110 protein-coding genes, 2 tRNA genes, 4 rRNA genes and 1 riboswitch (2 of these 117 only partly in view) are annotated in these 115343 nt (G+C 53.2%); of the genes, 85 read left to right on the top strand and 31 right to left on the bottom strand.

The genetic code is table 11. The features are described 5' to 3' along the window. The 34 genes from fusA to WN53_RS05710 all read left to right on the top strand — a co-directional run. Nucleotides 1-1829, top strand: partial view of an elongation factor G gene (gene fusA, locus WN53_RS05870; RefSeq protein ID WP_021181636.1) — the 3' portion only. It extends 286 nt beyond the left edge of the window; the window shows 1829 of its 2115 coding nt (coding positions 287-2115); its start codon lies off the left edge, out of view; the stop codon is at nt 1827-1829. Between the two features lie 71 nt (nt 1830-1900). After that, the gene (gene tuf / locus WN53_RS05865) at nt 1901-3085 is read left to right on the top strand and encodes an elongation factor Tu (protein ID WP_046808028.1); all 1185 of its coding nucleotides are present in this window, start codon (nt 1901-1903) and stop codon (nt 3083-3085) included. A 133-nt stretch (nt 3086-3218) separates the two neighbouring features. Then, nucleotides 3219-3413 carry a bacterioferritin-associated ferredoxin gene (bfd, locus tag WN53_RS05860; RefSeq protein ID WP_024485620.1) on the top strand — a complete coding sequence of 65 codons (195 nt, stop codon included), beginning with the start codon at nt 3219-3221 and terminating at the stop codon, nt 3411-3413. A 74-nt stretch (nt 3414-3487) separates the two neighbouring features. Next, nucleotides 3488-3967, top strand: a complete 480-nt coding sequence (gene bfr, locus WN53_RS05855) for a bacterioferritin (protein WP_024485621.1) — start codon at nt 3488-3490, stop codon at nt 3965-3967. A gap of 363 nt (nt 3968-4330) precedes the next feature. Then, nucleotides 4331-4642 (top strand): 30S ribosomal protein S10, encoded by a 312-nt coding sequence (gene rpsJ / locus WN53_RS05850; protein WP_001181005.1) that lies wholly within the window; start codon nt 4331-4333, stop codon nt 4640-4642. Between the two features lie 31 nt (nt 4643-4673). Beyond that, the gene (gene rplC / locus WN53_RS05845; RefSeq protein WP_004956193.1) at nt 4674-5303 is read left to right on the top strand and encodes a 50S ribosomal protein L3; all 630 of its coding nucleotides are present in this window, start codon (nt 4674-4676) and stop codon (nt 5301-5303) included. Nucleotides 5304-5313: 10 nt separating this feature from the next. Beyond that, on the top strand, nt 5314-5919 hold the full coding sequence (gene rplD, locus WN53_RS05840; protein ID WP_021182230.1) for a 50S ribosomal protein L4: 606 nt from the start codon (nt 5314-5316) through the stop codon (nt 5917-5919). Further along, a complete protein-coding gene (rplW, locus tag WN53_RS05835) occupies nt 5916-6218 on the top strand; it encodes a 50S ribosomal protein L23 (protein WP_021182229.1) in 303 nt (100 codons plus the stop codon). Before rplD ends, rplW begins: the two co-directional genes overlap by 4 nt. 18 nt (nt 6219-6236) lie before the next feature. Next, nucleotides 6237-7061, top strand: a complete 825-nt coding sequence (rplB, locus tag WN53_RS05830) for a 50S ribosomal protein L2 (RefSeq protein ID WP_021182228.1) — start codon at nt 6237-6239, stop codon at nt 7059-7061. A gap of 14 nt (nt 7062-7075) precedes the next feature. Next, nucleotides 7076-7354 (top strand): 30S ribosomal protein S19, encoded by a 279-nt coding sequence (rpsS, locus tag WN53_RS05825; RefSeq protein WP_004929772.1) that lies wholly within the window; start codon nt 7076-7078, stop codon nt 7352-7354. 14 nt (nt 7355-7368) lie between these two features. Further along, nucleotides 7369-7701 (top strand): 50S ribosomal protein L22, encoded by a 333-nt coding sequence (gene rplV / locus WN53_RS05820; RefSeq protein ID WP_004391423.1) that lies wholly within the window; start codon nt 7369-7371, stop codon nt 7699-7701. A 17-nt stretch (nt 7702-7718) separates the two neighbouring features. Then, nucleotides 7719-8417 carry a 30S ribosomal protein S3 gene (gene rpsC, locus WN53_RS27850; protein ID WP_004956187.1) on the top strand — a complete coding sequence of 233 codons (699 nt, stop codon included), beginning with the start codon at nt 7719-7721 and terminating at the stop codon, nt 8415-8417. Between the two features lie 12 nt (nt 8418-8429). Beyond that, nucleotides 8430-8840 (top strand): 50S ribosomal protein L16, encoded by a 411-nt coding sequence (gene rplP, locus WN53_RS27845; protein ID WP_004929764.1) that lies wholly within the window; start codon nt 8430-8432, stop codon nt 8838-8840. Beyond that, nucleotides 8840-9031 (top strand): 50S ribosomal protein L29, encoded by a 192-nt coding sequence (gene rpmC / locus WN53_RS05805; RefSeq protein WP_002218942.1) that lies wholly within the window; start codon nt 8840-8842, stop codon nt 9029-9031. The genes rplP and rpmC overlap by 1 nt, the downstream gene beginning before the upstream one ends. Before the next feature lies 1 nt (nt 9032). Then, nucleotides 9033-9287 carry a 30S ribosomal protein S17 gene (rpsQ, locus tag WN53_RS05800; RefSeq protein WP_021182227.1) on the top strand — a complete coding sequence of 85 codons (255 nt, stop codon included), beginning with the start codon at nt 9033-9035 and terminating at the stop codon, nt 9285-9287. A gap of 166 nt (nt 9288-9453) precedes the next feature. Continuing rightward, on the top strand, nt 9454-9825 hold the full coding sequence (gene rplN / locus WN53_RS05795) for a 50S ribosomal protein L14 (RefSeq protein WP_020837240.1): 372 nt from the start codon (nt 9454-9456) through the stop codon (nt 9823-9825). Nucleotides 9826-9835: 10 nt separating this feature from the next. Then, the gene (gene rplX, locus WN53_RS05790) at nt 9836-10150 is read left to right on the top strand and encodes a 50S ribosomal protein L24 (RefSeq protein WP_021808126.1); all 315 of its coding nucleotides are present in this window, start codon (nt 9836-9838) and stop codon (nt 10148-10150) included. Between the two features lie 14 nt (nt 10151-10164). Further along, nucleotides 10165-10704 (top strand): 50S ribosomal protein L5, encoded by a 540-nt coding sequence (rplE, locus tag WN53_RS05785; RefSeq protein ID WP_021808125.1) that lies wholly within the window; start codon nt 10165-10167, stop codon nt 10702-10704. A gap of 13 nt (nt 10705-10717) precedes the next feature. Next, a complete protein-coding gene (rpsN, locus tag WN53_RS05780) occupies nt 10718-11023 on the top strand; it encodes a 30S ribosomal protein S14 (protein ID WP_021182224.1) in 306 nt (101 codons plus the stop codon). A gap of 30 nt (nt 11024-11053) precedes the next feature. Beyond that, on the top strand, nt 11054-11446 hold the full coding sequence (gene rpsH / locus WN53_RS05775; protein ID WP_021182223.1) for a 30S ribosomal protein S8: 393 nt from the start codon (nt 11054-11056) through the stop codon (nt 11444-11446). A gap of 14 nt (nt 11447-11460) precedes the next feature. Further along, the gene (gene rplF / locus WN53_RS27840; RefSeq protein WP_021182222.1) at nt 11461-11994 is read left to right on the top strand and encodes a 50S ribosomal protein L6; all 534 of its coding nucleotides are present in this window, start codon (nt 11461-11463) and stop codon (nt 11992-11994) included. A 9-nt stretch (nt 11995-12003) separates the two neighbouring features. Beyond that, on the top strand, nt 12004-12357 hold the full coding sequence (rplR, locus tag WN53_RS27835) for a 50S ribosomal protein L18 (RefSeq protein ID WP_021182221.1): 354 nt from the start codon (nt 12004-12006) through the stop codon (nt 12355-12357). Between the two features lie 14 nt (nt 12358-12371). Then, on the top strand, nt 12372-12872 hold the full coding sequence (gene rpsE, locus WN53_RS05760; protein ID WP_021182220.1) for a 30S ribosomal protein S5: 501 nt from the start codon (nt 12372-12374) through the stop codon (nt 12870-12872). 6 nt (nt 12873-12878) lie between these two features. Then, complete coding sequence (rpmD, locus tag WN53_RS27830; RefSeq protein ID WP_004956161.1) at nt 12879-13058, top strand: 50S ribosomal protein L30; 180 nt, start codon at nt 12879-12881, stop codon at nt 13056-13058. A 3-nt stretch (nt 13059-13061) separates the two neighbouring features. Beyond that, nucleotides 13062-13496 (top strand): 50S ribosomal protein L15, encoded by a 435-nt coding sequence (gene rplO, locus WN53_RS05750; protein WP_021182219.1) that lies wholly within the window; start codon nt 13062-13064, stop codon nt 13494-13496. 8 nt (nt 13497-13504) lie between these two features. Then, on the top strand, nt 13505-14836 hold the full coding sequence (gene secY / locus WN53_RS05745) for a preprotein translocase subunit SecY (RefSeq protein WP_021182218.1): 1332 nt from the start codon (nt 13505-13507) through the stop codon (nt 14834-14836). 33 nt (nt 14837-14869) lie between these two features. Next, entirely contained in the window at nt 14870-14986 is a 117-nt protein-coding gene (rpmJ, locus tag WN53_RS27085) for a 50S ribosomal protein L36 (RefSeq protein WP_002227352.1), read from the top strand. Between the two features lie 146 nt (nt 14987-15132). Beyond that, the gene (gene rpsM, locus WN53_RS05740; protein ID WP_021182217.1) at nt 15133-15489 is read left to right on the top strand and encodes a 30S ribosomal protein S13; all 357 of its coding nucleotides are present in this window, start codon (nt 15133-15135) and stop codon (nt 15487-15489) included. Nucleotides 15490-15505: 16 nt separating this feature from the next. Next, on the top strand, nt 15506-15895 hold the full coding sequence (rpsK, locus tag WN53_RS05735; RefSeq protein WP_004929731.1) for a 30S ribosomal protein S11: 390 nt from the start codon (nt 15506-15508) through the stop codon (nt 15893-15895). Nucleotides 15896-15928: 33 nt separating this feature from the next. After that, nucleotides 15929-16549 (top strand): 30S ribosomal protein S4, encoded by a 621-nt coding sequence (gene rpsD, locus WN53_RS05730; protein WP_021182216.1) that lies wholly within the window; start codon nt 15929-15931, stop codon nt 16547-16549. Nucleotides 16550-16575: 26 nt separating this feature from the next. Continuing rightward, nucleotides 16576-17565 (top strand): DNA-directed RNA polymerase subunit alpha, encoded by a 990-nt coding sequence (locus tag WN53_RS05725; protein WP_002919219.1) that lies wholly within the window; start codon nt 16576-16578, stop codon nt 17563-17565. A 40-nt stretch (nt 17566-17605) separates the two neighbouring features. Next, on the top strand, nt 17606-17995 hold the full coding sequence (gene rplQ / locus WN53_RS05720; protein WP_004929726.1) for a 50S ribosomal protein L17: 390 nt from the start codon (nt 17606-17608) through the stop codon (nt 17993-17995). A 151-nt stretch (nt 17996-18146) separates the two neighbouring features. Continuing rightward, entirely contained in the window at nt 18147-18578 is a 432-nt protein-coding gene (gene zntR, locus WN53_RS05715) for a Zn(2+)-responsive transcriptional regulator (RefSeq protein WP_024485622.1), read from the top strand. A 79-nt stretch (nt 18579-18657) separates the two neighbouring features. Then, the gene (locus tag WN53_RS05710) at nt 18658-18864 is read left to right on the top strand and encodes an alternative ribosome-rescue factor A (protein ID WP_021808122.1); all 207 of its coding nucleotides are present in this window, start codon (nt 18658-18660) and stop codon (nt 18862-18864) included. 75 nt (nt 18865-18939) lie between these two features. On the opposite strand, the gene mscL is transcribed toward WN53_RS05710, so the two are convergent. The 5 genes from mscL to def all read right to left on the bottom strand — a co-directional run bounded on the left by mscL (nt 18940) and on the right by def (nt 23775). Continuing rightward, nucleotides 18940-19356 carry a large-conductance mechanosensitive channel protein MscL gene (gene mscL, locus WN53_RS05705; protein WP_021808121.1) on the bottom strand — a complete coding sequence of 139 codons (417 nt, stop codon included), beginning with the start codon at nt 19354-19356 and terminating at the stop codon, nt 18940-18942. 138 nt (nt 19357-19494) lie between these two features. Continuing rightward, nucleotides 19495-20871, bottom strand: a complete 1377-nt coding sequence (trkA, locus tag WN53_RS05700) for a Trk system potassium transporter TrkA (RefSeq protein ID WP_021182211.1) — start codon at nt 20869-20871, stop codon at nt 19495-19497. A 70-nt stretch (nt 20872-20941) separates the two neighbouring features. After that, nucleotides 20942-22231: a 16S rRNA (cytosine(967)-C(5))-methyltransferase RsmB gene (gene rsmB / locus WN53_RS05695; RefSeq protein WP_024485623.1), complete on the bottom strand. Its 1290-nt coding sequence runs from the start codon at nt 22229-22231 to the stop codon at nt 20942-20944. A 72-nt stretch (nt 22232-22303) separates the two neighbouring features. Beyond that, nucleotides 22304-23248, bottom strand: a complete 945-nt coding sequence (gene fmt / locus WN53_RS05690) for a methionyl-tRNA formyltransferase (RefSeq protein WP_046808027.1) — start codon at nt 23246-23248, stop codon at nt 22304-22306. Between the two features lie 17 nt (nt 23249-23265). Next, entirely contained in the window at nt 23266-23775 is a 510-nt protein-coding gene (gene def / locus WN53_RS05685) for a peptide deformylase (protein WP_024485624.1), read from the bottom strand. A gap of 132 nt (nt 23776-23907) precedes the next feature. Between def and dprA the strand changes: the two genes are divergently transcribed. Genes dprA through aroE form a run of 5 tightly spaced genes read left to right on the top strand, consistent with a single transcriptional unit; the run spans nt 23908 to nt 27452 of the window. Further along, nucleotides 23908-25029 (top strand): DNA-protecting protein DprA, encoded by a 1122-nt coding sequence (gene dprA / locus WN53_RS05680; RefSeq protein WP_024485625.1) that lies wholly within the window; start codon nt 23908-23910, stop codon nt 25027-25029. After that, the gene (locus tag WN53_RS05675; RefSeq protein WP_021182206.1) at nt 25001-25474 is read left to right on the top strand and encodes a DUF494 family protein; all 474 of its coding nucleotides are present in this window, start codon (nt 25001-25003) and stop codon (nt 25472-25474) included. The genes dprA and WN53_RS05675 overlap by 29 nt, the downstream gene beginning before the upstream one ends. A gap of 25 nt (nt 25475-25499) precedes the next feature. After that, complete coding sequence (locus tag WN53_RS05670; protein WP_024485626.1) at nt 25500-26045, top strand: DNA topoisomerase family protein; 546 nt, start codon at nt 25500-25502, stop codon at nt 26043-26045. A 7-nt stretch (nt 26046-26052) separates the two neighbouring features. Next, entirely contained in the window at nt 26053-26622 is a 570-nt protein-coding gene (tsaC, locus tag WN53_RS05665; RefSeq protein ID WP_024485627.1) for an L-threonylcarbamoyladenylate synthase type 1 TsaC, read from the top strand. An 11-nt stretch (nt 26623-26633) separates the two neighbouring features. After that, nucleotides 26634-27452: a shikimate dehydrogenase gene (gene aroE, locus WN53_RS05660; protein ID WP_024485628.1), complete on the top strand. Its 819-nt coding sequence runs from the start codon at nt 26634-26636 to the stop codon at nt 27450-27452. 33 nt (nt 27453-27485) lie between these two features. Here aroE and WN53_RS05655 read toward each other — a convergent pair whose 3' ends face one another. Continuing rightward, entirely contained in the window at nt 27486-28028 is a 543-nt protein-coding gene (locus WN53_RS05655) for a gamma carbonic anhydrase family protein (protein WP_021808115.1), read from the bottom strand. A 516-nt stretch (nt 28029-28544) separates the two neighbouring features. On the opposite strand from WN53_RS05655, the gene WN53_RS05650 reads away from it, so the two are divergent. The 11 genes from WN53_RS05650 (at nt 28545) to aceK (ending at nt 40532) form a co-directional block, all read left to right on the top strand. Further along, nucleotides 28545-30085 (top strand): 16S ribosomal RNA (locus tag WN53_RS05650). 205 nt (nt 30086-30290) lie between these two features. Beyond that, a tRNA-Glu gene (locus WN53_RS05645) sits at nt 30291-30366 on the top strand. Between the two features lie 242 nt (nt 30367-30608). Next, a 23S ribosomal RNA gene (locus tag WN53_RS05640) occupies nt 30609-33516 on the top strand. Nucleotides 33517-33624: 108 nt separating this feature from the next. Then, nucleotides 33625-33740, top strand: a 5S ribosomal RNA gene (gene rrf / locus WN53_RS05635). A 13-nt stretch (nt 33741-33753) separates the two neighbouring features. Then, nucleotides 33754-33829 (top strand) — tRNA-Thr (locus WN53_RS05630). Nucleotides 33830-33883: 54 nt separating this feature from the next. Next, nucleotides 33884-33999, top strand: a 5S ribosomal RNA gene (gene rrf, locus WN53_RS05625). The 16S, 23S and 5S rRNA genes sit together here with 2 tRNA genes alongside, the layout of an rRNA operon. A gap of 106 nt (nt 34000-34105) precedes the next feature. After that, nucleotides 34106-34279, top strand: a complete 174-nt coding sequence (locus WN53_RS28570) for a hypothetical protein (protein WP_158645263.1) — start codon at nt 34106-34108, stop codon at nt 34277-34279. A gap of 185 nt (nt 34280-34464) precedes the next feature. Continuing rightward, complete coding sequence (gene metA, locus WN53_RS05620) at nt 34465-35394, top strand: homoserine O-acetyltransferase MetA (RefSeq protein ID WP_024484018.1); 930 nt, start codon at nt 34465-34467, stop codon at nt 35392-35394. A gap of 375 nt (nt 35395-35769) precedes the next feature. After that, on the top strand, nt 35770-37368 hold the full coding sequence (aceB, locus tag WN53_RS05615; protein ID WP_024484017.1) for a malate synthase A: 1599 nt from the start codon (nt 35770-35772) through the stop codon (nt 37366-37368). Between the two features lie 46 nt (nt 37369-37414). Then, complete coding sequence (gene aceA / locus WN53_RS05610) at nt 37415-38722, top strand: isocitrate lyase (protein WP_024484016.1); 1308 nt, start codon at nt 37415-37417, stop codon at nt 38720-38722. 61 nt (nt 38723-38783) lie between these two features. Further along, nucleotides 38784-40532 (top strand): bifunctional isocitrate dehydrogenase kinase/phosphatase, encoded by a 1749-nt coding sequence (aceK, locus tag WN53_RS05605; protein WP_024484015.1) that lies wholly within the window; start codon nt 38784-38786, stop codon nt 40530-40532. Nucleotides 40533-40572: 40 nt separating this feature from the next. On the opposite strand, the gene WN53_RS05600 is transcribed toward aceK, so the two are convergent. The 9 genes from WN53_RS05600 to iclR all read right to left on the bottom strand — a co-directional run bounded on the left by WN53_RS05600 (nt 40573) and on the right by iclR (nt 51703). After that, complete coding sequence (locus WN53_RS05600) at nt 40573-41757, bottom strand: acetyl-CoA C-acetyltransferase (protein WP_024484014.1); 1185 nt, start codon at nt 41755-41757, stop codon at nt 40573-40575. Between the two features lie 24 nt (nt 41758-41781). Further along, the gene (locus WN53_RS05595; protein WP_024484013.1) at nt 41782-43104 is read right to left on the bottom strand and encodes a TIGR00366 family protein; all 1323 of its coding nucleotides are present in this window, start codon (nt 43102-43104) and stop codon (nt 41782-41784) included. Next, nucleotides 43101-43766 (bottom strand): 3-oxoacid CoA-transferase subunit B, encoded by a 666-nt coding sequence (locus WN53_RS05590; protein WP_024484012.1) that lies wholly within the window; start codon nt 43764-43766, stop codon nt 43101-43103. Before WN53_RS05590 ends, WN53_RS05595 begins: the two co-directional genes overlap by 4 nt. Next, nucleotides 43766-44428, bottom strand: coding sequence for an acetate CoA-transferase subunit alpha (gene atoD / locus WN53_RS05585; protein WP_024484011.1), 663 nt, complete (start codon nt 44426-44428; stop codon nt 43766-43768). Before atoD ends, WN53_RS05590 begins: the two co-directional genes overlap by 1 nt. A gap of 304 nt (nt 44429-44732) precedes the next feature. After that, nucleotides 44733-46142 (bottom strand): acetoacetate metabolism transcriptional regulator AtoC, encoded by a 1410-nt coding sequence (gene atoC, locus WN53_RS05580; RefSeq protein ID WP_024484010.1) that lies wholly within the window; start codon nt 46140-46142, stop codon nt 44733-44735. Continuing rightward, nucleotides 46139-47989, bottom strand: coding sequence for a two-component system sensor histidine kinase AtoS (gene atoS, locus WN53_RS05575; RefSeq protein WP_046808026.1), 1851 nt, complete (start codon nt 47987-47989; stop codon nt 46139-46141). Before atoS ends, atoC begins: the two co-directional genes overlap by 4 nt. Nucleotides 47990-48189: 200 nt before the next feature. After that, the gene (gene edd / locus WN53_RS05570; RefSeq protein ID WP_024484009.1) at nt 48190-50004 is read right to left on the bottom strand and encodes a phosphogluconate dehydratase; all 1815 of its coding nucleotides are present in this window, start codon (nt 50002-50004) and stop codon (nt 48190-48192) included. 65 nt (nt 50005-50069) lie between these two features. Next, a complete protein-coding gene (gene gntK / locus WN53_RS05565) occupies nt 50070-50609 on the bottom strand; it encodes a gluconokinase (RefSeq protein ID WP_024484008.1) in 540 nt (179 codons plus the stop codon). A gap of 263 nt (nt 50610-50872) precedes the next feature. Further along, the gene (gene iclR, locus WN53_RS05560) at nt 50873-51703 is read right to left on the bottom strand and encodes a glyoxylate bypass operon transcriptional repressor IclR (RefSeq protein ID WP_024484007.1); all 831 of its coding nucleotides are present in this window, start codon (nt 51701-51703) and stop codon (nt 50873-50875) included. 275 nt (nt 51704-51978) lie between these two features. Between iclR and metH the strand changes: the two genes are divergently transcribed. The 6 genes from metH (at nt 51979) to WN53_RS05525 (ending at nt 63609) form a co-directional block, all read left to right on the top strand. Next, a complete protein-coding gene (metH, locus tag WN53_RS05555) occupies nt 51979-55659 on the top strand; it encodes a methionine synthase (protein ID WP_024484006.1) in 3681 nt (1226 codons plus the stop codon). 280 nt (nt 55660-55939) lie between these two features. After that, entirely contained in the window at nt 55940-57589 is a 1650-nt protein-coding gene (locus WN53_RS05550) for a Na/Pi cotransporter family protein (RefSeq protein WP_024484005.1), read from the top strand. A gap of 1494 nt (nt 57590-59083) precedes the next feature. Then, nucleotides 59084-59725 (top strand): DUF1120 domain-containing protein, encoded by a 642-nt coding sequence (locus WN53_RS05540; protein WP_235166943.1) that lies wholly within the window; start codon nt 59084-59086, stop codon nt 59723-59725. Between the two features lie 68 nt (nt 59726-59793). Then, nucleotides 59794-60435 (top strand): DUF1120 domain-containing protein, encoded by a 642-nt coding sequence (locus WN53_RS05535; protein ID WP_024484002.1) that lies wholly within the window; start codon nt 59794-59796, stop codon nt 60433-60435. Nucleotides 60436-60531: 96 nt separating this feature from the next. After that, on the top strand, nt 60532-62877 hold the full coding sequence (locus WN53_RS05530) for a fimbria/pilus outer membrane usher protein (RefSeq protein WP_235166942.1): 2346 nt from the start codon (nt 60532-60534) through the stop codon (nt 62875-62877). Between the two features lie 45 nt (nt 62878-62922). Continuing rightward, nucleotides 62923-63609 carry a fimbria/pilus chaperone family protein gene (locus WN53_RS05525; protein ID WP_024484000.1) on the top strand — a complete coding sequence of 229 codons (687 nt, stop codon included), beginning with the start codon at nt 62923-62925 and terminating at the stop codon, nt 63607-63609. Between the two features lie 86 nt (nt 63610-63695). Here WN53_RS05525 and panS read toward each other — a convergent pair whose 3' ends face one another. Both panS and lysC read right to left on the bottom strand, forming a co-directional pair. Continuing rightward, entirely contained in the window at nt 63696-64616 is a 921-nt protein-coding gene (panS, locus tag WN53_RS05520; RefSeq protein ID WP_024483999.1) for a ketopantoate/pantoate/pantothenate transporter PanS, read from the bottom strand. A gap of 279 nt (nt 64617-64895) precedes the next feature. Beyond that, the gene (lysC, locus tag WN53_RS05515; protein ID WP_024483998.1) at nt 64896-66263 is read right to left on the bottom strand and encodes a lysine-sensitive aspartokinase 3; all 1368 of its coding nucleotides are present in this window, start codon (nt 66261-66263) and stop codon (nt 64896-64898) included. 110 nt (nt 66264-66373) lie between these two features. Further along, nucleotides 66374-66567: riboswitch (Lysine riboswitch) on the bottom strand. A 337-nt stretch (nt 66568-66904) separates the two neighbouring features. Here lysC and pgi point away from each other — a divergent pair. After that, nucleotides 66905-68551 (top strand): glucose-6-phosphate isomerase, encoded by a 1647-nt coding sequence (gene pgi / locus WN53_RS05510; RefSeq protein WP_024483997.1) that lies wholly within the window; start codon nt 66905-66907, stop codon nt 68549-68551. A gap of 62 nt (nt 68552-68613) precedes the next feature. Here the strand turns inward: pgi and WN53_RS05505 are convergent, their stop codons facing one another. Then, complete coding sequence (locus WN53_RS05505; protein WP_024483996.1) at nt 68614-70050, bottom strand: capsule assembly Wzi family protein; 1437 nt, start codon at nt 70048-70050, stop codon at nt 68614-68616. A gap of 224 nt (nt 70051-70274) precedes the next feature. On the opposite strand from WN53_RS05505, the gene psiE reads away from it, so the two are divergent. Beyond that, nucleotides 70275-70682 (top strand): phosphate-starvation-inducible protein PsiE, encoded by a 408-nt coding sequence (gene psiE, locus WN53_RS05500; protein WP_024483995.1) that lies wholly within the window; start codon nt 70275-70277, stop codon nt 70680-70682. 217 nt (nt 70683-70899) lie between these two features. Here psiE and malG read toward each other — a convergent pair whose 3' ends face one another. From malG to malE, 3 genes are all read right to left on the bottom strand, one after another. Beyond that, nucleotides 70900-71790 (bottom strand): maltose ABC transporter permease MalG, encoded by an 891-nt coding sequence (gene malG / locus WN53_RS05495; protein WP_024483994.1) that lies wholly within the window; start codon nt 71788-71790, stop codon nt 70900-70902. Nucleotides 71791-71802: 12 nt separating this feature from the next. Continuing rightward, a complete protein-coding gene (malF, locus tag WN53_RS05490) occupies nt 71803-73380 on the bottom strand; it encodes a maltose ABC transporter permease MalF (RefSeq protein ID WP_024483993.1) in 1578 nt (525 codons plus the stop codon). Nucleotides 73381-73473: 93 nt separating this feature from the next. Beyond that, nucleotides 73474-74670: a maltose/maltodextrin ABC transporter substrate-binding protein MalE gene (gene malE, locus WN53_RS05485; RefSeq protein ID WP_024483992.1), complete on the bottom strand. Its 1197-nt coding sequence runs from the start codon at nt 74668-74670 to the stop codon at nt 73474-73476. Between the two features lie 354 nt (nt 74671-75024). Between malE and WN53_RS05480 the strand changes: the two genes are divergently transcribed. From WN53_RS05480 to ubiA, 6 genes are all read left to right on the top strand, one after another. After that, nucleotides 75025-75999 carry an alpha-amylase family glycosyl hydrolase gene (locus WN53_RS05480; RefSeq protein ID WP_024483991.1) on the top strand — a complete coding sequence of 325 codons (975 nt, stop codon included), beginning with the start codon at nt 75025-75027 and terminating at the stop codon, nt 75997-75999. Then, on the top strand, nt 75992-77107 hold the full coding sequence (malK, locus tag WN53_RS05475; protein WP_024483990.1) for a maltose/maltodextrin ABC transporter ATP-binding protein MalK: 1116 nt from the start codon (nt 75992-75994) through the stop codon (nt 77105-77107). Before WN53_RS05480 ends, malK begins: the two co-directional genes overlap by 8 nt. A 29-nt stretch (nt 77108-77136) precedes the next feature. Then, nucleotides 77137-78432 (top strand): maltoporin, encoded by a 1296-nt coding sequence (locus tag WN53_RS05470; protein WP_152526583.1) that lies wholly within the window; start codon nt 77137-77139, stop codon nt 78430-78432. A 113-nt stretch (nt 78433-78545) separates the two neighbouring features. Then, nucleotides 78546-79448 (top strand): maltose operon protein MalM, encoded by a 903-nt coding sequence (malM, locus tag WN53_RS05465; RefSeq protein WP_024483988.1) that lies wholly within the window; start codon nt 78546-78548, stop codon nt 79446-79448. A gap of 301 nt (nt 79449-79749) precedes the next feature. After that, nucleotides 79750-80271: a chorismate lyase gene (ubiC, locus tag WN53_RS05460; protein WP_024483987.1), complete on the top strand. Its 522-nt coding sequence runs from the start codon at nt 79750-79752 to the stop codon at nt 80269-80271. A gap of 17 nt (nt 80272-80288) precedes the next feature. Continuing rightward, nucleotides 80289-81155 carry a 4-hydroxybenzoate octaprenyltransferase gene (gene ubiA, locus WN53_RS05455; RefSeq protein ID WP_024483986.1) on the top strand — a complete coding sequence of 289 codons (867 nt, stop codon included), beginning with the start codon at nt 80289-80291 and terminating at the stop codon, nt 81153-81155. A gap of 70 nt (nt 81156-81225) precedes the next feature. Here the strand turns inward: ubiA and plsB are convergent, their stop codons facing one another. Then, nucleotides 81226-83691, bottom strand: a complete 2466-nt coding sequence (plsB, locus tag WN53_RS05450) for a glycerol-3-phosphate 1-O-acyltransferase PlsB (protein ID WP_024483985.1) — start codon at nt 83689-83691, stop codon at nt 81226-81228. Between the two features lie 322 nt (nt 83692-84013). Here plsB and WN53_RS05445 point away from each other — a divergent pair, with 322 nt between their 5' ends. The 4 genes from WN53_RS05445 (at nt 84014) to WN53_RS05430 (ending at nt 87158) form a co-directional block, all read left to right on the top strand. Then, nucleotides 84014-84382, top strand: a complete 369-nt coding sequence (locus tag WN53_RS05445) for a diacylglycerol kinase (RefSeq protein ID WP_024483984.1) — start codon at nt 84014-84016, stop codon at nt 84380-84382. A 123-nt stretch (nt 84383-84505) separates the two neighbouring features. After that, nucleotides 84506-85114, top strand: a complete 609-nt coding sequence (gene lexA / locus WN53_RS05440; RefSeq protein ID WP_021180815.1) for a transcriptional repressor LexA — start codon at nt 84506-84508, stop codon at nt 85112-85114. Between the two features lie 190 nt (nt 85115-85304). Further along, a complete protein-coding gene (dinF, locus tag WN53_RS05435) occupies nt 85305-86663 on the top strand; it encodes an MATE family efflux transporter DinF (RefSeq protein WP_024483983.1) in 1359 nt (452 codons plus the stop codon). A gap of 285 nt (nt 86664-86948) precedes the next feature. Next, complete coding sequence (locus tag WN53_RS05430; protein ID WP_024483982.1) at nt 86949-87158, top strand: CsbD family protein; 210 nt, start codon at nt 86949-86951, stop codon at nt 87156-87158. A 115-nt stretch (nt 87159-87273) separates the two neighbouring features. Here the strand turns inward: WN53_RS05430 and zur are convergent, their stop codons facing one another. Continuing rightward, nucleotides 87274-87783 carry a zinc uptake transcriptional repressor Zur gene (zur, locus tag WN53_RS05425; protein WP_024483981.1) on the bottom strand — a complete coding sequence of 170 codons (510 nt, stop codon included), beginning with the start codon at nt 87781-87783 and terminating at the stop codon, nt 87274-87276. 220 nt (nt 87784-88003) lie between these two features. On the opposite strand from zur, the gene WN53_RS05420 reads away from it, so the two are divergent. From WN53_RS05420 to pspG, 3 genes are all read left to right on the top strand, one after another. Beyond that, nucleotides 88004-88576 carry a sugar O-acetyltransferase gene (locus tag WN53_RS05420; RefSeq protein ID WP_024483980.1) on the top strand — a complete coding sequence of 191 codons (573 nt, stop codon included), beginning with the start codon at nt 88004-88006 and terminating at the stop codon, nt 88574-88576. 153 nt (nt 88577-88729) lie between these two features. Continuing rightward, nucleotides 88730-89740: a tRNA dihydrouridine(20/20a) synthase DusA gene (gene dusA / locus WN53_RS05415; protein WP_024483979.1), complete on the top strand. Its 1011-nt coding sequence runs from the start codon at nt 88730-88732 to the stop codon at nt 89738-89740. Between the two features lie 158 nt (nt 89741-89898). Then, the gene (pspG, locus tag WN53_RS05410; RefSeq protein WP_021180810.1) at nt 89899-90117 is read left to right on the top strand and encodes an envelope stress response protein PspG; all 219 of its coding nucleotides are present in this window, start codon (nt 89899-89901) and stop codon (nt 90115-90117) included. Nucleotides 90118-90414: 297 nt separating this feature from the next. Here the strand turns inward: pspG and WN53_RS05405 are convergent, their stop codons facing one another. Next, entirely contained in the window at nt 90415-91404 is a 990-nt protein-coding gene (locus WN53_RS05405; RefSeq protein WP_024483978.1) for a quinone oxidoreductase, read from the bottom strand. A gap of 179 nt (nt 91405-91583) precedes the next feature. On the opposite strand from WN53_RS05405, the gene dnaB reads away from it, so the two are divergent. Both dnaB and alr read left to right on the top strand, forming a co-directional pair. Continuing rightward, entirely contained in the window at nt 91584-92996 is a 1413-nt protein-coding gene (dnaB, locus tag WN53_RS05400; RefSeq protein ID WP_024483977.1) for a replicative DNA helicase, read from the top strand. Nucleotides 92997-93013: 17 nt separating this feature from the next. Next, complete coding sequence (gene alr / locus WN53_RS05395; RefSeq protein WP_024483976.1) at nt 93014-94093, top strand: alanine racemase; 1080 nt, start codon at nt 93014-93016, stop codon at nt 94091-94093. A gap of 264 nt (nt 94094-94357) precedes the next feature. Here the strand turns inward: alr and WN53_RS05390 are convergent, their stop codons facing one another. Continuing rightward, nucleotides 94358-95128, bottom strand: coding sequence for a transporter substrate-binding domain-containing protein (locus WN53_RS05390; protein WP_024483975.1), 771 nt, complete (start codon nt 95126-95128; stop codon nt 94358-94360). Nucleotides 95129-95352: 224 nt separating this feature from the next. Between WN53_RS05390 and WN53_RS05385 the strand changes: the two genes are divergently transcribed. The 4 genes from WN53_RS05385 (at nt 95353) to WN53_RS05370 (ending at nt 98485) form a co-directional block, all read left to right on the top strand. Continuing rightward, a complete protein-coding gene (locus WN53_RS05385; RefSeq protein WP_024483974.1) occupies nt 95353-95820 on the top strand; it encodes an Lrp/AsnC family transcriptional regulator in 468 nt (155 codons plus the stop codon). Nucleotides 95821-95894: 74 nt separating this feature from the next. Continuing rightward, a complete protein-coding gene (locus WN53_RS05380; RefSeq protein WP_024483973.1) occupies nt 95895-97088 on the top strand; it encodes an amino acid aminotransferase in 1194 nt (397 codons plus the stop codon). 246 nt (nt 97089-97334) lie between these two features. Further along, entirely contained in the window at nt 97335-97688 is a 354-nt protein-coding gene (locus tag WN53_RS05375; protein ID WP_021180803.1) for an MmcQ/YjbR family DNA-binding protein, read from the top strand. Between the two features lie 377 nt (nt 97689-98065). Beyond that, the gene (locus WN53_RS05370) at nt 98066-98485 is read left to right on the top strand and encodes a DUF1090 domain-containing protein (RefSeq protein ID WP_024483972.1); all 420 of its coding nucleotides are present in this window, start codon (nt 98066-98068) and stop codon (nt 98483-98485) included. Nucleotides 98486-98705: 220 nt separating this feature from the next. Here WN53_RS05370 and uvrA read toward each other — a convergent pair whose 3' ends face one another. Continuing rightward, nucleotides 98706-101534, bottom strand: coding sequence for an excinuclease ABC subunit UvrA (uvrA, locus tag WN53_RS05365; RefSeq protein WP_024483971.1), 2829 nt, complete (start codon nt 101532-101534; stop codon nt 98706-98708). A 288-nt stretch (nt 101535-101822) separates the two neighbouring features. On the opposite strand from uvrA, the gene ssb1 reads away from it, so the two are divergent. Beyond that, nucleotides 101823-102365 (top strand): single-stranded DNA-binding protein SSB1, encoded by a 543-nt coding sequence (gene ssb1, locus WN53_RS05360; RefSeq protein ID WP_024483970.1) that lies wholly within the window; start codon nt 101823-101825, stop codon nt 102363-102365. 58 nt (nt 102366-102423) lie between these two features. Here ssb1 and WN53_RS05355 read toward each other — a convergent pair whose 3' ends face one another. After that, nucleotides 102424-103173, bottom strand: a complete 750-nt coding sequence (locus tag WN53_RS05355; protein WP_024483969.1) for a 3-oxoacyl-ACP reductase family protein — start codon at nt 103171-103173, stop codon at nt 102424-102426. A gap of 206 nt (nt 103174-103379) precedes the next feature. Further along, the gene (gene bhsA / locus WN53_RS05350; RefSeq protein WP_024483968.1) at nt 103380-103640 is read right to left on the bottom strand and encodes a multiple stress resistance protein BhsA; all 261 of its coding nucleotides are present in this window, start codon (nt 103638-103640) and stop codon (nt 103380-103382) included. A 363-nt stretch (nt 103641-104003) separates the two neighbouring features. On the opposite strand from bhsA, the gene WN53_RS05345 reads away from it, so the two are divergent. Beyond that, a complete protein-coding gene (locus WN53_RS05345; RefSeq protein ID WP_024483967.1) occupies nt 104004-104927 on the top strand; it encodes a LysR family transcriptional regulator in 924 nt (307 codons plus the stop codon). A gap of 68 nt (nt 104928-104995) precedes the next feature. On the opposite strand, the gene WN53_RS05340 is transcribed toward WN53_RS05345, so the two are convergent. After that, nucleotides 104996-106342, bottom strand: a complete 1347-nt coding sequence (locus WN53_RS05340) for a class-II fumarase/aspartase family protein (protein ID WP_024483966.1) — start codon at nt 106340-106342, stop codon at nt 104996-104998. 204 nt (nt 106343-106546) lie between these two features. Here WN53_RS05340 and dcuC point away from each other — a divergent pair, with 204 nt between their 5' ends. From dcuC to WN53_RS05310, 6 genes are all read left to right on the top strand, one after another. After that, entirely contained in the window at nt 106547-108019 is a 1473-nt protein-coding gene (gene dcuC / locus WN53_RS05335) for a C4-dicarboxylate transporter DcuC (protein WP_024483965.1), read from the top strand. A 104-nt stretch (nt 108020-108123) separates the two neighbouring features. Further along, complete coding sequence (locus WN53_RS05330) at nt 108124-108600, top strand: lipocalin-like domain-containing protein (RefSeq protein WP_024483964.1); 477 nt, start codon at nt 108124-108126, stop codon at nt 108598-108600. Next, the gene (locus WN53_RS05325; protein ID WP_024483963.1) at nt 108575-109243 is read left to right on the top strand and encodes a glutathione S-transferase family protein; all 669 of its coding nucleotides are present in this window, start codon (nt 108575-108577) and stop codon (nt 109241-109243) included. The genes WN53_RS05330 and WN53_RS05325 overlap by 26 nt, the downstream gene beginning before the upstream one ends. 46 nt (nt 109244-109289) lie before the next feature. Next, nucleotides 109290-109697, top strand: a complete 408-nt coding sequence (locus WN53_RS05320; RefSeq protein WP_024483962.1) for a VOC family protein — start codon at nt 109290-109292, stop codon at nt 109695-109697. Between the two features lie 389 nt (nt 109698-110086). Next, a complete protein-coding gene (locus WN53_RS05315; protein ID WP_024483961.1) occupies nt 110087-111448 on the top strand; it encodes an NCS2 family permease in 1362 nt (453 codons plus the stop codon). Between the two features lie 184 nt (nt 111449-111632). After that, on the top strand, nt 111633-113282 hold the full coding sequence (locus tag WN53_RS05310) for a Na+/H+ antiporter (protein WP_024483960.1): 1650 nt from the start codon (nt 111633-111635) through the stop codon (nt 113280-113282). A 36-nt stretch (nt 113283-113318) separates the two neighbouring features. Here the strand turns inward: WN53_RS05310 and WN53_RS05305 are convergent, their stop codons facing one another. Next, on the bottom strand, nt 113319-115046 hold the full coding sequence (locus WN53_RS05305; RefSeq protein ID WP_024483959.1) for a SulP family inorganic anion transporter: 1728 nt from the start codon (nt 115044-115046) through the stop codon (nt 113319-113321). Nucleotides 115047-115297: 251 nt separating this feature from the next. Beyond that, nucleotides 115298-115343, bottom strand: partial view of a LysR family transcriptional regulator gene (locus WN53_RS05300; RefSeq protein ID WP_024483958.1) — the end only. Its footprint extends 839 nt past the window's final position; only the last 46 of its 885 coding nucleotides appear in the window; its start codon lies off the right edge, out of view; the stop codon is at nt 115298-115300.

The following is a 115343-nucleotide window of genomic DNA, read 5'->3' as shown; positions in this document are numbered from 1 at the left end:
CCATCGAAGTAGAACGTTCCATGCGTGTGCTTGATGGCGCGGTAATGGTTTACTGTGCTGTTGGTGGTGTTCAGCCACAGTCTGAAACCGTATGGCGTCAGGCTAACAAATACAAAGTGCCACGCATCGCGTTCGTTAACAAAATGGACCGTATGGGTGCCAACTTCCTGAAAGTTGTTGGTCAGCTTAAATCTCGTCTGGGCGCAAACCCTGTTCCATTGCAGCTGGCAATTGGCGCAGAAGAGAAATTCACCGGTGTTGTTGACCTGGTGAAAATGAAAGCCATCAACTGGAACGAAGCTGATGCAGGCGTGACCTTCGAATACGAAGAGATCCCAGCTGACATGCAAGAACTGGCTGCTGAATGGCACCAGAATCTGGTTGAGTCTGCTGCTGAAGCCTCTGATGAGCTGATGGACAAATACCTGGGCGGCGAAGAGCTGACCGAGGAAGAAATCAAGAAAGCTCTGCGTCAGCGCGTGCTGAACAACGAAGTGATTCTGGTAACCTGTGGTTCTGCCTTTAAAAACAAAGGCGTGCAGGCAATGCTGGATGCGGTTATCGAATACCTGCCAGCACCAAATGACGTTGAAGCTATCAACGGTATTCTGGACGACGGTAAAGATACCCCGGCTGTACGTCATTCTGACGACTCCGAGCCGTTCTCTGCACTGGCGTTCAAAATCGCTACCGACCCATTCGTGGGTAACCTGACGTTCTTCCGTGTGTACTCTGGCGTTGTTAACTCCGGTGACACCGTTCTGAACTCCGTGAAGGCCGCGCGTGAGCGTCTGGGCCGTATCGTTCAGATGCACGCTAACAAGCGTGAAGAGATTAAAGAAGTTCGTGCAGGCGACATCGCTGCGGCAATCGGTCTGAAAGACGTAACTACCGGTGATACGCTGTGTGATCCTGCTAGCCCGATCATTCTTGAGCGTATGGAGTTCCCTGAGCCGGTAATCTCCGTAGCGGTAGAACCAAAAACCAAAGCTGACCAGGAAAAAATGGGTCTGGCTCTGGGCCGTCTGGCGAAGGAAGATCCATCATTCCGCGTATGGACTGACGAAGAATCAGGTCAGACCATCATCGCAGGTATGGGTGAACTTCACCTGGATATCCTGGTTGACCGTATGCGTCGTGAATTTAACGTTGAAGCGAACGTGGGTAAACCACAGGTTGCTTACCGTGAAGCGATTCGCGCGAAAGTTACTGACATCGAAGGTAAACACGCCAAGCAGTCTGGTGGTCGTGGTCAGTATGGTCATGTTGTTATCGACATGTACCCACTGGAGCCGGGCTCAAATCCGAAAGGCTACGAGTTCATCAATGACATTAAAGGTGGTGTGATCCCAACGGAATACATCCCTGCCATTGATAAAGGTCTTCAGGAGCAACTTAAGTCTGGTCCACTGGCCGGTTATCCGGTAGTTGATCTCGGTGTGCGTCTGCATTTCGGTTCTTTCCACGATGTTGACTCCTCCGAATTGGCGTTTAAACTGGCCGCGTCTATCGCCTTTAAAGATGGCTTTAAGAAAGCAAAACCTGTTTTGCTTGAGCCTATCATGAAGGTTGAAGTTGAAACGCCGGAAGAGAACACTGGTGACGTCATCGGTGACCTTAGCCGTCGTCGTGGTCAACTGAAAGGTCAGGAATCCAACGCTACTGGCGTTCAGATTCACGCTGAAGTTCCGTTGTCCGAGATGTTTGGATACGCAACTCAACTGCGTTCTCTGACCAAAGGCCGTGCTTCTTACTCCATGGAGTTCCTGAAGTACGATGATGCGCCGAACAACGTCGCTCAGGCCGTTATTGAAGCCCGTGGTAAATAAGCTTTCGGGTTTAACACATTGATCAGTGCTCCCTCCATGAGGGGGGAGCAAAAGAGTTAAGGAATATAGCCGTGTCTAAAGAAAAATTTGAACGTTCCAAACCGCACGTTAACGTTGGTACTATCGGCCACGTTGACCACGGTAAAACTACCCTGACCGCTGCAATCACTACCGTTCTGGCTAAAACCTACGGTGGTTCTGCACGTGCTTTCGACCAGATCGATAACGCGCCAGAAGAGAAGGCTCGTGGTATCACCATCAACACTTCTCACGTTGAATATGACACCCCGACTCGTCACTACGCGCACGTTGACTGCCCAGGGCACGCCGACTACGTGAAAAACATGATCACCGGTGCTGCTCAGATGGACGGCGCTATCCTGGTTGTAGCTGCGACTGACGGCCCTATGCCTCAGACTCGTGAGCACATCCTGCTGGGTCGTCAGGTTGGCGTTCCTTACATCATCGTATTCATGAACAAATGCGACATGGTTGATGATGAAGAGCTGCTGGAACTGGTAGAAATGGAAGTTCGTGAACTTCTGTCTGCTTATGACTTCCCTGGTGATGACCTGCCGGTTGTTCGTGGTTCAGCGCTGAAAGCACTGGAAGGCGAAGCTGAGTGGGAAGCTAAAATCATCGAGCTGGCCGGTCACCTGGATTCTTACATCCCAGAACCAGAGCGTGCTATCGACCTGCCGTTCCTGCTGCCAATCGAAGACGTATTCTCCATCTCCGGTCGTGGTACCGTAGTTACCGGTCGTGTTGAGCGCGGTATCGTTAAAGTTGGCGAAGAAGTTGAAATCGTTGGTATCAAAGACACCGTTAAGTCTACCTGTACTGGCGTTGAAATGTTCCGCAAACTGCTGGACGAAGGCCGTGCTGGTGAGAACGTTGGTGTTCTGCTGCGTGGTATCAAGCGTGAAGACATCGAACGTGGTCAGGTACTGGCTAAACCAGGTTCCATCAAGCCGCACACTCAGTTCGATTCAGAAGTGTATATCCTGAGCAAAGAAGAAGGTGGTCGTCATACTCCATTCTTCAAAGGCTACCGTCCACAGTTCTACTTCCGTACAACTGACGTGACCGGTACCATCGAACTGCCAGAAGGCGTAGAGATGGTAATGCCAGGCGATAACGTGAACATGGTTGTTACCCTGATCCACCCAATCGCTATGGACCAAGGCTTGCGTTTCGCAATCCGTGAAGGCGGCCGTACTGTAGGTGCGGGCGTTGTTGCTAAAGTTATCGCTTAATCGCGAATAATTTATAAGCACTAAAAGAGGGCACTTCGGTGCCCTTTTTTTATACAGTTTTTTACCAATCTTAATTGAAATAAAAACGATTCTTATTTAGACTTACTGCATTGGTTAAGAAGTGAGTCTCTCTATGTACGTATGTCTGTGTAATGCTGTGTCTGACAAAGCGATCCGTAAGGCGGTGCGTCAGCACAATCCCCATACCATGAAGCAACTGCGTGAGCTGGTGCCGATTGGAACTGACTGCGGTAAATGCATTCGTCAGGCAAGGCAAATTATGGTGGAGGAACGCGCAACCCTGATTCATATGCATGAAGTCGCCTAATAAATAGTAGGGTTATTTTTTGACTCTTGGCCCGCAGCTTCTACACTTTTAGAACTGCCCAGGAGGATTTACCTATGAAAGGCGATAAAAAGATCATTGCTCACCTCAACAAGCTGCTCGGTAACGAGCTGGTTGCCATCAATCAATACTTCCTGCACGCGCGTATGTTCAAAAATTGGGGCCTGATGCGTCTCAATGAGAAGGAATATCACGAGTCGATCGATGAGATGAAACATGCCGATCGCTACATCGAGCGTATCCTGTTCCTTGAAGGGTTACCGAACCTGCAAGATCTCGGCAAGCTGAATATCGGCGAAGATGTCGAAGAGATGCTGAGGTCCGATTTGGCCCTGGAGCTGGACGGTGCCAAGAACCTGCGGGAAGGTATCGCCTATGCAGACTCTATCCATGATTACGTCAGCCGCGATCTGATGAAAGAGATTTTGGCCGATGAGGAAGGGCATATCGACTGGTTGGAGACTGAGCTGAGCCTGATTGAGCGGCTTGGCATCCAAAACTATTGCCAGGCGCAAGTGCTGGAACGCAAAGACTGACATTTACGGCTCCCCTCCCTCCTTGGCCAGTATCTTCAGAACTGGTAGGGCAGGGGAGTAACACACTATGCCGCGCACTTCCCCCAAACTCTCCCGATCCTCGCCAAACCAATAAATTGCCGTCTATTCTGAGCATATTTCCATCCGTAGCTTGCAACCTGGCCTGGTTTGCGTATAATGCGCGGGCTTACCTAATCTTGGTAAGCCTGATTTTAGCGAATCAGTCGATTGGCAAGAACGTTTTGCCCTTCGAACAATACTCCCGATATGGGGGTTATATGTTGACGATTACACTCCCCCATCAATCGAAATGGGTGTGAGGAGTAATTATTTACGTTTATAAATAATTGGAGCTCTGGTCTCATGCAGAACCAAAGAATCCGTATCCGCCTGAAAGCGTTTGATCATCGTCTGATCGATCAATCAACTGCGGAAATCGTCGAGACTGCCAAGCGCACTGGTGCGCAAGTCCGTGGTCCGATCCCGCTGCCAACTCGCAAAGAGCGCTTTACCGTTCTGATCTCCCCGCACGTCAACAAAGACGCGCGTGATCAGTACGAGATCCGCACTCACAAGCGTCTGGTTGACATCGTTGAGCCAACTGAGAAAACCGTTGATGCTCTGATGCGTCTGGATCTGGCTGCCGGTGTAGACGTGCAGATCAGCCTGGGTTAATCAGGTCATTGACGATTGAGAGGTTGAAACAATGATTGGTTTAGTCGGTAAAAAAGTGGGCATGACTCGTATCTTCACTGAAGATGGCGTTTCTATCCCAGTAACCGTGATTGAAATTGAAGCGAACCGCGTGACTCAGGTTAAAGACCTGGACAACGACGGATACCGTGCCATTCAGGTCACTACCGGTAGCAAAAAAGCTAACCGTGTGACCAAACCGGAAGCGGGTCATTTCGCTAAAGCTGGCGTCGAAGCTGGCCGTGGTCTGTGGGAATTCCGCCTTGAAGAAGGTCAAGAGTTCGCTGCAGGTCAAGAAATCAGCGTAGAAATCTTCGCTGACGTTAAAAAAGTCGATGTTACCGGTACTTCCAAAGGTAAAGGTTTTGCTGGCACTGTAAAGCGCTGGAACTTCCGTACTCAGGATGCAACCCACGGTAACTCCTTGTCTCACCGCGTTCCGGGTTCTATCGGTCAGAACCAGACTCCGGGCAAAGTGTTCAAAGGCAAGAAAATGGCTGGCCACCTGGGTGACGAGCGTGTAACCGTTCAAAGCCTGGACGTAGTACGTGTTGACGCTGAGCGCAACCTGCTGCTGGTTAAGGGTGCTGTACCGGGCGCGACCGGTGGCAACCTGATCGTTAAACCAGCTGTGAAGGCGTAAGGGGATAGCAATGGAATTAGTATTGAAAGACGCGCAAAGCGCGCTGACTGTTTCCGAAACTACCTTCGGTCGTGATTTCAACGAAGCGCTGGTACACCAGGTTGTTGTTGCTTATGCAGCAGGTGCCCGTCAAGGTACCCGTGCTCAGAAGACCCGTGCTGAAGTGACTGGTTCCGGTAAAAAACCGTGGCGCCAGAAAGGTACAGGCCGTGCGCGTTCAGGCACTGTAAAGAGCCCGATCTGGCGTTCTGGTGGTGTAACCTTCGCTGCGAAGCCACAAGACCACAGTCAGAAAGTAAACAAAAAGATGTACCGCGGCGCGCTGAAAAGCATCCTGTCCGAACTGGTACGTCAAGATCGTCTGATCGTTGTCGAGAAGTTCTCTGTAGAAGCGCCTAAAACTAAGCTGCTGGCACAGAAACTGAAAGATATGGCCCTGGAAGATGTGCTGATCGTGACCGGTGAACTGGATGAGAATCTGTTCCTGGCAGCTCGTAACCTGTACAAGGTTGACGTGCGCGATGTAGCAGGTATCGACCCAGTTAGCCTGATCGCCTTCGACAAAGTGGTTATGACTGCTGATGCTGTGAAGCAAGTTGAGGAGATGCTGGCATGATCCGTGAAGAACGTTTGCTGAAAGTGCTGCGTGCACCGCACGTATCTGAAAAAGCATCCGCTGCGATGGAAAAAAGCAACACCATCGTACTCAAAGTTGCCAAAGACGCGACCAAAGCAGAAATTAAAGCTGCAGTGCAGAAACTGTTTGAAGTCGAAGTCGAAGACGTTAACACCCTGGTAGTAAAAGGGAAAGTGAAGCGTCAAGGTCAGCGTGTTGGTCGTCGTAGCGACTGGAAAAAAGCTTACGTCACCCTGAAGGAAGGCCAGAACTTGGACTTCATCGGCGGCGCAGAGTAAGTCGGAGGAGTAAGAACAATGGCAATTGTTAAATGTAAACCTACATCTCCGGGTCGTCGCCACGTTGTTAAAGTGGTTAACCCTGAGCTGCACAAGGGTAAACCTTATGCCCCGCTGCTTGAGAAACTGAGCAAAAGCGGTGGTCGTAACAACAATGGCCGTATCACCACCCGTCATATCGGTGGTGGCCACAAGCAACATTATCGTCTGGTTGACTTCAAACGCAACAAAGATGGTATCCCTGCTGTGGTTGAGCGTCTGGAGTACGATCCGAACCGTTCCGCGAACATCGCGCTGGTTCTGTACAAAGACGGCGAACGCCGTTATATCCTGGCGCCGAAAGGCCTGAAAGCTGGTGACCAGATCCAATCTGGTGTTGATGCTGCAATCAAAGCGGGTAACACCCTGCCTATGCGCAACATCCCAGTAGGTTCAACGGTTCATAACGTAGAAATGAAACCAGGTAAAGGCGGCCAGCTGGCTCGTTCTGCTGGTGCCTACGTTCAGATCGTCGCACGTGATGGTTCCTACGTAACTCTGCGTCTGCGCTCTGGCGAAATGCGTAAAGTTCCAGTTGATTGCCGCGCCACCCTGGGTGAAGTCGGTAACGCTGAACATATGCTTCGCGTTCTGGGTAAAGCAGGTGCTGCACGTTGGCGTGGTATTCGTCCTACCGTTCGCGGTACGGCGATGAACCCAGTCGATCACCCGCACGGTGGTGGTGAAGGTCGTAACTTTGGTAAGCACCCGGTAACTCCGTGGGGCGTTCAGACCAAAGGTAAGAAGACCCGTAGCAACAAGCGTACTGACAAGTTCATCGTACGTCGCCGTAGTAAAAAATAATTAGAGGATAAGCCATGCCACGTTCTCTCAAGAAAGGTCCTTTTATTGACCTGCACTTGCTGAAGAAGGTAGAGAAAGCGGTGGAAAGCGGTGACAAGAAGCCTTTGCGCACTTGGTCCCGTCGTTCAACGATCTTTCCTAACATGATCGGTTTGACCATCGCTGTCCATAATGGTCGTCAGCACGTACCAGTATTTGTTTCCGATGAAATGGTCGGTCACAAACTGGGTGAATTCGCGCCGACTCGTACTTATCGCGGCCATGCGGCTGATAAAAAAGCTAAAAAGCGCTAAGGTAGGAGGAAGAGATGGAAACTATCGCTAAACATCGCCACGCTCGTTCTTCTGCTCAGAAGGTTCGCCTTGTTGCAGACCTGATCCGCGGTAAGAAAGTGTCGCAAGCTCTGGAAACTCTGGCCTACACCAACAAGAAAGCTGCTGGTCTGGTCAAGAAAGTGCTGGAGTCTGCCATTGCTAACGCAGAACACAACGATGGCGCTGACATCGATGATCTGAAAGTCACGAAAATCTTCGTAGACGAAGGCCCAAGCATGAAGCGCATTATGCCTCGTGCAAAAGGTCGTGCAGATCGCATCCTGAAGCGCACCAGCCACATTACTGTGGTTGTGTCCGATCGCTGAGACTCTGGAGACTAGCAATGGGTCAGAAAGTACATCCTAATGGTATTCGCCTGGGTATTGTCAAACCTTGGAACTCTACTTGGTATGCGAATACCAAAGAATTCGCTGACAACCTGGACAGCGACTTTAAAGTTCGCCAATTCTTGACTAAAGAACTGGCGAAAGCTTCCGTTTCTCGCATCGTTATCGAGCGTCCAGCGAAGAGCATCCGTGTGACTATTCACACCGCTCGTCCTGGCATCGTTATCGGCAAGAAAGGTGAAGATGTCGAAAAACTGCGTAAGGTCGTAGCGGATATCGCTGGCGTTCCTGCGCAAATTAACATCGCCGAAGTCCGTAAACCGGAACTGGACGCAAAATTGGTTGCTGACAGCATCACTTCACAGCTGGAACGTCGCGTTATGTTCCGTCGTGCTATGAAGCGTGCTGTACAGAACGCAATGCGTCTTGGCGCTAAAGGTATCAAAGTTGAAGTAAGCGGCCGTCTTGGCGGTGCTGAAATCGCGCGTACCGAATGGTACCGTGAAGGTCGTGTTCCGTTGCATACACTGCGTGCGGATATCGATTACAACACATCTGAAGCGCACACCACTTATGGTGTAATCGGCGTTAAGGTATGGATCTTCAAAGGTGAGATCCTGGGTGGTATGGCTGCAGTTGAACAACCGGAACCGGCTGCTCAACCTAAAAAGCAGCAGCGTAAAGGCCGCAAGTAAGGAGAGTCGCTGATGTTACAACCAAAGCGTACAAAATTCCGTAAGGTGCACAAGGGCCGCAACCGTGGTCTGGCGCAAGGTACGGATGTTAGCTTCGGCACTTTCGGTCTGAAAGCTGTTGGCCGTGGCCGTCTGACTGCTCGTCAAATCGAAGCAGCTCGTCGTGCAATGACTCGTGCAGTGAAGCGTCAAGGTAAGATTTGGATCCGTGTATTCCCGGACAAACCAATCACCGAGAAGCCTCTTGAAGTGCGTATGGGTAAAGGTAAGGGTAACGTGGAATATTGGGTTGCCCTGATCCAACCTGGCAAAGTCCTGTACGAAATGGACGGCGTTCCAGAAGAAGTCGCCCGTGAAGCGTTCAAGCTGGCAGCAGCTAAACTGCCGATCAAAACCACCTTTGTAACTAAGACGGTGATGTAATGAAAGCACAAGAGCTGCGTGAAAAAAGTGTTGAAGAGCTGAACACTGAGCTGCTCAACCTGCTGCGTGAGCAATTCAACTTACGCATGCAGGCGGCGAGTGGCCAACTGCAACAAACTCACCTGTTGAAACAAGTGCGTCGTAATGTCGCACGCGTTAAGACTTTACTGACTGAAAAGGCGGGTGCGTAAAATGACTGATATTATCCGTACTCTGCAAGGTCGTGTTGTTAGTGACAAAATGGAGAAATCCATGGTTGTTGCTATCGAACGTACGGTGAAGCACCCGATCTACGGGAAATTCATCAAGCGTACGACTAAGCTGCATGTACATGATGAGAACAACGAATGTGGTATCGGTGACGTGGTAGAAATCCGCGAATGCCGTCCACTGTCCAAGACTAAGTCATGGACGTTGGTTCGCATTGTAGATAAAGCGATTCTGTAATAGAGTAGCTGACTCTAACTTAATAAACGGCTCAGAAAGTGAGCCGTTTATTTTTTCTACCCATACTCTGGAAGCGGTGTTATAATGCTGCGCCCTCGGTTATGGGGCTTTTCAACGACCTAGTAATGGGTCCTAAAGTTGTAGTTGACATTAGCGGAGCACTAACATGATCCAAGAACAGACTATGCTGAACGTGGCCGACAACTCCGGTGCACGTCGCGTAATGTGTATCAAGGTTCTAGGTGGCTCGCACCGTCGCTACGCAGGCATCGGCGACGTCATCAAAATTACCATCAAGGAAGCAATTCCTCGCGGTAAGGTGAAGAAAGGCGATGTGCTGAAGGCGGTAGTGGTGCGCACCAAGAAGGGTGTACGTCGCCCGGACGGTTCTGTCATTCGCTTCGATGGTAATGCATGCGTTATTTTAAACAATAACAGCGAGCAACCTATCGGTACGCGTATTTTTGGGCCGGTAACTCGTGAACTGCGTAATGAGAAGTTCATGAAAATTATCTCTCTGGCACCAGAAGTACTCTAAGGAGCGAACCATGGCAGCGAAAATCCGTCGTGATGACGAAGTTATCGTGCTTACCGGGAAAGACAAAGGTAAACGCGGTAAAGTAAAAAATGTCCTGTCTGCTGGTAAGGTCATTGTTGAAGGTATCAACCTGGTTAAGAAACATCAGAAGCCGGTCCCGGCCCTGAACCAACCAGGTGGCATTGTTGAAAAAGAAGCTGCTATTCAGGTTTCCAACATTGCGCTGTTCAACTCGGCTACCGGTAAGGCTGACCGTGTAGGCTTTAGATTCGAAGACGGCAAAAAAGTCCGTTTCTTCAAATCAAATAGCGAAACTATCAAGTAATTTGGAGTATGACGATGGCGAAACTGCATGATTACTACAAAGACGAGGTAGTCAAACAACTGATGTCTCAGTTTGATTACAACTCTGTCATGCAAGTCCCTCGGGTCGAGAAGATCACCCTGAATATGGGTGTTGGTGAAGCGATCGCTGACAAGAAACTGCTGGATAATGCAGCAGCTGACTTGGCAGCAATCTCCGGTCAAAAGCCGTTCATCACCAAAGCACGCAAATCTGTTGCAGGCTTCAAAATCCGCCAGGGCTATCCGATCGGCTGTAAAGTAACTCTGCGTGGCGAACGCATGTGGGAGTTCTTTGAGCGTCTGATTTCCATTGCTGTTCCACGTATCCGTGACTTCCGTGGCTTGTCCGCTAAGTCATTCGATGGCCGTGGAAACTACAGCATGGGTGTGCGTGAGCAAATCATCTTCCCAGAAATCGACTACGACAAAGTCGATCGCGTTCGTGGTTTGGATATTACCATTACCACTTCTGCGAAATCTGATGATGAAGGCCGCGCGCTGTTGGCTGCTTTTAACTTCCCGTTCCGCAAGTAAGGCAGGGTTACTGATGGCTAAGCAATCAATGAAAGCACGCGAAGTCGTTCGCGTGAAACTGGCTGACAAGTACCGCGCTAAACGCGAGGAATTGAAAGCTATCATTTCTGGTGTGAACTCTTCTGACGAAGATCGTTGGGATGCTGTTCTCAAGCTCCAGTCTCTGCCGCGTGATTCCAGCCCGTCTCGTCAGCGTAAACGCTGCCGTCAAACTGGCCGTCCACATGGTTATGTGGGCAAATTCGGGTTGAGCCGTATCAAGCTACGTGAAGCCGCTATGCGCGGTGAAGTACCAGGCTTGAAAAAGGCTAGCTGGTAATTACCAATTGAATCACGGGAGTAAAGACAGATGAGCATGCAAGATCCGATCGCGGATATGCTGACCCGTATCCGTAACGGTCAAGCCGCGAACAAAGTTGCGGTCACCATGCCTTCCTCCAAGCTGAAAGTGGCAATTGCCAACGTGCTGAAGGAAGAAGGTTTTATTGAAGATTTCAAAATTGAAGGCGACACCAAGCCTGTTCTGGAACTGGTACTGAAGTACTTCCAGGGTAAGGCAGTGGTAGAAAGCATTCAGCGTATCAGTCGTCCAGGTCTGCGCATCTATAAGAAAAAAGATGCACTGCCAAAAGTTATGGCCGGTCTGGGTATCGCTGTTATTTCTACCTCTAAAGGTGTTATGACCGATCGTGCAGCTCGCCAAGCTGGTCTTGGTGGCGAGATTATCTGCTACGTAGCTTAATTCGGGAGGAAAGAATGTCTCGTGTTGCAAAAGCACCCGTCGTCATTCCTGCCGGCGTAGAGGTAAAACTCAACGGTCAGGTTATTTCGGTTAAGGGTAAGAACGGCGAGCTGACTCGTACAGTCCATGACGCCGTTGAAGTGAAGCAAGAAGCTAACGCACTGACTTTCGCCCCGCGCGAAGGTTTTGCTAACGCATGGGCCCAAGCGGGTACCACGCGCGCTCTGCTGAACGCAATGGTTGTCGGTGTTACCGAAGGTTTCACCAAGAAGCTTCAACTGGTAGGTGTTGGTTATCGTGCTGCTGTTAAAGGCAACGTGGTGAATTTAGCCCTGGGCTTCTCTCACCCAATCGATCACCAGCTGCCAGCAGGTATTACTGCTGAATGCCCAAGCCAAACTGAAATCGTGCTGAAAGGCGCTGATAAGCAGGTTATTGGCCAGGTTGCTGCAGATCTGCGTGCCTACCGCCGTCCTGAGCCTTATAAAGGCAAGGGTGTCCGTTACGCCGACGAAGTCGTGCGTACCAAAGAGGCTAAGAAGAAGTAAGGTAACACTATGGATAAGAAATCTGCTCGTATCCGTCGTGCGACCCGCGCACGCCGTAAGCTCAAAGAACTGGGTGCAACCCGCCTGGTGGTACATCGTACCCCGCGTCACATTTACGCACAGGTCATTGCTCCTAATGGTTCTGAAGTTCTGGTAGCCGCTTCTACTTTAGAAAAAGCTATCACTGAGCAATTGAAGTACTCCGGTAACAAAGACGCAGCAGCAGCCGTAGGTAAAGCTCTGGCTGAGCGCGCGTTGGAAAAAGGGATTGCGAAAGTATCCTTTGACCGTTCCGGTTTCCAATATCATGGTCGAGTCCAGGCACTGGCAGATGCTGCCCGTGAAGCTGGCCTTCAGTTCTAAGGAAGAGGTTTAAGATGGCTCACATCGAAAAACAAGCTGGCGAACTGCAGGAAAAGCTGATCGCGGTAAACCGCGTATCTAAAACCGTAAAAGGTGGCCGTATTTTCAGCTTTACCGCACTGACAGTAGTTGGTGATGGTAACGGTCGCGTTGGTTTTGGCTACGGCAAAGCACGCGAAGTTCCAGCAGCGATCCAGAAAGCGATGGAAAAAGCCCGTCGCAACATGATGAATGTCGCGCTGAACGGCGGCACCCTGCAGCACCCTGTTAAAGGTGCTCATACGGGTTCCCGTGTGTTCATGCAGCCAGCTCATGAAGGTACCGGTATCATCGCGGGTGGTGCAATGCGCGCCGTTCTCGAAGTTGCTGGGGTGCACAACGTACTGGCTAAAGCTTATGGTTCCACCAACCCGATCAACGTGGTTCGTGCAACTATCGACGCTTTGGCTAATATGAAGTCTCCTGAAATGGTCGCTGCCAAGCGTGGTAAATCCGTTGCAGACATTCTGGGGTAATTGACCATGGCTAAGACTATCAAAGTTACACAAGTTCGCAGCTCCATTGGCCGTCTGCCGAAGCATAAAGCTACACTGCTCGGTCTGGGTCTGCGTCGTATTGGTCACACCGTAGAGCGCGAGGATACTCCTGCTGTACGCGGTATGATCAACCTGGTTTCCTACATGGTTAAGGTTGAGGAGTAACAGATGCGTTTAAATACTCTGTCTCCGGCTGAAGGTGCCAAGCATGCGCCTAAGCGTGTAGGTCGTGGTATTGGTTCTGGCCTGGGTAAAACCGCCGGTCGTGGTCACAAAGGTCAGAACTCACGTTCTGGCGGTGGCGTACGTCGTGGGTTTGAAGGTGGTCAGATGCCTTTATATCGTCGTTTGCCGAAATTCGGCTTCACCTCTCGCAAAGCTATGATCACGGCAGAAGTTCGTCTGTCTGAACTGGCTCTTGTTGAAGGCGACGTAATCGACCTGAACACGCTGAAAGCCGCTAACGTTGTTGGTACCCAGATCGAGTTCGCGAAAGTTATGCTTTCTGGCGAAATCACTCGTCCGGTTACCCTGCGTGGTCTGCGTGTCACCAAAGGCGCTCGTGTTGCTATCGAGGCTGCTGGCGGTAAAATTGAGGAATAAGTAAGCTGATGGCTAAGCAACCAGGATTAGATTTTCAAAGTGCTAAAGGCGGACTCGGTGAGCTGAAGCGCAGACTTTTGTTTGTTATCGGCGCGCTGATTGTTTTCCGCATTGGCTCTTTCATTCCGATTCCTGGTATCGATGCCACTGTGCTTGCCAAACTGCTCGAACAGCAGAGAGGCACCATCATTGAAATGTTTAACATGTTCTCTGGTGGTGCTCTCAGCCGTGCTTCTATTTTTGCTCTGGGGATCATGCCGTACATTTCGGCCTCGATCATTATCCAGTTACTGACGGTGGTTCACCCAGCGTTGGCGGAAATCAAGAAAGAAGGGGAGGCTGGCCGTCGCAAGATTAGCCAGTACACCCGCTACGGTACGCTGGTGTTGGCCATATTCCAGTCGATCGGTATTGCTACCGGTCTGCCGAATATGCCTGGTATGCAGGGCCTGGTGTTAAACCCAGGCTTTGCGTTCTACTTTACTGCGGTTGTGAGTCTGGTTACCGGGACAATGTTCCTGATGTGGCTGGGCGAGCAGATTACTGAGCGTGGTATCGGTAACGGTATCTCAATCATTATCTTCGCGGGTATTGTGGCGGGTCTTCCGCCGGCAGTTGGCCATACTATTGAGCAAGCTCGGCAAGGCGACCTGCACTTCCTCTTGTTGCTGTTGGTTGCAGTATTAGTGTTTGCAGTAACCTTCTTCGTTGTTTTCATTGAACGTGGTCAACGTCGTATCGTCGTTAACTATGCGAAACGTCAACAGGGTCGTCGTGTTTACGCAGCACAGAGCACACACTTACCGTTGAAAGTGAACATGGCAGGGGTAATCCCGGCAATCTTCGCTTCCAGCATTATTCTGTTCCCTGCCACGATTGCATCATGGTTTGGGGGCGGTACCGGTTGGAACTGGCTGACAACGATTTCGCTGTATTTGCAGCCTGGACAACCGCTTTATGTGTTACTCTATGCGTCTGCAATCATCTTCTTCTGTTTCTTCTACACGGCGTTGGTTTTCAACCCGCGTGAAACAGCAGATAACCTGAAGAAGTCCGGTGCCTTCGTACCAGGAATTCGTCCGGGAGAGCAAACGGCGAAATATATCGATAAAGTGATGACGCGTTTAACCCTGGTGGGCGCGATGTACATTACTTTCATCTGCCTGATCCCGGAGTTCATGCGTGATGCAATGAAAGTACCATTCTACTTTGGTGGTACCTCGCTACTGATCGTGGTTGTCGTCATCATGGACTTTATGGCTCAAGTGCAAACTCTGATGATGTCAAGTCAGTACGAGTCTGCATTGAAGAAAGCAAACCTGAAAGGCTATAACCGCTAATCTGGTGCGTTTGAGAAGTTACGGAGAGTAAAAATGAAAGTTCGTGCTTCCGTCAAGAAATTATGTCGTAACTGCAAAATCGTTAAGCGTAACGGTGTCGTTCGTGTGATTTGCAGCGCCGAGCCGAAGCATAAACAGCGTCAAGGCTGATTATCTCGCATATTTTTCTTGCAAAGTTGGGTTGAGCTGGCTAGATTAGCCAGCCAATCTTTTGTATGTAGCTGCAACATTATTTGAGTATCCTGAAAACGGGCTTTTCAGAATGGTGTTGCCGTAAAAATTAGTAGGAGTGCATAGTGGCCCGTATAGCAGGCATTAACATTCCTGATCATAAACATACCGTTATCGCGTTAACGTCGATCTTCGGAATCGGCAAAACTCGTTCACAGTCTATCTGTGCTGAGACGGGTATTGCTGAAAATGTTAAGATCAGTGAGCTGTCTGAAGAGCAAATTGAACAACTGCGTGAAGCAGTTGCCAAATTCACTGTTGAAGGTGATTTGCGTCGTGAAGTTACCCTGAGCATCAAGCGTCTGATGGATCTTGGTACATACCGTGGTTTACGCCATCGTCGTGGTCTGCCAGTTCGCGGTCAGCGTACTAAGACCAACGCACGTACCCGTAAGGGTCCGCGTAAACCGATCAAGAAATAATCGGGGTGATTGAATAATGGCAAAGGCACCTGTTCGTACACGTAAGCGTGTAAGAAAACAAGTCTCTGACGGCGTGGCTCATATCCATGCTTCTTTCAACAACACCATTGTGACTATTACCGATCGTCAGGGTAATGCTTTGGGTTGGGCAACAGCCGGTGGTTCCGGTTTCCGTGGTTCTCGTAAGTCAACTCCGTTTGCAGCTCAGGTTGCAGCCGAGCGTTGTGCTGACGCAGTTAAAGAATACGGTATCAAGAACCTGGAAGTTATGGTCAAAGGACCTGGTCCTGGTCGTGAGTCTACTATCCGCGCTCTGAACGCGGCTGGTTTCCGCATCACTAATATTACCGATGTGACTCCGATTCCTCATAACGGTTGTCGTCCACCGAAAAAGCGTCGCGTGTAACGCCCCTGCTTTTCGGATTGTTGGAGAAAGAAAATGGCAAGATATTTGGGTCCTAAGCTCAAGCTTAGCCGCCGCGAGGGCACAGACCTGTTCCTGAAGTCTGGCGTTCGCGCGATAGATTCAAAGTGCAAAATTGAACAGCCACCTGGTCAACACGGTGCGCGTAAACCGCGTCTGTCTGACTACGGTGTACAGTTACGTGAAAAGCAAAAAGTTCGCCGTATGTACGGTGTTCTGGAGCGTCAATTCCGTAACTATTACAAAGCAGCAACCCGCCTGAAAGGCAACACCGGTGAAAACCTGTTGACCCTTCTGGAAGGTCGTCTGGACAACGTAGTTTACCGTATGGGCTTCGGCGCCACTCGTGCAGAATCACGTCAGCTGGTTAGCCATAAAGCCGTTATGGTAAATGGTCGCGTTGTTAACATCGCTTCTTATCAGGTATCTCCGAATGACGTAGTCAGCATCCGCGAGAAAGCTAAAAAGCAGTCTCGTGTTAAGGCTTCTCTGGAGCTGGCTGAGCAGCGTGAAAAGCCGACTTGGCTGGAAGTTGATGCTGCGAAGATGGAAGGTGTGTTCAAACGTATTCCTGAACGTACTGATCTGTCCGCCGACATTAACGAACACCTGATCGTCGAGCTTTACTCCAAGTAAGGCTTGAGTTTCAAAGAGAGGACACAATGCAGGGTTCTGTGACAGAGTTTCTAAAACCGCGCCTGGTAGATATCGAGCAAGTCAGTTCGACGCACGCCAAGGTGACCCTTGAGCCGTTAGAGCGTGGCTTTGGCCATACTCTTGGCAACGCACTGCGCCGTATTCTGCTTTCATCTATGCCGGGTTGCGCGGTGACCGAGGTTGAGATTGATGGTGTACTACATGAGTACAGCACCAAAGAAGGCGTACAGGAAGATATCCTGGAGATCTTGCTCAACCTGAAAGGGCTGGCGGTGAGAGTTCAAGGGAAAGATGAAGTTATTCTTACCCTGAATAAATCTGGCATTGGCCCTGTGACCGCTGCCGACATTACCCATGATGGTGATGTCGAAATCGTCAAGCCGCAGCACGTTATCTGCCACCTGACCGATGAAAACGCTGCTATCAGCATGCGTATCAAAGTTCAGCGCGGTCGTGGTTATGTGCCGGCTTCTGCCCGAATTCATTCGGAAGAAGATGAGCGCCCGATTGGTCGTCTGTTGGTTGACGCCTGCTATAGCCCTGTAGAGCGTATTGCCTACAATGTTGAAGCAGCGCGTGTAGAACAGCGTACCGACCTGGACAAGCTGGTCATCGAGATGGAAACCAATGGCACGATCGATCCTGAAGAGGCGATCCGCCGTGCGGCAACCATTCTGGCTGAACAACTGGAAGCTTTCGTTGACCTACGTGATGTACGTCAGCCGGAAGTGAAAGAAGAGAAACCAGAGTTCGATCCGATCCTGCTGCGCCCTGTTGACGATCTGGAATTGACTGTCCGCTCTGCTAACTGCCTTAAGGCAGAAGCTATCCACTACATCGGTGATCTGGTACAGCGTACCGAGGTTGAGCTGTTGAAAACGCCTAACCTGGGTAAAAAATCTCTTACTGAGATTAAAGACGTGCTGGCCTCCCGTGGACTTTCTCTGGGCATGCGCCTGGAAAATTGGCCACCGGCTAGCATTGCTGACGAGTAACCGGATCACAGGTTAAGGTTTTACTGAGAAGGATAAGGTCATGCGCCATCGTAAGAGTGGTCGTCAACTGAACCGTAACAGCAGCCATCGCCAGGCTATGTTCCGTAACATGGCCGGCTCTTTGGTTCGTCATGAGATCATCAAGACGACCCTGCCAAAAGCGAAAGAGCTGCGTCGCGTTGTTGAGCCGCTGATTACTCTTGCCAAGACCGACAGCGTTGCTAATCGTCGTCTGGCATTCGCCCGTACTCGTGATAACGAGATCGTGGCAAAACTGTTTAACGAGCTAGGCCCGCGTTTTGCGAGCCGTGCCGGTGGTTACACTCGCATTCTGAAGTGTGGCTTCCGCGCAGGCGACAACGCGCCGATGGCATACATCGAGCTGGTTGATCGTGCTGAGTCTCAAGCAGAAGTAGCAACTGCAGAGTAATCTGTGGAAGCGTAAAAAAACCGGGCTTGCCCGGTTTTTTTACGTCTGTAGCTCGCCAAACGTGCTTTCCCCTCCCGGCAATGCTTAAGATCCCTCCCCATATCCGCTATGCTCAGGCTATCAGTGATAAGTGCAATACGGAGAAGTCATGATGTTCAAAATTGGGCAATTAGCCAAACTGGCTGACGTAACGCCAGATACGGTGCGCTATTACGAGAAGCAAGGCATGATGGATCACCATATTCGTACCGAAGGCGGCTATCGGCTGTATAGCGATCAGGACTTACAGCGCCTGCGTTTTATCCGCTATGCCAAACAGCTGGGCTTCACGCTTGAAACTATCGCCGAGTTGCTGTCGATCCGTGTAGATCCAGAGCATCACACCTGCGAAGAGTCGAAGTCCATTGTTGATGCGCGCCTACATGAGGTTGAAAGCAAACTGACCGAGTTAACCAGAATGCGCGAGTCGCTGAAAAGGCTCAGCGATGCCTGCTGTGGTAGCGAACACACCAGCAATTATTGTTCGATTCTGGAGGCTTTGGAGCAGGGAGCTAGCGAAGAGAAAGCCAAAAGTGCGGTTTAGTGGCGTATGGACTTTAATTTTTATCTAGCCAGCAGTATTATCGGCGCGTTTATTATCACCAACCAACAGGAAGACCGTGATGACTCAATATCGTCATACCAAAGGCAAGATCCAGGACAATGCCATTGAGGCGTTGCTACACGATCCTCTTTTCCGCCAACGGGTAGAGAAGAACAGTAAAGGGAAAGGCAGCTACCGGCGTAAAGATAAACACGCAAAAGGCGGTAACTGGGAGGCCAGTGGTAAATTGCCCAACGACAATTTACCACTGGCCTTCTGGTTTTAAGCCACAAAAAAGCCATCTCGCAAGATGGCTCAAAAGTAGGGGCGCCGCATGCTGCGCCCGTCTTATAGCTCTGAATTACAGCTTGGGCTGCTGTTGCTGACTCAGCAGATCGCGGATTTCTGTCAGCAGCTTCTCTTCGGCCGTTGGCGCAGGCGGTGCGGCTGGCTCTTCAACTTCTTTACGGCGCATTTTGTTCATTAACTTGATAGCCATAAAGATCGCAAAGGCGACGATCACGAAATCAAAGATATTCTGCAGGAAGGAGCCATAGTTCATCACTACTGCTGGGACATTGTCTTTGGCTTCACGCAGTACCAGATGGAACTGTTTGAAATCAACGCCACCTATCAGCAGCCCCAAAGGTGGCATGATGATGTCGGCAACCAAGGAAGAAACGATTTTACCGAATGCCGCACCAATGATCACACCCACTGCCAGATCGACCACGTTGCCACGCATGGCAAATTCGCGGAACTCTTTTAACATACCCATCAGAACACCCCTCAAAAAATTAGTAACGCAATTTTAACAAAGCAATTCCCCTTTGACACAATCAGTATAGGAAAATTTTTGGTTTTTCCTAATTCTCGACTCCGGATGTGTCAAAAACCATTCGCATGATTTAAGTATCTATAAGAAGAACGGGCTTGGTTGGAACAGACGCTCAACGTCTGGCACAAATTTCTTATCGGTAATAAACATGATCACGTGGTCGCCTTGCTGGATCCGGCTGTTGCCGTTGGCAATGATCACATCATCGCCACGCACGATCGCCCCAATGGTGGTACCTGGCGGCAGCTTGATTTCTTCTACCATACGGCCTACGACCTTGGAGGTGCTTTCATCGCCATGGGCAATCGCTTCAATGGCTTCGGCAACGCCGCGGCGCAGTGAGGAGACGCTGACAATATCGGCTTTACGCACGTGGCCCAGCAGTGCGGAGATGGTGGCCTGCTGCGGCGAAATCGCGATATCAATCACGCTGCCCTGGACCAGATCGACATAAGCACGGCGCTGGATCAATACCATCACCTTTTTGGCTCCCATGCGTTTGGCCAGCATGGCAGACATGATATTGGCTTCGTCATCGTTGGTGATGGCAATAAATACATCCACCTGCTCGACATGCTCTTCGGCCAACAGCTCCTGATCGGAGGCATCGCCATAAAACACGATGGTATCGTGCAGTTGCTCTGCTAGCTCGGCGGCACGTTGCTGGTTCTTCTCAATCAGCTTCACGTTGTACGATTTTTCTAGCCGATGTGCCAGTCCGGCACCCACGTTACCACCGCCGACGATCATGATGCGTTTGTAGGGCTTTTCGAGCCGTTGCAGCTCACTCATTACCGCGCGTATGTGCTGTGATGCGGCAACGAAGAACACCTCATCGCCCGCTTCGATTATGGTCGAGCCTTGCGGGCGGATCGGCCGGTCATGGCGGAAAATAGCCGCCACGCGAGTATCGATATGTGGCATATGCTCACGCATGGCAGACAGAGCATTCCCCACCAGTGGGCCGCCATAATAGGCCTTCACCGCGGCGATGCTGACCTTGCCATCGGCAAAGTTCACCACCTGCAAGGCGCCAGGGTATTCGATCAGCTTATAGATGTAATCGATAACCAACTGCTCCGGCGAGATCAGGTGGTCGATGGGCACCGCCTCTGGATGGAATAGCTTCTCGGACTCACGGATATAATCCGGCGCCCGGATCCGTGCAATACGATTCGGGGTGTTAAACAGCGTATAAGCAATCTGACAGGCGACCATATTGGTTTCGTCAGAGTTGGTGACGGCAACCAGCATATCGGCATCTTCGGCGCCGGCTTCGCGTAATACGCGCGGATGGGAGCCGTGCCCCTGGACGACGCGCAGGTCAAACTTGTCCTGCAACTGGCGTAGACGACCGGTGTCGGTATCGACCACGGTGATATCGTTATTTTCACCCACCAGGTTTTCAGCCAGTGTTCCGCCAACTTGCCCTGCGCCAAGAATAATTATTTTCATCGATTTCTCTGCTCGATCTGCGACGGCCGTGGCCGAAAGTTGAGAACGCCCGTGGGCGCTCCCTGAACAGTTATATTTTAATCAGCTTAGCGTAAAAGAAACCATCGCCATCCTCAGGATGAGGCAGATTCTGTTTACCTGGTGATTGCGTGTCACCGGTTTCAACCAGCTTGGCATCGCCGTGACGTTGCAGGAACGCAGCTATCTGCTCGCTATTTTCCTGCGGCAGAATAGAGCAGGTTGCATAAACCATTACGCCGCCGGGTTTCAGACGTGGCCAGATAGCTTCCAGAATTTCATTCTGTAAAGCAGCCAGTTCGGCGATATCGCTGTCACGACGCAGCCATTTGATATCCGGGTGGCGGCGAATAACGCCGGTGGCGGAGCAAGGGGCATCCAACAGGATACGATCGAACTGTTGGTCACCGCACCACTCTTGCGGGGTACGGCCATCACCCTGGCGAACTTCTGCATGTTGGCGCAGGCGCTGCAGGTTTTCTTTCACCCGGCTTAAACGCTGTTCGTCGATATCCACGGCCAGCACATGAGCTTTGGGCGCGGCTTCCAGAATATGGGTTGTTTTGCCGCCGGGGGCTGCACAAAGATCGAGGATCTGCTCACCGTCTTGCGGATCCAGAAGATCAACGCAACCTTGAGCGGAAGCGTCTTGTACCGTTACCCAGCCATCGGAGAAACCGGGTAAGTCCGTTACCGGGCATGGAGCCAGCAAGCGAACTGCGTCGCGATACTCCGCATGAGGCTCGGCGGTAATACCGGCCTGCTGCATAAGCTGCAGATAATCTTCACGGGTATGGTGCAGACGGTTGACGCGCAGCCACATTGGCGGCTTCTGATTATTGGCATCAACGATCTGCTCCCACTGTGCCGGATAAGCCAGTTTGATGCGTTTAAGCAACCAGCTAGGGTGCAGATAGCGGCTTTCGTTATTGGCTGCACGTGCCAGCAGTTCTTCTTGCTGGCGTTGGAACTGGCGCAGTACACCGTTAATCAATCCTTTCAGCTGTGGGCGCTTCAAGGCGACCGCGCCTTCAACCGTTTCGGCTAACACCGCGTGCGGCGGAATACGGGTATACAGTAGCTGATACAGGCCAACCATCAGCAAATAGTGCAGTGGGCGCTGTTTGCCGGTCATGGGTTTTGCCATCAACTGCTGGATGCACCATTCGAGCTGCGGCAGCACCCGCAGCGTACCAAAGCAGAGTTCCTGCAATAGCCCACGATCTTTGTCAGAAATATTCTTTTGTAATGTGGGCAAAATGGTGCTGAGCGACTGCCCTTGATCCAGTACCTGGCCGATGGCCTTGGCAGCAATGCTTCGGAGATTGTAATTGTTTTTCATAGGCTAAGGCGGATTACGATCGGCATTAAGAAACGAACAGCCCGGCAACAATGGCCGGGCAGTGGGAGTGGCTTATAACCGGTTGCCCGGCGTGAACCATTCGCGGCGAGAATTCAGTAAATCTTGTGCCGACATCGGTTTTTTACCGGCAGGCTGGAGCTGCGTGAGGTTGAGAATACCTTGCGCGGTAGCAACCTGAATGCCGTGCTTGTCGGCGTGTACGATAGTACCCGGTTCTGCGTTGGCGGTTTCCGCCAGCACGGTTGCCTGCCAGACTTTCACCGGCTGATCGTCGATGGTGAAATAGCTGATTGGCCAAGGATTGAAAGCACGAATACAGCGTTCCAACTGTTCGGCGGAAAGGCTCCAGTCCAGGCGTGCCTCTTCCTTGCTCAGCTTTTCTGCGTAGGTCACCAGCGCTTCGTCTTGAACTTCGCGCTGTACCGTACCCGCCGCTAATTGCTGCAAGGTGATCAGCAGCCCTTGTGGCCCCAGCTCTGCCAGCTTGTTGTATAGGCTGGCGCTGGTATCGGTGGCTTCGATCGGGCAAGAGATCTTGTGCATCATGTCGCCGGTATCGAGACCCACGTCCATTTGCATGATAGTTACGCCAGTTTCGCTATCGCCAGCCCACAAAGCGCGTTGGATCGGTGCCGCACCGCGCCAGCGTGGCAGCAAAGAGCCATGAACGTTGATGCAGCCCAGGCGCGGCATATCCAGCACGGCTTTCGGCAGGATCAGGCCGTAGGCTACCACCACCATCACGTCCGCATTCAGGTCGGCAACCAGGTGCTGATTCTCTTGCGGGCGCAGTGACTTAGGCTGGAAAACGGGGATTTGATGCTGTTCGGCCAGCACCTTGACCGTGCTTGGCGTCAGTTTGTTACCGCGGCCTGCGGGGCGATCGGGCTGGGTGAAGACGCCGACCACCTGGTGCCCAGATGACAACAGCGCGTCTAGGTGACGCGCTGCAAAGTCTGGGGTTCCGGCAAAAATAATCCGTAAAGAGTCAGACACGTTGATTTCCTGATCGGTTAGGCGCGAGCTTCAAGCTTGGCCATTTTTTCCAGTTTCTGACGGATACGTTGGCGTTTCAACGGCGACAGGTAATCGACAAACAGTTTGCCAACCAGATGATCCATTTCATGCTGGATACAGATTGCCAGCAGGTCATCGGCCTCAAGCTCAAAAGGTTGTCCTTCACGATTGAGGGCGCGGATCTTCACTTTCTCTGCGCGTGGCACCAAGGCGCGTTGCTCAGGGATGGAAAGGCAGCCTTCTTCGATACCGGTTTCACCGCTTTTTTCCAGCAGTTCCGGGTTGATCAACACCAGGCGTTGATCGCGGTTTTCAGAAACGTCGATGACGATAATGCGCTGATGAATATCGACCTGAGTCGCAGCCAGGCCAATGCCTTCCTCTGCGTACATGGTTTCAAACATATCATCCACGATGCGCTGGACATCTGCATTGACTTCTTTTACCGGGGCCGCAATTTTGCGTAGCCGCTCGTCTGGGAAATGTAATACCTGCAAGACTGACATATATCTTAAGATCTGTATCCGAGTGATGAACAGTGATTAGCTTCTATTCTAGACATTTCTTGGCCTGATTGACAGCATCCCAGACCAATTGCACGAATTGGTAATCCCCTAATTGCAGCGAGGGAATGCTCCATGCGGCCAGAAGAAATCGCTCTACGTATGCATGCAGTGACAGAGATCGACGCACTGCAAGCCAGCCAGACTATCGATCGCCTGATTGCCGAAGGCGGCGATCCTTATCGATTGCTTAAGCCCCTGGGGCTGAATGACCAGCAGCAAAAACAGTTTCGGCGGGGGCATGGGCAGTATCTCAAGGCAACGCTCAAGTGGCTGGAGCAGCCGGGCAATCATATGGTGCGATACGGTGAGCCAGCGTTTCCCGAACTCTTGGCGCATATCGATGACGCGCCGTTATTACTGATGGTGCAGGGCGATGTAGGGGCTTTGCAACTACCGCAAATTGCCATGGTGGGTAGCCGCCAGTTCAGCCACTATGGCGAGCAGTGGGGCACTTACTTTGCCAGCGGGTTGGTGCATTGCGGTTTCGCCATCACCAGCGGTTTGGCTATTGGTATTGATGGGATCTGTCACCGTGCCACCTTGGAGGCTGAAGGAGTCACCATTGCGGTATTGGGCAGTGGGCTGGCAAATATCTACCCACGCCGCCATCGCCGGCTGGCAGAGCAAATCATTGAACAGGGCGGAGCGGTGATTTCCGAGCATCTGGCTACCGATTTGCCGCTGGCGGCTCATTTCCCGCGTCGTAACCGTATTATCAGTGGGTTAAGTGCGGGCGTGGTGGTCATAGAGGCTTCATTGCGTAGCGGGTCGCTGATCACCGCGCGCTACGCGTTGGAACAGGGGCGTGAAGTGTTTGCCCTGCCGGGGGCGTTGGGTAACCCGATGAGCGAGGGAACTCATTGGCTGATCCAGCAGGGGGCCAGCCTGGTCACAGGCCCAAAAGATATCGCAGAACAGCTGGGAAGTGGGCTGCAATGGCTGTCCGTGAGCGAAAATACAACTATTTCTGCATCAGAGGCCGAAGTTGAATTGCCATTTGCCGATGTGTTGGCTAACGTAGGAGATGAGGTGACACCTGTTGACGTCGTCGCTGAACGTGCCGGCCAACCTGTGCCAGAGGTAGTAATCAAATTACTCGATCTGGAGTTAGCAGGTTGGATCGCAGCTGTACCCGGCGGCTATGTCCGAATAAGGAGGGCATGCCATGTTCGACGTACTCATGTATTTGTTTGAGACCTATATCCACAATGAGCCAGAGATGCACGTTGATCAGGATACCTTGACCGACGATCTTACCGAAGCAGGATTTGATCGTGATGATATCTTCAACGCGTTGAATTGGCTCGAAAAGCTTGCAGACCTCCAGGAAGGCGAGAATGCCCCTTATTTTATGGATGCCGATCCGCTGGCTATGCGGATCTACACCGAAGAAGAGAGTGTGCGTTTAGATGCCGGTTGCCGTGGTTTTCTCCTGTTCCTAGAACAGATCCAGGTATTGAACCTCGAAACCCGTGAAATGGTTATCGATCGTGTTATGGCTTTGGATAATACGGAATTTGATCTCGAAGATCTGAAATGGGTAGTGCTGATGGTGTTGTTCAATATCCCCGGATATGAGAGCGCCTATCAGCAGATGGAAGAACTGTTGTTTGAAGTAAACGAAGGTTACCTGCACTGAGTAGGTAACAGGCATAGAAGACGTTATGACAAAACCAGCGATTTTTGCCGCGAGGCAAAATGAACCCTGTCCGGAATGCGGGGCCGACTTGGTGATCCGCAGTGGTCGCCACGGCCCCTTCCTCGGCTGTTCTCAATATCCGCAGTGCGAGTATATCCGGCCTTTAAAAGCGCAGGCGGATGGCCATATTGTCAAAGTGCTGGAGGGCCAGCAATGCCCGAAATGCCAGGCAACGCTGGTGTTACGCCAGGGGCGTTATGGCATGTTTATCGGTTGCAGCCACTATCCCGACTGCGATCATACCGAAGTGATCGACAAACCGGATGAAACCAGCATCGCCTGCCCTCAGTGTGGCCAAGGTCAACTGCTGCAGCGCAAATCTCGCTTTGGCAAGGTGTTCCATTCCTGCGATCGCTACCCGGAATGTCAGTTTGTGCTCAATTTTAAACCCGTCGCCGGTGAGTGTGCTTACTGCCACTATCCATTACTGATGGAAAAGCGCACGGCAAAAGGCCCAACGCTTTGCTGTGCCAGTAAACTGTGCGGAAAACCCGTCGCTATCTCAGAATAATCAAGCTATGAACCCAGAACAAACTTCCGCATTCGCGCCTATTATTGCCGCGCTGGAAAACCAGCAGGTAATCGCTTATCCAACAGAAGCGGTATTCGGTCTGGGGTGTGACCCAGATAGCGAACAGGCCGTCAAACAGCTGTTGGCCTTGAAACAACGTCCGTGGGAAAAAGGCTTGATCCTGATCGCTGCCGATTATGCCCAGCTAGCGCCTTATATTGATGATGGCGCATTGAATGAGCAGCAGCGTGCCACGATCTTTGCCAGCTGGCCTGGCCCGGTAACCTGGGTGATCCCGGTAAAACCGCAAACGCCAGCCTTGCTGACTGGCCGCTTTAGTTCGTTGGCCGTGCGCGTTAGCGATCATCCCTTGGTGCAACAGCTGTGCCGTCAGTTCGGCAAGCCGTTGGTGTCAACCAGTGCCAACTTAAGCGGTGAAGAGCCGTGCCGCAGCGTGGCTGAAGTGCAGCAGCAGTTTGGTGACGCTTTCCCAGTGCTGTCAGGTAACGTGGGTGGCCGGTTAAACCCTTCTGAAATCAGAGATGCTTTGACCGGTGAGCTGATCCGTCAGGGCTAGAGGCTAGATCTATGGAGAAGTTCGCGGTATTCGGCAACCCGATTGCTCACAGTAAGTCCCCCCGCATCCACGCGCTATTTGCGCAGCAAACCGGGATCGAACATCCCTATGGCACCATGCTGGCTCCGTTGGACGGATTTGTACCTACCCTGCAACGGTTTATTGCTGCTGGTGGCCAAGGGGCCAACGTCACCGTTCCTTTTAAGGAATGTGCCTATGAGGCAGCAAGCGAACTTAGCGAAAGGGCGGCAATGGCCGGTGCGGTGAATACGCTAAAGGTATTGCCCGATGGAAAGCTGCTGGGGGATAACACCGACGGTATAGGTTTGCTGTCGGATCTTGAACGCCAGTGGTTGATTCGGCCAGATGATCGCGTGTTGCTGGTGGGAGCGGGCGGTGCTGCGCGCGGCGTGATCCTGCCGCTGCTCTCCTTTGGCTGTGAAGTAGTGTTGACTAACCGCACCTTCAGCCGCGCCGAGGAGTTGGCAGCGGCGTTCCGGCATCTAGGTGAGATCGCCGCCTTGCCGCTGGATCGGCTGGATCAGCAGCATTTTGATTTAGTGATCAACGCGACGGCTTCAGGATTCAAGGGGGAGATCCCCGCACTGCCTGACAGCATTATCCACAGCACGACCCGGTGCTATGACATGTTCTACCAACAGGGTGGCACCCCATTCCTGGCTTGGGCGCAGCAGTTGGGGGCGCAACATTATGCGGACGGTTTAGGTATGCTGGTGGGGCAGGCTGCCCATGCTTTCTTTTTATGGCATGGCGTGATGCCGGAGATCGAACCGGTATTGCAGCAATTACGTCAGGAAATGGCGGTGTGAGGGTTGCCCCGCTCTGGCAAGCAGGGCGGGCAGTCAGATATCTTCGCTAAGGTATTCGTCTTTCCAACGTACATAGTTATTGGCCGAATAACGTAACCCTTCCAGTTCCGCCGGAGTCAAGGCTCTAACCCGGCGCGCAGGGCTGCCTACATATAAGTAGCCACTTTCCAGATGCTTGCCGGGTGCGACCAGGCTACCAGCACCAATCATCACATCATCTTCTATTACGGCACCGTCGAGCAGAATTGAGCCCATCCCCACCAAAACGCGATTACCGATGGTACAACCATGCAGCATGGCTTTATGCCCTACGGTGACATCCTCGCCGATCAATAAAGGGTAACCCGCCGGATTATAATCGGATTGATGGGTGACATGCAGAATGCTGCCATCCTGGATATTACTGCGTGCGCCGATCTTTACCGCGTTGACATCACCGCGGATGGCAACCAAGGGCCAAACGCTGACGTCATCAGCCAGATCAACGTTGCCGATCACTACGCTGGAAGGATCGATCATGACGCGTTGGCCAATTTGAGGGGAATAATGAAGATAAGGACGCACTGAATTGGACATGGGATTGCCTCGTATAAGGATCTTATTACCGGCAATACTAGACTTTGACGGTGGAATTACAACCAGTTAACACGGAGGATCGTCGGTAAAATGGCCTTGATCGGGCAAGATCCGTGCGAAAGGGCGGAAAAGTGCGCAGTCGGTAAGAAAAGATCTAAAAAGGGGTTGTGGAAAAAAATGGGATCCCTATAATGCGCCTCCATCGACACGGAACATGTGAACAACTTCACAGAGTCTCCGGGGGTCGCAGAGAAAAAAACCTGAAATTAAGGTTGACTCTGAAAGAGGAAAGCGTAATATACGCCACCTCGAGTTAGCAAGCGAAAGCGCGTAACTCACTGCTCTTTAACAATTTATCAGACAATCTGTGTGGGCACTCACAAGACGATATCCAGCTACTTCGGTAGCAAAAAATATCAAGTCTTGAAGAGTGACCAAGCAGTAATTCATGCGAATGAATTATTACGAAAGTTAATTTTCGAGCATCGCTTCACGAGTTGAAGCAAATCAAGCTTTTAATTGAAGAGTTTGATCATGGCTCAGATTGAACGCTGGCGGCAGGCCTAACACATGCAAGTCGAGCGGTAGCACAAGGAGCTTGCTCCTGGGTGACGAGCGGCGGACGGGTGAGTAATGTCTGGGAAACTGCCCGATGGAGGGGGATAACTACTGGAAACGGTAGCTAATACCGCATAACGTCTTCGGACCAAAGTGGGGGACCTTCGGGCCTCACACCATCGGATGTGCCCAGATGGGATTAGCTAGTAGGTGAGGTAATGGCTCACCTAGGCGACGATCCCTAGCTGGTCTGAGAGGATGACCAGCCACACTGGAACTGAGACACGGTCCAGACTCCTACGGGAGGCAGCAGTGGGGAATATTGCACAATGGGCGCAAGCCTGATGCAGCCATGCCGCGTGTGTGAAGAAGGCCTTCGGGTTGTAAAGCACTTTCAGCGAGGAGGAAGGGTTCAGTGTTAATAGCACCGTTCATTGACGTTACTCGCAGAAGAAGCACCGGCTAACTCCGTGCCAGCAGCCGCGGTAATACGGAGGGTGCAAGCGTTAATCGGAATTACTGGGCGTAAAGCGCACGCAGGCGGTTTGTTAAGTCAGATGTGAAATCCCCGAGCTTAACTTGGGAACTGCATTTGAAACTGGCAAGCTAGAGTCTTGTAGAGGGGGGTAGAATTCCAGGTGTAGCGGTGAAATGCGTAGAGATCTGGAGGAATACCGGTGGCGAAGGCGGCCCCCTGGACAAAGACTGACGCTCAGGTGCGAAAGCGTGGGGAGCAAACAGGATTAGATACCCTGGTAGTCCACGCTGTAAACGATGTCGACTTGGAGGTTGTGCCCTTGAGGCGTGGCTTCCGGAGCTAACGCGTTAAGTCGACCGCCTGGGGAGTACGGCCGCAAGGTTAAAACTCAAATGAATTGACGGGGGCCCGCACAAGCGGTGGAGCATGTGGTTTAATTCGATGCAACGCGAAGAACCTTACCTACTCTTGACATCCACAGAACTTTCCAGAGATGGATTGGTGCCTTCGGGAACTGTGAGACAGGTGCTGCATGGCTGTCGTCAGCTCGTGTTGTGAAATGTTGGGTTAAGTCCCGCAACGAGCGCAACCCTTATCCTTTGTTGCCAGCGCGTAATGGCGGGAACTCAAAGGAGACTGCCGGTGATAAACCGGAGGAAGGTGGGGATGACGTCAAGTCATCATGGCCCTTACGAGTAGGGCTACACACGTGCTACAATGGCATATACAAAGAGAAGCGAACTCGCGAGAGCAAGCGGACCTCATAAAGTATGTCGTAGTCCGGATCGGAGTCTGCAACTCGACTCCGTGAAGTCGGAATCGCTAGTAATCGTAGATCAGAATGCTACGGTGAATACGTTCCCGGGCCTTGTACACACCGCCCGTCACACCATGGGAGTGGGTTGCAAAAGAAGTAGGTAGCTTAACCTTCGGGAGGGCGCTTACCACTTTGTGATTCATGACTGGGGTGAAGTCGTAACAAGGTAACCGTAGGGGAACCTGCGGTTGGATCACCTCCTTACCTAAAGATATGCAGTTAAGTGCAGTGTCCACACAGATTGTCTGATGAAAAGTAATGAGCAAACAAAACCTTGTGGTATAGGTAAGTGCCGGGAAATTTGTGGCTGTCTAGTGCAGTGACAAACAACAATGGCGCTCGATTTTTCACGAAAAATCTCACCTTTACCCGAAATTATCGAATCAGTGATTCGATAAGCAAATTTCGGGTCCCCATCGTCTAGAGGCCTAGGACACTGCCCTTTCACGGCTGTAACAGGGGTTCGAATCCCCTTGGGGACGCCATCCGATAATGAGTGAAAGACATTATCACCGGTCATTCGTGACTGATTATCTTAAAGATGACTCTTGCGAGTCGTGTTTAAGATATTGCTCTTTAACAATCTGGAACAAGCTGAAAATTGAAACATGACAGCTGAAACTTATCCCTCCGTAGATGTATTGGGGTAAGGATTAACCTGTCATAGAGTCTCTCAAATAAACAGCACGACAGTGTCTCTGTTTACAGAAACACCTTCGGGTTGTGAGGTTAAGTGACTAAGCGTACACGGTGGATGCCTAGGCAGTCAGAGGCGATGAAGGGCGTGCTAATCTGCGAAAAGTGTCGGTAAGGTGATATGAACCGTTATAACCGGCAATACCCGAATGGGGAAACCCAGTGTGTTTCGACACACTATCGTATGGTGAATACATAGCCATACGAGGCGAACCGGGGGAACTGAAACATCTAAGTACCCCGAGGAAAAGAAATCAACCGAGATTCCCCTAGTAGCGGCGAGCGAACGGGGAACAGCCCAGAACCTGAATCAGTTCTTGTGTTAGTGGAAGCGTCTGGAAAGTCGCGCAGCAAAGGGTGATAGCCCCGTACACTAAAATGCATTAACTGTGAGTTCGATGAGTAGGGCGGGACACGTGACATCCTGTCTGAATATGGGGGGACCATCCTCCAAGGCTAAATACTCCTGACTGACCGATAGTGAACCAGTACCGTGAGGGAAAGGCGAAAAGAACCCCGGCGAGGGGAGTGAAATAGAACCTGAAACCGTGTACGTACAAGCAGTGGGAGCACCTTCGTGGTGTGACTGCGTACCTTTTGTATAATGGGTCAGCGACTTATATTTTGTAGCAAGGTTAACCGTATAGGGGAGCCGTAGGGAAACCGAGTCTTAACTGGGCGAATAGTTGCAAGGTATAGACCCGAAACCCGGTGATCTAGCCATGGGCAGGTTGAAGGTTGGGTAACACTAACTGGAGGACCGAACCGACTAATGTTGAAAAATTAGCGGATGACTTGTGGCTGGGGGTGAAAGGCCAATCAAACCGGGAGATAGCTGGTTCTCCCCGAAAGCTATTTAGGTAGCGCCTCGTGAACTCATCTTCGGGGGTAGAGCACTGTTTCGGCTAGGGGGCCATCCCGGCTTACCAAACCGATGCAAACTCCGAATACCGAAGAATGTTATCACGGGAGACACACGGCGGGTGCTAACGTCCGTCGTGAAGAGGGAAACAACCCAGACCGCCAGCTAAGGTCCCAAAGTCATGGTTAAGTGGGAAACGATGTGGGAAGGCATAGACAGCCAGGATGTTGGCTTAGAAGCAGCCATCATTTAAAGAAAGCGTAATAGCTCACTGGTCGAGTCGGCCTGCGCGGAAGATGTAACGGGGCTAAACCATGCACCGAAGCTGCGGCAGCGACGCTTAGGCGTTGTTGGGTAGGGGAGCGTTCTGTAAGCCGTTGAAGGTGAACTGTGAGGTTTGCTGGAGGTATCAGAAGTGCGAATGCTGACATAAGTAACGATAAAGCGGGTGAAAAACCCGCTCGCCGGAAGACCAAGGGTTCCTGTCCAACGTTAATCGGGGCAGGGTGAGTCGACCCCTAAGGCGAGGCCGAAAGGCGTAGTCGATGGGAAACAGGTTAATATTCCTGTACTCGGTGTTACTGCGAAGGGGGGACGGAGAAGGCTAGGCTAGCCGGGCGACGGTTGTCCCGGTTTAAGCGTGTAGGGGGGTGTTCCTGGTAAATCCGGAACGCTATCAACCCTGAGGCGTGATGACGATGCACTACGGTGCAGAAGTAGTTGATGCCCTGCTTCCAGGAAAAGCCTCTAAGCATCAGGTAACATCAAATCGTACCCCAAACCGACACAGGTGGTCAGGTAGAGAATACCAAGGCGCTTGAGAGAACTCGGGTGAAGGAACTAGGCAAAATGGTGCCGTAACTTCGGGAGAAGGCACGCTGGCGCGTAGGTGAAGAGACTTGCTCTCGGAGCTGAAGCCAGTCGCAGATACCAGCTGGCTGCAACTGTTTAATAAAAACACAGCACTGTGCAAACACGAAAGTGGACGTATACGGTGTGACGCCTGCCCGGTGCTGGAAGGTTAATTGATGGGGTCAGCCGCAAGGCGAAGCTCTTGATCGAAGCCCCAGTAAACGGCGGCCGTAACTATAACGGTCCTAAGGTAGCGAAATTCCTTGTCGGGTAAGTTCCGACCTGCACGAATGGCGTAATGATGGCCAGGCTGTCTCCACCCGAGACTCAGTGAAATTGAACTCGCTGTGAAGATGCAGTGTACCCGCGGCAAGACGGAAAGACCCCGTGAACCTTTACTATAGCTTGACACTGAACATTGAGCCTTGATGTGTAGGATAGGTGGGAGGCTTTGAAGTGTGGACGCCAGTCTGCATGGAGCCAACCTTGAAATACCACCCTTTAATGTTTGATGTTCTAACTCGGCCCCATAATCTGGGGTGAGGACAGTGTCTGGTGGGTAGTTTGACTGGGGCGGTCTCCTCCCAAAGAGTAACGGAGGAGCACGAAGGTTAGCTAATCACGGTCGGACATCGTGAGGTTAGTGCAAAGGCATAAGCTAGCTTGACTGCGAGAGTGACGGCTCGAGCAGGTACGAAAGTAGGTCTTAGTGATCCGGTGGTTCTGAATGGAAGGGCCATCGCTCAACGGATAAAAGGTACTCCGGGGATAACAGGCTGATACCGCCCAAGAGTTCATATCGACGGCGGTGTTTGGCACCTCGATGTCGGCTCATCACATCCTGGGGCTGAAGTAGGTCCCAAGGGTATGGCTGTTCGCCATTTAAAGTGGTACGCGAGCTGGGTTTAGAACGTCGTGAGACAGTTCGGTCCCTATCTGCCGTGGGCGTTGGAAGATTGAGAGGGGTTGCTCCTAGTACGAGAGGACCGGAGTGAACGCACCACTGGTGTTCGGGTTGTCATGCCAATGGCACTGCCCGGTAGCTAAGTGCGGAAAAGATAAGCGCTGAAAGCATCTAAGCGCGAAACTTGCCTCGAGATGAGTCTTCCCTGGGCCTTTAAGGCCCCTAAAGGAACGTTTAAGACTAAGACGTTGATAGGCTGGGTGTGTAAGTGCAGCGATGCATTGAGCTAACCAGTACTAATGATCCGTGAGGCTTAACCTTACAACACCCAAGGTGTTTTAGAGAGATTGAAGTAGATTTTCAGCGAAGTTCCGAGATTGGTTTCGATGGCGACACGAGAGTGAAGCGGTTGGAATGAAACAGAATTTGCCTGGCGGCAATAGCGCGGTGGTCCCACCTGACCCCATGCCGAACTCAGAAGTGAAACGCCGTAGCGCCGATGGTAGTGTGGGGTCTCCCCATGCGAGAGTAGGACACTGCCAGGCATCAAATTAGTGTGCTGATATGGCTCAGTTGGTAGAGCGCACCCTTGGTAAGGGTGAGGTCCCCAGTTCGACTCTGGGTATCAGCACCACTTTATTTAAGTGGTTTAGAAGTTCGGCAGAAAGAAAAGAATCAAAAGAATTTGCTTGGCGGCAATAGCGCGGTGGTCCCACCTGACCCCATGCCGAACTCAGAAGTGAAACGCCGTAGCGCCGATGGTAGTGTGGGGTCTCCCCATGCGAGAGTAGGACACTGCCAAGCATCAATTAAGCCGAGAGGCCATCCGCAAGGATGGCCTTTTTGCTATGCATCGAAAACAGAAATCCCCTCACCCCAACCCTCTCCCTGAGTACCAACCGGGAACATCATGAACACCGGTGTGGGGGAGAGGGAGCTGTCCGCCATCGTAGGTGAGCCTGTACCGCTTCGAGAAGTGGGGAACCTGCCGATGTTATGGTTAGCCTGTGTGGCTTCGGAAAGCGTGGGGGAAGTATCAGCGGACTCGATCGGTTCCCTCTCCTGGGGGAGAGGGTTAGGGTGAGGGGGCATCACTGCTCGTATTTTTTGCTGAACTGATAAACACTAACCGACCCCCGGTTTAACTCACTTTATCTGGCGATGAAACATTTTCACCTTCCCGTTGAATCCTCGACATGACGCTAAAAAAGCGTTATCTTCGGGCATCTAGAAGTCTAAACGTATAAACGGATGTGTGAGGGGTAAGCAATGCCGATTCGTGTTCCTGATGAGTTACCTGCGGTCAATTTCTTGCGTAATGAGAACGTGTTTGTCATGACATCCTCACGCGCAAAAACACAGGAAATCAGGCCGTTAAAGGTACTTATCCTCAACCTGATGCCGAAAAAGATCGAAACGGAAAACCAGTTCCTGCGTTTACTTTCCAACTCGCCATTGCAGATCGATATTCAGCTACTGCGCATCGATAGCCGTGAGTCGAAGAACACGCCTACGGAGCACCTGAATAATTTCTACTGTAACTTTGAAGATATCCAGAATGAGAACTTTGACGGGCTGATCGTCACCGGCGCTCCGCTGGGCTTGGTGGACTTCTGTGATGTCGCCTATTGGCCGCAGATCGAGCGAGTGATCGAATGGGCCAAGGATCATGTGACCTCAACCTTGTTTGTCTGTTGGGCAGTGCAGGCCGCGCTAAACATCCTGTACGGCATTCCAAAGAAGACGCGTGAGGTGAAGCTCTCGGGTGTGTACCAGCATCGTACGTTGCACCAGCATGCCTTGCTGACCCGAGGTTTTGATGAAACCTTCCTGGCACCTCACTCCCGTTATGCCGATTTCCCAACCGAGATCCTTCGGCAGTACACCGACCTGGATATCCTGGCTGAATCAGAGCTGGCAGGCGCCTATCTGTTCGCCACCAAGGATAAACGCATGGCCTTTGTCACCGGGCATCCGGAATATGACACCCTGACGTTAGCGGGCGAGTATTGTCGCGATAACGATGCAGGCCTCAATCCTACCGTACCGCTAAATTATTTCCCCGATGATAACCCCGAATTGCCCCCTGCAGCTTCATGGCGAAGCCATGGTCACCTGCTGTTTTCCAACTGGTTGAACTACTACGTTTACCAGATCACGCCGTTCGATCTACGTCATATGAATCCTACCCTCGAGTAACATTTTTCTCTGTACCGGGTGGCTGAATCGAGGCCACCCGGGTTTACCCCACCGTTTATCCCGCCAAATCTGCAACGTTTCAGCATCTATAACTCATTTAAAAACAATGTATTACCGCCATTCCTTTGTCGTAATGGAACCGGTTTCCTAGTTTGCTATAAATGATAAATAATCTAATCAATTGATAATAAAAGGTTAATAAAATATTTATTAAAAAAATGGAAATCGTTTTTGATTTTTAATTTTTGTTGGTTATTCTAGGATCCTGCGGGATGACATCTGACCAGTTGGCGGTCTTTTTTTCACCCGATTTCCGACAACAATGCTTCGCCTGGCCTGCAATGGCAGCGTGGAATGATGGAAAGGATCAAGACAATGACGCAACAGATGGTAGGCACAGAATTAGCGTTTACACAGGCTTTCGGCTCAGCAGAGCGGCAGATACTGACGGGTGACGCGGTCGAGTTCCTGGCTGAACTGGTGGGTAAATTTACGCCACAACGCAACAAACTGTTGGCGGCACGAGCCAGCTGGCAAGAGAAAATCGATCGTGGCGAGCTGCCAGGTTTTATTTCGGAAACGGATTCCATTCGACAGGGTGACTGGCAGATCCGCGGCGTTCCCGCTGACTTGCGCGACCGTCGGGTTGAGATTACCGGTCCGGTTGAACGCAAAATGGTGATCAACGCCCTCAATGCCAACGTCAAAGTATTTATGGCCGACTTTGAAGACTCACTGGCACCCAGCTGGGACAAGGTTATCGACGGGCAGATCAACCTGCATGATGCGGTCAACGGCACTATTTCTTACACCAACGAAGCCGGCAAGATTTACCAGCTCAAACCCAACCCCGCGGTGTTGATTGCCCGCGTGCGTGGCCTGCATTTGCCGGAAAAACATGTGCAGTGGCAGGGGGAAGCGATCCCAGGCGGGTTGTTCGATTTTGCACTCTATTTCTTCCATAACTATCGCCAACTGCTGGCAAAAGGCAGTGGCCCGTATTTCTACCTGCCGAAAACCCAGTCCTGGCAGGAGGCTGCCTGGTGGAGCGAAGTCTTTAGCTTTACCGAGGATCGCTTCGGGTTACCGCGCGGCACCATCAAGGCCACGGTGTTGATTGAAACCCTGCCTGCGGTATTCCAGATGGACGAGATCCTGTATCACCTGCGCGATCATATCGTCGGGCTGAACTGTGGCCGTTGGGACTACATCTTCAGCTATATCAAAACGCTGAAGAACCATGACGATCGGGTGTTGCCTGACCGTCAGTCAGTCACTATGACCCAGCCTTTCCTCAGTGCTTATTCACGCTTGCTGATCAAGACCTGTCACCGCCGCGGTGCTTTTGCTATGGGCGGAATGGCGGCGTTTATCCCCAGCAAAGACGCCGAGCAAAACGCAGTGGTGTTGGGCAAGGTGCGTGCTGATAAAGAACTGGAAGCGACCAATGGTCATGACGGGACTTGGGTGGCACATCCAGGTCTGGCCGATACGGTGATGGAAGTGTTTAACCGCATCCTGGGTGAGCGCCAGAACCAGCTAGACGTGCTGCGTGAGAACGATGCTCCTATCACGGCGGCGCAACTGCTGGAGCCGTGTGACGGTGAGCGAACCGAAACCGGCATGCGCGCCAATATCCGCGTGGCGGTGCAATACATTGAAGCCTGGATCTCCGGTAATGGCTGTGTACCGATTTATGGCCTGATGGAAGATGCCGCCACCGCCGAGATTTCACGTACCTCAATCTGGCAGTGGATCCATCACGAGAAAAGCCTCAGCAATGGCCAACAGGTAACCAAGGCCCTGTTCCGCCAGATGCTGCAGGAAGAGATGCAGGTCGTTCGTAAAGAATTGGGTGAAGCGCGTTATCACGCAGGCCGTTTCGAAGAGGCGGCACAGCTGATGGAACGTATCACCACGCAAGACGAATTAATCGATTTCCTGACCTTACCCGGCTACGAATTACTGGCCTGAAACCGTTCCTGACCTTTAACCCTACAGTATTGAAAAGGATAAAAATATGACGACCTCTCGTACCCAACAGATCCAACAGCTGGAACAGGAATGGAAATCAGCACGCTGGGAGGGCATCACCCGCCCTTACAGCGCCGAAGACGTGATCAACCTGCGTGGATCGGTTAATCCGGTTTGCACGTTGGCGCAAAACGGTGCGGCGAAATTCTGGGAGCTGCTGCACGGTAAATCCCGCAAAGGGTACGTGAACAGCCTTGGGGCGCTGACCGGTGGCCAGGCGCTGCAACAGGCGAAAGCGGGCGTTGAAGCGATCTACCTGTCCGGTTGGCAGGTAGCGGCTGATGCCAACACGGCTTCCGCTATGTATCCCGATCAATCACTGTACCCGGTCGACTCTGTCCCGACGGTGGTTGAGCGTATCAACAATACTTTCCGTCGGGCGGATCAGATCCAGTGGGCGAATAAGGTTGAACCCGGCAGCAAAGGCTATACCGATTATTTCCTGCCGATTGTGGCGGATGCCGAAGCCGGGTTTGGCGGCGTGCTGAATGCCTTTGAACTGATGAAGGCGATGATCGAAGCCGGTGCAGCCGGGGTACATTTCGAAGACCAACTGGCGGCAGTGAAGAAGTGTGGTCATATGGGCGGCAAGGTCTTGGTACCGACTCAGGAAGCTATCCAGAAGCTGGTTGCGGCGCGCTTGGCTGCTGACGTTCTCGGTGTCCCAACCCTGCTGATTGCTCGTACTGATGCCGACGCGGCAGACCTGCTGACCTCCGATTGCGATCCGTATGACAGCGCCTTCGTGTCTGGCGAGCGCACCGCCGAAGGTTTCTACCGTACCCATGCCGGTATTGAGCAGGCGATCAGCCGTGGGCTGGCCTATGCGCCTTATGCCGATCTGGTGTGGTGCGAAACCTCAACGCCGGACCTGGAAGCTGCGCAACGCTTTGCCGACGCGATCCATGCCAAGTTCCCGGGCAAGCTATTGGCCTATAACTGCTCACCGTCGTTCAACTGGAAAAAGAACCTGGACGATCAGACTATCGCCCGCTTCCAGGATGCGCTGTCCGCCATGGGCTACAAGTACCAGTTCATCACGCTGGCCGGTATCCATAGCATGTGGTTCAACATGTTCGATCTGGCACACGCTTACGCGCGTGGCGAAGGCATGAAGCACTATGTCGAAAAAGTGCAGCAGCCGGAGTTCGCCGCGGTCGAGCGCGGTTACACCTTTGCTTCGCATCAGCAGGAAGTGGGGACCGGCTACTTCGATAAGGTAACCACCATTATTCAGGGGGGCGCTTCCTCGGTAACGGCACTGACCGGTTCCACCGAAGAACAGCAGTTCTGATCCCCAAGGGGCCTGGCATAGCGCCAGGCTCTTGTTTCATTCCTGAATGGCAGAGGCAAAGATGGCGGAAAAACTGGAGCTGTTGATTGCACAGACGATCCTGCAGGGCTTTGATGCGCAATATGGCCGCTTTCTTGAAGTCACGGCCGGAGCGCAGCAGCGTTTTGAGCAGGCAGACTGGCCCGCCGTACAACAGGCGATGAAACGACGTATTCATCTTTACGATCACCACGTTGGTCTGGTGGTCGAGCAACTGAAATGCATCACCGGGCAGAAATACTACGATGCGGATTTCCCTAATAGGGTGAAGGCGGTTTATACCGAGCTGTTGCCTGACTACCCGCGTTTTGAGATTGCCGAAAGCTTCTTCAACTCGGTTTACTGTCGGCTATTCAAACATCGGGATTTAACCCCAGATAAGCTGTTCGTTTTCAGCTCTCAGCCCGAACGGCGCTTTCGCGATATTCCCAGGCCGTTGGCTCGTGATTTTACTCCCAATGGTGATTTGGCTGCCATGCTGCACAGCCTGTTGATCGACTTGCCGTTGCGACTGCCATGGGAAGACCTGCCACGTGATATTCGCTATATCACCCAAGCCTTACTGCAGACCTTCAGCTCTCAACAGCTAGCGGGAGCGACGTTCCAAATCGGCAATGAGCTGTTCTACCGTAACAAGGCGGCCTGGTTGGTCGGTAAACTGCGGGTGGCCGACGGGGTTTACCCGTTCCTGTTGCCGATCCACCACAGCGAGTCTGGCGCGCTGTTCATTGATACCTGCCTGACCAGCAAGGCCGAAGCCAGCATCGTGTTTGGCTTCGCCCGTTCCTACTTTATGGTCTATGCCCCGTTGCCAGCGGCGATGGTTGAGTGGTTGCGGGAGATCCTGCCGGGTAAAACCACCGCCGAACTGTATATGGCGATCGGCTGCCAGAAGCATGGTAAAACCGAATGCTACCGTGAATACCTGAATTTTATGGCGCAGTCGCAGGAGCAATTTATTATTGCGCCGGGCGTGAAAGGCATGGTGATGCTGGTGTTTACGCTGCCGTCCTTTGATCGGGTATTCAAAGTGATCAAAGACGAATTTGCGCCGCAGAAAGAGGTTACGCAGGCGCAGGTGATGGCCTGCTACCAACTGGTAAAAGAGCACGATCGCGTCGGGCGGATGGCCGATACCCAGGAATATGAGAATTTTGTGGTGGATAAGGCGCGTATCAGCCCGCAACTGTTGGCGGAGTTGCAGCGTGAAGTGCCGGAAAAACTGGAAGATCTCGGCGATCGGGTGGTCATCAAGCATCTGTATATGGAGCGGCGAATGACGCCGTTGAACCTGTATCTCGAACAGGCAGACGAACGGCAAATGCATGACGCCATCGAAGAATATGGTAATGCGATCAAACAGCTGGCTGCGGCCAATATCTTCCCCGGCGATATGCTGTTCAAGAACTTCGGCGTGACACGTCATGGGCGCGTAGTGTTTTACGACTACGACGAGATTTGCTACATGACCGAGGTGAACTTCCGTAATATCCCGCCGCCGCGCTACCCGGAAGATGAACTGGCCAGCGAGCCCTGGTACAGCATTTCACCCAACGACGTTTTCCCCGAAGAGTTCCGCCATTTCCTGTGTGGCGACCGGCGCATCCGCAAGGTCTTTGAGGAGATGCACAGCGATCTGTTTGAAGCGGACTACTGGCGAGGGTTGCAGCAGCGCATCAAGGAAGGGCACGTCGAGGATGTGTTTGCCTACCGTAAAAAGCGGCGTTTCAGCCAGCGGACATTAAATCCTGCCATGCCCAAATCGGCCTGATAACCAGGAGCGAGGTTGCCAGGCTCGCTCCTTAAGTGGACTAGCTCAGGCGCTCAATAATCATCGCAGTGCCTTGGCCACCGCCGATGCACAGCGTTGCCAGCCCCAAAGTTTTATCTCTGGCTTGTAAGGCGTGTAGCAGGGTGACCAGAATACGCGCACCGCTGGCACCTATCGGATGGCCCAGCGCAATAGCACCACCGTTGACGTTAACCTTTTCCTCAGCGAACCCCAGGGTTTTCCCTACGGCCAAAAACTGTGCGGCGAAAGCCTCGTTGGCCTCAATCAAATCGATATCCGCTAGTGCCAAACCAGTTTTCTTCAGAGCATTAAGGGTTGCAGGTACGGGGCCCATCCCCATCAGCGCAGGAGCTACCCCACCGCTAGCATAACCGCGGATCCGTGCCAGAGGGATTAAGCCTAGCTGGCGGGCGTGGCTTTCTGCCATTACCACCAACGCGGCTGCACCATCATTAATCCCGGACGCATTACCGGCGGTGACGCTGCCGTCTTTGCTAAAGGCCGGGCGTAATTTGACCAAGCCTTCCGCTGTGGTAGCGGCTTTCGGGAACTCGTCGGTATCGACGACGATATCACCTTTCCTGTTCTTCACCGTGACGGGCACGATTTCCTTGGCGAAAGCGCCGCTTGAGATGGCGGCGACCGCTTTCTGCTGCGATGCCAGCGCCAGTGCGTCTTGTGCTTCGCGAGTAATGCCATAGTCCTTTGCGACATTCTCTGCGGTGATCCCCATATGATAGTCATGGGTGGCACACATCAAACCATCTTTCAGGATCACGTCGAACAGTTGACCGTCACCCAGTCGATAGCCCCAACGCGCTTTGCTATCCATCAGATAAGGTGCTTGGCTCATATTTTCCATGCCGCCAGCGATAATTGTTTGTGCATCCCCGGCTAAAATGGCCTGAGCGGCCAAGGCCACGCTTTTCAAACCTGAACCACAGACCTTGTTGACGGTATAAGCGCTGACGGTGTCAGGTATGCCACTTTTCAACAGCGCTTGCCGTGCCGGGTTTTGGCCCAATCCGGCCTGGAGCACATTGCCTAAAATGACTTCATCCACCTGGTCGCCACCGATACCGGCACGAACCATGGCTTCTCGCAGCACCAGCGAACCTAAATCTGTTGCGCTGACCGGTGCCAAAGCCCCATTGAAGTTACCAATAGCCGTACGCACGGCGCTGACGATAACGATACTCTCCATACGATAATTCCTTATGTGACAACGCTAGAATAGGGTGAGGCCGATAACGAAGATGACGCCAGAGAACAGCAGGGCGGTGACGCAGTAGCCCATGATGTCCCGGACCCCCAGACCGGCGATAGCCAACGCAGGTAGCGCCCAGAAAGGCTGCGCCATGTTCATCCACTGCTCGCCATAGGCGATAGCCATCACCGACTTACCTAAATCGGCCCCCAGAGCCTGAGCAGCAGGAATAACGAATGGCCCCTGGATCACCCAATGACCGCCACCTGATGGCACGGCAAAGTTAATCAGTGCCGAACTGAAGAAGGTCATAATAGGGAAGGTGTCTTTGTTGGCCACGTTGATGAAGAACTCGGTGATCAGGCCGCCGAGGCCAGAGTGTTCCATCATGAGCTGGATCCCGGCATAGAATGGGAACTGGACTAAAATGCCTGCCGTGCTCTTGGCCGCCGCAGAGATGGCGCGCATATAGGCCATCGGGGTTTTGTGCAGCAGGATACCGGCAATCATAAACATCATGTTTACCGTATTAATCGTGATGTTGAAGCCCTTTTCCCAGAAGCTCATCCCTAAATAGGCAATGCCTAGGGCCCCGATGATGAAGGCAATAATGCGGCTTTCTTCCATTTTTTCAGCAATTGGAGCATCAGCAGCCAGCTTTTTTTGGAAGCTTGGCTCTTCCGCCAGCAACGCAGGATCCACACTTACCACCTCATGTGGCTTGGGGACCATCATGCGGGTGACGAACGGCATCACCAGGATCAGACCTAAGGTAATAAACAGGTTGTAGCCAGTGAACAGCGTGTCGGAGACCGGGATCAAACCGGCGATATGTTCCACCGGGTTGCCTGGTGTGGCGGCCAGCAGCGGCATAGAGCCAGAGAAGCCGCCGCCCCAGGTCAGGAAGCCGATGTAAGCGCAGGCAATTAATAGCGGGTAATCGGAGCCGGGAATACGGCGTGCGACTTCGCGGGCAAACATCGCGCCGACCACCAGACCAAACCCCCAGTTGATGACGCAGGCTACCGACCCGAGGAAAGTCACCAACATCACGCCCTGAGCCGGAGTTTTAGCGACCGAAGCTGTGAGCGTCAGGATACGCTTGACCGGTGCGGAGGTTGCCAGAGCATGGCCGGTGACGATAATCAGCGCCATCTGCATACCGAAGGCCAGCAGATTCCAGAAGCCATTACCCCACATATTCACCATTTCAATTGGCGTATGAGGGGTGAGTGCCAGTGCGATACCAAAGGTCAGCATCGTTAGCAACATGGCAAAAATCAGCGGGTCAGGCAGATAGCGGCTAACGAAACCGGTTAAAAAGCGGGAGATGCGGCCAATCATACGACACCTTCCTCTACCACAATCGGCATGGCTTTGAGGTCCGATGACACGGAGAATTCAGCTTCTGTTTTGGCCTGAATGGTTTCCAGAGTAACGCCTGGCGCATGCTCCATCAGGACCAACTTGCCTTGTTCGAAGCTGAAAACGGCCAACTCGGTCACCACCATGCTGACTTTATTTTTCGCGGTCAGCGGTAGTGAGCAGTGCTGGAGGATTTTGGCGGAGCCGTCTTTGGCGCAATGTTCCATCGCAATGATCACCCGTCGTGCGCCGGTAACCAGATCCATCGCCCCCCCCATACCTGGTACCATTTTTCCCGGTACCATCCAGTTGGCGAGGTTGGCCTGTTGATCGACCTGTAAGCCGCCTAGCACGCTAACATCAACATGGCCGCCACGGATCAGAGCAAAGGAAAATGCGCTGTCGAAGGCCGCGCCACCCGGCAAGATGCCGCAGGGCTGACCACCGGCATTGACCAGATTGGGATGGGCCTCGGTGACCGGCGCTAAACCAAGAAAACCATTTTCAGATTGCAGGGTGATATGAATATCGGTGGGTAAATAGTTGACCACCTGAGTGGGTAACCCGATGCCCAGATTGACGATGTCCCCATCGTGCAGTTCAAGGGCCACGCGACGAGCGATAAGTTCTTTAGCGTTCATTATTGGTTCTCCTGCGGGCAGACAATGTGGTCAATTAACGCGGCTGGGGTGATGACGCAGTCAGGGGTAATACTGCCGATATCCACCACGGATTCCGGTTCGGCGATAACAACGTCAGCGGCAAGTGCCATCAGCGGGTTGAAGTTACGGGCGCTTAGCTGGTAGGTCAGGTTGCCCTGATAGTCGCTAAGATGGGCGCGTACCAAGGCCAGATCGGCGCGTAAAGGCAGTTCCAGCAGGTAGTCGATACCGTTCAGCGTGATTTTTTGTTTACCTTCTTCGACCACGGTGCCAACGCCAGTGGGGGTCAGGAAGCCACCCAGGCCAGCACCACCACAACGGATACGTTCCGCTAGCGTGCCCTGTGGAACCAACTCCACTTCCATCTCGCCCGAGATCATACGGCGGCCAGTTTCTGGGTTGGTGCCGATATGGGAGGCGATAACTTTCCTCACCCTGCCACTGGCTACCAATGGCCCAACACCGGTATCGACGAAGGCGGTATCGGTGGTGATTAAGGTGAGATCTTTTACGTTTGCTGCCAGTAAGGCTGAAATAAGACGCGGTGGGGCGCCCACGCCCATAAAACCACCAATCATGATGGTCATGCCATCACGGAAATGTTCGGTCGCCTGCTCAATATCGATGAGTTTTCTTTTCATGGTTATCCCTTATATTTGACACTAAAAAATAGTTTCAATTAAGGAATAGCAACCTTCATGCCAATTGAACCTGGGGGGTTAGAAAGGTACTAACTCTCTGATATTCACTGCAATAGCAGGATTGTTATTTAATTGTTTAATAATATGCGGGGTTAATTAACAATGAAGTGTGCAATTTCTTGCACTGGGGTGCACATTTTGTTACCTCCGTTCTTCCCCAGAATAATAGACGACGCCTGATGACCTAATAAATGTGATCTCAGGCGCTATTTGGACCAGCATGCATCAGACAGTTAATATTTGTTTATATATTATCCGGTGGTATGGAGGCGTGAGAGTCGATGCGGTATTCCTGCAATTTGTACATCAAAGCTCTGCGGCTAATACCTAACGCGCGGGCGGTTTTAACCCGATTATCCTGATTATCTGCCAGCGCAGAGCAAATCAACTCGCGTTCATAAGCTTTAATATTTTCTTTCAAATTTAATCCCGGCTCAGCAAATGTGGCGCGATTAATATTAGGCTGGACGGGTTGTGGCTGCTGTAAATGTTCCGGTAAATCCTCCGGGAAGATGATAAACCCGGTGCTCATAATCACGGCTCGCTCAATCGCATTGGAGAGTTCCCGGATGTTACCCGGCCAAGAATACGCATCAAGCATGGCCTGCGCGCTGGCATCTATCTCAATGATCTCTTTGCCGTTTTCGGCATTGAACTTCTGCAGGAAATGCCGGGCCAGCAACGGCACGTCTTCCGGTCTTTCGCGTAGCGGCAACGGGGAAAGATGGATCACATTCAGGCGGTAAAACAGATCCTGGCGGAACTCGCCTTGCTCTACCATCGCCGCCAGATTGCGGTTGGTCGCGGCAATCAGCCGGATATCTGTTTTAATGGTTTTGCTGCCACCGAGCCGCTCAAACTCTTTTTCCTGCAGCACCCGCAGTAATTTGACCTGCAAGTTGTGCGGCATTTCGCCGACCTCATCCAGCAGCAGCGTCCCCTGGTTGGCTCGTTCAAACAGGCCCTGGCGCTGCATATGCGCGCCGGTAAAGGCCCCTTTCTCATGGCCGAAGAGCTCACTTTCCAGCAGAGATTCCGGCAGCGCGCCGCAGTTTATCTTGATAAATGGCCCCTTGGCGCGCGGGCTGTTGTAGTGGATGGCTTTAGCAATCAACTCCTTGCCGGTGCCACTTTCACCGGTTATCAACACGCTGGCGTGGCTCATGGCGATTTTTGCCGTATCGCGGCAAAGTTCCATCATTTTGGCGCTATTGGTAAGTAATCGGCCCCATTGGTAGCTGTCAGATAAGGCCCGATGCAGGCGATTGATTTCCTGTTTCATCTCCTGCAACTGCATTGCACGGCTGATAATGATTTTCAGCTCGTCCAAATCAAAGGGTTTGATGACATAATCAAATGCGCCCAAGCGTAGCGCCTCAACCGCGGTTTCAACGGCTGCATAGGCGGTCATGAGGATCACCGGTGTTTCCTGCCGAGTCTGCCGCATGACTTGCAGTGCCTCAAGGCCACTGATTTTCGGCATACGGATATCCATTAACACAATATCCGGGGCCTGTTGTTTGAATTGTTCCAGCGCTTGCTGGCCATCTGCGGCACAGATAGGTTGATGGCCATCAAGGCTAAACACGGTGCTTAACATGCGGCGAACGTTTTCTTCATCATCCACGATAAGAATACGGTATGACTTTTTCATAATAGGTCCCCTGCGTCATGTTTGACTGGCAAGATAATAGTAAAGATGGCTCCATTATTCGGCTGGCTTGCTAGTTTTATTTCCCCATCGTGGGCAGTTACAATGCGCTGGCTGATGGATAAACCTAATCCAGTTCCCGAAGGCTTGGTGGTATAAAATGGATCGAAAACTTTCGACTTAATATCATCAGCAATACCACAGCCGTTATCCTGAATAGTGATTTTCTGCCAGCCTTCCTCCAACACCTGGGTGGAAATGGTAATCTCCCCTCTGGCAGCAATAGACTGGACGGCATTAATCAGAATATTAAGTAATACCTGCTTTAATAATTCGCCGTCGGCTTCAATATCACTCAATTGTTCATCCAAGTGAAGATGAAAATCAACCCTGGCTTCTACGCCTTTGGTTTTTACCAGGATCAGGCTTTCGCGCAGAATTTGATTTAAATTGACTTGATGATAGCGGCCAATCCGTGGGCGAGAGAAGTCGAGCAACTGCTGGATCACCCGATTAATCGACTGAACCTCTTTTAAAATGATGTGGGTATATTCCAGCCGCTGTGGATCTTTTTCACTGTCCTTAAGGATTTGCACAAAACCGCTGATGGCCGTTAATGGATTGCGAACTTCATGGGCGACCCCGGCCATCAACTCTCCAAGCGTGGCCAGCCGTTCGGCTTGCTCAATGCGGCGTTGCACGTCCTTCTTGGCGGTTAAATCGGTGAATATGGCCAGGGCACCGATGGTATCCCCCTGGGCGTTACGCAGTTGGCTGGTACTGATACTGAGCTGTATGGTGCGGGTTTTCCCGGGGTAATCAATTTCTAACGCGACATGTTCTATGCCACGGAACAGGGTGTCCAATACCGGGCTATTAAAATCCACTTTTTCAAACACTTCCGCATAAGGTTTCCCCATCAGTTCCATACGGCTGTAGCCGGTGATGAGTTCCCCTGCGGGGTTAATCATGGTGACACAGCCATGGATATCCACTGAAATAACTCCGTCGGCGGCGCTTTCGAGAATTAATTCATTGAGCGTTTTGGTTTCCCGCAGTGCGCGGGATAAGGCATTCACGCTGTCGGATATTTCACCCATCTCTCCCTGCATCGCGGGGAGGTCGCTATTCAGGTTCAACGATAAATTGGTCAGGCTGGATTTAATAACGTCAATATCCGAGGCGAAGCGGCGTGAAAAGGCCACGATCAGTCCTAGGCTCAATAACAGGCCAACGCTGATCACCAGGATAATCTTGAGATCCATCGACAGCGCCTGACGATCGATATCATTCGATAGTTCGTTGGCCCAGATATACCCGAGGATCTGGTTATCGCGTTTGATGGGGATCATGGCATTCATAATGTTGCCACGCACCTGAGAGCCACTGCTTACCAGCGGTTGGCCGTTTGCCATGACGTCATGACCGGGGTGGTCTGGATTGATCGAAATACCGACCGCATTACCATATTGCTGCTGTGGGGCGTAGGTAATAATGGCATCCAGCTGTTGGTTATAGTAACCCGCACCGACCCCGGAAAAAGCGCGGGTGATCTCATCGGTAACCGGTGCCAGATGCTGATTCAGTGCCTTGATGCGCTGCTCTCTGGGCAAACCAGGGTACAGCGAAAAGCTGTCGCCTAGCGCATTATCCAGCAAGGAGGTGACGGCAAACAGCTTGGCCTTCTTCTCTTGCAGCAAGGCTTCACGTCCCTCGGTTTCAACCAGATAGCCAATGATTAAGGTCGGTAGCGAGACCATGATGATGGCCAGGACAATCATTTTACTGCGCAGCGTGTGTGGGAGTCGTTGTTGGATGAGGGCGTGTAAGCCTGGCAAAAATGCTTTCATACAGACTAAATCCTGGCGTTATCGTCCGTTGGGCAGGGCAAGGTCATCTGTATACAGCGCCAGAGTCTCTTTCAGGCTGGCCGGACTGGAACGGGTATGTTAAGTGTACGCATGTCCTCTTTTTAAGCAATAGTCGTACCAATTGCGAACTCGCAAGGTAGTGGGGCGCAGCATGCCGCGCCCGTCCAGGTTAATCAGGATTAAAACGTGATACAGCAGGCGCCCTGTTCGGCCCCGGAAAGCTGGCTGCGTAACGCGCCAAACAGTTCACGGCCACAGCCGTTCCTTTCACCGCTCAGATCGGGGTGATAGGGAGTTCGCTGTGCCAGTTCTGCTTCGGCGACCAGCAGTTGCAGCTCACCGGTGCGGCCATTCACCCGGATCATATCGCCGCTTTGTACTTTGGCCAGCATACCGCCAGTGTAGGCCTCCGGGGTGACATGGATCGCCGAAGGAACCTTGCCGGAAGCGCCGGACAGGCGGCCATCGGTCACCAACGCGACCTTGAAGCCGCGATCCATCAATACCCCAAGCGGTGGCATCAGCTTATGCAGTTCAGGCATGCCATTGGCCTGTGGCCCCTGGAAACGCACGACCACTACGCAGTCTCGATCCAGCTTGCCTGCTTCGAAGGCAGGGACGATATCGTGCTGGCTTTCGAATACGATCGCCGGGGCTTCGATAATCTGATTTTCGGCAGGCACCGCCGACGTCTTCATCACCGCACGGCCCAGATTACCGGCCAGCACCTTGGTACCGCCATGGTGCTCGAACGGTTTGGCTATGCTGGCAATCACGTTAGCGTCCAACGAACTTGCTGCCCCGTCGCGCCAGGCCAACTGGCCATTGTCCAGCCAAGGTTCCTGGGTGTAACGCTCCAGGCCGAAATCGGCGACGGTATGTACATCCTGATGCAACAGGCCGTTGTTCAGCAGCTCGCGCACGACCAATTGCACACCGCCCGCCGCCTGGAACTGATTGATATCCGCCGGGCCGTTGGGGTAGATGCGGCACAGCAGTGGCACCGAATCGGAAAGCTCAGAGAAATCATCCCAGTTGATGATGATGCCTGCTGCGCGAGCCATGGCCACCATATGCATCGTCAGGTTGGTCGATCCCCCGGTGGCCAGAAGCGATACGATGCCGTTAACCACCACTTTTTCATCCACCAATTGGCCTATCGGCAGGTAATTACCGGCGGTTTCTGTCAGGCGGGTGATTTGGCGAGCGGCAGCATCATTGAGCGCATCGCGCAGCGGCGTGTCTGGATGAATGAAAGAGGTGCCGGGCAGATGCAGGCCCATCACCTCCATCACCATCTGGTTGGTGTTGGCCGTGCCGTAGAAGGTGCAGGTGCCAACGCCGTGGTAAGAGGCCGCTTCGGCTTCCAGCAGCGCGTGGCGATCGGCCTTGCCCTCGGCATACAGCTGGCGCACACGTACTTTCTCTTTATTTGGCAGGCCGCTGCTCATCGGCCCGGCAGGCACAAATACGGCAGGCAAATGGCCGAAGGACAGGGCAGACATCACCAACCCTGGCACAATCTTGTCGCAGATACCCAGGAACAATGCGCCGTCGAACATGTTATGGGACAGACCGATAGCTGCGGACATGGCTATCACATCGCGGCTCATCAACGACAGCTCCATACCGTCCTGCCCCTGAGTCACGCCATCGCACATTGCCGGTACACCACCTGCGACCTGGCCAACGGCACCAACGCTGTGCAACGCCTGTTTCAGCCGCTGTGGGTAGCTTTCATAAGGCTGGTGGGCGGAGAGCATATCGTTGTAGGCAGTGATGATGGCGATATCGCTGCGCACCATGTTTTTCAGGGCGGCTTTATCGTCGGGCTGGCAGGCGGCAAAGCCGTGGGCCAGGTTGCCACAGGCTAGCTGCGAGCGGTGTACCGTCTGCGTACGGGCTTCATTAATGCGCGCCAGATAGGCAGCTCGGCTCTCTTTTGAACGTTCAATGATGCGTTGTGTTACGCGTGCCAGGGTGCTGTTAATCATACCATCCTCACAATGCAGCCCTAATGCGCGCGGCGAGGGCCAGTTATGTTGTTCAGAACATCTCGTTATGCACAGGCTTTTTGCGGCAGAAAGCTCTGGATATGCCGCACAGTGTCGGCAATCACCGCATCCAGCGGCTGATCGATATCGATGGCCTGGACGTCAACTTCATCTTGGCCCGGCTGCTCCAGCGTGGCGAACTGGGTGACCAACATTTGGGGTTTGAAGAAATGCCCCTTGCGGGCAGCCAGCCGAGCTTCGATCACTGGGAAGTCGCCGTGCAAATAGATGAATGACAGATTGTCGTTACCGGCACGCAGCCGATCGCGATAATGTTTTTTCAGCGCAGAGCAGACGATGATCGAGACCGCATTGGTACGCTGCATGGCGAAAGCGGCGTCGTTCAGGGCGGCCAACCAGGGTGCGCGATCGTCGTCATTGAGCGGTTCGCCTGAGGCCATTTTCTGGATATTGCAGCGAGGATGGAGAAAGTCACCGTCCAGGAAGTTGGCTGATAGCTGTTGGGCAACAGCATTGGCGACGGCAGACTTGCCGCTGCCGGAAACGCCCATAATGACGTAAACACGATTCTGATTATTGGTCATGGTTTGGTTCCCCCACCTGCGAGCCATAGTCTGTTGCGGCTAGATTATTTAACTGCCGATTGTTACCGGTAACATGTTATCGGTAACATTGTCGAGGGAAGCGCCAAAGGTTGCAATCGGCTTTCGGTGGCAAGATCGCTAATTGTGATCGAATTCATACTTTTCGCCGGCAGCGAAACAAAGTCTCTACAGCGCGATACAGAAAAATAACAGCGGGGATTTGCTCATGACCTAGGGCGCCAAATTTTGCAGCGCCCGTCTAATCACCGTACGCCGCCGTACTCCAGGCTGATTTCTTTTGCCGCATGGATCACCAGCGCACCGAGTTCCGTCACGCGATCGTCGGTAATGCGCGATACCGGGCCGGAGATAGAGATGGCGGCAAAGGCTTCGCGGTGCTCATCAAAGATACAGGCGGCCAGGCAGCGTAGGCCAAGGGCATGCTCTTCATCGTCGAATGAAAATCCCTGTTTGCGTATCACCGCCAACCCTTCTTTCAGGTTATGTGGCGTTAGCGTATGCGGGGTATAGGTGTGCATGCCTTTTTTATGCAGCAGCCTAGTCACTTCGTCATCCTGCATGCTGGCCAGAAAGGCTTTGCCCGCACCAGAAGCATGCATCGGCAGCTTGCCGCCAATCGGGGCCGACATGCGCATCAACGCGGTGCATTGCACCTGATCGATAATCACCGCCTGATCCTCGGCTTTGTCCATCACCGCCAGATTGACCGTTTCCCCCGACTCTTCCATCAGGCGGCGCAGCGTTGGGTGCACCATCGCCAGCAGGTTACGGCTTTGCAGGAAGCTACTGCCCACCACAAACGCATGTGCCCCCATGGTCCATAGGCCAAGATCGCCTACCTGACGGACAAACCCCTGCTGTTGCATGGTCGTCAGCAGACGGTGGGTAGTAGAGTTGGGCAACCCGGCCTGCTGGGCCAGATCGGTCAGTGCCACGTTACCTTGCGCTTCGGCAATATATTCCAATAGTTTCAGACCACGGGTCAGTGACTGGACCTGGCCGGTCGCCGTGCTGGTGGCGGGCGCGGCGGCGCGGGGTTTTTTACCGCGTTTGGCGGGAACGGGAGTGGCCATGATTCACCTTATGCTTTCCGTATGATGGAATTCATTTTCGTTTTTTGAGTATGAATTGCAAGTTGCTTCTCCGCTCATCGGATCTGTTGCTCGGCGAACCTGAAAAACTCTCAATACCCGCTCGCAACTTTGCCGCCATAACCTGTGCTAGGATGTCAGACCCTCCATCTTTCAAGTTGCAGGATGCATGACGGGCGCAGTGTGCCGCGCCGCTACAACATTGGGATGTGGGGTAATAAGTCGTCGGGCGGATAATCGGGTGTGAAGGGGCTACAGTGATAAATCGAGTGGAACAACTGCGTCAGCAGCTATCGCAGCGTATTTTAGTGTTGGACGGCGGTATGGGCACCATGATCCAGAGCTATCGGCTGGAGGAGGCAGACTACCGCGGTGAGCGTTTTGCCGATTGGCAAAGCGATCTGAAAGGCAATAACGACCTGCTGGTGTTAAGCAAGCCGGAGGTGATCACTGCGATCCACAACGGTTACCTGGAGGCGGGGGCCGACATCCTCGAAACCAATACCTTCAACTCGACCACTATCGCGATGGCCGACTACCATATGGAGTCGCTGTCCGCCGAAATTAACTACCAGGCCGCTTTGCTGGCTCGTGCTTGTGCTGATGAATGGACGGCGCGCACCCCGGAAAAGCCGCGCTACGTCGCTGGTGTACTGGGCCCAACCAACCGTACCGCCTCTATCTCCCCTGACGTTAACGATCCGGCCTTCCGTAATGTCTCTTTTGACCAGTTGGTAGAGGCCTACCGCGAATCAACCCGCGCGCTGGTGGAAGGGGGGGCCGATCTGATCATGATCGAAACCATCTTCGATACCCTGAATGCCAAAGCGGCGGCCTTTGCGGTCGAAACCGAGTTTGAAGCGCTGGGCGTGACCTTACCGATCATGATTTCCGGCACCATCACCGACGCCTCTGGCCGCACCCTTTCCGGTCAGACTACGGAAGCGTTCTACAACTCGCTGCGTCACGTTAAACCGCTGACCTTTGGTTTGAACTGTGCGCTTGGCCCGGATGAGTTACGCCAATACGTGGCGGAATTGTCTCGCATCTCTGAAAGCTATGTGACCGCCCACCCGAACGCCGGTTTGCCCAATGCCTTTGGTGAATACGATCTCGATGCCGAAGAGATGGCCAAACAGGTGGGCGAATGGGCGCACGCCGGTTTCCTCAATATTATCGGTGGCTGCTGTGGCACCACACCGGCGCATATTGCCGCGATGGCTAAAGCGGTCGAGGGTGTACCGCCGCGGCAGTTGCCAGAGTTACCGGTGGCTTGCCGCCTGTCCGGCCTGGAACCGCTGAATATTGATGCCAAATCGCTGTTCGTCAACGTGGGTGAACGTACTAACGTTACCGGCTCGGCCCGTTTCAAGCGGCTGATTAAAGAAGAAAAGTATAACGAGGCGCTGGCCGTGGCCCGCCAACAGGTGGAGAGCGGTGCCCAAATCATCGACATCAACATGGATGAAGGGATGCTCGACGCCGAAGCGGCGATGGTGCGTTTCCTCAGCCTGATCGCCGGTGAGCCGGACATAGCCCGCGTCCCGATCATGATCGACTCCTCTAAATGGAGCGTTATAGAAAAGGGCCTGAAATGCATTCAGGGTAAAGGCATCGTCAACTCAATCTCGATGAAAGAGGGCGAAGAAGCCTTTATCCACCATGCCAAACTGGTGCGCCGCTACGGTGCCGCCGTGGTGGTGATGGCCTTCGATGAAGTTGGCCAAGCGGATACCCGCCAACGCAAATTTGAGATTTGCCGCCGTGCTTACCAGATCCTGACCGAACGAGTGGGTTTTCCGCCGGAAGACATCATCTTTGACCCGAACATTTTTGCCGTCGCAACCGGTATCGAAGAGCATAACAACTATGCCGTCGACTTTATCGAAGCCTGCGCCGACATCAAAACCCACCTGCCACACGCGATGATCTCCGGCGGCGTGTCCAACGTCTCCTTCTCGTTCCGTGGCAACGATCCGGTGCGTGAAGCGATCCACGCGGTGTTCCTGTATCACGCCATTCGCAATGGTATGGATATGGGGATCGTCAACGCCGGGCAGTTGGCGATCTATGACGATCTCAGCACCGAACTGCGTGAAGCCGTTGAGGATGTGGTGCTCAACCGCCGTCAGGACGGCACCGAGCGTCTGCTAGAACTGGCGGAGAAATACCGGGGTAGCAAAGACAATGAAGTGGCGGTGCAGCAGGCCGAATGGCGCGGCTGGCCGGTAGTGAAGCGCCTGGAGTATTCGCTGGTCAAAGGCATTACCGAATTTATTGAGTTAGACACCGAAGAAGCGCGCCAGCAGGCGGATCGCCCGATCGAAGTGATCGAAGGGCCGCTGATGGCCGGCATGAACGTGGTTGGTGACCTGTTCGGCGAGGGCAAAATGTTCTTGCCGCAGGTAGTGAAATCGGCCCGCGTGATGAAGCAGGCGGTGGCCTATCTCGAACCTTACATTGAGGCCAGCAAACAGAAAGGCACCACCGCCGGGAAAATTCTGCTGGCGACGGTGAAGGGCGACGTGCACGACATCGGCAAAAACATCGTCGGCGTGGTGCTGCAATGTAACAACTACGAAATTATCGATCTGGGCGTGATGGTGCCGACGGACAAAATCCTGAAAACCGCCCGCGAACAGAACGTGGATATTATCGGTCTGTCTGGCCTGATCACCCCGTCGCTGGACGAAATGGTGAACGTGGCAAAAGAGATGGAGCGCCAAGGCTTTACTCTGCCGCTGCTGATCGGCGGGGCGACCACCTCCAAGGCCCATACCGCGGTGAAGATTGAGCAGAACTACAGCGGCTCGACTACCTACGTGCAGAATGCCTCGCGTACCGTTGGCGTGGTTGCGGCGCTGCTATCAGACACCCAGCGCGACGAGTTTGTCGCCCGCACTCGCAAAGAGTACGAAACCGTGCGTATCCAGCACGGGCGTAAAAAGCCGCGTACGCCGCCGGTCAGCCTGCAACAGGCGCGGGATAACGCTATGGTGCTGGATTGGGAAAACTACCAGCCACCGGTACCGAACAAGTTGGGGGTGTTCCCGGTTGAGGCCAGCATTAACACGCTGCGCCACTATATCGACTGGACGCCGTTCTTTATGACCTGGTCGCTGGCGGGCAAGTATCCGCGCATTCTGGAGGATGAAGTGGTAGGGGAAGAGGCCAAGCGCCTGTTCCAGGATGCCAACGAAATGCTGGATATGCTGGCCGCTACTGGCACCCTCAACCCGCGTGGCGTCTATGGCCTGTTCCCGGCTAACCGCGTTGGGGATGATGTGGAAGTCTATCGGGATGAAAGCCGTGAAGAGGTGCTGGTGGTCAGCCGCCATCTGCGTCAGCAAACCGAAAAGACTGATTTCCCGAACTACTGTCTGGCTGACTTTGTGGCCCCGAAAAGCAGCGGCAAAGCCGACTATTTTGGCGCATTCGCGGTCACGGGTGGGTTGGAAGAAGATGCATTGGCAGCGGCCTATGATGCCAAACATGATGATTACAACAAGATCATGGTCAAAGCGTTATCCGATCGTCTGGCAGAGGCCTTTGCCGAATACCTGCACGAGCAGGTGCGCAAGCTGCATTGGGGCTTTGCCGCCGATGAAAATCTGAGTAACGAAGAGCTGATCCGTGAGAATTATCAAGGCATTCGCCCGGCCCCCGGCTATCCTGCTTGCCCAGAACATACCGAAAAAGCGGAGATCTGGCAGTTGCTGGACGTTAACCGCCATACCGGCATGGAACTGACCGAATCCTTCGCCATGTGGCCTGGAGCGGCGGTCTCCGGCTGGTATTTCAGCCATCCGCAGAGCAAGTACTTTGCCGTGGCACAAATCCAGCGCGATCAGGTCGAAGACTACGCGCAGCGTAAGGGGATGAAGATCAGTGACGTAGAGCGCTGGCTGGCCCCGAACCTAGGGTACGATGCAGATTAATTGCCATACCCGTCGTCTTTCAAGCCGCAGTGTTGTTATCCGCAATTGAATGACTCGGCCCATCCGTGGGTCGCGTCATTCGGGGGCGCGCAGTACAGAGTTCAAATTGCTATACAGGGATGTACAAATACCGCGAGCGCAGGTATGCGCTTGAGCGGCCAACTTGAAATCTATAGGGTATAAAATAGAAGAAAGTGATTTGCCGCTGTCCTGCTTAACTGGCGTCTGGCAGGCGGGATAGCCTGTGGTGCCTGCCGGGCGTCAATGGAGCGAGCCTTCCGTGTTGACCCTTCTTAATCTACTTTCCGCCATTGCCATGCTGGTGTGGGGAACCCATATCGTCCGGACCGGCATCATGCGGGTCTATGGTGCCAATCTGCGCCAGGTTCTGAGCAGCAGCATAGAGAAAAAGCCGCTGGCCTTTGTGGCTGGCATCGGCGTAACCGCGTTGGTACAAAGCAGTAATGCGACGGCGTTACTGGTTTCTTCTTTTGTGGCGCAAGGGCTGGTGGGCCTTGGGCCTGCGCTGGTGATTATGCTGGGGGCCGATGTTGGCACGGCGATCATGGCGCGGGTGCTGACGTTCAATCTCTCCTGGCTTTCGCCACTGCTGATTTTTGTCGGCGTGATTTTATTCCTCAGCCGCAAGCAAACCCGCGTAGGCCAGATGGGGCGCGTCGCCATTGGTCTTGGCCTGATTGTATTGGCGCTGGAATTGATTGTGGCCGCCGCGACGCCGATCACTCAGGGCTATGGCGTTAAAGTGATCTTCTCGTCGCTGACCGGCGATGTGATGCTCGATGCGCTGATCGGTGCCCTGTTTGCCATTATCAGCTATTCCAGCCTGGCCGCTGTGCTGTTGACCGCGACGTTGACCGCCTCGGGAGTGATTTCTCTACAGGTGGCGCTGTGCCTGGTGATCGGTGCCAACCTGGGCAGCGGCCTGTTGGTGATGTTGAACACCAGCGGCCAGAATGCCGCAGGCCGTCGCGTGGCGTTGGGGAGCCTGTTGTTCAAACTGTTGGGTAGTGCGCTGGTGCTGCCGTTTGTTTCCCTGATTGCACACGGTATTGAGCGGCTGCCTGGTAATACAGAAGAGCTGGTGATCTATTTTCACATGTTCTACAACCTGGTGCGTTGTCTGCTACAGGTGCCGTTGTCAGGGCCGATGGCGCGCCTGTGCGAAACGTGGATCGTCGATGCTCCTACAGAAGATCCCCGTTTGCGGCCACGCCACCTCGACGTCAGCGCCCTGGATACGCCAAGTTTGGCCCTGGCCAATGCGGCACGGGAAACCCTGCGGATGGGGGATGTGATAGAGCATATGATGGTCCTGCACCATGAGGTATTGCATGGTAAGCGCATCCAGGCCAAAGAAGTTCGCCGTCTGGATGATGACGTTCACGTGTTGTACACCGCCATCAAACTTTACCTGGCACAAATCCAGAGGGAAGACCTGGGAGAGGCGGATTCGCGCCGTTGGGCGGAGATCATCGAAATGGCCCTCAACCTGGAGCAGGCTGGCGATATCATCGAACGTATGGCTAGTGATGTGGCGGATCAATCGCATGGCGCGCGCAGTTCGTTCTCCGCCGAAGGTCTGGCCGAACTGGACCAATTGCATGAAAAGTTGACCGACAATCTGCGCCTTAGCCTGTCGGTGTTTCTCTCCGGTGATATCACCAGCGCCAAGCGGTTACGCCGTTCCAAGCACCGTTTCCGCATTCTGGATCGTCGTTATGCCCATGCGCACGTCGATCGCCTGCATCAACAAAACGTGCAAAGTATCGAAACCAGCTCGCTGCATCTGGCGCTGTTGGGGGATATGAAGCGGCTTAACTCGTTGTTCTGCGCGGTGGCCTATAACGCGCTGGATCAAGATGAGAAAGACGACGACCGTGATTGGGAAGAGATGCCTGGCAGGCTGTGATCCAGGATCGTTAACCAGCAAGGCTGATCAGATAAAATAACGCCAAGGCTGGGTGAGGTAATAGGGATTGCCTCACCCGGTACCGCATTATCTATATTGTGGGTGGAGTGAGCCATAATCTAACTCTTCCTGATTACAAAATTGTTCACGATCCCACCCTTGTAATCCAAATCCTAATAGGATGACATGCTGATAAAAGGCGATAAGCAAGTGGGAGGAAGCTAGCTGTTTTTGAGAAAATAGGGGGTTTTTACCGTGGTTTCCCCGATTTTATACCTAATGACTGCCGGTAATAGCGAGCTTAATGACGTCTCGAATTAAGGGGCACTTTCAGCTGCATCTTGAGGTTTTCGGGCTAGACATTATCGGGAGTGCGTTAGGTGAAATCCGTACTGTACAGATCATCATTTTGAAAACTCCACCCTGAATAGATACAAATGTTGTCATTTTATTTTATTTAGGTTTAAAACCCTAGAGTTCTTTAAATGTCATAATGAGTGGGTTGTCAATAATCAAGTGATATTTCTATGCGGGGTTATATTTCGTCTTTTTCTGGCATGATTGTACGTTTAAGTTTTTGTATAAGCTTGTTAGACTATTTTCGCTTTGAAAATGAGCTATCTTATTTGAAAGGTAAATGGCTTTAGGGAATTGAGAGGGTGAATAATAAGAGGGAGTTAGCCACTGAATATTCAAATACTAAAATGGATGGTCGGGGCCACAAGTCTATTATCTGTGGGGTGTTTGGCTGCAATGCCTTCAGGTGAGGTCAAGGTCATAGGGGAAATAGCATCACCCCGCTGCGAGATCATTGCCCCCAATAGTGGGGTGTATGATTTTGGCAGAATTAGCCGATCGAGTGGAACCCAGGGTTGGATAAACTTGCCCGCAATAACACAGTCTTGGCGGGTGAAATGTAGCAGCGCGGCGTACATGGACATCATTCCACAGGACAACAGGTTCAGGCCAGGCGCGGATATGGGAGCGGCTTACTTTAGCCTTGGAGGTAATGGCACCCGGACGTTAGGGCGTTACCTGTTAGGGGTAAGTAATGCCCGAATTGACCAGATGGCGGTTATACCACAAACATCAGGGCAACCCACATCTCGGTCCGGTATTACGACGCTTGTTCCTGGTGTACGCACCCGTTGGCTGGTACCAGAAAACAACGTAACACGGGCGGGGTCGTCGTCGGGAAGACTCTTCTCCGTGGATATTACGGTGTCCCCACGGCTGACTCTGCCTGATAACGAGGCCGTAGAAGCAATGTCACTGGATGGTTCAGCGACGTTGGACTTTACTTTCGGTATATAAGTTCCTCGTCCCGTCTCTTTATTTATCTTGCTCAAGGGAATGTACAACTTTTACTCTTATTGCCGTAAGGGGAAGCTTGCGCGGTAATAAAGTAGAACGGGAGAAGGTATTTCTCTCGAGCCTTACCTACGCCCAATGTTGGGAGTCGGGTTATATTCAAAATACTATATGGACATTTTTATGAAAAAAACAATTGTTTCAGGTGTGGTCGTTTCCGTCATGGCAATGAGTATGGGGTCGGCAATGGCATCTTCTATGTCATCCGAATTGTCGGTGAAAGGAAAGATGGCAATACCGAGTTGCGAAGTCTCCTTAACTAATAATGGCGTTTATAATCTGGGGAAAATTGCAAGTGGTGCGATTGACCCTACCAAGACTAAGCTATTGAAAGAAATTAATGGCGAGGTGACGGTTATGTGCGAAGCCGATACCTTCTTGAACTTTAGCGCGGTTGATAACCGTGAAGGCACTGCCAGCTCAATCGGTAATACGCATTTCGGTCTCGGTAATGTAAATGGCGCTGGAAAGTTAGGTTTTTATAAAATGAAATTTTTTGGAGCCACAGTTGATCGCGTTGCCGCAGCGGTCTACAGCGAAAACAAAGGCAGCGCTTCAATTGAAGCGACTAACGGCGTCTACGTTGAAAAAGGCAAAGTCACCGGTTGGGCAACCAGAGAGGACGCTCAGGCTAGTGGTAAATTCTTCCAGGCATATTTAGCAGTAGAGCCAGTATTGGCTTCATTACAAGATATGGGGGGCACTCCTGCTGAGGGTACCAAACTGGATGGTTCTGCCACGCTGAGCTTTAGCTACGCACTCTAATTTTTATTACGGATAAATACGCTTCCTGACGTTCAGGAGACGGATGATAGACATAAGGATATTAATAGATGAAAAAGAACCTACTGCAATTAACCGCCCTTTCATCGCTACTGCTTTCTGCTGCGGCGCTTGCGTCAGAAAGCGCTGAGGTAAAGGTCATTGGCGAAATATCTGCGGTAAATTGTGAAGTGTCGGTGTCGAATAATGGGGTATTTGATTTTGAAAAGATTAAACAATCGTCAGTTACCGATGTTATTACTCCGATAGGGCGTGTCGATGGTGGCGTGGTTCGTGTGAAGTGTAGTGCGCCAACTCCATTGACATTCACTGCGACGGACAATCGAGCGGAATCTGCTTACGGCAGTAGTGGATTAGGCAGCAACTTTGGTCTCGGTCTGGTGAACAAGACCGGGAAACTGGGTTATTACCAATTAAGATTTACCCAGCCTACTGTGGATGGGGTCGAGACCCCAATGTTTGCCACGGATGATGGTGATATCAACAATGTGACTGGATTGTTGATGGCTCAGCAAGGTCGGCGCATGGGCTGGGCTGAGTCCAAAACCGCTGGGGTGTCTATTGGCAAAGACTTTAAATTCGGTATGAATGCAACCGCCTATATGGCGCCAAAGAGTGCGATGAACGGTGCTCTCACTGAAGATGTCACCCTGGATGGTTCTGCTACCTTGGAGTTTGGCTTCGGGCTGTAAATCTCTACGGGCCATGTCGTACGTTAATTGAGAGGGGGGACTCCCCCCTCTGTTGATGTCGGCACCGGTCGGGCAAGCAAGGGAATAGAATCGCCCATGAGGCAAAATGCATCGGTGGCATGGATGTTGTCGGCTCTGCTGATGGCGCGTGCGGATGCTGCTGGCTTTGATGTAAAAACCCTCGAAAACCTCGGGTATAACGCGGATATTGCGGCGTTCTTTTCGACATCACGATTTTTGCCAGGGGTTCAACGGGTCACGTTGGAGGTGAATGCCGCGCAACGCTATCAGGAAGAGGTTCGTTTTGGTCAGGAGGGAGAACTGTGTCTGGAGGCTCGTTTAGCTGACACGTTGCATTTACGGTTGACCTCGCCTCTTGGCGACTGTGAACGTATTGAATCACGCTGGCCACAAGCTCAGGTTCGGGTTTTTCCCGGTACCTTCCGCGTGGAGCTCACGTTGCCGGAAGAGGCTTTTGATCCAGATAAACTGCGTAGTGAGCAGCGTGGTGGTTATGCCGTCATGCTGAATTATGATCTGTACGGTAACCGCATGCAGGGCAGTTATGGCAACCAGCAATCCTGGCAGGCCATGCTGGAGCCTGGCCTGAATATCAGCAACTGGGTGATCCGTAATCGCTCTAGCTACAGCAAGAGTGAGTTTGGGGATCGGCTGGATGTGTATGAAACCTCAGCGACGCGGGATTTTCCGCACTGGGGGGCATTGGTCCAGGTGGGGGAGTTTAGTGTCGGTGGTGCGTTGAGCGGCGGGTTGCCTATTACCGGATTGCAGCTGTCCAGTGAACGTTTCCAGCTTTCTCATGCGACGTTAGCGGTTCCCCTGCTGGGCAGCGTATCAAGCCAGGCGACGGTGGAAGTCAAGCAGTATGGCCAGGTGATGTACCGTACGCTGCTGCCTGCGGGTCCTTTTACTCTGGACAATCTGGGCCAAGCGGCGACAGGAGTGGAGACGCAGGTCACTGTGACCGATGCCGACGGGTTTCAACAGCATTTTACCGTGACGCCGGGGCTCGGCGATGAGCAAGGCCAGCAAAGTGGCTATCAGCTCGCCGTGGGACGCTATCGTCTCCAAGGTAGGCAGCAAAATCAGGCTTCGCCGCCAGCGTTGTTGATGGGAGAGAAACAGTTCAGTTTAAGCGGCTTCCGGCAGATTGGCATGGGGGGGATGCTCTCGGCCAAATATCAGCGGGTGGCTTGGCAGGGGGGCCTTGGGGATAAATTAGGTAATTGGTTATCCGCTAACGCCGTGTACAGTCGGGGTCGGCAGCAGGGTATGCAACTGGATGCTCAAGGGAGGCTGACAGTGAGCCGGAGCTTTTCGTTATCTCTGACTGGACAGTATCGCACCTTGGGATTCCTGAATGCGGATGAATCGTTGCGCCAGCCTACGGGCTGGGCTGAAGCGCGTATGGGCTCACGCTTGCATTATACCGGGGGACTTGCTGTGTCCTGGAATACCCCGGCATGGGGCGTATTTACCTACAGCCTGTCGCATGAGCGCTATTACCGCGATAACACGCCTGGCTGGGGGCACACACTGGCCTACGGTAAAAGTCTGGGGGCGGCGTCGTTGAACCTGAGTTTGCAATCCTCGTCCCGTTCTCAGCCCACCCTTTATGCAGGAGTGAGCTTACCGCTCGGTGGGGGGCGTGTTAACAGCCGCCTGCAACAGCGTAGGAACAAGCAAATGACGCTGGGAAGCAGTTGGCAGGGCGACGTCAGGGGGCCATTAAAAGGTTATCTGGATATCGCTCGGGATAGTAGTGGCGATTACCAGACCAGTGGCAACCTGAGTGGAAATACCGCCTACACCCGTTTGTCGCTGGGGGCATCGCGTTCCAGCCAGGGGAGTTTTTCACAATCTTTGCTCTCTTCGGGTTCGATGGGGGTGGCTAACAACACCTGGGTGATGTCACCTCAACGGGTGGGAGATACGTTGATCGTCGTCAGTGTGCCAGGGTACGCGGGCACCAGAATCACTGGCGTGGGGGAAGGTATCACCGATTTTGCCGGTGATGTGTTGCTGCCCTCGGCCACACCTTATACGCCGCTAAAGGCACAAGTAGATACCTTGTCATTACCGTTAAACCTGCGGCTGGATACGACGGCTCAGGAGCTGGAACTGGCGCGCGGCAGCGTGGCGAAAAGGCAATTTAGGGTCACCGAGGTCCGCCAATTATTACTCACCATCCGGGATGCGCGGGGGGACATATTGCCCACAGGGGCATCTGTACATGATGAGAAAGGGCAGCTGTTGGGGACCCTGATTGGTGAAGGCAACCTCATGCTGGTCAATGAGGATATTGGTAAGGTTTTGCGCGTGCGTCGCGTCAACATGGATGAATGTCTAGTGAGTTATGACGTACCGACGACATTTGATCCGTCGGTGTTGTATGAAGAGCGGGATGCTGTCTGCCATTAGGCCGTCTTTGCATAAAGAATCAAGCACAACGTAATAGGATAAAAGATGAACAAGATAACAAGGTTTGTTGGCCGGGTAGTCGGCGGTATGTTACTGATTACGGCGGGCATATCTTCTGCTCAGGCCTCTTTCCAGCTAGAAAGTATGGGGATCGTGCTGGAGGAAAGTACCGGGCGGACAAACTTCAGTATCAAGAATACGACTTCTGAACCGATGTTGTTGGCGACCAAGGTCGAAGATCTGGATGGCAAGGCGTTTAGCAAGTTCATCTTGATTTCACCGCCGATTTCCCGGATTGAGGCTGGCCAGAGTCAGCAGGTGAATTTTGTGCTCAAGCAGGGGGCGGTATTACCCCATGAAGTCATGTTGAAGGCTTCTTTTGAAGGGGTGGGACAGGCAGTGGATAACAGTGCGCGTATACCGGTACGCCAGAGTATTGGGCTGATTGTGCAACCTAAAGCGGTGGCGGTGAGCAAAACCCCTTGGGAAGATCTGCAGTTGACTCAAACCGGCACGACGCTGGTGGTGAAGAATAACGGCTTGCATGTGGTGCGTTTAGCTCCCCAGCTCACCTTATTGCCATCGAAGCAAATCGTACCGTTGGAGAATTACTACCTGATGGCGGGTGAAGAAAAGAAACTGACCGTGTCAGGTAAGGTTACTTCCGTGAGCATCACTCCGCTTGGTCGTTACGGCTTTAAGCAGGGTGATGCCACGCTACCGGTGAAATAAGTTTCCCCATCCATGTGGCAACTTTTATCCGGCCGCAGAACACCAGGCTAGTGCCCGACCGCTGATAGAGGGCGGGCACTGTAGGGTCAATCCACTTTCTTGATCGGGCGGCCAGACCAGTAGCCTGCCAGCAGAGAACCGGACAGGTTGTGCCATACCGAGAACAGAGCACCCGGCAGCGCGGCCAGCGGTGAGAAGTAAATCTTGCCCAGCGTTGCCGCCAGCCCAGAGTTTTGCATACCGACTTCAATAGCCAGCGTACGGCAGGTGGATTCGTCGAAGCCGAGCATTTTTCCTCCCCAGTAGCCCCCGAGTAGCCCGATGCCGTTATGCAGGATCACCGCGATGATCACTACAAAGCCTACCGAGGCAATATGGCTCTGGCTACCTGCAACCACCGCACTGATGATCGCCACAATACACACCATCGACAGGGCTGGCAGATAAGGCTCAACCCGTTTGACGGTTTTGGTGAAGCTGTGGTGGACGATCAGGCCCAGCCCTATCGGGATCACCACGATCTGCAGAATGCTGAATAACATCCCCATGATATCTACGCTGATTTCGGCATCAACATACAGGCGTGTCAGCAGTGGGGTGGCAAAAACGCCAACCAGCGTAGAGACGGCTGAAATGGTCACTGACAGGGCGACATCGCCTTTAGCCAGATAGATCATCACGTTGGAAGCGGTGCCGCTGGCTACGCTGCCAACGAGTACCATACCGGCGGAGAGATCCGGCGGCATACGGAACAGCATTGCCAGCAGCCAGGCGGCCAGCGGCATAATCAGGTAATGCAGGAAGATCCCCGCCGCTACCGGGCCGGGGCGCGACAGCACGCGTTTGAAGTCATCCAGGCGCAGGGTGACGCCCATGGCAAACATGATCAGCATCAGCAGCGTACTGACGTAAGGGCTGATGCCGGTAAAGGTCGACGGGGTGTAGTAGGCCGCAATGGAGAGCAGCACGGCCCATAATGGGAATAAACGTGTGATTTTTGCCAGCATGAGAGAGGTTATCCTTTGCCAAGATTGAACGTTAAGGTGGTGGTGTGTGTTGTGGTGGGCCCAGTTTGCTGAGCCTCTAGATTCAGTTAAGGCCAATCAATCTCCCCTCACCCCGGCCCTCTCTCAAAGGGCGAGGGAGCCATTTCAGCGTTGTCGGCAGTTAATGTGGCGCTACGTAGGGGCGCTGCATGCTGCGCCCGTGTTAAAGCCAGATGCAGGAATTAACCTGTAGCACGTTAAATCCCCTCTCCCTGTGGGAGGAGGGTTAGGGTGAGGGGCTTACTCAAACAGATTGTGATGCAGCGTTTGTACCACGCGCTCCGCATCATCGCCCGGTACCAGGAAGCACAGGTTATAGCTGCTGGCTCCGTAGCAGATCATGCGGATATTGAACGGATCCAGTACGCCGAATACCTCTTTACCGACGCCGCAGGCCTGTGAAAGTTTGTTGCCGATCAGGGCGACCAGCGCCAAATTCTCTTCCACTTCCACCCGGCACAGCGAGGACAGTTCGGTGAGCAGGGAGGTGGTTAACAGACTGCCGCCGGTGGTGGTGGAACCGGTGGTATCCATGGTCAATGCCACGCTGACTTCGGAAGTGGTGATCAGATCGACCGAGATATTATGCCGGGCCAGAATGTTGAACACTTCGGCCAGAAAGCCGCGTGCGTGCAACATGTTCAGGCTGTGCAGCGTCAGCAGGGTTTGCTTGCGGCGTAAGGCCAGCGCGCGGAACAGCGGCGGGTTTTCTGTGGTATTGCACACCAGCGTGCCACCTGCGGCAGGATCTTTGCTTGAGCCGACGAAGACCGGGATGTTGCTGCGCACGGCAGGCAGCAGAGTGGCCGGGTGCAGCACTTTGGCACCGAAGGTGGCCATTTCCGCCGCTTCTTCAAAGGCAATTTTATCGATACGTTTGGCGGCAGGTACCACGCGTGGGTCGGTGGTATAAATACCCGGGACATCAGTCCAGATATCCACGCGGCTGACGTTTAATGCTTCACCTAGCAGGGCTGCAGTAAAGTCACTGCCACCACGGCCCAGCGTAGTGGTGCGGCCTTTGGGTTCGCAGCCGATAAAGCCCTGGGTGATCACCAACGCCTGCTGCAGGCGCGGCTTCAACAGGGTTTGAGCCAACTCGGTCAGCGCGGCGCTGTCCGGTACGGCGCGGCCGAAATGGTCGTCGGTACGCATCACTTTACGCACATCGAACCATTCTGCCTGTACCTTACGATCGCGCAGAATTTCCACAAACAGCAGGGTAGACATCAGCTCGCCATGGCTGACCAGTTCATCGGTCAGTGCGGCAGAGGTGGCCAGCGCAGCGGCTTCCGACAGCGTGGTTATATTTTCCAGCATCCGGTCGATTTCTTCGCGGATCACCATCGGGTTCTCGAGGCGATCGAGAATGGCATATTGAATGCGGCGAATTTCGGCCAGTTGTTCGTTGCGCTTGTCGGCGTCGCAACCTTCGGCCAGGGCCACCAACAGGTTGGTGATACCGGCAGAGGCGGAGAGAACCACCAAGCGGACATCGGGATTAGAAAGTACCACGTCGGCGCTGCGGTTCATCGCCTCGAAATCGGCCACGCTGGTGCCGCCGAATTTGGCTACTACGGTTGCGTTTTGGGGTGCTGCTTGAGTCATGTAAAACCTCGTGTCAGGGACGCCATTCAAATTGGCATTTAATTTCCATAAGCCTTGGCACAAGGGAAGAGCGGTAAACAGGGAGCAGGCGTAGAGGTTGAGGCTACGATACACCCAGAAGCGCCCCACCTTGCTGACTGCACATTCAGAGCAGCCCATGGTGACAACTCAGGGGATTCAGCCCCTGTAGCCGACGTGATGATTGCCGTAAGCATCTCGCCTCGGCGTCGCTCCCCCTCCAGTGCCGTCATCGGATAATGGCTCCTCTGACACTCTACCTGGGCGACGCGCCTCTTCTGGCTTGCACAGTGGATGTGCAAGTAGGTGATTAGGAATAACGGGTTTATTGGCTACTGTCAACGGGAAGACGCTGAGGGATTTTCATCTGCGCTCAGCAGGGAGTAGAGCGACCGAATATTGCGGACTGCGCATTAAGAGAAAAGCGTGGTGAGAGGGACGTTTCAGCGTAGTGATAACAGGCTGTTAGGTGAAATATCAGCAGATTGTTGTGGAAAGGTAAAAATGGGGTGTGGCGGTCTGAGAGTTAACGCCTATCGCAAGAAAAGAGATCATAATCACAGTCGAACAGGCTACAATCGGTCCATCACCTCCGATTCATTCTCAAGCATAAGAGCGCCGCTATGAAAAATATCAATCCTAGTCAAACCGCTGCTTGGCAAGCCCTGCAGCAACATTTCGAACAAATCAAAGACGTCCAGATCCGTGACCTGTTTGCTCAGGATAGTGAGCGTTTCTCCAAGTTCTCTGCCACTTTCAACGATCAGATGCTGGTGGATTATTCCAAAAACCGCATTACCGCAGAAACCCTGGAGAAGCTGCAGGCACTGGCGAAAGAAACCGACCTGCAAAGCGCGATCAAATCGATGTTCTCCGGTGAGAAAATCAACCGTACGGAAGATCGTGCCGTGCTGCATGTTGCCCTGCGTAACCGCAGTAACACGCCAATCATTGTTGATGGCAAGGACGTGATGCCAGAAGTCAATGCGGTGCTGGCGAAGATGAAACAGTTCTGTGACCGCGTCATCGGCGGTGACTGGAAAGGTTACACCGGCAAACCGATTACCGACGTGGTTAACATCGGCATCGGCGGCTCAGACCTCGGCCCTTATATGGCAACCGAAGCGCTGCGCCCGTATAAAAACCACCTGAACATGCACTTTGTTTCCAACGTGGACGGCACTCATATCGCCGAAACGCTAAAACCGTTGGATCCGGCGACTACGCTGTTCCTGGTGGCGTCTAAAACCTTTACGACTCAGGAAACCATGACCAACGCCCTCAGCGCGCGCGACTGGTTCCTGAGCACCGCTGGCGATCAGCAGCACGTCGCGAAACACTTCGCCGCGCTGTCTACCAACGGTAAAGCGGTGGCCGAGTTTGGTATCGACACCGACAATATGTTCGAATTCTGGGACTGGGTGGGGGGCCGTTACTCTCTGTGGTCGGCAATCGGCCTGTCTATCGCGCTGTCTTTGGGCTTTGAAAACTTCGAGCAGTTGCTGAGCGGTGCGCATGAGATGGACAAACACTTTGCCCAGACGCCTGCCGAGCAAAACCTGCCGGTACTGTTGGCGCTGATCGGCATTTGGTACAACAATTTCTTCGGCGCAGAAACCGAAGCGATCCTGCCGTACGATCAGTATATGCACCGTTTTGCCGCTTATTTCCAACAGGGCAACATGGAGTCTAATGGCAAATACGTTGACCGTAACGGCAACCCGGTAGATTACCAGACCGGCCCGATTATCTGGGGTGAACCAGGCACCAATGGCCAACATGCGTTCTATCAGTTGATCCATCAGGGGACTAAACTGGTGCCTTGCGACTTTATCGCCCCGGTCATCAGCCATAACCCACTGAGCGACCACCACGCCAAACTGTTGTCGAACTTCTTCGCACAGACGGAAGCGCTGGCGTTCGGTAAGTCACTGGATGTGGTTGAGGAAGAGTTCGCCGCACAGGGTAAAAAACCGGAAGAGGTCAAGCACGTTGCCCCATTCAAAGTGTTTGAAGGCAACCGCCCAACCAACTCCATCCTGCTGCGTGAGATCACCCCGTTCAGCCTGGGGAGCCTGATTGCCCTGTATGAGCACAAGATCTTCACCCAAGGTGCGATCCTCAACATCTTCACCTTCGACCAATGGGGCGTAGAGTTGGGTAAACAGCTGGCTAACCGTATTCTGCCGGAACTGGCGGGTAAAGAAGCGGTGACCAGCCATGACACCTCAACCAACGGCTTGATCAATCGCTTTAAAGCCTGGCGTTAAGTTGCTCTGAATCGCAGCCAATAAAAAACCCGCCGCGGCGGGTTTTTTGACATCTGCAGGGATTACAGATTGATCGGTACGGCCATGCTGACACCGGCACCCACGTCATCGGCGGTGCTGTTGTTGTTATCGGTGTACCACAGACTGGTATCAAACTTCACCTGATGGGTGAAGGTATAGCCCCAACCCAACTGAATGCCTTTCAGCGTGTCGGATTTCGGGAATGCCTGGTTAATGCTCTGATCTTTCGGGTTCACCTTGGCGTACACCAGGCGAGTGCTCCAGCGTTGGCCATCCTCCAACACCAGCTCTACACGGCCGGACAGCATCTGACCGTCACCGCCCATCGCGTGGCCCAGCGGGTAGCCTTGCTGGTAGTAGCCGTCTTTATAGGTATGGTGCGTATAGACATAATTCTTACGGCTCATATCGGCGCGGGTATCCGCCCCTTCAATATGCCAGTTGATCACGGTAGGGCCCCATTCCGGATGGCCTTCCAGGCCGAGCAGATAGGTATTTTGCGATGGCAGGAAGCCCGCCTCATCCTCACCCACCAACTGACCGTACAGACTTACTGGCATACCGATCAACGGCTGCATTTTCAGCTTGAAGTCGAAACCGGCGAGCTGGTTGCCCGGATCGTTACCCTGGCCGGAGTCGTCGTTATCACGGCCGGTAAAGCCATCCCAGAATGAGCTGAAGGATTGTGAACGACCATCGCCACCCCACTGCATAATACGTGAAGCACCCAGCTCCACGAAGTCGGTTGGCATCATGGTCAGGCGGCCACCGATCAGCTTGGTATTAGGAATGGCGGTGTATTGAGACAGTTGACCTGCGGTGATCTGATATTGCCAACGACCGATCCAGGACAGCCAAGGTGTTTCAAACGGGGATTGATCGGCACGTTGCAGCATAAAGCCAGCTACCGGGCGCGCCGCGTCGGAACGGATCAGGCTGCCGTCATAGCCAGGACCCCACCACTGAGAGACCTCACCGAATGACAGCCACTGGTTCCACACTTTGATGGCGCCGTATGAGCCGTTCAGGTTGAATTTGGAACCATCAGAGACGCGCTGATCGCCTTCCACGGCGCCTTGCAGGCGCACGTCCCAGAACTCACCGTTGGCACCGGCACCGATGGTCAGGCTGCTGTCGGCATAGTGACTCTGGCCGAAGCCCTGCGGCGTGCCCGGTTTGTCGGTGGAGGTATAACCGCTGACGGTAATATTGGCTTTTAAGTCACCCACCCGGCGCTGTACGCGGTCAATGACGTTTTTCTCGGTGTTGGTCACCGGTTTGGCTTGCGCCAGTACCGAGTTGATCTCTTCCTGGCTTAGCGGCCAGGTAGACAGGCTGACGTTAATCACACCGCGATCGGATAACCAGGCGAGGTCATTGCGCAGATCGTTATCAGGAGTCACCAGTCCGCCGGCGTAGCTGGCAAACGAACAGGTGAAAAGGCCTGCCGCGACCAGTGCGTGGAGTTTAGCTCGCATGAAAGTTCCTTTCTTGATTACGGGAATTTGGAGGCATAATGCCTAAGACTACGCCCATGATAGAGGACATTTCAATTTGCTACAAATATATACAAGCGTAATCAATTCATACAACTGATTGAAAATAGAGTAATTCGCCTGAAGATAAACCCTCAGGGCAACTTTAGGAAAAAGCCCATTAGGCATTTTCTGCATTAATAACAGGCCGAACGACGGGAGAAGTCATGGCAAAAACATCACGATCATTGATGATCGCAAAGGGGCTACAGCGGGTTCTGAACGTGGGGTTGCTGCTATTAGCGGCGATTTTGGTGGTTTTTTTGGTCAAAGAAACCTTTCATTTGGCGAAAGTATTATTCGTCAGCAACGAGGAGTCTTCTTCGTATCAGCTGATTGAGGGGATCGTGATTTATTTCCTCTACTTCGAATTTATCGCCTTGATTGTTAAATACTTTGAGTCGGGCTATCACTTCCCGCTACGCTACTTTATCTATATTGGTATTACCGCGATTATTCGTTTGATCATCGTTGATCATGAGAACCCTTTCGACACGCTGATTTATTCTGCAGCCTTATTATTACTGGTGGTGACCTTGTATCTGGCCAACACCGATCGGCTGAAACGGGAGTAAGCATAAAAATGGCGGCCCAGCAAAGGCCGCCAAAGACACAGTTCTTGATTACCCGTCGTCTTTCAAGCTACAGCGTTGTTACCTGCACTATCTCACCCCAGTCACTTACGAAAAGTAAGCTCCTGGGGATGAGATAGCTTGGTGCCTAGCTGTAACTTGAAATCCATAGGGTAATAGTTAGGAACAAAGTACATCAAACGTATTGCAGTGGCATAAATTAACCTTTCACCCCTCCCGCCGTCAGGCCACCGACCAACCAGCGCTGCGCCAGCAGGAATACGGCGGTGATCGGAATGGCGGATAACACCGCTGCGGCGGCAAAGTCACCCCACAGATAGTTCTGCGGATTCAGATATTGCTGCATGCCGACGGCCAGCGTGTAGCTGTTCACGTCACGTAACAGCAGTGAAGCCACCGGTACCTCGGTGATCGCCGCGATAAACGACAGAATAAACACTACCGCCAGGATCGGGACTGAAAGGGGCAGCAGCACCAGGCGGAACGCTTGCCAAGGCGTGGCACCGTCCAGGGCGGCGGCTTCTTCCAACGAGTTATCGATGGTTTCGAAGTAGCCTTTAATGGTCCAGACGTGCAGCGCAATACCGCCCATATAGGCGAATATCACACCGCCATGGGTATTGAGGCCGATAAACGGAATGTACTGCCCCAGGCGATCGAACAGGGCGTACAGCGCGACTAAAGACAGCACCGCCGGGAACATCTGGAAGATCAGCATGCTTTTCAGCAGGGTGCTTTTGCCACGAAAACGCATGCGGGCAAAGGCGTAGGCACAGGTGGTAGAGAGCGTCACTATTCCCACTGCGGTGATCGCCGCGACTTTAATCGAGTTCCACAGCCATAACAGCACTGGGAAAGGCGGTGGGGTGATACTGCCATCCGCCTGGGTGACGCTCATCCCCAACGCTAGCCGCCAGTGATCCCAGGAGATTTGATCCGGGATCAGACTGCCGGTGGCAAAGTTACCGGAGCGTAGCGAAATCGCTATTACCATCAGCAACGGGAACATGATCAGGGCAATAAAGCTCAGCATCAGAATATGGGTGATCCACAGGCGTACGCGCTGGGATTTGGGTTGCACCATGGCCATTGTCGTTCTCCCTTAGTCAAAGTTCATCTTGCTGGCTTTCAGGTTCAGGATCGCCAGTGCGCCAACCAACAGGAAAATCAGCGTGGCAATGGCCGCCGCCAGCCCGAAGTCCTGACCCCCACCACCTTCAAACGCGATGCGATAGGTGTAGCTCACCAACAGATCGGTATAGCCGGCCGGTGTGGTGGTGCCGATCATGTCTGGCCCGCCGCGGGTCAGCAGTTGGATCAGCACGAAGTTGTTAAAGTTGAAGGCAAAGCTGGCAATCATCAGCGGCGTCAACGGCTTGATCAGCAGTGGCAGGGTGATACGGAAGAAATTCTGCATCGGGCTGGCGCCGTCCATTGCCGAGGCTTCATACAGATCGTCGGGAATGGCTTTCAGCAGGCCCATACACAGGATCATCATGTACGGATAACCCAGCCAGGTATTGACGACCAGGATCATGCTTTTGGCGGTGAGCGGATCGGTGAACCAGGCCGGTTTAATGCCGAACAGTGCGTTGAGCATCAGGTTGATTTCACCGAAGCTCTGGTTGAATAACCCTTTGAAAATCAAAATGGAAATAAACGAAGGCACCGCGTAGGGCAGGATCAGCAACACCCGATACACCGCTTTGCCTTTCAGCGCTTCCCACTGCACCACGCAGGCCAGCACCATGCCTACGGCCACGGTGAGGATCACGGTCATCACCGAGAAAATAATGGTCCAGACAAAGATGGAGATAAACGGCTTCTGGATGCCTTCATCGTTGAGCACCCGTAAGAAGTTTTTCCAACCGATGGTGACGGTATAACCCGGGCTGAGGGTATCGGTGGCCCAATTACCCTCGGCGTTGATGGCCTGATAGAAACCAATCTCCGGGTTAGGGCGATACTGTACCTGGGTCTGGTTATTGGTCAGCGTGCTGCCGTCTTTGGCTAGCGTGTATAACGGGCTGGTACCGGAGAACTGGCGCAGGGAACTCATGCGCAACTCACCACCTTCAGGCAGGATGGCGACAAGCTGGCTCAGTGTTTGGCGATTCTGGGTGATCACGCGCAGCGTAGCGCGCTCACCGGTAGGCTCAGCGCTTTCTACCGCCAATTTCAACGTTTGTGGCTCACTGGCGTTGAGGCTAAACGGCGCAGAAATCAGTAGTTGGCCGCTATCTGGATGAGTTAACTGCAAACGCCACTGTTGGTTCTCTGCCGGATACAGCCCGAAGGTGAAGGTTTTACCGGTCTGGAACTGGCGTTGCATCAGCACCGACTGAGCGCGTTCGAAGGTCAGTTGGTTGGTGCTGCTGTAGTTGGTAAAGGCGATGGCGATGGTACAAATCAGCGGGAACAGGACGAACAGCCCCATTCCGGCGACGCCAGGATAGACGTAACGCCAGGCATAGGCACGGCGGTTGGCGAACACGTAGAGTCCGGCACTGACCAGCACCAGCGTCAGGATGGCGAACAGATATTCTCCCTGTGCATACATCACCACAATCAGATAGCAGGTCACCAGACTGAACAGGCCGACAATCAGCCATTTCAGTATGTCACTCTGCCACCACTTCGATTTTTTTCGCGCGGGTGTTCCGGCGTGAGCAAGTTGCATAGGGCTTTCCTTTCAGGTGTTACCGCGAGAGGCCAACGGCCACTCACACAGCAGGGCAAAGGCGGGCATCACAGCCCGCCAATGGCCAGGGTATTACTTGGTGATACGGGTATGAGCATCTTCCAGTGCGGCTTTCACCGTCTGGCGGCCTGTGATGGCGTTGATCACGGCGCTACGCATTGCATACCAGAAGGTACTCATCTGCGGGATGTTTGGCATGATTTCGCCGTTTTGCGAGTTCTGCATGGTGGCGGCAATCTTCGGATCTTTTGCCAGCTGTTCCTGGAACGATTTCAGCGCCACGGCACCCAACGGTTTGTCTTTGTTAACGTCAGCCAGGCCCTGATCGGTGATCAGGTAGTTCTCCAGGAACTCGGTCGCCAGTTCTTTGTTCGGGCTGGCGGCGTTGATGCCTGCGGTCAGCACGCCAACGAACGGCTTGGACGGTTTGCCCTGGAAGGTTGGCAGCAGCGTGACGCCATAGTTGATTTTGCTTTGCTCGATGTTGGTCCAGGCCCAAGGCCCGTTGATGGTCATCGCCGTCTGGCCCTTGTTGAAGGCGGCTTCGGCAATCGAGTAGTCGGTATCGGCGTTGATGTGCTTGTTCTTCACCAGATCGACGATGAACTGCAGGCCAGCCTGTGAACCGGCGTTGGCTACGCCCACGTCTTTGATGTTGTATTTGCCATCTTCAAACTTGAAGGCATAACCGCCATTGGCGGCAATGACTGGCCAGGTGAAGTAGGGTTCTTGCAGGTTCCACATGATGGCGCTTTTGCCTTTGGCGCGCAGCTCTTTATCCAGCGCCGGGATCTCTTCCCAGGTTTTTGGCGCTTCTTTGATCAGGTCTTTGTTATAAATCAGCGACAGGGCTTCTACCGCGATCGGGTAACCGATCAGCTTGCCGTCAAAGCGTACCGCATCCCAGGTGAACGGATAGATTTTGTCCTGGAAGGCTTTGGAAGGGTGGATTTCAGCCAACAGGCCCGATTGCGCGTAGCCCCCGAAACGGTCGTGGGCCCAGAAGATGATGTCCGGGCCGTCACCGGTAGCGGCAACCTGCGGGAACTTCTCTTCCAGTTTGTCCGGGTGTTCGATGGTCACTTTGATACCGGTGTCTTTCTCAAACTTTTTACCCACCTCGGCCAGGCCGTTATAGCCTTTATCACCGTTGATCCAGATAACCAGTTTGCCTTCTTCTATTTTGGCGAAAGCGGAGGAGGAGAGCACCAGCGTCGTTAATGCTGAAAGCGCCAGCGTGCGTACGGTTGTTGTCATTGTGCGATTCATAAATCCAATCCTTCTGTGGGGACTGCGGTAAGGAGAGCGGTTACGCGCTAATGGTGGGTCACAACCCGCGGTGTTATCATCCTCCCCCCGTCTACGCCCCATGCCTGAGTAGTGTGATCCAGCTAGCAAACCGCCCTATTCTGTGGTGTCGGACACCAAAAGGCAGGGCTATTTTTGCAAGGAAGATCACAGATTTGCCTTATGCCGGGAACTTTCGCCGCGCATCGTCGTTCTCTCATCCTCCCATCTCCTCCCCCATGAAAAATCCTGTTACGGATGATTACCCCTCCTTGCCATTACCTCACTATTGGCAACATTGATTTTTACCGCCCAACGCAGCAGGAACCCGGACCTATGTCACCAGTGCGTACCGCCACTCACCCCACGTTGTACCGGATCCATCCGGTCAGTTTCCGCGATGGAAACGGCGATGGTGTGGGCGACGTGCACGGCATGATGGCGGCGCTGCCCTATCTGAAAGCACTGGCGGTGGACGGGCTGTTATTGCCGCAGGCGTTATCGCCAGAGGCTGGAGCAGAAGTGACCGGGCACGGGCTGGCACTTTGGCACAGTGAAGGCACTCAGCGTATCTGTCGCAGTGCCGCTCCCGAACAGCACTATGCCCGCAGCGCCCTGGCGCTGGAAGTGGTGCCGTTCAGCTGCGAAAAGCTGGTGGAGGTATTGCATACGCATCGCCATCAACTGGGCGAAAAAGTCTGGAGCACTGGCGAAATCGATCAGCCGCGAGTAGTCAGCCATTGGGGGCAAGGCGATCTGCGTTCTGCACAGGCTTTTCTGACCCTGTTGGCATTACTGCCAGCCCCTATCTGTTTGTATCAGGGCGAAGAGCTGGGTTTGCCACACGCGGCGGATCTGCAAGAACCGCAGGGGGCACAAACCCCGATGCCTTGGCATGAAGCGCCAGAGCAGGTCACCGCAGGAGAGATCCACTGGTACCAACAGGTGGCGATAGAACACCGTGCGCTGGCCATCAGCCGCCAGCAGCACGACCACCATTCAACCCTACGTTACTGCCAGGCTCTGTTGGCCCTGCGTCAGCACCCGGTGATCCAATGTGGTGTTCTGAACCAGATCAGCCAGGAAAATGGCGTTATTCGCTTACTTATTACCCATCAGGATCAATGCCTTGAAGCGCTGATCAACCTACAGCCTTATACTCAGCCGGCCGCACCGGCTGAGGCGACCAAGCCTATGGCATGGCAGTACGGTGCGCAGCAAGAGGGTCATCAATGGGTCTTGGCGGGCTTCGGTTCCGCCATCTTCACACGAAATGTTAACTGCGAAAGCAGGGGAGTAACGCATGGCTAGCGTCACACTGCGCAGCGTTTATAAGGCCTTCGGCGAGGTCGTGATTTCCAAAGACGTCAATCTGACTATCGATGACGGCGAGTTTGTGGTGTTTGTCGGGCCATCCGGCTGCGGTAAATCAACGCTGCTGCGCATGATCGCCGGGCTGGAGGATATTACCTCTGGCGATCTGTTCATCGGCGAAAAACGGATGAATGAGGTGCCGCCTTCCGAGCGCGGTATTGGCATGGTGTTCCAGTCTTACGCGCTGTATCCGCATCTGTCCGTGGCCGACAACATGTCGTTTGGCCTGAAGCTGGCCGGGGCTAAAAAAGCGGAAATCAATCAGCGGGTTAATCAGGTGTCCGAAGTGCTGCAATTAGCGCATTTGCTGGACCGACGCCCCAAAGCCCTGTCCGGTGGGCAGCGTCAGCGTGTGGCAATTGGCCGTACGTTGGTGGCTGAACCCGATGTGTTCCTGCTGGACGAACCGCTTTCCAACCTGGATGCCGCACTGCGGGTGCAGATGCGTATTGAGATCTCACGTCTGCACAAGCGGCTGCAGCGCACCATGATTTACGTCACCCACGATCAGGTCGAAGCGATGACGCTGGCCGACAAAATCGTGGTGCTGGACGCCGGGCGTGTGGCCCAAATCGGCAAGCCGCTGGAACTCTATCACTACCCGGCCAACCGCTTTGTCGCGGGCTTTATCGGCTCGCCGAAAATGAATTTCCTACCGGTGAAAGTGACCGATGTGGAAGCGCTGCGGGTACAGATCGAACTGCCGATGCCCAATCGCCAATTGGTATGGCTACCGGTTGAAGGGGAGGGCATTGAGGTTGGGGCCAACCTGTCGTTGGGTATCCGCCCAGAACATCTGTTACCGAGTTCCGAATCTGAAGTGACATTGATGGGTGAAGTACAGGTGGTGGAGCAGCTCGGCAACGAGACGCAAATCCATATCCAAATTCCGGCAATTCGTCAAAACCTGGTTTACCGCCAGAACGACGTGGTGCTGGTAGAAGAAGGTGCAACATTCGCCATCGGCCTGCCGCCACACCGCTGCCACCTGTTCCGCGAGGACGGGACGGCGTGTAAACGGCTGCATCAGGAACCGGGTGTTTAAAGCATCAAGGTCTGTATAACAGGAGAATAATGATGACTACTCTGCGCAAACTTCCTCTGACGCTGGCTGTCGCCGCCGGTGTCTTGTCCACATCAGCGATGGCGGTGGATTTCCACGGCTACGCACGTTCCGGTATTGGTTGGACCGGGAGCGGTGGTGAACAACAGTGTTTCCAGTCCACCGGTGCCAGCAGCAAGTACCGTCTGGGTAACGAATGTGAAACCTATGCGGAACTGAAACTGGGCCAGGAAGTGTGGAAAGAGGGCGACAAGAGCTTCTACTTCGACACCAACGTGGCTTATTCCGTATCGCAACAGTCTGACTGGGAATCCACCAGCCCGGCCTTCCGCGAAGTGAACGTGCAGGGTAAAAACCTGATCGACGCGTTGCCAGGTGCCAACATGTGGGCCGGTAAGCGCTTCTATCAGCGTCATGACGTTCATATGATCGACTTCTACTACTGGGACATCTCAGGTCCTGGTGCCGGTCTGGAAAATATCGACCTGGGCTTCGGCAAGCTGTCTGCCGCCGTGACCCGTAACACTGAATCCGGTGGTTCCTTAGGCTATATCGACAATCAACGTGACGAGCGTCCAACCGTCAACGATACCTTCGACCTGCGTTTGGCTGGCCTTGAGCTGAACCCTGGCGGTACGTTGGAACTGGGTGTGGATTATGGCCGTGCCAATGAGCAGGACGGTTACCACCTGGCCGATGGGGCAAGCAAAGACGGTTGGATGTTTACTGCGGAACATACCCAGAGCATCCTGGGCGGCTACAACAAGTTTGTGGTGCAGTATGCAACCGACTCCATGACCGCGCAGAACAATGGCCGCAGCCAAGGCTCTTCCATTGATGACAATGGCAAGATGATCCGCGTGCTGGATCACGGTGCCATCGACTTCAACGATGATTGGGCAATGATGTACGTTGCCATGTATCAGGACGTTAACCGCGATAATGACAACGGCACCACCTGGTACACCGTGGGCGTGCGCCCAATGTACAAATGGACGCCAATCATGAGCACCCTGATGGAAGTCGGCTACGACAACGTGAAGTCTCAACGTACTGGCGATCGTAACGGCCAATACAAAGTCACCCTGGCACAACAGTGGCAAGCGGGTAACAGCATCTGGTCACGTCCGGCGATCCGTGTTTTCGCGACCTACGCCAACTGGGATGAGAAGTGGGGCTACGCAAACAACGATTCCGGTGCGGGCTACAACGCAGGTACGGCTTATAACGATACCAGCATGCATACCTTCAGCCGTGGTAAAGACAGCGAAGTCACCTTCGGTGCCCAGATGGAAATCTGGTGGTAATACTGGCTTGACGGGAGGGCGCCTGTACGCCCTCCCTCTTACCGTTTAACCGGCAGTAGTGCGCTTGCCTGCCCGCTGCCGGGATATACGCTCAAAGCGAGAGGGTAATAACAATGAAAAAAAATCTACTGTCACTCTGCCTGTCTCTGGCGTTGACCGTCGGCGCACCGCTGGCGACCTATGCCGATACCCCGGCCAACGTTTCCGTCGCACCGGCCATCAGTGCCGCCACCCTGCAAAGTTTGCCTTGGCAGCCGTTGGTACCGCCGGTGACCCAGGATGTCCAACTCAATAACGTCAGCCCACAGATCAACCAGGGCCAGATCCAGGGGGCCGTTGCCGCATTTGCGCTGCCGGCCGATCGGGGATCGCTGGAAATCCAACTGAGTAGTCTGGCCAATAAAAACTCAATCTATGCCCCAAGCGTATTGGTGCTCGATGAACATATGCGCCCGGCGGCCTATTATCCGAGCAGCTATTTTGCTTACCAGCCACCGGGCGTGATGTCCGCCGATCGGCTAGAAGGCACGTTGAAACTGACCCCGGCGCTGGGGCAAAAACAGATCTATCTGTTGGTGTACACCACCCAGCAGGATCTGGCTAAAACCACCACCCTGACCAACCCGGCCAAAGCCTACGCCCAAGGCGTGGGTAACGCGGTACCGGACATCCCGGATCCGATCGCCAGCCACAGCACCAGCGGCACGTTGAAGCTGAAGGTGACGGCAGAACAAGGGGCCAGCAACATCATGATTGGCATGCTGCAATCGGCTCCGGCAACGCCACCGGTCGTGGTGGGTGCTACCGCTCCGGCAGTTGCGGCTCCAGCACCGGTTGTCAGCGCACCGGCAGAGCCGATGCTCAATGACACCGAGGCTTACTTCAATAACGGCATTAAACAGGCGGTCAAGGCGGGGGATATCGATAAGGCGCTGAAACTGATGAATGAGGCCGAAAAACTGGGTTCCACCACCGCTCGTGAAACGTTTATTGGCAGCGTGAAAGGCAAGGGGTAATCCCCCACGCTACCGATGCTGGCTTGATGATTGGTGCGCTTCTGCGCACCTTTTTTCATCTGCCCACCCGCGTTTCCCCACTGATTTCGAGCAGAGGGGGACTGCGTGGCACCAACAGTACGAACTCTCTCGCGTTATGACATCTTCCACTAGGACAGCCTGCCGTTTTACCCCCTGATAATGGGGGATGCGTTACGTCACGAATCTGCCTGCCGCTTTTGCATTTCTGCGTTACAATGGATTTCTGTTAACAGTTTGTATGGCTTGGCGCGGCACGCAGCCTCTGGCCTGGAGTAGCATAATGTCTGGCAATAGGGATCCCATCCTGCCGCCTATTGAGTGGTTGTCTGAACATTCCTCAATACCTGCCGCCGTTAGCGATTGGCTGATGGAGTTAGGTTCCATGACCCGCCGTTTTGAGCGCCATTGTGGCCGAGTGCAGGTAGAACCTCAGCGTGAATGCTTCATAACTCGTGACCAGCTTGCCGAAGAGGCGGTTCATCTGCCACACAGCGAGCGCTATTGGCTGCGTGAGATCGTCTTACTGGGTGACGGCGAGCCCTGGTTGCTGGGGCGTACGGTGATCCCACAGGAAACACTGACCGGGCCGGATCTGGCGTTGGTCGATCTGGGGACGCTGCCACTGGGCCGATATCTGTTCAGCAGTGAAAGCCTGACTCGTGATTATATCCATGTTGGCCAGCAGAAGGATTTGTGGGCACGGCGTTCTCGCCTCCGTCTGGCGGGAAAACCATTGTTACTGACGGAACTGTTTCTACCGGCCTCTCCACTGTATGCGGTGGAAAAGGGCACTCCGGCATAATTAGGGGAGAAAGAACTTTGGAAGGGAGCGTGATTCAAAGCAAATGGCAGGCCTATTGCCATCTGATGCGCATCGATAAGCCGATTGGCACGCTATTGTTGCTGTGGCCTACCTTGTGGGCATTGTGGTTGGCAGGGGGGAAAGTTCCTTCGCCGTCGGTATTGCTGGTGTTTGTGCTTGGTGTTTTCCTGATGCGTGCTGCGGGTTGCGTGGTGAATGACTATGCCGATCGCGCTTTCGATGGGCATGTGAAACGCACCGCAGGCCGCCCGATGCCGAGTGGCCGCGTTAGCGAAAAAGAGGCCAAGATCCTGTTTGTCTCGCTGGTGCTGGTTTCCTTTGCGCTGGTGCTGACGTTGAACGCCATGACCATCTGGCTGTCGCTGGCGGCTCTGGCGCTGGCCTGGGTTTACCCGTTTATGAAGCGGGTGACCAATCTGCCTCAGGTGGTGTTGGGGGCGGCGTTTGGCTGGTCGATCCCGATGGCCTATGCCGCTGTCAGCGAGTCGCTACCACTGAGCTGCTGGTTGCTGTTTCTGGCCAACATTTGCTGGACGGTGGCTTACGATACCCTGTATGCCATGGTCGATCGTGATGATGATTTGAAGATTGGCATCAAGTCTACCGCGGTGCTGTTCGGCCGCCATGACAAGCTGATCGTCGGGCTGTTGCAGTTTGCTACGCTGTTGCTGATGTTGTGGGTGGGTTATCTGATGCAACTGGGGGGCGCGTTTTACTGGTCGCTGTTGCTGGCTGGGGCGTTGTTTATCCATCAGCAAAAGCAGGTGGCAGGTCGCGATCGCGATGCCTGTTTCCGGGCCTTCCTGAATAACAACTACGTTGGCCTGGTGCTGTTCATCGGTATTGCGCTTAGCTACGTGTGATTTGCCCAACGCAAAAAGTAAAAAGGCATCCAATACCGGATGCCTTTTTTCGTGGTAATTGACCTGCAAGTTACTCGTCTTCTTTAACCACTTCAGACGTCAGCGCTGGGGTATTGGTTTCTTCCGGCATGCTGACGCTTTCGATGGTCAACTTGATTTCCGGGGTGATCAGATCGCTCAACATGGTGTAAACCTCCATGGTGTGCTCGCGGATCGCATCGCCAATATCATTGATAAAGCCTTCTTCACGCAGCGTCGCCACCAGGGTGGAGAACACCGCCTTGTCGAAGAATTCTGGCGCGTTGATGCCGTGCAGCACCGACAAACGCTGGGCCATAATGCGGCTCTCTTTCTCCAGGGCACCCCGGTTGATACTTGGGTTGGCGCTGAGGATCGACATGGTGATGGCATAGCGTTGCAGGGTTTCACGCACGCCAGCGGCCAATAGCTGCAACGGGCGGATGCGCGCAGGGTTTAGCACCAGCTCATCGCCTTTGCTACAAATCAGCTGCTGACGTATCAGCTCTTCGATCAGCGGTTGCAGCACTTCGGCTAGCTGTTCTTTTTCGTAACGCAGGAACAGCTCGGCCTTCAGCATCGGATAGATCAGGCTGACCTGACGCAGCAGCTCAACGCGCGATACGCGGCGGTGATGCATCACGATAGAGGCGATTAATGAAGGCAGTACCAACATATGATGGATATTGTTGCGATAGTACGTCATCAGCACCGCCTGCTCGCGCGGCAGAATGATGATGTCGCCGATGTTGTCCTTCTCCACTTCAAACTTGTTCATGTTTAAAGCGTGATCCAGCAACTGGTCTGGCGTTTGCGTTGGTACGGTGGCGTCCGGTGCATAAGGCACGTTACGCATTAACTGTAAGTAGCATTCCAACTGCTCAAGCAACTGCTCACGGGTCAGCGAACGTTGGCGTGAGGCCAGCAGCGCGGTGGAACACAGGTTCATGGCGTTGGCGGCGGCAGCGTTGTTGATGCGCACCATGATCTGAGCCGCCAGATCGTTGACCGATGGCGTCAGCCAGCTTGGGCGCTGTGCTTCGATCGGGTCGATAGACTCACGCCACTGTGGGACGTTTTGGTTCAGGTACGTAGTCAACGGCAGCGGTTCACCAAAGTTTACGTAGCCCTGGCCGAGGTTGCGTAGCTTGCGCAAGCCGCGCACCATTTGCAGCAGGCTCTCTTTCTCTTTGGTCGCGCCACGCAGCTCTTTGGCGTAAGTCCCTACTTCCATCACGTGCTCGTAACCGATATAAATCGGCACCAGGGTGATCGGGCGGGTACCGCCGCGCAGCATGGCCTGAATGGTCATTGACAGGGTGCCGGTTTTCGGTTCCAGCAGGCGACCGGTACGGGAACGCCCGCCTTCAACAAAGTATTCTACCGAGTAACCACGGGTGAACAGCTCACCGAGGTATTCACGAAACACGGTTGAATAGAGTTTGTTGCCCTTGAAAGTGCGGCGGATAAAGAACGCACCCAGGCGGCGGAAGATCGGCCCGGCAGGCCAGAAGTTCAGGTTAATACCCGCTGCGATATGCGGTGGCACCAGCCCTTGATGGTAGAGCACATAGGACAGCAGCAGATAGTCCATATGGCTGCGGTGACACGGCACATAGACGATCTCGTGGCCATCCTGCGCCAGCTGACGCACGCGCTCGGCGTTGGTGACGTTGATACCCTGATACAGCCGGTTCCAGGTCCAGCTCAACACGCGGTCGGACAGGCGCACCGTTTCATAGGAGAAATCGGCGGCAATCTCTTCCATCAGCGCAATTGCGTTCTGCTGGGCCTTTTCGTGGGAGATCTTTTTGCTGCGGGCTTCGTCTTCGATCGCTTTTTCAATCGCCTTGGAGGCCAGCAGCTTTTTGAACAGATCCTGACGGGCAGGCAAGCTTGGCCCAACGGCGGCCAGGCGCTGGCGTGCGAAATGCATGCGTGCGACACGGGCCAGTTTTTGCGCGATGGTCTTATCGGTGCCGTGCTCGGTCGCCATCCGGCGCAGGGACACGGTGTTGGAGAAACGGACAAAACTGTCGCGCCCCAGCCACAGTACGGCGAAGAACTTCTGTACGCCGTTCAGCAGGCGCAGGTGAGGCGTGCCGTGGCCTTCGCGCCCAGGGGAGCGGCCAAACATCACCGATACCGGCAACATCTGAATATCGAGATCCGGGTTGCTGCGGTGCAGATCCAGATAATCGTGGAACAGTTTTACCGATTCTTCTTTGGGGGTGTAATAGCGGAATACGCGTGGGCCATCGTGGATAAACACGTAGCTTGGCAGCACGGTGCCATCGATTTCCAACGGGTTAAGGGGATCGGGCAGATCTTGCGCCAGACACTGGGTGCGCAAGGTGAGTAAATCCGCCTTGGAATTATAAGGTAAAACATACAAAATCGGTCGTGAGGGATCCAACCCTAACTCCGTGACCGGATCTGAAGGGATAACCTTACTTCTTACCAACATTTTTAGTGGTAAGTTCAATATCTTATAATAGATTTTACGCCAACCTGACATGACAACGTGAAGCCTCTTGTTAGCAATTCGCCGCAAGCATACCAGAAACCGGGTAGCAGATCTGTGGCGTTGGGAAATCCACGGCCGTTCACGGCAATGGAAGTACATGGTTGAATTATACCTGATGGATATCAAATTGGCCGCTCTAGCGCATTCATGCGCTCGCGGCATTGGTACGACATAGCTAGGTGATTAAGGTATTCCAACCTTGCTGTATACTGCGCTGCGATAAAAATGTGATTGGGCTGGCAAATCTGTCTGGAACGTTGTGGCTGCAACACGACGGGTACATGATCCATCTTGGAAAAAGGCGTTCTTAATTATGGCAAATCAAGCAACTGGCCTGACGCGTGTCATTAAAGCCGCAGGCTATTCCTATAAAGGTTTAACCGCTGCCTGGCAGAACGAAGCCGCATTCCGCCAGGAACTGGTGGCGACGGTGGTGGCTATCATCGTGGCGGTTTGGCTGGATGTAGGGGCGATAGCGCGCATCTTGTTGATCGGCTCGGTGCTGCTGGTGATGATTGTCGAAATCCTCAACAGCGCGATTGAGGCCGTGGTCGATCGCGTGGGTACGGAATATCACGAGCTCTCCGGGCGGGCCAAAGATATGGGCTCGGCGGCGGTATCGCTGGCAATCATTCTGGCACTGTTCGTTTGGGCTTCGGTACTTTGGCAGCATTTGGCGTGAAAACCAGCGGGTATCGTTGCGATCCCGCTCGCTACCTGCTGATTTTTATTTATTCTTCGGTTCCCAATCCAGACTTAGCTGTATATACTCACAGCAAGACTGTATAAACAAACAGGGGGCGGAATGAAAGCACTAACTACCAGACAGCAAGAGGTCTACGACCTGATTCGCGATCATATTTCGCAAACGGGCATGCCACCGACGCGTGCCGAGATCGCAATGCGCCTGGGGTTCCGCTCACCAAATGCTGCAGAAGAGCACTTGAAAGCACTGGCTCGCAAAGGCGTTATCGAGATCATCTCCGGTGCTTCACGCGGTATCCGCTTGCTGATGGAAGATGAAGAGGGATTACCCCTGGTGGGCCGTGTGGCTGCAGGTGAACCTCTGTTAGCTCAGCAGCACATTGAAGGGCACTATAAAGTGGATCCTTCTCTGTTCAAGCCTAATGCCGATTTCCTGCTGCGCGTTAGCGGCATGTCGATGCGCGATATCGGCATCCTGGATGGCGATCTGCTGGCAGTGCATAAGACTCAAGACGTACGCAACGGCCAGGTTGTCGTCGCCCGCATTGAAGACGAGGTCACGGTCAAGCGCCTGAAGAAACACGGTAACGTCGTCGAACTGCTGCCAGAAAACAGTGAATTCCAACCGATCGTGGTCGATCTGCGCCAGCAGAACTTCACCATCGAAGGCCTGGCGGTGGGTGTGATCCGCAACGGCGACTGGATCTAACCGCTTTACCTCGTATTACAGCCCTTTAAAACGGCAAACCTCGCCCCAACTCTGGGGCGATACATGAGACACTAAGCGGGCGCAGCATGCGGCGCCCTCTACGGTCAAACATGTTCGATCCCTGCAAATTCAGCTACATTGCCACTTTATCTTCAGCTTTAAATCCATGCTTTTACGGGAACATATCGCCATGCGCCTGCTTTCTGCCTTTACCAGTGACACCGACAAAGCTCTGTGGCGTCTGGCATTGCCGATGATCTTCTCCAATATTACCGTCCCCTTGCTTGGCCTGGTGGATACCGCCGTTATCGGCCATCTCGATAGCCCTAGCTACCTTGGCGGGGTCGCAGTGGGGTCAATGGCCACTAGCTTCCTGTTTATGTTGTTGCTGTTCCTGCGAATGAGCACTACAGGGCTGACGGCGCAGGCGCTGGGGGCGCAAGATCCCTACCGGTTGGCTCGCGCCTTTATGCAGCCGTTATTGTTGGCGCTGGTGGCCGGGCTGGCGATTGTGCTGTTGCGAGCCCCGTTGATCACCTTGGCGCTGAACATTGTGGGGGGCGATCGGGAAGTCTTGGTACAGGCCAGGCTATTTTTGGAGATCCGCTGGCTGAGCGCCCCGGCGGCGTTGGCCAATATGGTGTTGCTCGGCTGGTTGCTGGGAGTTCAGTACGTGCGGGCACCGGTGATCCTGTTGATTGTCGGTAACCTGCTGAACATCGTGCTGGATATCTGGCTGGTGATGGGGCTGGGTTGGAACGTGCAGGGGGCCGCGACTGCCACGGTGATTGCGGAGTACGCCACGCTGTTGCTGGGTTTGTGGTTAGCATGGCGGGTACTACACATGCGGGGGATTTCGCTGGCGATGCTGCGCACCGCCTGGCGTGGGGATCTGCGCCGCCTGCTGGCACTTAACCGCGACATCATGCTGCGCTCGTTATTACTGCAACTGTGTTTCGCCTCGTTGACCATTCTGGGAGCCCGCATGGGCGGAGAAGTGGTGGCGGTGAATGCGGTGCTGATGAATCTGCTGACCTTTACCGCCTACGCGCTGGATGGTTTTGCCTACGCGGTGGAAGCCCATTCCGGCCACGCCTATGGTGCGCGAGACGGGCGGCAACTGCGTAAAGTATGGCGTGCCGCCTGTCGGCAGGCTTGCCTGGTTGCCTGTGGTTTTGCCGTTATTTATCTGTTCGCCGGGCATCATATTGTGGCGGGCTTAACCTCGTTACTGGAGTTGCGTGCGCTGGCAAACCATTATCTGCCTTGGCAGGTGGTGCTGCCTCTGGTGGGAGTGTGGTGCTACCTGTTGGATGGCATGTTTATCGGCGCCACCCGTGGCGCAGAAATGCGTAATAGCATGGCGGTAGCCGCAGTGGGCTATGGGCTGACGTTGTTCACCTTGCCGGTATTGGGCAACCACGGTTTATGGCTGGCTCTGGCGGTATTCCTGGCACTGCGCGGGGCTGCTTTGGGCTGGGTATGGCACCGTCATAGCGTGCAAGGCACCTGGTTTTCATCTCCATTAGCAATGGATAGGCCAGATTAGTTGATGATACGGTATGAGCATTCACATTTGGTTACATGCGATGGGGGCTGTTTTGGTTCGCTTGCTTACTGTTTTAATGGCGTTTTTTGCTATTGAGACTTTTCCTAACCCTATTTCATGCTGCTTTTTTGGCGATTTTCGTGATGGGTGACTATAGTTAATCACGTGGCTGGCGAATTAAGCCCGCGCTTAATTGGCAACGGACGCATTAGATAACCTTAATTTGACTCAGTTAAGTCCAGCCAGATTTATCTAAAACTGACAACCAAGAGTAACGGAGAGATTATGAACAAAGATCAAGCCGACGGTAACTGGAAGCAGTTTAAAGGTAAAGTGAAGGAAAAATGGGGCAAGCTGACCGATGACGATATCACCGTTATCGAAGGGAAACGCGAACAGCTGGTCGGTAAAATCCAGGAACGCTATGGCTACCAGAAAGAGGCAGCCGAAAAAGAAGTCAAAGCCTGGGAAGAGCACAGCAAGTATCGTTGGTAGCGCGATGAGCCGCTGAGTATTGCGGCGCTACGACACCATCCGGCCTGGCAGATTTCCCCCCTGCCACGGCCACGGGAACAAGGACGTACCCGCTCCCTCCTGGAATCCAATCCGCTTATTTTTTCTTTACCACAATGCTGTGGTCATGATCGCAATCGTGTTGGTTCTCACAATTTTCTACTACCACACAGGCAGAACACAGACCGTGGGCTTCCACTACGCTGTGGCGCAGCACAAACCCTGATTCTTGAGCCAGTTTCTGCAAGGTTTCTTCCACCCCTTCGGTAGTGCGCTCCGTGACCTGTCCGCAGCGATCGCAGATAAACAGGGCAGAGGTATGCATAGGTTGTTCGAAGTGGTGGCACAGCACATAGCTGTTTGCCGATTCAACGCGGTGGATAAATCCCTGTTCCAGCAAGAAATCCAGTGCACGATAGACCGTAGGTGGTTTGGCCTGCGGCTCTGCCACACGCAGTAAATCCAGCAAGTCGTAAGCGCTGATGGCGCCGGGTTGCTCAGCCATCAGGCGTAACACTTCCAGCCGTTGCGGGGTCAGTCGCACGTTGCGTTGCTGACAGAGTTGTTCAGCCTGCGCGAGCAGCTTTTCCTGGTTGGTTGAGTTCATGGCAATTATCCGGCTACGCAAAGAAGCCGATTTTATCATGTTTCAACGCAATCGCCGAGGGTTGCCCCGCTTTCCATGGATAACGCGGCAAATCGGGCGATTTTCCGCAGCAAGACTTGTCAGAATGAGATACAGGTCACGATTTTTCGCTTTATGGCATAGGTTCCACTCAGGCGCGGCGGTATAACCCGTAAGGTGTCAAACCTTTCAGGAGCCTGGGATGTCAGAAAGAGAGAAATTGCTGCGTGGCGAGGTGTATAACAGCCGTGATGATGAGCTGATTGCCATGTACCATCAGGCGCGGAGCCTGACTAAACAGCTCGCAGCGTTGGACTCACATCAGTCTGAAGAGAAACAGCGTCTGTTGCGTGAGCTGCTTGCGGCCTGGGGGGATGACAGCTGGATTGAATTACCGTTCTGGTGCGACTACGGGCAGCATATCAGCATTGGCAGGAACTGTTTTATCAACGTCAATGCGGTGTTTCTTGACTGCAACACCATCACCATTGGCGATAACACGCTGATTGGCCCTAACGCGCAAATCTACACGCCAAGCCATCCGCTCAAGGCCAGCGAACGTTTTACCGGCAATGCCGATTTCCCGTTCCATACCTCAGCCAAGCCGGTGGTGATTGGCAGTAACGTCTGGATTGGCGGCAACGTAGTGATCCTGCCTGGTGTGACTATTGGTGATGGCACTACCATTGGCGCGGGCAGCGTGGTGACCGAGGATATTCCGGCTAACGTGTTGGCGCTTGGGCAGCCGTGCCGCGTGATCCGACAATTGGAATAGGGCCTAGTGAACACGTTGCCGCTCTGAGATCCTAATCAGAATGAACGACGGTTTCCCCAAGAGCGTCGATTGTCGTTATAATAGCCGTTTGCGGCATCGGCACAGCGCGTCGGTTGTCGAGTCCCGGACTTATCAGGTAGCCAGTAACTCAGCATGACGAAAGATATTAACAACACCCAATACGCCGCCAATCGTTTCTCCATTGCCCCTATGCTGGACTGGACCGATCGCCATTGCCGTTATTTCCATCGCCTGCTGAGCAAGGAAACGCTGCTGTACACCGAAATGGTGACTACTGGTGCGATCATCCACGGTAAAGGTGACTACCTGGCATACAGCGAGGAAGAGCACCCCGTGGCTTTGCAGCTTGGGGGCAGCGATCCGGCAGCACTGGCGCACTGTGCCAAACTGGCGGAACAGCGTGGTTATGACGAGATCAACCTTAATGTTGGTTGCCCGTCAGATCGGGTACAGAACGGTATGTTTGGTGCTTGTCTGATGGGGCAGGCGACCTTGGTGGCCGACTGTATCAAGGCGATGCGCGACGTGGTGTCGATCCCGGTGACGGTAAAAACCCGTATTGGTATCGATGACCAGGACAGCTATGAGTTCCTGTGCGATTTTGTCTCTACCGTTGCTGGGCGTGGGGAATGCGATATGTTCACCATTCATGCCCGTAAAGCCTGGCTTTCCGGCCTGAGCCCGAAAGAAAACCGTGAAGTCCCTCCGTTAGACTATCCGCGTGTTTATCAGTTGAAGCGTGACTTCCCGGCGTTGACCATTGCGATCAACGGCGGCGTGAAAACGCTGGAAGAAGCCCAACTGCATCTGCAACATCTGGACGGTGTGATGATGGGGCGCGAGGCGTACCAAAATCCAGGTATTCTGGCGCGGGTGGACAGCGAGATTTTCGGCCGCCAGAGTGAGGTGATGGACAGCGTGGCGATTATCGAATCGCTGTATCCGTACATCGAGCGCGAGCTAGCGAACGGCACCTATCTGGGCCACATCACTCGCCATATTCTTGGTTTGTTCCAGGGGATCCCTGGTGCGCGGCAGTGGCGCCGTCATTTGAGTGAAAATGCCCATAAGCCAGGAGCCGATGTGCGCACCGTCGAACAGGCTTTGGCTCTGGTGCGTTCACCGCGCACTGAAATGGCATAATCGGCAAAAAACTTGACTAAAAGTTGGTTTTTTTGACTAATGGCGTCACCAGGTGTGGCGCCATTTTTTCATTATTTCAATAAGTTATCATTAATTTCAAGTTGGCACGTTTCTTGTAAAGAACAAGACAGACCTATTGTTTTGCCAAGGAGCAACCCATGTTAGAACTGTTCTTTCTGATCGGCTTTGTCGCCATGCTGCTGGTAACCGGTATTTCACTGCTAGGCGTGATGGCTGCGTTATTTGTGGCCGCGGCTTTTATGCTACTGGGCGGGCTGTTTGCCATGGTGTTTAAACTGCTGCCGTGGCTGATCCTGGCGGTGGTTGGCGTGTGGATATACCGTTCTATGCAGAAACCACAGATACGGCGCTATTAAGATTTTTTGCCGAAATATCAGTCAGTCACGTTGAAACTCACCAGGCAGATTGCTTGCCAGTGTGGCGGGGATCACAGCTTGATGTTTTAAATGCGAATGCGGCACATTAATCATATTTTTTACTTATCGAGGCTGCTAGGATGACTCCCGCAGCAGTGATGCTCATCATTTTCATCACCGCGAGAGCTGACAAGAGTGTTGCTTAAAGCAACCCCCATCTCTGGCGGACTCTGCTCTACCCCTACAAAGCGCAGTAAACTAGAAAGGGCCCCTTATGGGGCCCTTTCTTTATTGGCGCTATAGACCAGGGATCAGCAGGCTGGAGCCGCTGGTCTGGCCGCTTTCCAGGATCTGGTGTGCTCGCTGGGCATCTGCCAACGCAAACTTCTGCGCTTCCTTCACGTCAACTTTGATCGCACCACTGCCGATCAGTGAAAACAGCTCGTTACTGGCAAACTGCAATTCCTGACGGTTGGTGATGTAACCGTTGAGCGAAGGGCGGGTGACGTAAAGTGAGCCTTTCTGATTGAGCAACGCCAGATCGACGCCGGTAACCGGGCCGGAGGCATTACCAAAGCTCACCATCAGCCCGCGGCGCTTCAGGCTGTTCAATGAATCCTGCCAGGTGCTTTGCCCTACGGAGTCATAGACCACGTTAACCTTTTCGCCGTTGGTTAGTTCAGCTACGCGCTGGGAGATGTTTTCCTGGCGATAATTGATGGTGGCCCAGGCGCCGGCACGTAATGCCTGCTCGGCTTTCTCGTCAGAACTCACGCTGCCGATCAGTTTGGCGCCCAACGCTTTGGCCCACTGGCAGGCGATCAGCCCCACCCCCCCGGCGGCGGCATGGAACAGGAATACCTCGCCCGGCTTGACCTCATAGGTTTGGCGCAGCAGATAATGTACGGTCAACCCTTTGAGGAACGAGGCGGCACCCTGCTCGAAAGTGAGGTTATCTGGCAGGATAGCTAACTTTTCCAACGGGACGTTGTGAACTTCGCTGTAAGCACCCAATGCGGACTGAGCATAAACTACGCGATCGCCCGGTTTGACCGCGCTGACACCAGCCCCAACCTTGATGACCACTCCAGCCGCTTCGGTACCTAACCCGCTTGGGAAGTTGGCCGGTGGGTACAGGCCGCTACGTACGTAGGTATCGATATAGTTGATACCGATCGCCTTGTTCTCGACCTGCACCTCCCCCGCGGCGGGATCGACAGGAGTAAAATCAACATACTGCAGCACTTCCGGGCCGCCGGTGGCGGAGAATTGGATGCGTTTTGACATGTCGCTACCTCATTCAAATGACTGTTTTCACCCTACGCTTTTCAGCCTGGACTATCTAGCTCGTTGCGCAGTGATTAATCCTTTTTTGCGTAGGTTATGTCGCGGGAATCATGGCTGAAAATCACGTATACTCTTGCGTCAGCTACCCCCCATTCGCAACTGAATAAAGAATAGGCTTCATGGCAGGCAAAAAACCAACCAACAAGACAAACACGTACGAACCCAGAGACCGCCAGATGGAAGGGCTGAAGATGCCGCCACATTCGCTGGAGGCGGAGCAGTCCGTGTTGGGCGGTTTGATGCTGGATAACGAACGCTGGGATAACGTGGCGGAGCGCGTGGTCGCCAACGACTTCTTCAGCCGTCCACACCGCCTGATCTTTACCGAAATGCAGCGTCTGCTGGAGATGAGCCGGCCTATCGACCTGATCACACTGTCCGAGTCGTTGGAACAGAGGGGCGATCTGGAGACGGTGGGCGGTTTTGCCTATCTGGCCGAATTATCGAAAAACACCCCAAGTGCGGCCAACATTGGTGCTTATGCCGACATCGTGCGTGAACGTGCGGTCGTCCGTGAAATGATCTCCGTCGCCAACGAAATCGCCGATGCGGGTTACGATCCGCAAGGCCGCAGTAGCGAAGATCTGCTCGATCTGGCCGAATCCCGGGTATTCCAGATCGCGGAAAACCGTGCCAGCAAAGATGAAGGCCCCAAAGGCATCGAACGTATTCTGGAAGATACCGTCGCCCGTATCGAGCAGCTCTATCAGCAGCCGCACGACGGTGTTACCGGCGTAGATACCGGCTATCACGATCTCAACAAGAAAACTGCCGGTCTGCAAAAGTCTGACCTGATCATCGTCGCGGCCCGCCCAGCAATGGGTAAAACCACCTTCGCGATGAACCTGTGCGAACACGCCGCGATGACGCAGGATAAACCGGTGCTGATCTTCAGCCTGGAGATGCCCTGCAACCAGATCATGATGCGTATGCTGGCCTCGCTGTCGCGCGTGGATCAGACTCGCATCCGTACCGGCCAATTGGATGATGAGGATTGGGCGAGGATCTCGAGCACCATGGGGATCCTGCTGGAGAAGCGCAATATGTATATTGACGACTCCTCTGGCCTGACGCCCACCGAAGTGCGCTCCCGCGCGCGGCGTATTTTCCGTGAACATGACGGGATCAGCCTGATCATGATCGACTACCTGCAGTTGATGCGCGTACCATCGCTCTCCGACAACCGTACCTTGGAAATTGCCGAAATTTCCCGCTCGCTCAAAGCTTTGGCGAAAGAGCTACAGGTGCCGGTGGTGGCGCTGTCGCAGTTGAACCGTAGCTTGGAACAGCGTGCTGATAAGCGCCCGGTCAACTCCGACCTGCGTGAATCCGGCTCCATCGAGCAGGATGCCGACCTGATTATGTTCATCTACCGTGATGAGGTTTATCACGAGAACAGCGATCTGAAAGGGATTGCCGAAATTATTCTGGGTAAGCAGCGTAACGGCCCGATCGGTACCGTACGCCTGACCTTTAACGGCCAGTGGTCGCGCTTCGATAACTACGCGGGGCCACAATATGATGATGAATAATCAGCTAAGGAATTGAAATGAAAGCGGCAACTGCTGTCATCGATCGCCGCGCCCTGCGACATAACCTGCAACAGATCCGTCGCCTGGCGCCGCAAAGCCGCCTGATTGCCGTGGTGAAAGCCAACGCCTATGGACATGGCCTGTTGGAAACGGCTCACACCTTGCAAGATGCAGACTGTTACGGCGTAGCGCGTATCGGCGAAGCGTTGATGCTGCGTGCCGGTGGCATCGTCAAACCGATCCTGCTGCTGGAGGGTTTCTTCTGTGCTGAAGATCTGCCCGCGCTGGTGGCGAATAATATCGAAACCGCCGTTCACAGCATCGAACAGCTCGAGGCGCTGGAGCAGATTGAACTGGCACACCCGGTATCGGTATGGATGAAGCTGGATAGCGGTATGCATCGTCTGGGCGTGCGTCCGGAACAGGCAGAAGCGTTCTACCAGCGTTTGAGCGCCTGTCGTAACGTGGTGCAGCCGGTCAATATCATGAGCCACTTCAGCCGTGCCGACGAGCCGCTGGTGGATGCGACCGAAAAGCAAATCAGCTGCTTTGAGCACTTCGCCAACGATAAGCCGGGCCTGAAGTCGATTGCGGCTTCCGGCGGGATCTTGCTGTGGCCACAGGCTCATCGTGACTGGGTACGCCCGGGGATTATCCTGTATGGCGTATCCCCGTTGGAGGAGCCCTACGCCGATCACTTTGGGCTGCAACCAGCCATGACGCTTAAATCCAGCCTGATCGCGGTGCGTGAGCATCGAGCCGGGGAACCGGTGGGCTACGGCGGACTATGGGTGAGTGAACGAGATACCCGCCTGGGAGTAGTGGCGATGGGCTATGGCGACGGTTATCCACGCAGTGCGCCTTCCGGCACGCCGGTATGGCTCAACGGACGTGAAGTACCGATTGTTGGCCGTGTCTCCATGGATATGATTTCCGTCGATCTGGGGCCGAATGCCAGCGATAAAGTGGGTGATGAAGTAGTTCTGTGGGGCAATGAGCTGCCGGTTGAACGGGTGGCTGCCTTTAGCGGCATCAGCGCCTATGAGCTGATCACCAAGCTGACCCAGCGCGTCACGATGGAATATATCGGCGAGTAATTTCCCTCACCCCAACCCTCTCCCGCAGGGAGAGGGAGTTGATAGCCTCTGCTCTTTTGGTAGTGATTAGATAATCTTGGCAACCTCGGTCGCCCCTTCAACCAAGAGTTGTGGTGCGATACCGTGATCGATATGTTTCCCTTCGCAAATAGGGCTGATTGTTCTGGTCTAATGAATGCAGTGATCAGGCAAGTTCCCTACCTGATAGCGCGCTCGATCGGTTCCCTCTCCCTGTGGGAGAGGGTTAGGGTGAGGGGCCATCAACTATTTCTTCTTCACCGCCAGCCACTGGCCGATAATTTTCTGGTACTCCCCGCTGGCCTTGCTCAAGTGCAGCCACTGATCGACATACAGCTTCCAACTCATATCATCACGCGGCAGCATATAGGCCTTCTCACCGTATTGCATCGGCTTATCCGGGTTCACCGCACATAGCTTGGGATAACGTTTCTGCTGGTACAGGGCTTCGGAGGCATCGGTGATCATCACGTCGGCCTTGCGGTCCACCAACTGCTGGAAAATGCCCATATTATCGTGGGACAGCGTCAGGTTGGCCTTGGGCAGATGAGCACGGACAAAGGCTTCATTGGTGCCACCGGCAGGCTCGATCAGCCGCACCGCAGGTTTGTTAATCTGCTCAATGGTGCGGTATTTTTTCACGTCGGTACAACGCACCAGCGGGATCTTGCCGTCGGTATCAAGCCGCTCGGCAAAAAACACCTGCTTTTGGCGCTCCAGCGTCACTGAGATCCCCCCCATGGCGATGTCACATTTCCCGGCCACAAAGTCAGGCGTCAAGGTTTTCCAGGTCGTTTTTACCCATTTCACTTTGGCCCCCAGGCTGTTGGCCAGCGACTCGGCCATCGCGATATCAATGCCTTCGTAGCTGCCATCCTCTTTCAGGAAGGTGTAGGGCTTGTAATCGCCGGTAGTACAGACCGTCAGCGTTTTTTGCTGCAATACCTTGTCCAGATTGGATTGTGCGCTGGCGCTCCCGGTGGCGACCAGCAAGGCGAGAGGCAATAGTTTTTTCATCAAATTTCCTTTTCATGTCGACAAATACATTTGTGGTTTTATGCGCGGTTTTGCCGTTAATTGTTGTTGGTTTGCGTAATTTGGCCGTTTTTTATGCCATTTCTGAGCAAGGAAGCTGGCTTTGCTGCTATGTCTCTCACAACCCGCCAGCACCGATGGTTGCAAGGCTAAAAAAGCTGCTAGTCTGTAGCGTCAACATTTATTAACACATTTTACAGGTGGCTATGTACAACATTGACGATTTTGATATGAAAATCCTGACGCTGTTACAGGCCAATGGTCGTCTGACCAATCAGGAACTGAGCGAACTGGTCGGGCTTTCGGCCTCGCAATGCTCGCGTCGTCGTATCAGCCTGGAGCAAGCCCAGTTGATCAAAGGGTATCATGCCCGGCTGGCACCGGAGGCGGTGGGATTGGGGCTGGTGGGGCTGATAGAGGTAAGCCTGCTGACCCATACCCAAGAGCAGATCGACAGTTTCCATCAGATGCTGGCAGAAGTGGACGCAATTGTTGACGTTTATAAAACCACCGGCGATGCCGACTACCTGCTGAAAGTGGCGGTAGCAGACCTGCCCGCGTTAAGTGAGTTTATCAGCCAGACGCTTTCCCGCCATAAAAGCGTCGGGCATATCAAAACGGCGGTGGTGCTGGAACGGATCAAAGAAAACGGTTTACTGCCGGTGACCAGATAAAGCTAAAACCCAACGTCGATTTGTGGCTATATTAGGGATTGTACCCGAACAACCAAAATCAGGAGAACCAACCCGTGTTCCAGAATGTTGAAGCCTATGCAGGTGACCCGATCCTGTCGCTGATGGAAAAATTCAAAAAAGATCCCCGTGCGCACAAGGTGAACCTGAGTATTGGTCTTTACTACAACGAGCAAGGCATCATCCCACAGATGAAGGCCGTTGCCGCAGCTGAAGCCCAACTTAACAGCGTTGAACAGGGGGCCTCGGTCTACCTGCCGATGGAAGGCCTACAGCCTTACCGCAGCGCAATTCAACAACTGTTGTTCGGTGCCGAACACCCCATGCTGCAACAGGGCCGCATCGCCACCATTCAAACCGTGGGCGGCTCTGGTGCGTTGAAAGTGGGGGCCGACTTCCTGAAAAGCTATTTCCCGGATTCTCAGGTTTGGGTCAGCGATCCAACTTGGGAAAACCACGTAGCCATCTTTGGTGGCGCCGGTTTCAAAGTGAATACTTACCCCTATTTCGACGGTGAAAAACTGGGGGTGAAATTTGATGCCATGCTGAGCACGCTGCAACAGTTGCCGGCCAAGAGCATTGCCCTGCTGCATCCTTGCTGCCATAACCCGACCGGTTCCGATCTCACCAATGCCCAGTGGGATCAGGTGGTTAAAGTGATCGCCGAACGTGAACTGATCCCGTTCCTCGACATCGCCTATCAAGGCTTTGGCGGCGGCATGGATCAGGATGCCTACGCCATTCGTGCCATCGCGGCTGCCGGTTTACCGTGCCTGGTGAGCAACTCATTCTCGAAAATCTTCTCGCTGTACGGTGAGCGCGTAGGTGGGCTTTCTGTGGTGTGTGAAAGCAGCGAAGCCGCCGAGCGCGTGCTGGGGCAGCTGAAAGCGACCGTGCGCCGTAACTACTCCAGCCCACCGAACTTCGGTGCGCAGGTGGTGGCAAAAGTGCTGAACGACGCGCAGCTGAAAGCGCAATGGCTGGCCGAAGTGGAGTCCATGCGCAGCCGTATTCTGGAAATGCGTAAAGCGCTGGTCGAAACGCTCAAGGGCGCGTTGCCACAGCGTAACTTCGATTATCTGCTCGAGCAGCGCGGCATGTTCAGCTACACCGGCTTCAGTGCGGCTCAGGTTGATCGGCTACGTGAAGAGTTCGGTGTCTATCTGATCCACAGCGGTCGTATGTGTGTGGCGGGTCTGAACCACAATAACGTTCGTCAAGTGGCAGAGGCCTTTGCCGCGGTGCAGTAACGGCCTGAATGCAGTAATTTTAGGGGCGATAGCGATATCGCCCCTTGTTGTTTCTGCGTGCTGGCGGTTGCCGCCAACTGGATAAAGAATATACTGACTGAGGGCGCTCAGACTTTTCGCATGCGCCATAAAGCCTTGCTTTCAGCGACCAGGCGCGGTTCTCTACCTGACTGGCAGGGTATCTGGGCTGGCAACAGCATACTCACAGTGGTTCGCGCCGCATTGTGTCTTTCGGGGAATAACCCAATGAATAACTCAGCACTGCTGGAATACTGCATGGCGAAACCTGGCGCACACCAAAGCGATCAAAACCAATGGCAGGCCAGCCAGATCAAGGTGGGTGATGTCATGTTCGCTATGGTGTGTGAAGTGCAGGGTCGCCCGGCGTTGGCGATCAAAAGCAGCCCGGAACTGGCGGAAAGCCTGCGTGAGCAGCATCCGGAAATCGTCCCCTGCGAACATCTGAATAAAGCCCATTGGAACGCGGTATTTCTGGACGGCAACCTACCTAACTCGCAGTTTTATCATTTAATCGACAGCTCATATCGGTTGGTGCTGGAAGGGTTGCCCGATCAGGTGCGCCAAGAACTACGCATCTGAATTTATAGGTGGCCAGGCCTGTTGGCTCAAGAGTGGCGACAGGCCAAGAGGATTACCTCCCCCCCGAAATCTATGGGGAAATTTTATTTTGTAGGTCAATATCGTTTACTGCGTTATTTAGTTCTGAGAAACAGGATTGGCAAGGTTTTTTTGTTGCTAATATCACTAATTTTATTATTTTATATTAATTGGTGGTAATTTAAGGATTGGTAAAAATAGGTTGATAATTTATTTTCAACAACGCGGGGCTGTCAATTAAGAGAGTTCTCATTGGAATCTAAATTATGACTGTGTTATTAATGCGTCTATATTAATCTGCTTAAGGGCAAATAAGGATAAGGGATCCGTAGGGGAACCTACTAAAAGGAAATTTAATTATGAAACCGCATTATTCAATATTTCTCGTACTGCCACTGCTCGTTTATTCCTCATTATCATTGGCTACGCCCAACTGTGCAATAAAAGAACAAAAACTGCGAGAGCAGCTCGAGTACGCGACGCGTTATGGCAATGTCCATCGTGTTGAGGGGCTTAATCGTGCCTTGGCCAATGTGCAGACCTACTGCCACGGTGGTTATAAAGGCCGTTATAATAGATACGATTATGCGCCAGCCACTCAGCCGTTCGAATTTGATCGCCAGTATGAAATTGCCAAAAAGCAGCGAAAGGTAGAAAAAAGAAAACATGAGCTGTATGAAGCACAGCTCAAAGGCAAACCGAGCAAAATTGCTAAGCGACAGAGAAAATTAGCCGAGGCTGAATTTGAATTGAAGCAGGTGCAGGCATGGGGAGGGTAACCAGGCCGATATGAGCAGATGTTAGCCGCAGATAAATAATGCTGGGTTTGGGTGGTGAGAGTTATTTTAGCCACTGCGCGGCACGTTAAGCGTTTTACATATCCGAGTGGTAGTTAAACCCCTAAAATCTGCTCCTGCTTTTCTATGGCGGAAATTTATTGTTGCGCCGTAATAACGGCCAACATGCCGAGCTTAGATGTTCGGCATGTTGGCTACGGTTTTATCTCTGCAACATCGGTTTCAGGAATCGCGCGGTATGAGACTCTTTACAGTTGGCCACGGTTTCCGGCGTGCCGGACACCAGGATCTCACCGCCGCCGCTGCCGCCTTCCGGCCCCAGATCGACGATCCAGTCCGCCGTCTTGATGACGTCCAGGTTATGTTCAATCACCACGATGGTGTTGCCCTGATCGCGTAACTGATGCAGCACCGCCAGCAACTGCTGGATATCGGCGAAGTGCAGGCCGGTGGTGGGTTCATCAAGAATATACAGCGTCTGGCCAGTGCCCCGTTTCGACAGCTCACGCGCCAGTTTCACACGCTGCGCTTCACCACCAGAAAGGGTGGTGGCCGACTGCCCAAGACGGATATAGGAAAGTCCTACCTCCATCAGCGTTTGCAGTTTGCGCGCCAAGGCTGGCACGGCATCAAAGAAGTCACGGGCTTCCTCAATGGTCATTTCCAGCACTTCGTGGATGTTTTTACCCTTGTACTTCACTTCCAGCGTTTCGCGGTTATAGCGTTTGCCTTTGCACTGATCGCAAGGCACGTAGATATCCGGCAGGAAGTGCATCTCTACCTTGATCACGCCGTCGCCCTGGCAGGCTTCGCAGCGGCCACCCTTGACGTTAAAGCTGAAACGGCCCGGCGTGTAGCCACGGGTACGGGATTCAGGTACCCCGGCAAACAGTTCACGCACCGGGGTGAAGATCCCGGTATAGGTGGCCGGGTTAGAGCGTGGCGTACGGCCAATAGGGCTCTGATCGATATCGATCACCTTGTCGAAATGTTCCAGACCGGTCACTTCGCGGTAAGGAGCCGCTTCGGCAATGGTTGCACCGTTGAGCTGACGTTGGGCGATCGGGAACAGCGTATCGTTGATCAGCGTTGACTTGCCGGAACCAGAAACCCCGGTAATGCAGGTAAACAGCCCGACAGGCAGCGTAAGCGTCACGTCTTTCAGGTTGTTGCCGCGTGCGCCGCTGAGTTTCAGCACCTTGCTCGGATCCGCGGGCACGCGTTCGGCCGGAATGGCGATTGAGCGCTTGCCGCTAAGGAACTGGCCGGTCAGTGAATCCGGTTGGGCCATGATGTCATCGACGGTGCCTTCTGCTACCACCTGGCCGCCATGAACACCGGCACCAGGGCCGATATCGATCACGTGGTCGGCCGCGCGGATCGCGTCTTCATCGTGTTCTACCACGATCACCGTGTTACCCAGGTTACGCAGGTGGATCAGGGTTTCCAGCAAGCGTTCGTTATCGCGCTGGTGCAGGCCAATGGATGGCTCATCAAGTACGTACATCACGCCTACCAGGCCAGCACCGATCTGGCTTGCCAGGCGAATACGCTGAGCTTCACCGCCGGACAGCGTTTCCGCAGAACGTGACAGTGAAAGGTAGTTCAGGCCGACGTTAACCAGGAACTTCAGACGATCGCCGATCTCTTTCAACACCTTCTCGGCGATCTGGGCACGTTGACCGCTCAGTTTCATATTCTGGAAGAAGGTCATGGCATGGCCGATGCTGAGCTCGGAGATCTCCGGCAGCGTAGTATCTTCCACGAACACGTTACGGGCTTCTTCACGCAGGCGGGTGCCACGGCACGAGGCGCAAGGACGGTTGCTGATAAATTTGGCCAGTTCTTCACGTACCGCGCTGGATTCGGTTTCTTTGTAACGGCGCTCCATATTATGCAGCACGCCTTCAAACGGATGGCGGCGCACGGTGGTGTCACCGCGATCGTTGATGTATTTGAATTCGATCGACTCTTTGCCCGAACCGCTCAATACCGCTTTCTGCACGTTGGCATCCAGGCTGCTGAACGGGGCTTCTACATCAAAGCTATAGTGCTCCGCCAGCGAGCGCAGCATCTGGAAATAATAGAAGTTACGACGGTCCCAACCCCGGATAGCGCCACCGGCCAGAGAAAGCTCGGGGTTCTGTACTACACGCTCAGGATCGAAGAACTGCTGCACGCCCAGTCCGTCACAGGTTGGGCAGGCCCCGGCCGGGTTGTTGAATGAGAACAGCCGGGGTTCCAGCTCGCGCATGCTGTAGCCGCAGATGGGGCAGGCAAAGTTGGCGGAGAACAGCAGTTCATCGGCCTTTTCGTCATCCATATCGGCGACGACGGCGGTACCGCCGGACAGTTCCAATGCGGTTTCAAACGATTCGGCCAGGCGCTGTGCCAGATCTTCACGCACTTTGAAACGGTCCACCACCACTTCAATGGTGTGTTTCTTTTGCAGCTCCAGCTTTGGCGGATCGGAGAGATCGCATACTTCACCGTCGATACGCGCGCGGATATAGCCCTGGGTTGCCAGGTTTTCCAGCGTTTTGGTGTGTTCGCCCTTACGATCTTTCACCACCGGCGCCAACAGCATCAGGCGTTTGCCTTCCGGCTGGTTGAGCACGTTATCCACCATCTGGCTGACGGTTTGTGCCGCCAACGGAACGTGGTGATCCGGGCAACGCGGTTCGCCGACGCGGGCAAACAGCAGGCGCAGGTAATCGTGGATCTCGGTGATGGTCCCGACCGTGGAGCGCGGGTTATGCGAGGTCGATTTTTGCTCGATGGAGATCGCCGGGGACAGACCTTCAATGTGGTCGACGTCCGGTTTTTCCATCAGCGAAAGAAACTGGCGAGCGTAGGCAGAGAGCGACTCAACGTAGCGCCGTTGCCCTTCGGCATACAGTGTATCAAAAGCCAGTGAGGACTTGCCTGAACCTGATAAACCGGTGACGACGATCAGCTTGTCGCGCGGGATAATCAGGTTGATGTTTTTGAGATTGTGGGTTCGAGCACCACGAACTTCGATATTGTCCATTTACACTTCCCGTCTTGATGATACACCGCGCCTGTCTGCGTTCTTCTGCGGGCGATTTGTGTGATCTAACGCGCAATAAAACGGCTCGGCCATTACGAAACGCATAATTATGGCACAAAAAAACCTGAATGAATATCCAGTATACGAATGCAACAAGGTCGATCGCCGGGACATTTTTGGAAGGCACTTCGCAGGTATAATCTAAGCAGGTGGCATGCTACAATTTGTGGTTTAGACTATCCAAAATGTGGTCTGAATCCACTTAAATGACTCATCGGGAGATCGAACATGGCCAGCAGAGGCGTAAACAAAGTAATTTTGGTCGGGAATCTGGGTCAAGACCCTGAGGTCCGTTACATGCCTAATGGCGGCGCAGTTGCCAACATTACCCTGGCGACCTCCGAGAGCTGGCGTGACAAGGCTACTGGCGAGCAGAAAGAAAAAACGGAATGGCACCGCGTGGTGTTGTTCGGCAAGCTGGCAGAAGTGGCGGGTGAATACCTGCGTAAAGGTTCCCAGGTTTACATCGAGGGTGCATTGCAGACCCGTAAATGGACCGATCAGGCGGGCGTAGAAAAATACACCACCGAAATCGTGGTCAACGTGGGTGGCACCATGCAGATGTTGGGTGGTCGCCAAGGTGGCGGTGCTCCAGCAGGCGGCGGCGCTCCAGCGGGTGGCCAGCAGGGCGGTTGGGGTCAACCTCAGCAGCCACAGGGTGGCAACCAGTTCAGCGGTGGTCAACAGCAGCAGGCTCGCCCGGCGCAAAACAGCGCACCAGCGGCCAGCAACGAACCACCAATGGACTTTGACGACGATATTCCGTTCTGATTGTCCCCAGGTTCAAAACGAAAAGCCCCTTTTTGGGGCTTTTTTGCTTTAGAGCGCATTACGCCGAGAAGCCACCGTCAATCGTCAGGTTGGCACCGGTAATATATCCTGCCTCTGGCCCCGCCAGATAAGCCACAAAGCTGGCGATCTCTTCATCCTTGCCATAGCGGCCAATGGCCATCATGGTTTTCATCAGTTCGGCAAAGTCGCCATCTGCCGGGTTCATATCGGTATCTACCGGGCCGGGCTGGACGTTATTGACGGTAATGCCGCGTGAGCCCAGATCGCGAGCCATACCCTTGGTTAAACCGACCAGCGCCGACTTGCTCATGGCGTAGATCGCTCCACCGGCAAACGGCATGCGCTCGGCGTTGGTGCTGCCGATATTGATAATACGACCATTATCGTTCATATGGCGCGCGGCTTCCTGGCTGGCGACAAATACGCTGCGGACGTTAACGGCCAGCGTGCGATCCAGATCTGCTAACGACAATTCCTCCAGGCTACCCATTGCCAGCACGCCCGCGTTATTCACCAGAATATCCAGCTTGCCGAAGCTGTTTACCGTCTGGCGTATCGCCAGTTGCAGAGCCTCAGCGTCAGCACTGTCTGCACGGATGGCAATGGCTTGACCGCCAGCCGCCGTAATGGCTTCAACCACCTCATCGGCTTTATCAGGGGAGGTGACGTAGGTGAAAGCGACGGTTGCGCCTTCACGTGCCAGGCGTTTAACGATGGCGGCACCGATACCGCGTGAACCACCCTGGACAAAAGCCACTCTACCTGACAGAAATTGCGTTACTGACATGATATTTCTCCAGAAGTCGTGAAGGTTATTGAATCGCAAAAGCAGTATCGGGAAAGAACGGGCTGGGAATTGCCAGAGCATGCCGTGAGCAGGGCTCTGTCTGGAAAGTGCCGGTTGGCTGGTAAATTATAGAGCAGTTTGGTGAGTCTGGGTTTTGCCGCCCGCTAAAACGCGAAAAGCCCCTTGCGGGGCTCGTAATCTGACGATTAGTTAAAGATTTCTGCTGTGCCGTACAGTTTGTTCTGGCCACCGGCGGAAACGATGCGGTAAGAGTTGGCACCGGATGCGGCAGCTTTGCTTGCCAGTTCGGCTTCCAGAGCGCTCAGGTTGCTGGCACCGCTTACGGAAACCACCCCGATTTTTTGTGAGTCGGCAGCTGGTTGGCTGGTGACCTGGTCAGCGGCAACGCTGGCGAAAGAAGCGGAAGTTAACAGTACAGCGGTAGCAAAAATTTTGATGCTTTTCATGATTCAATCCTCAGGGGTTTTGTTAGGTGAGAGGCTGTTGTCTCTCGATGTGTTGAATGATAGGCCACTTGGCGGGAATGGAAAATCGGAGAGTTTTGAGTATCTACATCAAATAAACTGAATTATTGAAAGGGAGGACGAAAGTTGAAAGGGCAGCTATCTACTAACTGGCCGCTTGAGAAGTGTCTTTCATGAAAGCAGCACGATTTATTGGGTATCTAAAGGGGAGGGGGCAACGCAATACCCTTTGGGCGAACAAGTGCTGGGGCTTGTTTCTTCTTCAGTTTTACTCATTTTCCTTGTTACAATGACCAACCAGTTAGGTCAGCCCACTAACGTTAAGCTATGTATCGGGAAGCAGGCATGAAGAATAATCTATCGATAAGATCGGCCTCTTTGAGAGATTTTGAAATTATCAAGGCTATTATTGAGAAAGGTTCTGCGACCCAGGCTGCCGAGTCCCTTGGAATAAGTCAACCTGCAGTCAGTAAGGCGGTTGCCAGTATTGAAGAAAAGTTGGGTAAGACACTATTTACCCGTGAGAAAGGGCGCCTTAACCCCACCAAAGATGCTCTGTTTTTTTATGAGGAAATCGTTAATATCTTTAACTCCCTCGAGAGAATCGATGATAACAATTGGGCCAGTAAGTCCAGCAAGACGTTAAAAGTGATCACAACCCCAACTATTGCGTATTCCTATCTCGCCCCCCTGACAGCTCGCTATGCTAAAGAAAGGAGTAATGTCAAAGTCTCATTTAGTGTGGTGAACTCTGTCGATATGATGAATTTGCTCAGAGAAGGGCGGGCCGATATTGCACTGGCTAACGCGGATATAAATAACAACCTGGCAGAATTAACGATAGAGCCAATATTTAAATCCAAAATTGTGTGTATGATGCACAAAAATCATGAATTGGCAAAGAAAGAAAAACTGGTGCTTTCAGATTTTAATTTCAGAAATATTATTATGTATACCACAAGGAATATTTTGTTTTCCAAAGTTATGAAAGCATTCAGTGGTTCTGGTGTCGAAACCAACGTTATAGCAGAGGTGTCGGATTCGCTGGTGGCTCTGAATTTTGTCAATGAAAATCTGGGGTTATGTTTGGTGCCGAATTTCCCAGTCATCCATCAGTCCAACGATAACATCATTATCAAAGACATTGATGTGGAGATTTACGATGAAATGGCCTTTTTCTATCTGCCCAATATCTTAAACCCCTACTGCAGTGATTACGTAGAGTATGTGACTGATGATTTGCAGTCTGTACAACATTTTTCAAAATGAAGAAAGAGCTCATTGATGTATAAATGAGCCCTTCGGATATACCAGAGGCAGCATGGGTAAAGCGCTGTTTATCTTTTTACATTCTGCAAGACAAAATCAACACAGCTCTCGGCTTCCCCGATATAGCTTGCCTCATCAAGTAATTTATCGATATCTATTGTTGCAACGACATCTTCCTTGATGAGTTGAGCACGAATGCAATCGGAAAACGCTGCGCCAGTTAACACCGACTCCATGGCGGCTTCGTACAATATATGGTGTGCTTCGGCACGGCCGATGTCTTTGGCAAGAGCCATCATGATAGATTCTGAGAGAATAAGGCCTTTGGTCAGCTTGATGTTTTCCAGCATTTTTTCCGGATAAACCTGTAATCCGTCGATCAGTTTAAACAGATTTTCACTGATCGAGACTGCCAGAATAGCCACTTCGGGAAGAGTGACATCCATCACATTACTTTCCGCAGCGTCACCTTCATTCATTTTGAGCATCGCCATGTATGATAAGGGAACACGGGCGCGTAGCAATTGTGAAAGGCCAACCAGGTTTTGCGCATTTTGCGGATTACGCTTCTGGGCCATCGTGGAGCTGCCAACCTTGCCATGATGGAAACTTTCTTCCAGTTCGGCCAGTTCCGTTCTTTGCAAGAAAATGATTTCCTGAGCGACTTTTTCAGTAAAGCTCGCCAATTGCCCAAGAATGGCGACGTAATGTGTTTGTGAGTCGCTGGAGGTGCGTACCGGGATCGTGTTGGATGTCAGATTAAGTAAGGCAGCCATGCCCTCCTGAATCTCCCGGCCTTTGCCTTCCATGGCAGAGAAGGTTCCTACGGCCCCTCCCAGGCTGACAGTAAAAGCCTCTGACGTGGCATTGGAGAGCCTGTTTTTGATGCGCTGAAGTTCAGCAAACCATGACGCGACCTTAAAGCCAAAAGTGATTGGCAGGGCGTGCTGCCCATGAGTTCTTCCCGCCTGAGTGTAGCTCTTTGATTTTAAAGCCAGTGAGGAAAAAGAGAGCAATGCCTTTTCCAGATAACCGGTGATGAGGTTATGGCTGGCACGAAGCTGTAAAGACGCAGCCGTATCAAAGATGTTTTGAGTGGTGGCCCCCCAGTGAATATAGCCCGCAGCTTGTTTGCCGCAAACACGTTCAAACTCTCTTAAGACCGGTACGAACGGGTGACAAGTTTCCCGGATCCCTTGCTTGATAGCGTCAATGTTCAGCAAATCTGCGTTAGCGGATTGGGTGATTTTTTGCGCACACTCTTCGGGGATAACCCTCAATTTTGCCTGTGCTTGAGCAAGAGCCGCTTCGACGTCTAGCCATGCTTGTATAGTTTTAACATCAGACCAGAGTTCAACCGCTTGGGGATTGAACCAGTGGCCGGTAATGCATGATTCGAACATACCCGTATTCATAACATACCTCTCATTACATTTTGGTTATGTATGTATTCCTTTTTTGATTATTGGTGTGAAAAAGCAGCGTAGTCAACCGTGATCTGCCGTTTTATTGCGTTTTATTGCTTTTGAGATCGTTATCACATGTTTTATTGGTTATGTGATCATATCATAAAGGTAATGGTAGTTGTCGGGTGCTACTTCATGCAAAGGTGAGTCATCATGCAAAGGGTAATGTTGAATCAAGCTAAAAAGATATTGTTTATTATCATGGGTTTAATGGCGCTTGGCGCGTTGAAGCACCTGTTTGGTGACAAACCCTTTATTCTTGCTATCACCTTTCTGGTGATTGTGTTGGTTTGCGCCGGCATCGCAAAGAAATACTATGCTCAAGCTGTGATTTTAACCGGGGGCATTATTCTCTTGATTGCAACGGTTATTGCCTTTCCTGATGTCAGTATTACCAAGGCAGCGTCTGGTTCCAAATTTATTGATATCTTCATTGAAATCAAAGTGCTTTTTTCCGATAGCATTTCCAAGCTTGGCTTGATTATTATGGTTATTGCCGGCTTTTCAAGATACATGAACGATATTGGTGCTTCGGCAAAACTGGTTGGGGTTTGTATTAAGCCCCTCAAGAGAATCAATGCGAAGTACGTACTTTTAGGCTGTTGTTATATCCTGATGCAGGTTTTAGCCTTGTTTATTTCAAGCCCTTCAGGGTTGGCTCTTTTGATGCTCACAACGCTATATCCGGTTTTACGTTCTATTGGATGTTCAAAAGCGGCTGTAGCCTCAGTGATTGCCTCTGGAATATGTATTGACTATGGGCCATCCGCTACCGGGAGTGTGCTGATTTCCGAACTCACTGGATATGACCTGTTTTCATTCTTTGTGGATAAGCAGGTCCCTATTGTTGCCATCCTCTTCGTTGTCATCGGGATATCTCATATGGTGATGCAGGCATACTGGGACAGGAAAGAAGCTGTAAATGAAGATGATAGCGAAAGCCAGGCCAAGAACGCTGACATTTCGAGGGATGTTCCGACATATTATGCTCTGCTGCCTGTCGTTCCAATGATCATTCTCTTCGTTTTCTCCAGCCTGGTGGAGGAGTACCTCCCCTCTTATTTGCAAATTAAAATTGATGTGGTTTCGGCGATTATTTTATCGTTCTTTATTGCTTTCCTGATTGATTCAATCAGAACCTTCGACCTCAAGAAATCAACCGATAAGGTGCTTGGGCTATTCGATCAGATGGGGCAGTCTTTTATTACCGTGGTCTCTATTCTGCTTTGTGCTCAGGTTTTGGTGGCGGGGATTATAAAAATTGGCTTTATTGATACGTTGTTTGGCTTTATTCCTAATGAGGGTCACTATGCTACGGTCATCGTCGTTCTGTTTAGTTTACTGATTTTCTGTGGCTCAGTGATCATGGGGACCGGTACGGTGTTTAATGCCTTTGCACCTCTTAGTGCTGAAGTGGCGAAAGGTGCGGGCATTTCGGTGTTTAAGATGTTGGTACCGTTGCATTTTTCAGCCAGTTTAGGGCGGAGCTTTTCGCCAATTTCAGGTGTTATTATCGCCGTGTCTGGCTTTGTAGGGGTGACGCCGTTCCAGATAATCAAAAGAAACTGTGTGCAATTAACCATTGCCTATGTCCTGATGATGGTGCTTTCTCTGTCCTATTTGTGAGTGAATAAGGCCAAAGTCAGAGCATTAAACTCATTCATAGGCATCATTGGCGATAGTTGAAATCACAACTACCTTTTAACCAGGGCGTTTAAGGAGTGTATGTGATGATGGCAGACCGGTTCATTGGCAGTTGGGCGCTGGTTTCTTCCGTATTCAAAGGGGAGGATGGGGCAATACATCACCCTTTGGGCGAGCAGGTGTTGGGGCGGATTAACTATGAGGCCAATGGCACCATGGCAGCGCAGCTCTATAGCGCAACGCGGCCAAGGTTTGCCTCGGAGGATTTGGCGAAGGGCAGCGATCGAGAGATCCGCACCGCCTTTGTGAATATGCTCTGTTACTTTGGCCGCTATCGGATTGATGAAGATAAACAGTGCGTCATTCATCGGGTCGAGGGCTGTTCGTTCCCCAACTGGCTAGGTAGCCAGCAGATCCGCTTCTACAGTTTCACTGGCGAGACACTCACATTACGCACCGTACCGTTGCAGCTGGATAACCGCGTGCAGATTGGCGAATTGGTGTGGCAACGGCTCCAGGCCGTCGAGGGAGAAAACCATGATTATCGTGCATCATCTGAATAACTCGCGTTCGCAGCGCATCTTGTGGTTCTTGGAGGAGCTCGGTGTTCCCTATCAGGTTCTACGTTATCAACGCGATAAAACCACCATGTTGGCACCGCCAGAGTTGAAAAAGATCCACCCGTTGGGTAAATCGCCGGTAGTGGTAGACGGCGATCTGACGCTGGCCGAGTCGGGTGCCATTATTGAATACTTGCAGGAAGCCTATGACGCGCAAGGGTTATTCACGCCCACGGATTTCCACGCTCGCCAGGAGTATCGCTATTGGCTGCACTATGCAGAAGGGTCGTTGATGCCGCTGCTGGTAATGAAACTGGTGTTTAGCCGTTTAGGACACCCGCCAATCCCATGGGTGATACGCCCGGTTGCCGGGGCGATCGGTAAAGGGGTACAGAAAGAGTATCTGGATAAGCAGATTGCGACGCATCGCGATTATCTGGAGCAACATCTGAATAAAAGCACCTGGTTTGTAGGCAATGAATTCAGCGCTGCGGATATCCAGATGAGTTTCCCGGTGGAGGCGTTAGCCGGGCGAGGCGGGCTAGAGGGGTGCCCGAAACTGCAAGACTATCTGCAACGCATTCACGCGCGTCCTGCGTATCAGCGGGCTCTGGAACAGGGGGGGCCGTTTAGCGTGCTGGGTTGAAGGCTTGAACTATACTCGATAGGGTCACTTTCATAGGAGGTAGCCCATGGCTACGCAAATTTTTGTTAACCTGCCCGTCAGCAATTTGCCCGCTTCTATCGAGTTCTTCCGCCAACTGGGGTTTATCTTCAACCCGCAGTTTACCGATGACACTGCCGCCTGCATGGTCGTGAGTGAGAGTATTTACGTGATGTTGCTGACTCACGAGAAATTCCTACTGTTTACCCCCAATCCCATCAGCGATGCCAACAAAGCGACGGAAGTGCTGATTTGCCTGTCGCAACCCAGCCGTGCTGCGGTAGATGCGTTGGTACGCAAAGCCATTGCTGCCGGTGGCAATACTTATAATCAGCCACAGGATTACGGCACTATGTATGGCCATGGCTTCCAGGATTTGGATGGTCATATCTGGGAGTTGATGTACATGGATGAGCAGGCGATGCAATCGCAATAATCTTTTCCGCCCCAAGCTGTCGGGGCGAACTCCCCTCTATCAAGTCGTAATGTGATAAACCTCACATCTTCAACAATGAGCGTTGCCAATGCACTTTCGCATAAATTGTCGCGATCTTTAGTTGATCAGACGGCATAGAAGGCTAGATAATCGTTTGCCTTGAAAATCCCTCCCAGTAGCGTTTGGGATTTTTGGGGATAAGACCACCATAAATCACCCGCTGCATGCGATGAGAGTTAAACGTTTGCCTTTTACACGGCGTCTGTTGCCGCGTTCCTGAAGGGTAAGGAAGCGAACGTGACGGAAACGGTTTCGTAATGACCATGCATCAGTGGGATAACAAGCCATTTCATCCAGGCTGGCAGCAATGAAAAACAGGGGACAGCAACATGTCGAATTCTCAAGCAAATAACGCCGAGACACCTAAAGGCGGGCTTGATGCGTATTTTAAACTTACAGCACGGGGTACCAACGTGCGTCAGGAAGTGGTGGCAGGGTTAACCACCTTCCTGGCGATGGTCTACTCGGTGATCGTGGTTCCCAGCATGCTGGGTAAAGCCGGTTTCCCACCGACTGCGGTATTCGTTGCCACCTGCCTGGTTGCCGGTTTGGGGTCGTTGCTGATGGGCTTGTGGGCCAACCTGCCGATGGCGATTGGTTGTGCCATTTCACTGACGGCGTTCACCGCCTTTAGTCTGGTGCTGGGTCAGCAGATCAGCATTCCCGTGGCGTTGGGCGCCGTATTCCTGATGGGGATCCTGTTTACCATTATCTCGATTACCGGTATCCGTTCCTGGATCCTGCGTAACCTGCCAATGGGAGTGGCGCACGGCACCGGTATTGGTATCGGCCTGTTCCTGCTGCTGATCGCGGCTAACGGTGTCGGCCTGGTGGTGAAAAATCCGCTGGATGGCTTGCCGGTAGCGCTGGGAGCATTTACCTCGTTTCCGGTGGTGATGACGTTAATCGGGTTGGCGGTGATCTTCGGCCTGGAAAAACTGCGTGTACCTGGCGGCATCTTGCTGGTCATTATTGCCATTTCGGTTATCGGCCTGATTTTCGACCCGGCGGTGAAGTACCAAGGGTTGTTCGCCATGCCTAGCCTGGCGGGGCCGGATGGTAAATCGCTGATCTTCAGCCTGGATATCATGGGGGCGTTACAACCGGTGGTATTGCCAAGCGTGTTGGCATTGGTAATGACTGCGGTGTTCGACGCCACGGGCACCATCCGTGCGGTTGCCGGGCAGGCCAATCTGCTGGATAAAGATGGCCAGATCATTAACGGTGGCAAAGCGCTGACTTCTGATTCCCTGAGCAGCATCTTCTCCGGGCTGGTTGGGGCTGCACCTGCCGCGGTTTATATCGAATCTGCCGCGGGTACGGCGGCGGGAGGTAAAACCGGCCTGACGGCCACCGTGGTCGGTTTGTTGTTCCTGCTGATCCTGTTCCTGTCGCCGCTGTCCTATCTGGTGCCAGTGTACGCCACCGCTCCTGCGCTGATGTACGTTGGCCTGCTGATGTTGAGCAACGTCACCAAGCTGGATTTCGACGACTTTGTCGACGCCATGGCCGGTTTGCTGTGCGCGGTGTTTATCGTGCTGACCTGTAACATCGTGACTGGCATCATGCTGGGCTTCAGCTCGCTGGTGATTGGCCGCGTGTTCTCTGGTGAATGGCGTAGGCTGAACATCGGTACCGTGTTAATCGCGGTGGCGCTGGTGGCATTCTATGCGGGTGGTTGGGCAATTTAAGCCTTTCTTCAACGGGGCCATCCTCCGGCCCCGTTGTTTATTTCCTTAAGACTATTCTCCCTCTTTGCTGCGACGTGTTTTGAAAGGCACAACAAGCTTTATAACTGAGAAAAAAAGTGATCTACTATTCGGACACTATTACCCGCGCGCTTTGGTGATCTGAACTTAAGAGTCTAAGGAAAGCATGGAAATATTTTTTACAATCCTCATTTTGATCCTGGTGGTCTCCCTGTCTGGGGTGGTAACACGCATGTTGCCGTTCCAGATCCCGTTACCCTTGATGCAAATTGCCATTGGGGCCCTGTTAGCCTGGCCGAATTTCGGGCTGCACGTTGATTTTGACCCCGAACTGTTTTTAGTGCTGTTTATTCCTCCATTGCTGTTTGCCGACGGTTGGAAAACACCGACACGCGAATTCCTGCACCACGGACGTGAAATCCTGGGGCTGGCATTGGTGCTGGTGTTGATCACCGTTGTCGGAGTTGGGTATCTCATTTACATGATGGTGCCGGGTATTCCGTTGGTTGCTGCGTTTGCGCTGGCGGCGGTGTTGTCACCTACCGATGCCGTGGCACTGGGTGGCATTGTTGGCAAAGGGCGCATCCCCAGAAGCATCATGAGTGTGCTGGAAGGCGAGGCGTTGATGAATGACGCTTCCGGCCTGGTATCGTTAAAATTTGCCATCGCGGTGGCGATGGGCACCATGGTGTTCACCGTCGGTGGTGCCTCCATGGAGTTTCTGAAGGTGGCGATCGGTGGTCTTCTGGCCGGTGTAGCGGTGACCTGGACCTACAGTAAATCGCTGCGCGTGATGAGCCGTTGGAGCGGAGACGATCCGGCCACGCAGATTGTGTTGCTGCTGTTGTTGCCTTTTGCCTCCTATCTGATTGCCGAACATATCGGCGTGTCCGGCATTCTGGCTGCCGTCGCGGCGGGGATGACCATCAGCCAGTCTGGCGTGATCCGTAACGCACCGCTGGCCATGCGTTTGCGCGCTAACAGCGTCTGGGCGATGCTGGAGTTCGTGTTCAACGGCATGGTGTTCATCATGTTGGGGCTGCAACTGCCGGGGATCCTGGAAACCTCGATTGTGCAGGCTGAACTGGATCCGACTATCGAGACCTGGTATCTGTTCACCGACGTGGCGATTATCTACGCCGCGCTGCTGGTGCTGCGTTTCAGCTGGCTGTGGGTGATGAAAAAGGCCAGTAATCGCTTTATGAAAAAGCGCCCTCTACAGTTTGGCGATTACAGCATACGTGAGCTGTGGGTCGCTTCTTTCGCTGGCGTGCGTGGGGCGATTACGCTGGCCGGTGTGCTTTCTATCCCGCTGTTACTTAGCGATGGCACCGCCTTCCCGGCGCGCTATCAGCTGGTGTTTATCGCCGCCGGGGTGATTTTGCTGTCACTGATCGTTGGTGTACTGGCGTTGCCGTTATTGCTGCGCGGGGTGCATGTCGCAGATAAGAGCGCCAGCAAGACCGAAGAGCGCATGGCGATTGCCATGGCTGCCGAGGTGGCGATTGAGAGCATCAACAAGATGGAAGAGCGGTTGGTGGCAGACACCGAGGAAAACCTCGATCCGCAGGTGCTCAAAGAGGTCAGTTCCAGGGTGACCGGAATGTTGCGGCGGCGTATTGCCAGTAAAGACGATATCGAAAATGCGCTGGCGCTGGAAAACCTCGAGCGGCGTTTCCGTTTGACCGCCTTGCGGGCGGAGCGTGGTGAGCTTTATCACCTGCGCGCCACGCAAAAAATCAGCAACGAGACGCTGCAAAAACTGCTGCACGATCTCGATCTGCTGGAAGCCTTGCTGGTTGAGCGAGAAGGCTAACCACATCTGTACGGGGGCCGCTATGCGGCCCTTATCTTACTCAGCCAAGGCTTCGGCATCTCGCTCCCTTTGCGCTTTACTCTCCTTGCTTTGGATCAGCTTCAACGCCAGATACAGGTCGGGAACCAGGATCAGTTTATTCTCCTTGCTGCCGGAGCGATCCAGGCGAAACCAGCGTGTCAATTCGGTACGGCGGCCTGCAAGTACCAGGCCGATCCCCCGTAGTTGCAGATCCCGCTTCAATTCTTCGACAGCCGCGAGCACGCTGATATCCGCATGGGTGAAGCTGGCCACCGCGTCAATCACCACCCAACGTGGCTGGTCCTGCGATCCATCGACCAGAGTGGTGATCCGCCGCTTGAAATAGGCGACGTTAAAGTAGGTCAACGGCGAATTAAAGCGGTACATAATGACGCCATCGACCGGCTGGATGCCGTTGCTCTTACCTAGCGAATGGATCATACCGTCTGCATTGACCCCCAGCAGCTGCTCGGTAGGCCGGAAAACCGTCTGTAGAAACTGCAACAGGCCCAGCAGCACCGCCAGCCCAATGCCGGGAATGATCCCTACCAGCAGCACGCTCAAGAAAGTAAACAGCGCCAGATAGAACGCGGGGCGATTGCGTTTACGCAGCCGGAAAATGCTGCGCATATCCAGCAGCGACCAAGAGGCGTAAATCAGTACCACGCCAAGTACCGCGATGGGGATAAACTGCAGCGGCTCGCTAAAAAATGCCACTACCAAAGCGATCGCCAGCGCGGCAATCACCGAGACCAGCTGGCTTTTGCCGCCGTTGGCATCGTTAACGGCGGTACGGGAGTTGGCACCGCTGATGGCGAATCCCTGCGAAAGCCCGGAGACGATATTCACCAGCCCCAGCGCACGAAACTCGCTATCGGCGTCAACTTCGTAGCCATTTTTTGCCGCAAAGCTCCTGGTGGTCAGCATCATGCTGACAAAGCTGACGACGGCCAGGTTGAGCGCCGGGATCACCAGATCGCGCAGCAGCCCGGGTTTAAAATTCGGCCATGACACCATGGGCAAACCGCCACCGGTATAGCCCCCAACCGTTTCAATGCCAAAATGCGGCAAATTCGCCGCCCAGGTCAACGCCGTCGTCAGCACCACGGCGAACAGCGGGGCGGGCCAGTTAGGGCGGGTATAGTGGACGCCAAGCAGGATCAGCAGCGTCAGCAGTGACATAAGCACCGTGGGCCAATGGCTGTTGAGTAAGTTAACCGGCAGTGCGTAGATGCGTTCAATCAGCTCGCTGGAGGGCGAGGAAAAACCGAATATCTTGCTGATCTGATTGACGATAATCGTCAGCGCCACGCCGTTGAGCAACCCATTGAGGATCGGGCGTGACAGCAGGTCTGCAATGGCTCCCAACTTGAAGCGGCTGGCAATCAGGCACCAGGCTCCCATCATCAGGGTCATCACGATGGTCAATTGCCAGTGCAGCTCGGTATGGCCTGCCGCTAGCGGAGTGACTACTGCGGCGATGACCGCGCAGGTGGCTGCATCAGGTCCGACGATCAACTGACGCGATGAACCAAAAATGGCGTAGGCGATCATCGGTAGAATACAGGAGTAAAGCCCGACGATGGCGCTCACGCCAGCCAGCTCGGCGTAGGCAATCGCCACCGGTAATGCCACTGCCGCCACCGAGAGGCCAGCTCGGATATCAGGTTTCAACCAGCTACGCTCGTAAGCGAGCAGGTTCATCAGGCCAGGAGCGATACTCTGGAGGGATTTCCGCTGCATATCTTTTCCATCCGGCTGAATAAGGGGCATGCTGTCTCTTTCGTTGGCCGGAAGAGTAAATCAGCGGTTTTTTAGTGATTTTTGGCGCGCATTAGCCGAAGTATAGCAGTGGATTATGACGTGAATTTGCTGCCGTTATGCAATGAGAGGGACTTTACGGGCCACAGATTGATCACGCTACTTGATAGGCGCTCTGAATCGGCTCCCTCGCCCTTTGGGAGAGGGTTGGGGTGAGGGGAAACAGAAGACTATTAAGGCTGAGGCCAATACTCCCGGCAGCAGGCTATCCAAGCTTGG

The organism is Serratia fonticola, from assembly GCF_001006005.1.
In the GTDB taxonomy this organism is placed as follows: Bacteria; Pseudomonadota; Gammaproteobacteria; order Enterobacterales; family Enterobacteriaceae; genus Chania; species Chania fonticola.
This window is presented reverse-complemented; position numbering and strand designations above follow the sequence as displayed.

Coding starts and splice junctions, on each gene's coding strand:
- bfd (WP_024485620.1), top strand. CDS start 3,219: ATGTACGTATGTCTGTGTAATGCTGTGTCTGACAAAGCGATCCGTAAG.
- bfr (WP_024485621.1), top strand. CDS start 3,488: ATGAAAGGCGATAAAAAGATCATTGCTCACCTCAACAAGCTGCTCGGT.
- rpsJ (WP_001181005.1), top strand. CDS start 4,331: ATGCAGAACCAAAGAATCCGTATCCGCCTGAAAGCGTTTGATCATCGT.
- rplC (WP_004956193.1), top strand. CDS start 4,674: ATGATTGGTTTAGTCGGTAAAAAAGTGGGCATGACTCGTATCTTCACT.
- rplD (WP_021182230.1), top strand. CDS start 5,314: ATGGAATTAGTATTGAAAGACGCGCAAAGCGCGCTGACTGTTTCCGAA.
- rplW (WP_021182229.1), top strand. CDS start 5,916: ATGATCCGTGAAGAACGTTTGCTGAAAGTGCTGCGTGCACCGCACGTA.
- rplB (WP_021182228.1), top strand. CDS start 6,237: ATGGCAATTGTTAAATGTAAACCTACATCTCCGGGTCGTCGCCACGTT.
- rpsS (WP_004929772.1), top strand. CDS start 7,076: ATGCCACGTTCTCTCAAGAAAGGTCCTTTTATTGACCTGCACTTGCTG.
- rplV (WP_004391423.1), top strand. CDS start 7,369: ATGGAAACTATCGCTAAACATCGCCACGCTCGTTCTTCTGCTCAGAAG.
- rpsC (WP_004956187.1), top strand. CDS start 7,719: ATGGGTCAGAAAGTACATCCTAATGGTATTCGCCTGGGTATTGTCAAA.
- rplP (WP_004929764.1), top strand. CDS start 8,430: ATGTTACAACCAAAGCGTACAAAATTCCGTAAGGTGCACAAGGGCCGC.
- rpmC (WP_002218942.1), top strand. CDS start 8,840: ATGAAAGCACAAGAGCTGCGTGAAAAAAGTGTTGAAGAGCTGAACACT.
- rpsQ (WP_021182227.1), top strand. CDS start 9,033: ATGACTGATATTATCCGTACTCTGCAAGGTCGTGTTGTTAGTGACAAA.
- rplN (WP_020837240.1), top strand. CDS start 9,454: ATGATCCAAGAACAGACTATGCTGAACGTGGCCGACAACTCCGGTGCA.
- rplX (WP_021808126.1), top strand. CDS start 9,836: ATGGCAGCGAAAATCCGTCGTGATGACGAAGTTATCGTGCTTACCGGG.
- rplE (WP_021808125.1), top strand. CDS start 10,165: ATGGCGAAACTGCATGATTACTACAAAGACGAGGTAGTCAAACAACTG.
- rpsN (WP_021182224.1), top strand. CDS start 10,718: ATGGCTAAGCAATCAATGAAAGCACGCGAAGTCGTTCGCGTGAAACTG.
- rpsH (WP_021182223.1), top strand. CDS start 11,054: ATGAGCATGCAAGATCCGATCGCGGATATGCTGACCCGTATCCGTAAC.
- rplF (WP_021182222.1), top strand. CDS start 11,461: ATGTCTCGTGTTGCAAAAGCACCCGTCGTCATTCCTGCCGGCGTAGAG.
- rplR (WP_021182221.1), top strand. CDS start 12,004: ATGGATAAGAAATCTGCTCGTATCCGTCGTGCGACCCGCGCACGCCGT.
- rpsE (WP_021182220.1), top strand. CDS start 12,372: ATGGCTCACATCGAAAAACAAGCTGGCGAACTGCAGGAAAAGCTGATC.
- rpmD (WP_004956161.1), top strand. CDS start 12,879: ATGGCTAAGACTATCAAAGTTACACAAGTTCGCAGCTCCATTGGCCGT.
- rplO (WP_021182219.1), top strand. CDS start 13,062: ATGCGTTTAAATACTCTGTCTCCGGCTGAAGGTGCCAAGCATGCGCCT.
- secY (WP_021182218.1), top strand. CDS start 13,505: ATGGCTAAGCAACCAGGATTAGATTTTCAAAGTGCTAAAGGCGGACTC.
- rpmJ (WP_002227352.1), top strand. CDS start 14,870: ATGAAAGTTCGTGCTTCCGTCAAGAAATTATGTCGTAACTGCAAAATC.
- rpsK (WP_004929731.1), top strand. CDS start 15,506: ATGGCAAAGGCACCTGTTCGTACACGTAAGCGTGTAAGAAAACAAGTC.
- rpsD (WP_021182216.1), top strand. CDS start 15,929: ATGGCAAGATATTTGGGTCCTAAGCTCAAGCTTAGCCGCCGCGAGGGC.
- WN53_RS05725 (WP_002919219.1), top strand. CDS start 16,576: ATGCAGGGTTCTGTGACAGAGTTTCTAAAACCGCGCCTGGTAGATATC.
- rplQ (WP_004929726.1), top strand. CDS start 17,606: ATGCGCCATCGTAAGAGTGGTCGTCAACTGAACCGTAACAGCAGCCAT.
- zntR (WP_024485622.1), top strand. CDS start 18,147: ATGTTCAAAATTGGGCAATTAGCCAAACTGGCTGACGTAACGCCAGAT.
- WN53_RS05710 (WP_021808122.1), top strand. CDS start 18,658: ATGACTCAATATCGTCATACCAAAGGCAAGATCCAGGACAATGCCATT.
- mscL (WP_021808121.1), bottom strand. CDS start 19,356: ATGGGTATGTTAAAAGAGTTCCGCGAATTTGCCATGCGTGGCAACGTG.
- trkA (WP_021182211.1), bottom strand. CDS start 20,871: ATGAAAATAATTATTCTTGGCGCAGGGCAAGTTGGCGGAACACTGGCT.
- rsmB (WP_024485623.1), bottom strand. CDS start 22,231: ATGAAAAACAATTACAATCTCCGAAGCATTGCTGCCAAGGCCATCGGC.
- def (WP_024485624.1), bottom strand. CDS start 23,775: ATGTCAGTCTTGCAGGTATTACATTTCCCAGACGAGCGGCTACGCAAA.
- dprA (WP_024485625.1), top strand. CDS start 23,908: ATGCGGCCAGAAGAAATCGCTCTACGTATGCATGCAGTGACAGAGATC.
- WN53_RS05675 (WP_021182206.1), top strand. CDS start 25,001: ATGTTCGACGTACTCATGTATTTGTTTGAGACCTATATCCACAATGAG.
- WN53_RS05670 (WP_024485626.1), top strand. CDS start 25,500: ATGACAAAACCAGCGATTTTTGCCGCGAGGCAAAATGAACCCTGTCCG.
- tsaC (WP_024485627.1), top strand. CDS start 26,053: ATGAACCCAGAACAAACTTCCGCATTCGCGCCTATTATTGCCGCGCTG.
- aroE (WP_024485628.1), top strand. CDS start 26,634: ATGGAGAAGTTCGCGGTATTCGGCAACCCGATTGCTCACAGTAAGTCC.
- WN53_RS05655 (WP_021808115.1), bottom strand. CDS start 28,028: ATGTCCAATTCAGTGCGTCCTTATCTTCATTATTCCCCTCAAATTGGC.
- WN53_RS28570 (WP_158645263.1), top strand. CDS start 34,106: ATGAACACCGGTGTGGGGGAGAGGGAGCTGTCCGCCATCGTAGGTGAG.
- metA (WP_024484018.1), top strand. CDS start 34,465: ATGCCGATTCGTGTTCCTGATGAGTTACCTGCGGTCAATTTCTTGCGT.
- aceB (WP_024484017.1), top strand. CDS start 35,770: ATGACGCAACAGATGGTAGGCACAGAATTAGCGTTTACACAGGCTTTC.
- aceA (WP_024484016.1), top strand. CDS start 37,415: ATGACGACCTCTCGTACCCAACAGATCCAACAGCTGGAACAGGAATGG.
- aceK (WP_024484015.1), top strand. CDS start 38,784: ATGGCGGAAAAACTGGAGCTGTTGATTGCACAGACGATCCTGCAGGGC.
- WN53_RS05600 (WP_024484014.1), bottom strand. CDS start 41,757: ATGGAGAGTATCGTTATCGTCAGCGCCGTGCGTACGGCTATTGGTAAC.
- WN53_RS05595 (WP_024484013.1), bottom strand. CDS start 43,104: ATGATTGGCCGCATCTCCCGCTTTTTAACCGGTTTCGTTAGCCGCTAT.
- WN53_RS05590 (WP_024484012.1), bottom strand. CDS start 43,766: ATGAACGCTAAAGAACTTATCGCTCGTCGCGTGGCCCTTGAACTGCAC.
- atoD (WP_024484011.1), bottom strand. CDS start 44,428: ATGAAAAGAAAACTCATCGATATTGAGCAGGCGACCGAACATTTCCGT.
- atoC (WP_024484010.1), bottom strand. CDS start 46,142: ATGAAAAAGTCATACCGTATTCTTATCGTGGATGATGAAGAAAACGTT.
- atoS (WP_046808026.1), bottom strand. CDS start 47,989: ATGAAAGCATTTTTGCCAGGCTTACACGCCCTCATCCAACAACGACTC.
- edd (WP_024484009.1), bottom strand. CDS start 50,004: ATGATTAACAGCACCCTGGCACGCGTAACACAACGCATCATTGAACGT.
- gntK (WP_024484008.1), bottom strand. CDS start 50,609: ATGACCAATAATCAGAATCGTGTTTACGTCATTATGGGCGTTTCCGGC.
- iclR (WP_024484007.1), bottom strand. CDS start 51,703: ATGGCCACTCCCGTTCCCGCCAAACGCGGTAAAAAACCCCGCGCCGCC.
- WN53_RS05540 (WP_235166943.1), top strand. CDS start 59,084: ATGAAAAAAACAATTGTTTCAGGTGTGGTCGTTTCCGTCATGGCAATG.
- WN53_RS05535 (WP_024484002.1), top strand. CDS start 59,794: ATGAAAAAGAACCTACTGCAATTAACCGCCCTTTCATCGCTACTGCTT.
- WN53_RS05530 (WP_235166942.1), top strand. CDS start 60,532: ATGAGGCAAAATGCATCGGTGGCATGGATGTTGTCGGCTCTGCTGATG.
- WN53_RS05525 (WP_024484000.1), top strand. CDS start 62,923: ATGAACAAGATAACAAGGTTTGTTGGCCGGGTAGTCGGCGGTATGTTA.
- panS (WP_024483999.1), bottom strand. CDS start 64,616: ATGCTGGCAAAAATCACACGTTTATTCCCATTATGGGCCGTGCTGCTC.
- lysC (WP_024483998.1), bottom strand. CDS start 66,263: ATGACTCAAGCAGCACCCCAAAACGCAACCGTAGTAGCCAAATTCGGC.
- pgi (WP_024483997.1), top strand. CDS start 66,905: ATGAAAAATATCAATCCTAGTCAAACCGCTGCTTGGCAAGCCCTGCAG.
- WN53_RS05505 (WP_024483996.1), bottom strand. CDS start 70,050: ATGCGAGCTAAACTCCACGCACTGGTCGCGGCAGGCCTTTTCACCTGT.
- psiE (WP_024483995.1), top strand. CDS start 70,275: ATGGCAAAAACATCACGATCATTGATGATCGCAAAGGGGCTACAGCGG.
- malG (WP_024483994.1), bottom strand. CDS start 71,790: ATGGCCATGGTGCAACCCAAATCCCAGCGCGTACGCCTGTGGATCACC.
- malF (WP_024483993.1), bottom strand. CDS start 73,380: ATGCAACTTGCTCACGCCGGAACACCCGCGCGAAAAAAATCGAAGTGG.
- malE (WP_024483992.1), bottom strand. CDS start 74,670: ATGAATCGCACAATGACAACAACCGTACGCACGCTGGCGCTTTCAGCA.
- WN53_RS05480 (WP_024483991.1), top strand. CDS start 75,025: ATGTCACCAGTGCGTACCGCCACTCACCCCACGTTGTACCGGATCCAT.
- malK (WP_024483990.1), top strand. CDS start 75,992: ATGGCTAGCGTCACACTGCGCAGCGTTTATAAGGCCTTCGGCGAGGTC.
- WN53_RS05470 (WP_152526583.1), top strand. CDS start 77,137: ATGATGACTACTCTGCGCAAACTTCCTCTGACGCTGGCTGTCGCCGCC.
- malM (WP_024483988.1), top strand. CDS start 78,546: ATGAAAAAAAATCTACTGTCACTCTGCCTGTCTCTGGCGTTGACCGTC.
- ubiC (WP_024483987.1), top strand. CDS start 79,750: ATGTCTGGCAATAGGGATCCCATCCTGCCGCCTATTGAGTGGTTGTCT.
- plsB (WP_024483985.1), bottom strand. CDS start 83,691: ATGTCAGGTTGGCGTAAAATCTATTATAAGATATTGAACTTACCACTA.
- WN53_RS05445 (WP_024483984.1), top strand. CDS start 84,014: ATGGCAAATCAAGCAACTGGCCTGACGCGTGTCATTAAAGCCGCAGGC.
- lexA (WP_021180815.1), top strand. CDS start 84,506: ATGAAAGCACTAACTACCAGACAGCAAGAGGTCTACGACCTGATTCGC.
- dinF (WP_024483983.1), top strand. CDS start 85,305: ATGCGCCTGCTTTCTGCCTTTACCAGTGACACCGACAAAGCTCTGTGG.
- WN53_RS05430 (WP_024483982.1), top strand. CDS start 86,949: ATGAACAAAGATCAAGCCGACGGTAACTGGAAGCAGTTTAAAGGTAAA.
- zur (WP_024483981.1), bottom strand. CDS start 87,783: ATGAACTCAACCAACCAGGAAAAGCTGCTCGCGCAGGCTGAACAACTC.
- WN53_RS05420 (WP_024483980.1), top strand. CDS start 88,004: ATGTCAGAAAGAGAGAAATTGCTGCGTGGCGAGGTGTATAACAGCCGT.
- dusA (WP_024483979.1), top strand. CDS start 88,730: ATGACGAAAGATATTAACAACACCCAATACGCCGCCAATCGTTTCTCC.
- pspG (WP_021180810.1), top strand. CDS start 89,899: ATGTTAGAACTGTTCTTTCTGATCGGCTTTGTCGCCATGCTGCTGGTA.
- WN53_RS05405 (WP_024483978.1), bottom strand. CDS start 91,404: ATGTCAAAACGCATCCAATTCTCCGCCACCGGCGGCCCGGAAGTGCTG.
- dnaB (WP_024483977.1), top strand. CDS start 91,584: ATGGCAGGCAAAAAACCAACCAACAAGACAAACACGTACGAACCCAGA.
- alr (WP_024483976.1), top strand. CDS start 93,014: ATGAAAGCGGCAACTGCTGTCATCGATCGCCGCGCCCTGCGACATAAC.
- WN53_RS05390 (WP_024483975.1), bottom strand. CDS start 95,128: ATGAAAAAACTATTGCCTCTCGCCTTGCTGGTCGCCACCGGGAGCGCC.
- WN53_RS05385 (WP_024483974.1), top strand. CDS start 95,353: ATGTACAACATTGACGATTTTGATATGAAAATCCTGACGCTGTTACAG.
- WN53_RS05375 (WP_021180803.1), top strand. CDS start 97,335: ATGAATAACTCAGCACTGCTGGAATACTGCATGGCGAAACCTGGCGCA.
- WN53_RS05370 (WP_024483972.1), top strand. CDS start 98,066: ATGAAACCGCATTATTCAATATTTCTCGTACTGCCACTGCTCGTTTAT.
- uvrA (WP_024483971.1), bottom strand. CDS start 101,534: ATGGACAATATCGAAGTTCGTGGTGCTCGAACCCACAATCTCAAAAAC.
- ssb1 (WP_024483970.1), top strand. CDS start 101,823: ATGGCCAGCAGAGGCGTAAACAAAGTAATTTTGGTCGGGAATCTGGGT.
- WN53_RS05355 (WP_024483969.1), bottom strand. CDS start 103,173: ATGTCAGTAACGCAATTTCTGTCAGGTAGAGTGGCTTTTGTCCAGGGT.
- bhsA (WP_024483968.1), bottom strand. CDS start 103,640: ATGAAAAGCATCAAAATTTTTGCTACCGCTGTACTGTTAACTTCCGCT.
- WN53_RS05345 (WP_024483967.1), top strand. CDS start 104,004: ATGAAGAATAATCTATCGATAAGATCGGCCTCTTTGAGAGATTTTGAA.
- WN53_RS05340 (WP_024483966.1), bottom strand. CDS start 106,342: ATGAATACGGGTATGTTCGAATCATGCATTACCGGCCACTGGTTCAAT.
- dcuC (WP_024483965.1), top strand. CDS start 106,547: ATGCAAAGGGTAATGTTGAATCAAGCTAAAAAGATATTGTTTATTATC.
- WN53_RS05330 (WP_024483964.1), top strand. CDS start 108,124: ATGATGGCAGACCGGTTCATTGGCAGTTGGGCGCTGGTTTCTTCCGTA.
- WN53_RS05325 (WP_024483963.1), top strand. CDS start 108,575: ATGATTATCGTGCATCATCTGAATAACTCGCGTTCGCAGCGCATCTTG.
- WN53_RS05320 (WP_024483962.1), top strand. CDS start 109,290: ATGGCTACGCAAATTTTTGTTAACCTGCCCGTCAGCAATTTGCCCGCT.
- WN53_RS05315 (WP_024483961.1), top strand. CDS start 110,087: ATGTCGAATTCTCAAGCAAATAACGCCGAGACACCTAAAGGCGGGCTT.
- WN53_RS05310 (WP_024483960.1), top strand. CDS start 111,633: ATGGAAATATTTTTTACAATCCTCATTTTGATCCTGGTGGTCTCCCTG.
- WN53_RS05305 (WP_024483959.1), bottom strand. CDS start 115,046: ATGCAGCGGAAATCCCTCCAGAGTATCGCTCCTGGCCTGATGAACCTG.